This is a genomic window from Kitasatospora purpeofusca (genome assembly GCF_034043715.1).
Classification (GTDB): domain Bacteria; phylum Actinomycetota; class Actinomycetes; order Streptomycetales; family Streptomycetaceae; genus Kitasatospora; species Kitasatospora purpeofusca_A.
Genome location: NZ_JAXCLC010000002.1, coordinates 114,442 through 209,439, shown reverse-complemented (window position 1 = coordinate 209,439; position 94,998 = coordinate 114,442). Strand labels below are relative to the sequence as shown.

Sequence of the window (94,998 nt, the reverse complement as noted above, 5' to 3'; positions counted from 1 at the left end):
CTCCAGGGCGGCGAGTTCGAGCCGTGCGGTGGCCGGGTCGGCGCGGTCGACGGCGCCGGCGGACGGGGCGGCCCGGCCCGGCGGGGGGGGCGGGGGGGCCCGCGGCCGCCCCGGGGGCGGGGGCCCCCCCCCCCCCCGCCGGCCTGGCCGGAACAGAAAGCCGACCGGGACAGGGAGCCGACCGGGAACGGACCCCGGACAGGGCAAAGGGCCCCGCGGGGGAACGGGGCCCTTTGTCGCTCAGCACCCGGCGTCAGGGCGCGCCGGTGCTGGGGTGACGGCGCCGGGGGAGGAACGCCGTCCGGTCAAGCGGTCGATGGGTCGCGCGTCACCCCGGCTCCGGCGGGGTGGGCCGGCGCGCGGGCGCACAAGGCCGTGGCGGTGGTCCCGGGCGCATGCTTGCGTCGAGCCTTCGCTCACGGAGCGTGAGGTGATAATCGTTGCCACCGCAGGTCTCGGCGGCAACGACCGGCACTCCGCGGATGGCGCTCAGGCCGTCGGGAGAACCTCTTCCATGCAGCATCGTGCTGGACGAAGGGCTTGCTCTGCAACCGATTCGGCATGATTCGGTACAGGCCGTTTCCGGTCGGGCCGGTCGTCGGGCCGGGCCGGGGCGGTCCGGCCGGGGCCGGACGAGGCGAGGGCAGGCCGGTGCCGGTGATCACGGTGTGTAGCGGCGCCGGTCGGAGCGCACAGAGACGCGCGTAGCGGCGCGGGTGCGGGGACGGGGGTGCGCCGGGATCGCGCCGGGTGCGGCGGCCGGCTCCGGGCGTCCCCGGCGGCCGACCGCCCCACCTCCTTGGTCCAGTCGCGGCCGGGTTCGCTGTCCCCTGCTGGCCGGCCGCAGCACCCGCGCACGGTCCCACGGCGCGCCGCTCCCCGGTCTGGCCGGTTCCGCGACGGCGCCACGCGCGCCGGTGGACTGGGTTGAGCTCCACGCGTGGTCCTGCACTGCCGTACGGGGCGCCCTGGCCGGGGCGTGGTGACGCGTCTGGCGAACGCGGCGCGGTCGTACGGTCCGCCCGGAGCAACGAACCGGCCGCCGGGGCGGTCACGGCCACGGGGGCGGGCAGACGAGTGAAACCGGCCGGCCCGGTAGACTCGACGGCAGACCCCCGCCTGTCGCCCGGCGCCCACCCCCCGAGGAGCGCGCCGCGTGCGGCACCTTTCGTACCGCTGCCGGAAGGCCGTCTGTGTCCTCTGCTACTCCCGTCCAGTCCGTACCTGAGACCGACACCGTCCTGGTGGTCGACTTCGGTGCCCAGTACGCCCAGCTCATCGCCCGACGGGTGCGTGAGGCCAGGGTCTACAGCGAGATCGTGCCGAGCAGCATGCCGGTCGCCGAGATGCTCGCCAAGAACCCGAAGGCGATCATCCTCTCCGGTGGCCCGTCGTCGGTCTACGAGGACGGCGCGCCGCAGCTGGACCGCGCGATCTTCGAGGCCGGCGTGCCGGTCTTCGGCATGTGCTACGGCTTCCAGCTGATGGCCAAGACGCTCGGCGGCACCGTCGACAACTCCGGCGCCCGGGAGTACGGCCGTACCCCGCTGGTCGTCTCGCGCACCGGCTCGACCCTGTTCGAGGGCGTTCCGGCCCAGCACTCGGTGTGGATGTCGCACGGCGACGCCTGCTCGGCGGCCCCGGAGGGCTTCACCGTCACCGCCTCCACCGACGTGGTGCCGGTCGCGGCCTTCGAGAACGACGAGGCCCGGCTCTACGGCGTCCAGTACCACCCCGAGGTGTTGCACTCGGACCACGGCCAGCAGGTCCTGGAGCACTTCCTGTACCGCGGCGCCGGCCTCGCCCCCACCTGGACCACCGGCAACGTGGTCGAGGAGCAGGTCGCGCTGATCCGCGCCCAGGTCGGCGACAAGCGCGCCATCTGCGGCCTGTCCGGCGGCGTCGACTCGGCGGTCGCGGCCGCCCTGGTCAACAAGGCCATCGGCTCCAGGCTCACCTGCGTCTACGTCGACCACGGTCTGATGCGCAAGGGTGAGACCGAGCAGGTCGAGAAGGACTTCGTCGCCGCCACCGGCGTGCGGCTGAAGGTCGTCGACGCCAAGGAGCGCTTCCTCACCGCGTTGAAGGGCGTCAGCGACCCGGAGGAGAAGCGCAAGATCATCGGCCGGGAGTTCATCCGGGTCTTCGAGCAGGCGCAGGCCGAGATCGTCGCCGAGGCCGGCGAGCACGGCGAGTCGGTCGACTTCCTCGTCCAGGGCACCCTGTACCCGGACGTGGTGGAGTCCGGCGGCGGCACCGGCACCGCCAACATCAAGTCCCACCACAACGTCGGCGGCCTGCCCGAGGACCTGCAGTTCTCGCTGGTCGAGCCGCTGCGCAAGCTGTTCAAGGACGAGGTCCGGATGGTCGGCCAGGAGCTTGGCCTGCCGGAGGAGATCGTCCAGCGCCAGCCGTTCCCGGGCCCGGGCCTGGGTATCCGGATCGTCGGCGAGGTCACCGAGGAGCGGCTGGACCTGCTCCGCGAGGCCGACGCGATCGCCCGCGAGGAGCTGACCGCGGCCGGCCTGGACCGCGAGATCTGGCAGTGCCCGGTGGTCCTGCTCGCGGACGTCCGCAGCGTCGGCGTCCAGGGCGACGGCCGGACCTACGGTCACCCGATCGTGCTGCGTCCGGTGTCCTCCGAGGACGCCATGACCGCCGACTGGTCGCGTCTGCCGTACGACGTGCTCGCCCGCATCTCCACCCGGATCACCAACGAGGTCCCCGACGTCAACCGTGTCGTGCTGGACTGCACCAGCAAGCCGCCGGGCACCATCGAGTGGGAGTGAGCACTCCCCGCCCCGGCCGGTCCTGAACCGGTTCTGAACGACCGTGCCGCCGCTCCCGTACCGGGGCGCGGCGGCACGGTCGTTCCGGGTCCACGGGCACCCGGCGGGTGGGCCCTCCCACCGAAAGCGCTCACGACCGGGCAGAATGCGTCCGGACCTGTCAGGCGGTGACGGGCCGGCGAGGAAGGTGTGGGGAATGTCGGAGGCCAGCAGCTCCGTGGCGGCCGGGGCGGGTCCGGCCGCCGGCATCGGCGACGGTACGGCCGGACCGCCCCCGGGCGCCGCCGAGGGTTCCGGTCCGGCGGGCAGAACCGGGCGGGTCGCCGCCTGGAAGGCGGCCGGCTCGCGGCTCGCGCTGCTGCCGCTGCGGCTCTTCCTCGGGGTCACCTTCGTCTACGCGGCGCTCGACAAGCTCTCCGACAGCCACTACCTGGCCGGCGCCGGCGACCCGGCCTCCTTCGTCTCGCAGACCCGCGCCGCCAAGGGCTCCAGCCCGATCTCCTTCCTGCTCGGCCCGGCCCTCGACCACCCCACGCCGTTCGCCCTGCTGGTCGCCTTCGGCGAGCTGGCGGTCGGCCTGGGCACCCTGCTCGGCCTCTGGGGCCGGCTCGCCGCCGCCGGCGGGGCCGCGATCGGCCTCAGCCTCTGGCTCACCGTCAGCTGGAACGTCTCGCCCTACTACCTCGGCAACGACCTCGTCTACCTGATGGCCTGGACGCCGCTGCTGCTGGCCGGCACCCCCTACCTGTCGGTGGACGGCTACCTCGCCCGGCGGTCCGGCCGGGACCGGCTCCGCGGCCTGCACGAGGACCACGTCCGGCGGCGGGCCCTGATGGACGGCGGCATCGCGGCCGTCGCGATGGGCGGGGCCGGGCTGCTCACCGGCTCGCTGACCGCCACCTTCGGACGGGAGGAGCCCGCCGCGAAGGCGAAGCAGCCCGCGGCCCCGGCGCCGGCCGGCCCGCCCGTCACGGTGGACGCCGCGAGCGTCCCGGTCGGCGGCTCGGCCCAGGTCAAGGACCCGGCCAGCGGGGACGCGGTCTACGTGGTGCAGCCCAAGGCGGGCCAGTACTGCGCGTTCTCCTCGGTCTGCACCCACTCCGGCTGCGTCGTCGACGCGCCGAAGAACGGGCAGCTGTACTGCCCGTGCCACGGCTCCCGGTTCGACGCGGCGACCGGGGCGGTGCTGAACGGGCCCGCCACCAAGCCGCTGCCGAAGTACCGGGTCACCAAGGAGGGCGACAAGCTGCGCCTGGGGCCGCCGGAGAGCTGACGGCCGGCCGGGGCCGGCCCCGGGGGGACCGCCCCCGCCGGGGTCAGTCCTGCCCGGGTTCCTCCGGCCGGGAGCGGCGGACCGCCGCCGCCACCGCACCGGCCAGGCCGCCCAGGCCCAGCACGATGAAGGTCACCGGGATGACGATCCGGCCGTTCACCGAGACGTCGTTCACCGCCGCGACCAGGTAGAGCACCGCGATCACGGTGAACAGGCCCCCCGCGATCAGCGAGAAGAGATCGAGCTGGTGCTTCCTCACTTCTGGACCACCTTGATGTTGCCGAGCCCGATCCGCAGCGCGAGGTCGAGCGTTCCCTTGGATGTCTGTCCGTTCGCCGGCAGCACCTGGTAGCTGTGCTTGCCCGGGCCGTCGTCGGAGCCGTCGAGGCCCGGCACCCGGACCTGGCCCAGGCCGACCTCGGCCCGTACGTTCACCGTCACGTCCGACGGCACCGTCACGGTCAGGTCCCCGGCGCCGAGTTCCACCTCGGTGGCCAGGGTCGCGCCGGCCGGGTCGAGCCCGCCGAGGTCCAGTCGGGCCGAGCCGATCCCCAGCGTGTACTTCGGCTCCAGCTCGACCGCCGTGACGGCCGTCCAGGAGCGCTCTCCGAGCAGGTTCTGCGCCGAGACCGAGGACTGGCCGACCGCGGTCAGCGCGACCGTCAGCAGCACACCCGGGACCACCAGCCGGCGGGCCCGGCCGAACTTGGCGCCGAGCAGCAGGGTCAGACCGATCACCAGCAGCGCCGTCGCCAGCACGCTGCCGGCCGCCACGGCGGTCCCGCCGCCGGCCGAGGCGGACCAGACCGCGCTGGCCGCGCCCACCGCCAGGAGCAGGCCGATCAGGCCGAGCGGGGAGCGTTCGCGCCGGTGCACCACCACGGGCGGGCGCGGCGCGGGCGGCGGGGTCGGGCGGGTCTCCTTGCGCAGCGGGTCGCCCTGCGGCAGGTCGGCCCGCTGCCACCAGGGCCGGGCCGGGGTCCCGTAGGGCGGTGCCGGGGTGCCGTACGGCGGCGCCGGCGGTGCGGGCGGTGCCGGTGCCTCCCCGCCGTACGGGTTGCGCTCGGGGTGGCGCGGGTCCCACAGGTAGCCGGTCGGACCGGCGTGCGGGGTGTCGGAGGGGACGGTGCCGGCGGCCCGCTCCCGGGCGTGCCGGGCGCGGGCGTCCTCGTCCTCCTCCTCCGGCGGCCAGCGGTAGCCGCTCGCGGCGGCCCCGGCGTACGGCCCGGCGTCCGGGAACCAGCGGTCGTACGGGCCGCCGGTCCGGTCGCCCGCGCCGTGGGCGTGCGGGTGCCCGAAGCCGTGGCCGTGGCGGCGGTTGCGCCGGCCCCGGATCCGGCCGCGCCGGCGCTCCGGGTCGTAGCGGACGGCGAGGAACACCATCCCGCCGAGCAGCAGCAGCGGGAACAGCTGGTCGCCGTCGCCCATCGAGGAGAAGAAGACGCCGGTGCCGATCACGGTCAGCAGCACCGCGCCGACCGACTGGCCGTCCACCCGGCCGGTGAGCACCCGCTGGAGCTCGGTGCGGCCCGAGCGCCCGCCGCCCTTGCCGTCCGCGCCGGGCTCGGTCGGCACGACCAGCCAGGCGAGTCCGTACAGGAAGAGGCCGAGACCGCCGGAGAGGCAGAGCACGACCGTGACGACGCGGAACACCACCGGGTCGATGTCCAGGTGCCGGCCGAGGCCGCCGCAGACGCCGGCCACCACGCGGTGGCGCTCGGCCCGGGTCAGCGGCGGCCGGTCGGGGCCGGTCCGGGTACCCGTCCCGGCCTCGGGGAGCTCCTCGGTGCGGTGGTCTTCGGTCATGTCACCATCCTGGTGGGTGCCGGAGCCGGGCCCAACCGGTCCCGCCCCTGCTCGGACCCTGACTTGTCCCTGAGAAGGGTCAGGGCCCCACCCTGATGCGTGCGGGTCCGCCCGCGTGGAACGATCGGTGCCGTGGCAGCACCCGGTTCCGATCCCCGTTCCCTCGCCCCCGAGCCCGCGTCGGCCGGGGGTGCCGACCCGTCCGTGCCCGGTGACGGGAAGCCGCCGTACCGCCGGCTGTACCGCAGCCCGCAGGGGCGGATGCTCGGCGGCGTCGCGCACGGACTGGCCGTGCACCTCGGACTGCCCGTCAGCTGGGTGCGGATCGCCTTCGTGGTGCTGTTCTTCGCGCAGGGGCTCGGCGGGCTGCTGTACGCGGCGTTCTGGTTCGTGGTGCCGATCGGCATCGGCGAGCCGGCCCCGCGCGGCGGCGGCCCGCACTGGCGGTACGTCAACGGCACCTTCGTCCCGGTGGGTTCCGCGGCGGTGGGCGGCGGGGAGCTGAGCAAGGGCGGCGGACGGCGCGGCGGGGAGCTGGGCGGGGGCGGCGGACGGCGCGGCGGGTGGATCGGCCGGATGCGCGAGGTGCTGCAGCACACGCTCCGCGGCGAGCCCGTCGAGCTGGGCGAGGCGCCGGCGGCCGGCACCCCGTCCGCCGGTACCGGCACCGGCACCGGCGCCGGCCAGCGGCAGGGCGGGCTCGGCCAGCTGGCCGCCCTGGTGATGCTGGTGATCGGCGTGATCGCGCTGCTCAACGCGCTCAACGTGCAGACCGCCAAGCCGTACACCTGGCCGCTGCTGGCGATCGGCGTCGGCGTGGCGCTGGTCTGGCGGCAGGCCGACGACTCGCGCTGGCAGCGCTGGTTCGGACTGGAGGAGGGCGAGAAGCGGCGCGGCGCCTACACCCGGGTCGGCGCGGGCGTGCTGCTGGTGGTGGCCGGCATCATCGCCTTCCTCGCCACCCAGGGCAGCGGATCGACCATCGGCTCGGTGGTCGAGGCCTCGCTGGCGGTGCTCGCGGGTGTGCTGGTGCTGGTGGGCCCGTACGGGCTGCGGATGTGGCAGGACCTCGGCGCCGAGCGCACCGCCCGCATCCGGGCCCAGGAGCGCGCCGAGATCGCCGCCCATGTGCACGACTCGGTGCTGCACACACTGACCCTGATCCAGCGCCGGGCCGAGGACCCCAAGGAGGTGCTGCGGCTCGCCCGCGCCCAGGAGCGCGAACTGCGGCTGTGGCTCTACCGCCCCGAGGCGGTCGCCGAGGCGGCGCCGGACACCATGGCGGAGAGCCTGCGGGCGGTGGTCGCCGAGGTCGAGGACCGGCACGGCGTCCCGGTCGAGGTGGTGGTGGTCGGCGACTGCCCGATGGACGACCGGATCGCGGCCCAGATGCAGGCCGCGAGGGAGGCGACCGTCAACGCGGCCAAGTACGGTGGCGGGGGACCGGTCCAGGTCTACGCCGAGGTCGAGGGGAGGACTGTGATGGTGTTCGTCCGCGACCACGGACCCGGCTTCGACCCGGACACGGTGCCCGAGGACCGGATGGGCGTACGCGAGTCGATCCTCGGCCGGATGAAGCGCAACGGCGGCACCGCACGGGTGCGGCCCGCGCCGGACGGCGGGACCGAGGTCGAGCTGGAGATGGAGAGGGCCAATGACTGAGGCAGCGCCGGAGCGCCGATCGAGGGTCGTCCTGGTGGACGACCACCGGATGTTCCGGACGGGGGTGAGGGCCGAGATCGGGCGCACCGAGACGACCGGCATCGATGTGGTGGGCGAGGCCGACGACGTGGAGTCCGCGGTCCGGGTGGTGGCCGAGACGCGGCCCGATGTGGTGCTGCTGGACGTGCACCTGCCCGGCGGCGGCGGGGTCGAGGTGCTGCGGCGCTCGGCCGGGCTGATGGGCGAGCAGGGGGGCGTGAAGTTCCTGGCGCTCTCCGTGTCGGACGCGGCCGAGGACGTGATCGGCGTGATCCGCGGCGGGGCGCGCGGCTACGTGACCAAGACGATCACCGGGACCGACCTGGTCGACGCGATCTTCCGGATCGGCGACGGCGACGCGGTCTTCTCGCCGCGGCTGGCCGGGTTCGTGCTGGACGCGTTCGCCGCGACCGACACCCCGCCGGTGGACGAGGACCTGGACCGGCTCACCCAGCGCGAGCGGGAGGTGCTGCGGCTGATCGCGCGCGGGTACGCGTACAAGGAGATCGCCAAGCAGCTGTTCATCTCGGTGAAGACGGTGGAGAGCCATGTCTCGGCGGTGCTGCGAAAGCTCCAGCTGAGCAACCGGCACGAGCTGACCCGCTGGGCGACCGCCCGCCGGCTGGTCTGACCGCCGGCCGACCTGCGCCGCTCTGCCCCTGCCCTGCCCTGCCTTGCCCTGCCCCTGCCCCGCCCGTTCGGTCGGGGGCCGGGTGGGGGCCGGGCGGGGGTCGGGCGGGGTTGTCGGTGGGTGGCCATAGACTCGTCATTGCCATGAATAGCCTCTTTGACGACCTCCCGCTCCCCGGTTTCGAGGCCCCTGCCGCCGGGTCGAAGCAGCCCGCGCCGCCGATCGACGAGGAGCCGCCGCCGTACGAGGACGACGTCCCGTACGACGCCTTCGAGGAGGCGATCCCCGAGGGGCTGTTCCAGACCGACCAGGCCGCGCAGGCCGAGCGGGACGCCTTCTACCGCAACGGCGCCGCCCGCCCGGTGATCGACCCGGCGGCGCTGCTGGAGGGCATGAACGACCCGCAGCGCGAGGCCGTGCTGCACGCCGGCTCGCCGCTGCTGATCGTGGCCGGCGCCGGCTCCGGCAAGACCAGGGTGCTCACCCACCGGATCGCCCACCTGCTCGGCGCCCGTGGTGTGCAGCCCGGTGAGGTCCTGGCGATCACCTTCACCAACAAGGCGGCCGGCGAGATGCGCGAGCGCGTCGAGCAGCTGGTCGGCCCGCGCGCCCGGGCCATGTGGGTGTCCACCTTCCACAGCGCCTGCGTGCGGATCCTGCGCCGCGAGTCCAAGCTGCTCGGCTTCACCTCGTCGTTCTCGATCTACGACTCGGCCGACTCGCAGCGGCTGATGGCCCTGGTCTGCCGCGACCTCGACCTGGATCCGAAGCAGTACCCGCCGAAGTCCTTCACCTCGAAGGTCAGCAACCTCAAGAACGAGCTGATCGACGAGGAGACCTACGCCGACCAGGCCGCCAACCCGATGGAGAAGAAGCTCGCCGAGGCGTACTTCCTCTACCAGCGGCGGCTGCGCGAGGCCAACGCGCTCGACTTCGACGACATCATCATGACGACGGTGAACCTGCTCCAGGCCTTCCCCGACGTCGCGGAGCACTACCGGCGGCGGTTCCGGCACATCCTGGTCGACGAGTACCAGGACACCAACCACGCCCAGTACATGCTGGTCCGGGAGCTGAGCGGCGGCGCGGTCGCCGCCGCGCCGAAGCGCACCGTCGACGGCGACCTCGTCGACCCGGCGGCCGGCCGGCTCGCCGAGGTGCCGCCCGCCGAGCTGTGCGTGGTCGGTGACGCGGACCAGTCGATCTACGCCTTCCGCGGCGCGACGATCCGCAACATCCTCCAGTTCGAGGAGGACTACCCGAACGCCACCACGATCCTGCTGGAGCAGAACTACCGCTCCACCCAGACCATCCTGAGCGCGGCCAACGCCGTCATCGAGCGCAACGCCAACCGGCGCGCCAAGAAGCTCTGGACGGCCGGCGACGACGGCGAGAAGGTCGTCGGCTACGTCGCGGACGACGAGCACGGCGAGGCCCAGTTCATCGCCGACGAGATCGACCGGCTCACCGACGCGGACGCGGCCAGGCCCGGGGACGTCGCGATCTTCTACCGCACCAACGCGCAGTCCCGCGTCTTCGAGGAGGTGTTCATCCGGGTCGGCCTGCCGTACAAGGTCGTCGGCGGGGTGCGCTTCTACGAGCGCAAGGAGGTCAAGGACGTCCTCGCCTACCTGCGGGTGCTGTCCAACCCCGAGGACACCGTGCCACTGCGCCGGATCCTCAACGTGCCCAAGCGCGGCATCGGCGAGCGTGCCGAGGCGATGATCGACGCGCTGGCCGCGCGCGAGCGGATCTCCTTCGCGCAGGCGCTGCGGCGGGTGGACGAGGCGTACGGCATGGCCGCGCGCTCGGCGAACGCGGTGAAGAAGTTCAACGAGCTGATGGCCGGGCTGCGCCAGGTCGTCGAGTCCGGGGCGGGCCCGGCCGCGGTGCTGGAGGCGGTGCTGGAGGAGACCGGCTACCTGGCCGAGCTCCAGGCCTCCACCGACCCGCAGGACGAGACCAGGGTGGAGAACCTCCAGGAGCTGGCCTCGGTCGCCCTGGAGTACGAGCAGGACCCGGGCGAGCGCCCGGACGCGGGGGAGGACGGCGCGCCGCCGGTCGGCTCGCTGCCCGACTTCCTGGAGCGGGTGGCGCTGGTCGCCGACTCCGACCAGATCCCGGACGACGAGGGGCGGGGCGTCATCACGATGATGACCCTGCACACCGCCAAGGGCCTGGAGTTCCCGGTGGTCTTCCTGACCGGCATGGAGGACGGCATCTTCCCGCACATGCGGGCGCTCAACCAGGTCAAGGAGCTGGAGGAGGAGCGGCGGCTCGCCTACGTCGGGCTCACCCGGGCGCGGCAGCGGCTCTACCTGACCAGGTCGGTGCTGCGCAGCGCCTGGGGGCAGCCGGCGTACAACCCGGCCTCGCGATTCCTGGAGGAGATCCCGGAGTCGCTGGTGGAGTGGAAGCGCACGGGGGGCGCGCCGGCGCCGGCCGCGCGCGGCTTCTCCTCGGGGTCGTCCTGGAGCGGGCGGTCCTCGGGCGGTTCGGGCGGTTCGGGCGGTTCGTCGCGCGGGGGCTCCGCTCGCGGTACGGCGGCGGCCTCGCCGAAGGCGGGCTGGGGGCAGTCGGCACGTCGTGCGGGCGCGGCGGTGGAGCGCGAGGTGGTCGGGCTGGCGGTCGGCGACCGGGTCACCCACGACACCTTCGGCCTGGGCACGGTGGTGGCCACCAGCGGGGTCGGCGACAAGGCGCAGGCCACCGTGGACTTCGGCACGGAGGGCCGCAAGCAGCTGCTGCTGCGCTACGCGCCGGTGGAGAAGCTCTGACCTGAGCCGGGCCGGCCTGGGCTGGGCTGAGCTGGCCTGGGCTGGGCCGGGTCTGAGCTGGGCCTGGGCCGGCCGGGGTTGCTCGGCCCGCGCCGCCTCAGCGCGGGTCGAGGCCCTGGGCGAGGAACCAGGGCAGGGGGTCGACGGGGGCGCCGCCGTCGGCCGGGCGGATCTCGAAGTGCAGGTGCGGGCCGGTGCTGTTGCCGCTGCTGCCGACGAAGGCGATGACGTCGCCCGCCTTCACCGTGCCCTTGCGGATCTTGTACGACCGCAGGTGGCAGTACCAGGCCTCGGTGCCGTCGGCCATCTTGAGTATCGTCATGTAGCCGTACGAAGGGTTCCACTGGGTCCGGACGGTGCCGTCCGTGACGGCCATGACGGCGGTGCCGCCGTCCACCGGGAAGTCGATGCCGGTGTGCCGCTTCGCCCAGTGGGTGCCGGCCGCGCCGAAGACCTCGCCCAGGCCGTGCTGGGCCACCGGCATCACGATCCGGGGGCGCTCCGGCGGGGCCTGGTCGGTCGTGGTGGCCTGGGCGGCCGTCTGCCCGGCGGGGTCGGCCCCGGCCTGGGTGCCGGTGAGCGGCTGGCGGGCGTCGCCCCGGGAAGCCTGGGCGGCGCCGGCCGCGGCGAGCGCCTGCTGGGCTGCCTGGGCGGCTTCGGCGTGCTGGGCCTCGGCGTTGTCCGCGGCGCCGGCGGTGGTCTGCTCGGGGATCCGGCCGGCCGCCTGGGCCCGCTGCTGGTCGGCCTCGCCCTGGACGGTGAAGGCGGCCGCGGCCGCGACACCGAGCGCGGCCACCGAGGGCAGCGCGACCCGCAGCAGCGCCGTCCGGGTGGCGGCCTTGGCGGCGTCGCGGCGCTGGGCCCGGGACTGCTCGCGGGCGGCGACGCGCAGCTCCGCACGGGTCGGGCGAGGTGCGGCTTCGGGAGCCATCGCGGCTGCCTCCTCGGGCGCGTCGTCGGGCGAGGGGGTAAACGACCGAGACTGTAGCCGCAAGCCGGACATCCGGACAAAAGTCCGGTTGTCAAGGGGCTGTGGGCGTGCGGTTGCGGGGTAGAACAGCGGAGGGACGGCGGGCGCCTGTGATTTTCCCCTCCTCTTGAGGGGCGGCGGGCCCAACCGGGACGGGTGACGCTAACCTCCCCTCAGGTTGGTTATTGCTCGTTAACCCCGCCCCGTGCCCACAAGGCCCGGCGGGGTGATGGACGACGAGGTCCAGGAGGCAGTGATGGGTGTGTCAGGACCGATCCGCGTAGTGGTCGCCAAGCCGGGACTGGACGGGCACGACCGAGGCGCCAAGGTCATCGCGCGCGCCCTGCGCGACGCCGGCATGGAGGTCATCTACACCGGCCTGCACCAGACGCCGGAGCAGGTGGTCGACACCGCGATCCAGGAGGACGCGGACGGCATCGGCCTGTCGATCCTGTCCGGCGCGCACATGACCCTGTGCACGCGGGTGCTGGAGCTGCTGAAGGAGCGGGACGCGGCGGACATCAAGGTGTTCTGCGGCGGGATCATCCCGCCCGAGGACATCGTCGAGCTGAAGGCGATGGGTGTCGCCGACATCTTCACCCCGGGCACCCCGACCACCGAGGTGGTCGCCTGGGTCACGGCCAACCTGCGCGCCGCCGGCTGACGGCCGGGCCGGGGCCGGGCGCGTCGTCCGGCCCCGATCCGTTCCGCCGGGCCCGGCCGCCCGGGCCCCGTCGCCCCGCCCTGCTTCGCCTCGCCCCGCTGCGCCTCGGGCCGGGTCAGGCCGCCAGCTCGGCGAGCATCGCCTCGCGGAAGCGCAGTGTCCCGGCCAGCCGGGCGAAGGTCTCGCCCCAGGCGGTGGCGGGCGCGGCCCCGGCGGCCAGTTCCTCGACCGCCCCGGCGGCCTCCGGCGACAGCGCCCGCTCGGTCATGCCGAGCACCCCGCTGTGGCTCCACGGGTAGGCCCCGGAACCGGCGGCCCGGGCCAGGGCCCCGACCACGGCGGTGGACAGCGGCGGCGTCCACGGGGTGGCGCAGGCCCCGAGCAGTTGGAAGGCGTCCCCCAGCCCGTGCGCCTCGACGAAGGCGGCCGTCCAGACGGCTCGTTCGGCGGGCGGGAGCACCGCGAGCAGCTTGGCCGGGGCACCGGTGGTGCGGGCCGTCCGCCCGGGACCGGGGACGGGCGGCGGGCCGAGCAGGGCGCGCGCCCAGTCGGGGTCCTGCTGGCGGACGGCCGCCCGGGCCCAGCCCTCGCGCAGGTCGTCGGCCCAGGTGCTGCTGGTCTCGTCGATGGCGTCGCCGACCCGCAGGCCGAGCAGCCGCTCGGGCGTCAGACCGGTGTGCGCCGACCAGAGGGCCAGCGGCGCGGCGGCGATGACCTCGCCGAACCACCAGGCCCGTTCGCCGCGTCCGGTCGGCGACCTGGGCGGTATGCCGTCGCGCTGCATCGCCGGGTCGCAGGCGGTGGGCGGGGTGACCAGCAGATGGGTGCCGTGCTCGGAGAGGCGGACGGCGGCGCGGGCGCGCTCGCCCATCCGGGCGGCCAGGGCGGAGCCGGGCAGGGTGGAGAGCAGTTCGGCGGCGGTGGCCCGGACGTTCTTGCTGCGGTCGCCGAGCGCCGCCTCCAGGAACGGCTCGTCGGCGGGCGAGAGGCCCTCCTGGAGGGCGTCCAGGAACAGCAGCCGGTCCTCGGCCCGCTCGGTGGGCCAGGTGCCGCGCAGCAGCGCGAGGCCGGCCGCCGGGTCGCGGCGGCGGAGCAGGGTGAGGTGGGTGACCCGCTCGGCGAACAGGCCCTCGTGCCAGAGCTGGTCGCCCTCGGCGGGGGCGGTGTCCGCCGTCGGTGGCGGTGCCTGGGCGGCGCGCCGCACGAACCGCCAGTCCGGGTTGCGCTCGGCGAGCCAGCGGCCGAGCGGGCCGGCCAGCGCGACCGCGTCCGGGCGCAGCTCGCTGCGGGCGCGGGCGGCGTCCAGCAGGGCGGGGACGCTCGCCGCGGGCGCGCGGTAGCCCCGGTCGCGGGCGGTGGCGAGCCACTGCGGGAGCAGCTCGCCGAGGTTGGCGAGGACGCCCCCGCCGGTGCCGCGGGTGGAGAGCAGCAGCGAGAGCCGACGGGCGGCCGCGGCGGGCAGCTCCGTCCGGTGGTCCTCGGCGGCCGGCGCCGCGGGCGGGCCGTCCGCCGGGGCGGGCAGCGCGCCGGCCCGGCGGCGGACCGTCTCCAGGGCGGCGAGTTCGAGCAGTGCGGTGGCCGGGTCGGCGCGGTCGACGGCGCCGTCGTACGGGGCGGCCGGGCCGGGCGCGGGGAGCGGCCGGCGGTCGGTGCCCAGCAGGGCGGCGGTCTGCAGGGACTCCCAGGGGTCGGGCACGGGGGCCTCCTCCTCCGGTGGAACGGGTCGGGTCGGGTCGGGTCGGACGTCGGCCGGGACGTCCGGCCGGGGCGGGGCGGGGCGGGGCAAGGCAGATCGGGTGTTCAGGGCGCGGTGAGGCCGATCGGGCGGCCGTCCGCGCCCCAGGCGGTGACCGGCGCGAAGCCCTGGTGGCCGTACTCGCCGAACACGGTGAGCGGCCGGCCGGTGGAGACGGCGGCGAGCCGCCAGAGCGCGGCCTCGGTGACGGCCGCGCGGTGCACCGGGGCGGTGTGCCGGCCGTCGGTGAGCTGCCAGCCCTCGGGGGAGAGCACCGGTACGACCCCGGTGAGCACGGTCGGCCAGGCGTCCAGCCACGGGTCGTCGGCCACCGCGGTGCCGTAGCCGGCCACCGCCTCGGCGACGGTCAGGCCGGGCGGCGGGCCGTCGGGCGCGGTCCCTGGGGCGCCGTAGCGGGTGCCGAGGGCGGCCCGCAGCGGACGGGCGCCGGGGTGGAAGGCCAGTTCGGCCTCGACCACCTGGCCGGTGGGCAGGGCGAGTTCGGGGGCCTGCCCGGGGCGGCCGAAGGCGATCAGCAGGGCCTGGCGGCCGGTCTTGGCGCCGCGCAGCCAGAGCCGACGGGTGGTCAGCCGCTCGTCGGCGCCGCCCTCCATCGGCGAGGTGCGGCTGCCGAGCACCTGCCAGCGGTCCCGGACCGTCGGGCCGGCCAGCAGCTCGGCGGTCTCGGTGGTGTAGCCGACCCGGGCGCGCACGGTCGCGGCGAGCGGCGCGGGCAGCTCGTCGAGGCGGGTGGCGGCGGTGGCGAGCAGATGGAGCATCGCGTACTCCTCCAGCAGCCGGTGCTGCGGCAGCGCGTCCAGCTCGCGGACCCTGGTGGCCAGGCCGGGGGCCTGCGCGTCGACCATGCGGGCCGCGACCTCCTCCCAGGGGCCGGTGGTGGAGCGGTCGGCGAGGCCGTGCCGGACCCGGTCGGCGAGCCGCAGCCGCAGCTCGGCGGCGCCGGCCGCGACCCGGGCGGAGCGCTTCCGGGCACGCCGCAGGGCGGCGGCCGGGTCGGCCGGGGCCGCCGACCGCTCGGCCTGCTGCTCGGCCCGCTGTCCGGACCGCTCCTGGCGCTCATTCAGCCAGTCGGCGGCCCAGTCGGCGGGCTCGGCGCCGTCCGGCACGGCGTCGGGGGAGCCGCTCCAGAGCAGCAGCAGTCCGAGCGCGTGCTTGCACGGGAACTTCCGGCTCGGGCAGCTGCAGCGGTAGGCGGGCGCGGCGAGTTCGACGACCGTGCGGTACGGCGTGCCGCCGCTGCCCCGGCACTCGCCCCAGACCGCGTCGCCGTCGGTGCCGGCGGCCGACCAGGGCGCGGACGTGGAGAGCTTGCCCGCGGCCTTCCGCGAGGCGGCGTCGGGCGCCAGGGACAGGACGTGTTGGGTGCTCCAGCGTTCCTCCATGCCGACGACGTTAGGCGCCGGGACTGACAGTCGACCGGCTGCCGAGCGGCCCGAACTGAGGTCCGGTCAGGATTGTCAGTGGTCCGGTGCAGGCTGGTTGTCGCAGGCCGGGACGCCGATCCGGCTCCCCCCGACCACCCCGCCGCCCGGGCATCCGTGTGCCCGGAGGGCCGACCCGAAGGGGCCCCGATGACCGACCTCGTGACCGATGTCCTGCGGCAGCACGCGGAGGACGCGTTCGCCGCCGAGCTGGCCGTGCTCGCGGCCCGGGACGACCGTCCGCGCCCGGAGCGCTGGCGGCTCTCGCCGTGGGCCGTCGCCACCTATCTGCTGGGCGGCGAACTGGACGACGGCACCGTGATCACGCCCAAGTACATCGGCCCGCGCCGGGTGGTGGAGGTCGCCGTCACCACGCTCGCCACCGACCGGGCGCTGCTGCTGCTCGGGGTGCCGGGCACCGCCAAGACCTGGGTGTCCGAGCACCTGGCGGCGGCGATCAGCGGCGACTCCACGCTGCTGGTGCAGGGCACCGCGGGCACCCCGGAGGAGGCGGTCCGCTACGGCTGGAACTACGCCCGGCTGCTCACCGACGGGCCCAGCCGGGAGGCGCTCGTCCCCTCGCCGCTGATGCGGGCGATGGCGGACGGCCGGATCGCCCGGGTCGAGGAACTCACCCGCATCCCGGCGGACGTCCAGGACAGTCTGATCACCATCCTGTCCGAGAAGACCCTGCCGATCCCGGAGCTGGGCACCGAGACCCAGGCCGTGCGCGGCTTCAACGTCATCGCCACCGCCAACGACCGCGACCGGGGGGTGAACGAGCTGTCCAGCGCGCTGCGCCGGCGCTTCAACACCGTGGTGCTGCCGCTGCCGGCCTCGCTGGAGGAGGAGGTCGAGATCGTCACCCGCCGGGTCGAGCAGCTCGGCCGCTCGCTCCAGCTGCCCGAACTGCCCGGCGGCGCCCAGGAGATCAGGCGGGTGGTGACCGTCTTCCGGGAGCTGCGGGCCGGTCTCACCACCGACGGCCGGACGAAGGTGAAGACCCCGAGCGGCACCCTGTCCACCGCCGAGGCCATCTCGGTGGTCACCAACGGCATGGCGCTCGCCGCGCACTTCGGCGACGGGGTGCTGCGGGCCGGCGACGTCGCGGCCGGGGTGATCGGCGCCGTGGTCCGCGACCCGGCCGCCGACCAGCAGATCTGGCGGGAGTACGTCGAGGGCGTGGTCCGCGAGCGGGACGGCTGGCAGGACTTCTACCGCGCCGCCCGTGAGAACGCCCGTGAGAACGCCCGCTGAGCCGCACGACCGCAGGACCGCAGGACTCGCCGACGACGGGAAGGAGGGCGCGATGAGCGTAGAGGTGACGCTGCTGGGCGTACGGCACCACGGACCGGGCTCGGCCCGCGCGGTGGCGGCCGCGCTGGAGCGGCTGCGGCCGGACGCGGTCCTGGTGGAGGGACCGCCGGAGGCCGAGCCGATCCTCGGGCTGGCCGCCGCGAAGGACATGGTGCCGCCGGTCGCGCTGCTGGCCCACGCGGCCGACGATCCGGCCCGGGCCGCGTTCTGGCCCTACGCCGAGTTCTCGCCGGAGTGGGTGGCGATCCGTCACGCGGTCGACCACGGGGTCCCGCTCCAGTTCATCGACCTGCCGGCCGGACACTACTTCGCGGAGGGCGGGGACGGCGGCGTCGAGGAGGAGGACGCCGGCCTGCCGCGCGACCCGATCGCCCGGCTCGCCGAGGCGGCCGGCCACGACGACCCCGAGCGCTGGTGGGAGGACGTCGTCGAGCACCGCCGCCCCGCCGACGGCGAGGACGCGCTCGCGCCGTTCGCGGCCGTCGCCGAGGCGATGGCGGTGCTGCGCGAGGACGGTCGGGCGAGCCTGCGCGACCGGCAGCGCGAGGCCTGCATGCGCGGCCGGATCCGCGCCGCCCGCCGGGCCGGTCATCGCCGGATCGCGGTGGTCTGCGGGGCCTTCCACGTCCCCGCGCTGGCCGAGACACCGACCGTCGCCCAGGACCGGGCGCTGCTCGCCGGGCTGCCGAAGAAGGTGCGGACCGAGATCACCTGGGTGCCCTGGACGCACCGCCGGCTCTCCCAGCTGTCCGGCTACGGCGCCGGGATCGTCTCCCCGGGCTGGTACCACCACCTGCACCGGACGGACGGCGACCCGCTGCCGGGCTGGCTCACCCGGGCCGCCGGCCTGCTCCGCGCCGAGGACCACCCGGTCTCCTCCGCGCACGTGATCGAGGCGGTCCGGCTGGCCCGCGCCCTGGCCGGGCTGCGCGGCCGCCCGCTGGCCGGGCTCACCGAGACGCTGGACGCCGTCCGCGCGGTGATGTGCGAGGGCTCGGACGTCGCCCTGGCGCTGGTCCGGGACCGGCTGGTGGTCGGCGACGCGCTCGGCTCGGTGCCCGAGGACGCGCCCGCCGTCCCGCTCCAGCGGGACCTCGCCCGACTCCAGCGCACCCTGCGGCTCAAGCCCGCGCCCGAACCGCGCGACCTCGACCTCGACCTGCGCAGGGAGACCGACGCGGCCCGTTCCCGGCTGCTGCACCGGCTGCGGCTGCTGGGCGTCGACTGGGGGGTGCCGGTCCGCTCCCAGGTCGCCTCCACCGGCACCTTCCGGGAGAGCTGGCGGCTCTGCTGGCAGCCCGAGTTCGCCGTTCGGATCGCCGAGGCCGCCCAGTGGGGCACCACGGTCGAACGGGCCGCCGTCGGCAAGGCCGTCGGCACCGCCCGCGCGGCGGCCGAACTCGCCGAACTCACCGGGCTGGTGGAGACCTGCCTGGTGGCCGACCTGGCCGAGGCCCTGCCCGCCGTGATGCGGGTGCTCGCCGACCTCGCCGCACTGGACACCGATGTCGCCCACCTGGCCCGCGCCCTGCCCGCGCTGGTCCGCGCGCTGCGCTACGGCGACGTGCGGGGCACCGACCACGGCTCCCTCGGCGAGGTCGCCGGCGGGCTCGCCGACCGGATCCGGGTCGGCCTGCCGCCCGCCTGCACCGGCCTGGACGCCGCCGGAGCCGCCGTGATGCGCGCCCACCTCGACGAGGTGCACGGTGCGATCGGCCTGCTGGGAGGGGGCGACGGCCTCGCCGACCGCTGGGCCGGCACGCTGGGGTCGCTCGCCCGGCGCGAGCCCACCGGCGGACCGGCCACCGGCGTGCCCGGGCTGCTGCGCGGGCGGGCCGTCCGGCTGCTGCTGGACGACGGCCGGCTGGACCCGGCGGAGGCCGGGCGGCGGCTCGGCCTGGTGCTCTCCACCGCCAGCAGCCCGGCGGACGCGGCCGGCTGGGTCGAGGGCTTCCTCAGCGGCGGCGGCACGCTGCTGCTGCACGACCCCCGGCTGCTGGGCCTGCTCGACGCCTGGCTGACCGGCGTCCCGGCGGCGGTCTTCACCGACCTGCTGCCGCTGCTGCGCCGCACCTTCGCCACCCTGGAGGCCGGGGTCAGGCACACCGTCGGCAGCCGGGTGGCGGCCGGCCCGCTCGACTCCGGCGACGCCGAACCCTCGGGGGAGGCCGCCGAGGTGGACCTCGCCCGGGCCGGCGCCGCGCTGCCGGTGGTCGCCCTGCTGCTCGGCCTGCCGGCCGACGCCGCGCCCGGGGCCGGGTCCGTGCCCGTGCCCGTGCCCGTGCCCGAGGCCGGGTCCGGGGCCGCCCCCGCGTCCGCCCCCGCGTCCGGCCGCCCGAGGATCCCCCGGCAGGCCCAGGGCCGCGACACCTGACGGCCACCGGCCGACGGCCGCCCCCTCCCGTCCCCGCAGACCCGCACCGCACCCAGAGGAGTCCCCGATGGCCGCCGGCACCCCCCTGCCCGCCACCACCCCCGCCGACGAGCGGCTGCGCCGCTGGCGGCTGGTGCTCGGCGGCGAGGCCGACGGCACCGGCCGCGCCCTGCACGGCCGGGACGCCGCGATGGACGGCGCGCTCGCCGCGCTCTACCGGGGCGCCCCCGAGGAGGGCCGGGCCGGGCAGCCGCGCTCCGGGCGCCGCTCCGCGGGCCTGGGCGGCTCGGCCCCGCAGGTGGCCCGCTGGCTGGGCGACATCCGCGAGTACTTCCCCGCCACCGTCGTCCAGCTGATGCAGCAGGACGCGATCACCCGGCTCGGGCTGGAGCAGCTGCTGCTGGAACCGGAGATGCTGGAGGCCGTCGAGCCGGACGTCCACCTGGTCGCCACCCTGCTCTCGCTCAAGCACGCGCTGCCCGAGACCACCCGGGAGACCGCCCGCGCGGTCGTCGGCACGGTGGTCGCCGAGCTGGAGCGCCGGCTGGCCGACCGGACCAGGGCCACCCTCGGCGGCGCGCTGGACCGCAGCGCCCGGGTCGGCCGCCCGCGCCACCGCGACATCGACTGGGACCGCACCGTCCGGGCCAATCTGGGGAACTACCTGCCCGAGCACGGCACCGTCGTCCCCGAGCGGCTGGTCGGCTACGCCCGGGCCCGGCGCGCGGTGAAGAAGGACGTCGTCCTCTGTATCGACCAGTCCGGCTCGATGGCCGCGTCCGTCGTGCACGCGGCGGTGTTCGGCGCCGTGCTCGCCTCGATGAAGAGCCTGGACACCCGGCTGGTGGTCTTCGACACCTCGGTGGTCGACCTGACCGAGCAGCTCGCCGACCCGGTCGACGTGCTCTTCGCGACCCAGCTCGGCGGCGGCACCGACATCAACCGGGCGCTCGCCTACTGCCAGTCCCGGATCACCCGGCCGGCCGAGACGGTCGTCGTCCTGATCAGCGACCTCTACGAGGGCGGCATCCGGGACGGGATGCTCAAGCGGGTGGCCGCGATGAAGGCGGCGGGCGTCCAGTTCATCGCCCTGCTGGCGCTCTCCGACGAGGGCGCGCCGGCCTACGACCACGCGCACGCCGCCGCGCTGGCCGCCCTCGGGGCCCCGGCCTTCGCCTGCACCCCCGACGCCTTCCCGGAGATCATGGCGGCGGCGATCGGGAAGCGCCCGATCCCGGTCCCGGACCAGGGGCTGTGAGAAGGCGGCCGGCCCGAGGGAGGTGGCAACCGGTGGTGGTGACAAGTGGTGCGAGGAGGCGGCCCGCCCGATGGGCGGTGAGCGGTGCGGAAGGCCGTCCCCCGGCGGCTGTGCACTGAGCTGCCGGCCCGGCGCGCGCCGGTCTCACTCGTACGGGGGAACATGGGGCGTGGACGAGCAGACCCGCCGGTCCGAGTGCCCGGCGCACGCCTGCCGGGCTTTCTGTGACGGTTCTCACCATGGACGGGCAGGCCCCGGGCGAAGCAGGCCCGTCCAGCGGGGATAACCTGCCAGACGGACGTGACGCGCGTGTGAATTGACGTGTGCGCCCGTGGCTGTGTGGGCCGCAAGGCCGTACCTCTGCGTACCCGCACCGCCTCGACGACCCGCAGCGAAGATCCTGCCGTGGCACGCTCGTAGAGACACAATCCGCGACCACGAACAAGGACAAACACGTGGACCTGTTCGAGTACCAGGCGAGGGACCTCTTCGCCAAGCACGGGGTGCCCGTGCTTGACGGCGATGTCATCGAGACCCCCGAAGCGGCTCGCGCCATCGCCGAGCGCTTCGGCGGCCGCGCCGTCGTCAAGGCTCAGGTGAAGGTGGGAGGCCGAGGCAAGGCCGGCGGTGTGAAGCTCGCCGCCGACCCGGCGGACGCCGTCGCCAAGGCCGAGCAGATCCTCGGCATGGACATCAAGGGCCACACCGTGCACAAGGTGATGCTGGCCGAGACCGCGGACATCAAGGACGAGTACTACGTCTCGTTCCTGCTGGACCGCACCAACCGCACCTTCCTGGCCATGGCCAGCGTCGAGGGCGGCGTGGAGATCGAGGTCGTCGCGGAGGAGAACCCCGACGCGCTCGCCAAGATCCCGGTCGACGCCAACGAGGGCTGCACCCCGGAGAAGGCCGCCGAGATCGTCGCCGCGGCGAAGTTCCCGGCCGAGGTCGCCGACCAGGTCGCCGAGGTCCTGCAGAAGCTGTGGACCGTCTTCATCAAGGAGGACGCCCTCCTCGTCGAGGTCAACCCGCTGATCAAGTCCGGTGAGGGCAAGATCATCGCGCTCGACGGCAAGGTCTCCCTGGACGAGAACGCCGAGTTCCGCCAGCCCGGGCACGAGGCGCTCGAGGACAAGGCCGCGGCCAACCCGCTGGAGGCCGCCGCCAAGGCCAAGGGCCTCAACTACGTCAAGCTCGACGGTGCGGTCGGCATCATCGGCAACGGCGCGGGTCTCGTCATGAGCACCCTCGACGTGGTCGCGTACGCCGGTGAGAAGCACGGCAACGTCAAGCCCGCCAACTTCCTCGACATCGGTGGCGGCGCCTCCGCCGAGGTCATGGCGAACGGCCTGGAGATCATCCTCGGCGACCCCGACGTCAAGTCGGTCTTCGTCAACGTCTTCGGCGGCATCACCGCGTGCGACGCGGTCGCCAACGGCATCGTGCAGGCGCTCGCGCTGCTCGAGGAGAAGGGCGAGGCGGTCACCAAGCCGCTGGTCGTCCGTCTCGACGGCAACAACGCCGAGCTGGGCCGGCAGATCCTGACCGACGCCAACCACCCGCTCGTCGAGCAGGTGGACACCATGGACGGTGCCGCCGACCGCGCCGCCGAGCTGGCCAACAAGTAAGGAAGGGGACTTTCACACCATGGCTATCTTCCTTACCAAGGACAGCAAGGTCATCGTTCAGGGCATGACCGGCTCCGAGGGCATGAAGCACACCCGCCGCATGCTCGCCTCCGGCACCCAGATCGTCGGCGGTGTCAACCCGCGCAAGGCCGGCACCACGGTCGACGTCGACGGCACCGAGGTGCCCGTCTTCGGCACCGTCGCCGAGGCCATCGAGAAGACCGGTGCCGATGTCACCGTCATCTTCGTGCCGCCGAAGTTCACCAAGGACGCCGTCGTCGAGGCCATCGACGCCGAGATCGGCCTGGCCGTCGTCATCACCGAGGGCGTCCCGGTGCACGACACCGCCGCCTTCTGGGCCTACGCCGGCTCCAAGGGCAACAAGACCCGGATCATCGGCCCGAACTGCCCCGGCCTGATCAGCCCCGGACAGTCGAACGCCGGCATCATCCCGGCCGACATCACCAAGGCCGGCAAGATCGGCCTGGTCTCGAAGTCCGGCACCCTGACCTACCAGCTCATGTACGAGCTGCGGGACATCGGCTTCTCCTCGGCCGTGGGCATCGGCGGTGACCCGGTCATCGGCACCACCCACATCGACGCCCTCAAGGCGTTCCAGGAGGACCCGGAGACCGAGCTCATCGTCATGATCGGTGAGATCGGTGGCGACGCCGAGGAGCGTGCCGCGGCGTACATCGCCGAGCACGTCACCAAGCCGGTCGTCGGCTACGTCGCGGGCTTCACCGCCCCGGAGGGCAAGACCATGGGCCACGCCGGCGCCATCGTCTCCGGCTCCTCGGGCACCGCCCAGGCCAAGAAGGAGGCCCTCGAGGCCGCCGGTGTCAAGGTCGGCAAGACGCCGTCCGAGACCGCCCGCCTGGCCCGTGAGCTGTTCAAGGGCTGACGCCCCCCCGCTCGCGCACAGCGCCCCCGCCCGGCCTCGCCGGTGCGGGGGCGCCGTCGTTCCGGAGCGGATCCGGTGCGGCTCCGGTGCCGGGTCAGCGCGGTTGCCGGTGCTCCGCCGGGCAGGGGCGCAGCACCCAGGACGCGCAGCCCGGCGGCTCCGGGGCCACCACGGCCGGCGGCGGCAGCGCCACCCCGGCCCGCCCGCCCGCCGGCGGCCGGTACGGCCCGTCCGTCCGGGGCGGCGGCGGATCCACCACGACCGGCTCCAGCCCCGGCGTCGGCGAGCACCAGAGGCTGTGGATCCCGGACGGCGTCCCCTCGGGGAGCAGCGGCAGCAGGGCCTCCGGCTCGGTCGCCGGCGTCGGCACCGGCGCGCAGAGCACCGGCGGCGGCGCATCCCCCGGCCGGAACAGCTCGCCCGGCCCGCCACCCGCCAGCGTCGCCGCCACCGCGCCGCCGACGGCCACCGTCAGCAGCGCCGCCGCTCCCGTCCGGCCCGCGTGCACCAGCCCCTGCCGGGCCCGCAGCACCGGCACCGGCGGCCGGTGCGGCTCCGGCACCCCGCGCACCGCGGCCCGGTGCAGCAGCCCGCACAGCCGGTCCGCGAACCCGTCCGCCTCCGGGTCCGGTCCCACCAGGTCCGGGACCCACTGCGCCAGCGCCGTCCGCGCCGCCCACACCCGCCCCTCGGCGGCCGCGACCGTGGACTCCACCTCCACCGCCACCGCGGCGGCCGGCAGCCCCAGGCCGTCGTGCAGCACCAGCGCCCGGCGCTGCGGCCGGGAGAGCCGGCGCAGCGCCTTGAGCAGGGCCCGGTCCCGGTCGGTGAGCCGGTCGTGGTCCGGCAGCACCGCCTGGCCCTCGTCCGCCGGCCGCACCCTGATCCGCCGGTGCGGCAACCGCCACACATGCGCCCGCCGGGGCCCGCCCCGGTGCCAGGGGGACAGCGCCAGTTCGAACGCCCGCATCCGGACCCACTGCTCGGGCCCGACCCCGGCGGCCACCTCCGGCCAGTGCCGCCGCGCCTCGCCGAACGCCCGCCCGACGCAGTGCACCGCCCGGTGCTTGCACGCGGTGAGCAGGAACACCTGCTGCACCAGCCGGGTGTGCCCCGCCTCGTACACCTCCTCGAACGCCGCCGGCGGGCGCCCGCCGGCGGTGCCGGCGGCCGCTGCCGGCCCGGACCGGGGGCCCTTGCCCGCCGGCGCCGGCCGGGCGGGTGCGGGCTTCGGGTCCGGGGCGGGCGGCACGGGCGTCACGGGCGTCACGGGTCTGCCGGCCTCGGTGTCCCCGGGCCCGGCCGGCCGGTGGCGGTCGCCTCCCGCGTCACCCGCACTGCCCTGTGCCGGAGCCGGAGCCGGAGCCGCAGTCGGAGCCGGAGCCGCAGCCGACGAGGCGCCCGGCTCCCCGAGCGCCGGCAGCAGTGCGGCGAGAGCGGCGATCTCGGCCTGGGTACGGGTGCCCAGCTTGCGCAGGGCGCGGTGCTGGTAGCTGCGGGCGGTGGTGGGGGTGACGCCCAGTGCGGCGGCGGTCTCGGCGAGGTCCCGGCCGGCCGCGAGGTGGGTGAGGGCCTCGGCCTCACGGGCCGTCAGGCGGCGCAGCAGTGCCGCCGGGTCCGCGTCCGGCATCCCCCCGCCGTTCCGCGCGGCCCCGTCCGCCCCGGCGGTGGTGCCGGTCCGGCCCCGGCCGTCCTCGCGCTTCTCGGGGCGCCCCTTCCCGTCGCGGTTCGGCGAGGCGGACGCGGACGCGGAGGCGGGGGCGGCCGGAGGCGTGGGCCGGTTGCCGGAACGGGCGGTGGTCGGGGGCTTGGTCATCAGACGCTCCGGGCCGGATCGGTCGCGGCGGCGAAAGGGCATGGTCTGAAAATGCGCATAAGCCAATAATCTGGGACACCCCGGCGGTTTGCCTCTTCACGGAGCATGGCGAGTCGCCTTGGCACGATGAGGCCCATGACGCAGCTGACGGGTCGTCCGATTCTGGAAGCGCCGGGCGAACTGGCCAGGCCCGTCCTCTCCGCCCTGCTCGCCGGGGTCCGGACGGCCCTGCTCGGGCTGTCGGTGGTCACCGTTCCGGTGCTCGGTCTCTGGGTGGTGACCCCGTTCGCGGACGACGGCGCGGCCGGGGCGCTGCGGCTGGCGTCCGCGTTGTGGCTGCTGGGGCACGGTGCGCCGGTACTGCGCGGTCCGGCCGGGGTGCCGCTCTCGGTCGCACCGCTGGGGCTCGGGCTGCTGGCGGTGGGCCAGTTGTACCGGACGGCCGGGCGGGTGGCGGCGCGCGGCGCGGGGCGGCCGGGGGGCCGCGGAGCGGTCCCGGCGGTCTGGGCGGGCTACTGCGCGGTGGCGTGCGCGGTGGTGGCGCAGTGCGCGGGGGCGGGGGAGTTCCGGGCCCGGGTGGTGGCCGACCTCGCCGTGGTCGCGCTGGTGGCCGCGGCGGCGGTGGCGGCCGGTGCGCGTCGGCCGGGGGCGGCCCCGGTCGGGGTGGAGGCCCTGGAACGGGCCCTGGCCGGGTTGCCGGCGGGGGTTCGGCCGATCGGCGGCGCGCCGGTGGTCCGGGTGGCCGCACTGGCGGCCGGGGCGGGGCTGCTGGCGGCCGGCGGGCTGGCGGTCGCGGTGGCGGCGGTGCTGACCGCGGTGGACGGGGGCGCCGGGTCGGCGGTGTTCGAGGGTGGACCGGCGGCGGTGGCGGGGGCCTTGCTGCTGACCCTGGTGCTGCTGCCGAACACGGTGCTGTGGGGCACGGCGTACGCGCTCGGGCCGGGGTTCACGGTGGGCGCGGGGACGGTGGTGTCGCCGGTGCGGACGGCGCTGGGCCCGGTGCCGGAGTTCCCGCTGTTCGCGCTGCTCCCGGAGCCGGGGGCGGGCGGCTGGCGGCTGGCGGTGTGCGTGCTGCCCGCGCTGGCGGGCGTGGTGCCGGGGCTGCTGCTGGGCCGGGCGGCCCCGGCGGGCGGCGGGCGGGCGGCCGGACCGGCACGGCTTGAGGCCCCGTGGTCGGCACCGGCGACGGCGGTGGCGGCGCTGGCGTCCGGGCTGCTGGTCGGCGGTGCGGCGGCGGGGCTGGGGTGGCTCGCCGGCGGGGCGCTGGGGGCGGGCCGGATGGCGGGGCTGGGCCCGGTGCCGTGGTGGACGGGGCCCGCGGCGGCGGGCTGGGTCGCGGTGGTGTCCGCCCCGGTCGCGGTGCTGGCGCGCTCCCGGGCGCTGCGGGCGGCGGCGGGCGGCCGGGGGAGGCCGTGGCGGTCCGGCGTCCCCCTCGTCCCGGGGGCGCTCGCCGGGACCGCCCGCCGGGGCGCACTCCTGCTGCGCGCTCGCGCGTACAGCGTGGTCACCCGCCTGGCGGGAGCCCCCGGCGCCTCGACGGCTGCCGATGTCCCGACGGCTTCCGGTGCCTCGACGGCTTCCGATGGGCTCAGGGCTCCCGGCGCCTCCGTGGCTGCCGATGCCGATGCCGCTGCGGCTGCCGAGGCCGCCAGGGCTCCCGGTGCCCCCGGCGCCCCGGCGCGGTGATCCGGCTCAGTCGCTCTTCTTGGTGATGTCCACGTACCACTGCGGGGCGAGCCGGTCGCAGCCGTCGGCGCCGCTGGAGGTCAGCGAGTCCTGCACGCAGGTCACGTAGTCGTCGTAGTACAGCGCGAGGCCGAGCACGGAGGAGACGAAGACCACCGTCATCGCGCCGGTGAGGATGCCCGCCAGCGCGGCCGGGGTGAGCGGGTTCTGCGTGCCGATGCCAGTGCCACCGCCGATGCCAGTGCCACCGCCGGTGCCGCCACCGCCACCGCCGCCGGGCGCCGGGGTGCCGCCCTCGGTGGCGGAGGGCCGGGGAGCACGCATCGCGGAGACGCCCCAGACGATGGCGAGCGCGCCGACGAACAGGGCGACGTAGTGCAGCGCGGCGAACGCGCAGACCAGCGCGGCCATGCCGGCCAGCGCGGCGTTGCGGGCCTTGCGCTGTGCGGGGTCGTTCGGGTCGAGCCGGGGCGGCTGCGGCGCGGGCGGCCGGGGGTTCCAGCCGCCGCCCTGGTAGCCGGGGCTCCACGGGTGGGGCGGCGGGACGAGCGGGCGGTCGTCCTGGTCGCCCTCCTGGCCATCAGGCCGGTCGGGGTCGCCGGTGGGGTGGGGAGCGCGCGGGCGCCACGGCTGCTCGGGGGCATCCGCCGGCGGCGGCGCGAAGGGGTTGCGCTCGCCGGTGTCGTCACCGCTGCTCATGGTTCGGCCATTCCTTCTCGGTCGGTGGGGCGGGTGCCCGCGCCACCCTATGTTCCCGCAGGCCCCTGTGGGGGGTCCGGGCACGTCTTGCGGCCCGGGAGTCGGCGGTCCGCCGGGGCCCGGGCCCGGCTCCGGACGGCCGGCGAGATCCCGGTCTCAGCTACGCGCGTAGCCCCGGACGGTGTTTCGGAGGCCGTCCGACCAGCCGTTATGGTGGTGACGGTCAGCAGCTCCCACGGGTTCCCCGGGGCCCGCGTCGCGGCGGGTTCTCCTGGAGTTCCTCCTCGCTCGACCTGCCGTTCGTAGTGGCCCCACCGCCGGTGGACGTACCAGCGGGCGGCGCCCGACCTACGGAGATTCGCGCAGTGGCCGCCGCCCCCGCTCAGCTCTTCCCGCCCCGCACGCCCGGACCGGCCCGTCTGGTGGTGCTGGTCTCCGGCTCCGGCACCAACCTGCAGGCGCTGATCGAGGCCGCGACCGACCCCGCGTACGGGGCGCAGATCGTCGCGGTGGGCGCGGACCGGGACGGCATCGCCGGACTGGAGCGGGCCGAGCGGGCCGGTCTGCCGGTCTTCGTGCACCGGGTGAAGGACCACGGGGACCGGGCGGACTGGGACCGCGCACTGACCGCCTCCGTCGCCGGGTACGAGCCCGACCTGGTCGTCACGGCCGGGTTCATGAAGATCCTCGGCCCCCGTTTCATCGACGCCTTCGCCGGACGGATCGTCAACACCCACCCCGCGCTGCTGCCCTCCTTCCCGGGCGCCCACGGCGTCACCGACGCGCTGGCGTACGGGGTGAGGGTCACCGGTTGCACCGTCCACCTGGTCGACGCCGGCGTCGACACCGGGCCGATCATCGCGCAGGGCGTCGTGGAGGTCCACGACGCCGACCACGCCGATGGCGGCGAGGCGCTGCACGAACGCATCAAGACTGTCGAGCGCAAGCTGCTCGTCGACGTCGTGGGCCGGCTGGCCCGCGAGGGTCACCGCATCGAGGACCGAAAGGTATGGATTCCGGCATGAGCGCCGCTCCCACCACGCCCCCTGTCTCCGAGAACGTCCGGCCGATCCGCCGCGCGCTGATCAGCGTGTACGACAAGACCGGTCTGGAGGAGCTGGCCCAGGGCCTGCACGCCGCCGGGGTCGCCATCGTCTCCACCGGCTCGACCGCCGGCCGGATCGCCGCCGCGGGCGTCCCGGTGACCGAGGTCTCCGAGCTGACCGGCTTCCCGGAGTGCCTGGACGGGCGCGTGAAGACCCTGCACCCCCGCGTGCACGCCGGCGTCCTCGCCGACCTGCGGCTGGAGTCGCACCGCGCGCAGCTGGCCGAGCTGGGGGTCGAGCCCTTCGACCTGGTCGTGGTGAACCTCTACCCGTTCAAGGCGACCGTCGCCTCCGGCGCCACCCCGGACGAGTGCGTCGAGCAGATCGACATCGGCGGCCCGAGCATGGTCCGCGCCGCCGCCAAGAACCACCCCTCGGTGGCCGTCGTGGTCGACCCGGCGCGCTACCAGGACGTGCTGACGGCCGTCCAGGGTGGCGGCTTCGACCTGCTGACCCGCAAGCGGCTGGCCGCCCAGGCCTTCGCCCACACCGCCGCCTACGACGTCGCGGTGGCCAACTGGTTCGAGGAGTCCGGCTACACGGAGACCGAGGACGCCTTCCCGGCCTTCCTGGGCTCGGCCTTCGAGCGCCAGAACGTGCTGCGCTACGGCGAGAACCCGCACCAGGGCGCCGCGCTGTACACCGACGGCAGCGGCGGCCTGGCCGGCGCGCGGCAGCTGCACGGCAAGGAGATGTCGTACAACAACTACGTCGACACCGACGCCGCCCGCCGCGCCGCCTACGACCACGCCGAGCCGGCCGTCGCGATCATCAAGCACGCCAACCCGTGCGGCATCGGGACCGGCGCCGACGTCGCCGAGGCGCACCGCAAGGCGCACGAGTGCGACCCGGCGTCCGCGTACGGCGGCGTGATCGCGGTCAACCGCCCGGTCACGGTGGCGCTGGCCGAGCAGATCGCCCCGATCTTCACCGAGGTCGTGGTGGCCCCCGGCTACGAGGACGGCGCCGTCGAGGTGCTGGCCCGCAAGAAGAACCTGCGGGTGCTGCTCGCCCCCGAGGCCCCGGCCAACCGCCAGGAGGTGCGCCCGGTCTCCGGCGGCGTGCTGCTCCAGGACGCCGACCGGATGCACGCCGAGGGCGACGACCCGGCGACCTGGACCCTGGCCTCCGGCGAGGCGCTGTCCCCGGCCGAGCTGGCCGAGCTGGCGTTCGCCTGGCGGGCCTGCCGGGCCGTCAAGTCCAACGCGATCCTGCTGGCCAAGGATGGTGCCTCGGTGGGCGTCGGGATGGGTCAGGTCAACCGCGTCGACTCCTGCAAGCTCGCGGTGGAGCGGGCCGGCGAGCGGGCCAAGGGCTCGTACGCGGCCTCCGACGCCTTCTTCCCGTTCGCGGACGGCCCGGCGATCCTGATCGCGGCCGGCGTTCGGGCGATCGTCCAGCCCGGCGGCTCGATCCGGGACGAAGAGGTGGTCGCGGCCGCCACCGAGGCCGGGGTGACCATGTACTTCACCGGCACCCGCCACTTCTTCCACTGACGCGTCCGCCGGTGGCACGGCGCTGTACGGCGCCTGACGCCGCGGCCCGGAACGGAACGACGGAACGGCCCGGAACGACGGAACGGCCCGGCTCCCTCCACCGAGGGGGCCGGGCCGTTCCGTCGTACGCGGTACCGCGTTACTTCTTGATCACCAGGGTGCCGGCGGCACGGTCGTGCCAGCCCTGCAGCTTCCCGGAGTTGTCGAAGAACGGCGACAGGTAGACCAGCAGCGCGCCGATGTAGCAGAGGAACGCGCCGACGATCGGGATGATGAAGCGGATGAAGCCGCCGCCCAGGCCCGGGTTCTGGCCGGTGCTCTCCTTGACCACGCGCAGGCCCATGGCCATCTTGCCCAGGGTCGCGCCGGCGAAGGAGACCAGCAGCCACTCGTAGAGCAGGTTGAACACGGCGAGCACGCCGATCATGATCATCATGGTGGCGACGATGCCGCCCGCGGCGTCGGTCTGCTGCTGGAGGCAGTCGCTGTAGGCCGCGCTCGGGTAGGTGTACTGCGAGCAGTCGTCGGCGTCCTTGACGATGCCGAGCGCGCCGGCCAGGCCGAGGGCCATGACCAGGGCGATGATCGCGCCGACGGCCAGGCCGTCGATCAGCCGGGCCAGGAAGCGCTGGCCCATGGTCGCCAGCTTGACGGTGCCGAGCTGGGCGATGTTGATGTAGCCGTTGTTCGCCTGGAGGGTGCCCGGCATCGGCGCGTACGCGTAGGCCTGCTGCTGCGGCACGCCGTAGCCCGGCTGCTGCGGGGGCTGCTGCGGGTAGCCGTAGCCGGCGGCCGGCGGAGCCTGCTGCGGGTAGCCGTAGCCGGGCTGCTGCGGCGGCTGCTGGGGCTGGTTGTACGGGTTGTTGGGGTCGGGCGGGTAGCTCATCGATGCCTCCGGGCAGATGGGGACGAGTGGGGACGGGACAGCGGAGGCCCCGGAACGGGCCGGCTGGACGGGTAGCCGGTCGGACGGGACGTTAGCGGAGCACACTGACACCGGGGGCGTGGACCACCCGGTGCGCGCGCCCGCTCAGGGCCGTGGGAAGCGTGCGAACGGGAGCCGGAACGGTCCGGTGGCGCGCGGCAACCCGCGTCGGCGGTCGGTCGTCGGCGCGGTGCGGTCTGGTCGGCTCACTTCGTTCTTCCCCCGAGTACGCCCCGCCGGGTCTGTCCGTCGGCCCGTCACCGGGCCGGATTCGGCGGGGAATGCCTGCTTATCGTCGACCGGACGGCAGTACCGTGTCCAGCCGCGTTCACGCCTCGGGCCGGACTGTGGCGCAACCGCAATAAGAGCCGAACGTTCCGCATCCGTCCGGCCCCCGCCAGGACCGCCCCCGGGACCCCCGTCCGGAGCCCGCCCGGCCCTGGCCCGGAGCCAGCCCGGCCCCGGCACGGCTCCCGCCCGGCCCCCGCCCGCAGCCACCCGGCGGCCCCCGCCCGGGGCCCGGGACCGGTGGCACGGACGCCTGCCCCGATCCGGGAGAATGGGGTCATGACTGCGCAGATTCTCGATGGCAAGGCGACCGCGGCCACGATCAAGTCCGAACTCGCCGCCCGCGTGGCGGCCCTCAAGGCCAAGGGCATCACGCCCGGCCTCGGCACCGTCCTGGTCGGCGACGACCCGGGCAGCCGCTGGTACGTCAACGGAAAGCACAAGGACTGCGCCGAGGTCGGCATCGCCTCGATCCAGCGCGAGCTGCCCGCCACCGCCACCCAGGAGGACGTCGAGAACGTCGTCCGGGAGCTCAACGCCGACCCGGCCTGCACCGGCTACATCGTCCAGCTGCCGCTGCCCAAGGGCCTCGACCAGAACCCGGTCCTGGAGCTGATGGACCCGGACAAGGACGCGGACGGCCTGCACCCGACCTCGCTCGGCCGCCTCGCCCTGGGCATCGAGGGCCCGCTGCCCTGCACCCCGCTCGGCATGGTCGAGCTGCTGCGCCGCCACGGCGTGCCGATCGACGGCGCCGAGGTGGTCGTGGTCGGCCGGGGCGTGACCGTCGGCCGCTCGATCGGCCTGCTGCTCACCCGCCGCAGCGAGAACGCCACCGTCACCCTCTGCCACACCGGCACCCGCGACCTCGCCCACCACCTGCGGCAGGCCGACATCATCGTCGCCGCCGCCGGTGTGCCGCACCTGGTCAAGCCGGAGGACGTCAAGCCCGGCGCGGCCGTGCTGGACGTCGGCGTCAGCCGCAGCGAGGGGAAGATCGTCGGCGACGTGCACCCCAACGTGGCCGAGGTGGCCGGCTGGATCTCCCCGAACCCCGGCGGCGTCGGCCCGATGACCCGCGCCATGCTGCTCAACAACATCGTGGTGGCGGCCGAGCGCCGCGCCGGCGCCTGACCGTCCCCGCCCGGCCGCCGGCCCACCGGGCCCGCCCGGCCCCGACCCATCCGATCGACGATCCCGAAGGACGGGAAGCCATGACCGAACCGCGCCGGACCCGGCGCAGGCCGGTGAAGACCACCGGCACCCTGCCCCCCGAGGGCTCGGCGGCCGCGCTCGGGCGCGACCACGCGCTGCCGGTCCGGCAGTGGCCGATAACGGTGGTCCTGCTGGTGGTCGCCGCCGGTCTCGCGGTCACCTGGTTCGCCGACTTCCAGGACGGCTTCAGGTACGGGCTGCTGATCATCGGCGGCGGCGTGCTGCTCGGCGCGCTGCTCCGGCTGGTGCTGCCGGAGGTCGGCATGCTGGCGGTGCGCAGCCGCTTCACCGATGTGATCGTGCTGACGTTCCTGGGCCTGTCGATCGTGCTGCTGACCCTGATGGCCCAGCCGAACCCGTGGCTGGAGTTCCCGCTGCTGGACAACATCGGCCAGCTGATCGGCCGTCCGCGCCGCTGACGGGACCCGCCGCCGGCCCCCCGCCCGACGCCCGGGCGGGGGGCCGTCATCCTCTGTGACCGAGCAGTCACGACCGCGACCGAGGCGTACGCTTCCCTTTGCGATACCCTGACGCCGGTTCTCTCGATGTCGAGAGACCGTCCTCGGCTCCGGCGCGCCGACGTGCCTGGGGCACCTGGCGATTTGCTGGAGAAGGTAGAAATGACCCGCACCCCTGTCAATGTCACCATCACCGGAGCGGCCGGCCAGATCGGCTACGCGCTGCTCTTCCGCATCGCCTCGGGCCACCTGCTCGGCGCCGATGTCCCGGTGAACCTGCGCCTCCTGGAGATCCCGCAGGGCCTCAAGGCCGCCGAGGGCACCGCCATGGAGCTCGTGGACTGCGCCTTCCCGCTGCTGCGCGACATCACCATCACCGACAAGCCGGCCGAGGCCTTCGACGGCGCCAACGTCGCGCTGCTGGTCGGCGCCCGCCCGCGCACCGCCGGCATGGAGCGCGGCGACCTGCTGCAGGCCAACGGCGGCATCTTCGGCCCGCAGGGCAAGGCCATCAACGAGAACGCCGCGGACGACATCAAGGTCCTGGTGGTCGGCAACCCGGCCAACACCAACGCCCTGATCGCCCAGCGCAACGCCCCGGACGTCCCGGCCGAGCGCTTCACCGCGATGACCCGTCTGGACCACAACCGCGCCGTCGGCCAGCTGTCCGCCAAGACCGGCGCCCTGGTCTCCGACATCAAGCGCGTCACCATCTGGGGCAACCACTCCGCCACCCAGTACCCGGACATCTTCCAGGCCGAGATCGCCGGCAAGCCGGCCTTCGAGGCCGTCGGCAGCGACCAGGAGTGGCTGGAGAAGGACTTCATCCCGACCGTCGCCAAGCGCGGCGCCGCCATCATCGAGGCCCGTGGCGCCTCCTCGGCCGCCTCGGCCGCCAACGCCGCCATCGACCACGTGTACACCTGGGTCAACGGCACCGCCGAGGGCGACTGGACCTCGATGGGCGTCGTCTCCGACGGCTCCTACGGCGTCCCGGCCGGCCTGATCTCCTCCTTCCCGGTCACCACCAAGGACGGCGGGTTCTCGATCGTCCAGGGCCTGGAGATCTCCGACTTCTCGCGCGGCCGCATCGACGCCTCGGTCCAGGAGCTGACCGAGGAGCGCGACGCGGTCCAGGAGCTCGGCCTCATCTGAGCCGGCCCCGGCGCCTCCACGACGGCCCGTCGTCCCCGTTCCGCGGGGACGGCGGGCCGTCGTCCTACACTGGCCCGCTGTGACCGAAACCATCGAGGACGCCGCGCTCGTCCTCGTCTTCATCGTCCTGGGCGGCCTGTTCAACGTCGCCGAGATCTCGCTGATCTCGCTGCGCGAGGGACAGATCCGGACGCTGGAGGCGCGCGGCACCCGGCGGGCGGCCCGGGCCGCGCACCTCGCCGCCGACCCGAACCGCTTCCTGGCGGCCGTCCAGGTCGGCGTGACCTGCATGGGCTTCCTCTCCGCCGCGTTCGGCGCCGACACCCTGGCCGGCAAGGTGGCCCCGCTGTTCGTCCGGGCCGGGCTGTCCGAGGGGGTCGCCGACGCCGCCGCCCTGGTCGGGCTGACCCTGGTGATCAGCTATGTCTCGCTGGTGCTCGGCGAACTCACCCCGAAGCGGATCGGCCTTCAGCGGGCCGACTCCATCGCCCTGCTGGCGGCGCCGGTGGTCGACGTCATGTCGGTGGCGCTGCGCCCGGCGATCTGGCTGCTCGGCCGCTCCACCGACCTGATGGTCCGGCTGTTCGGCGGCGACCCGGCCGCCGGCCGGGGCTCGATGAGCTCGGAGGAGCTCCGCGGCCTGGTCGCCGCCAACACCGAACTCGGGAGCGACGAGCGGACGCTGATCGCCGATGTGTTCGCCGCGGGCGAGCGCCAACTGCGCGAGGTGATGGTCCCGCGCACCGAGGTGACCTTCCTGGACGCCGAGCGCCCGCTCGCCGAGGTCCGCGCCCAGGCGGACTCCTCGCCGCACTCCCGCTACCCCGTGATCGAGGGCAGCTACGACGCGGTGACCGGCTTCGTGCACGTCCGCGACCTGTACGGCGTGCGCGGCGAACGGGCCGCCAAGGCCCGCGACCTGGCCCGCCCGATCAAACTGCTGCCCGGCACCAAGCGGGTGCTGGAGGCGATGGGGGAGATGCGCCGGGAGGGCCACCACCTGGCGATCGTGGTCGACGAGTACGGCGGCACCGCCGGCATCGTCACCCTGGAGGACCTGGTGGAGGAGGTGATCGGGGAGATCCGGGACGAGTACGACACCCCGGAGTCCTCCCCGACCCGGCGCCTGGCCGGCGGCGGCGTGGAGCTCGACGGCCTGCTCAACCTGGCCGACTTCGTCGAGGAGACCGGCGTCACCCTCCCCGAGGGCCCGTACGAGACGGTGGCCGGCTGCCTGGTCGCCGCGCTCGGCCGGCTGCCCGCCGACGGCGACCTGGTGCGGATCCCGGCCGGTCCCGGCGAGGAGGTGCTGCTGACGGTGGCCAAGCTGGAGGGCCGGCGGATCGCCCGGGTGAGGGTGAGTGCGGTCACACTGGCGGAACCACCGGGGCAGGAGGTTTCCTGACCGGTCGGTGGAACTGGAACAATGGCCCGCATGGTCAACGCAGCGGTCACTGGTCCGGTCAAGGACCGTCCCCGGGTGCTCTCGGGCATCCAGCCCACCTCCGGCTCGTTCCACCTCGGTAACTACCTGGGCGCGGTGCGCCAGTGGGTCGACCTGCAGAAGGAGAACGACGCCTTCTACATGGTCGTCGACCTGCACGCGATCACCGTGCCGCAGGATCCGGCGACGCTGCGCCAGAACACCCGGATCTCCGCCGCGCAGCTGCTCGGCGCCGGTCTGGACCCGGAGCACTGCACCCTGTTCGTCCAGTCGCACGTGCCCGAGCACGCGCAGCTCGCCTGGGTGATGAACTGCCTCACCGGCTTCGGCGAGGCCTCCCGGATGACCCAGTTCAAGGACAAGTCCTCCCGGTACGGCGCCGACAGCACCACGGTCGGCCTGTTCACCTACCCGATCCTGCAGATCGCGGACATCCTGCTCTACCAGGCGGACGCCGTCCCGGTCGGCGAGGACCAGCGCCAGCACGTGGAGATCACCCGCGACCTCGCGGAGCGCTTCAACTCCCGCTACAGCCCGACCTTCACGGTCCCGAAGCCGTACATCCTCAAGGAGACGGCGAAGATCCAGGACCTCCAGGACCCGGCCGTCAAGATGAGCAAGTCGGCGTCCTCCCCCAAGGGCCTGGTCAGCCTGCTGGACGAGCCGAAGGCCAGCGCCAAGAAGTTCAGGAGCGCCGTCACCGACACCGGCACCGTCGTCAGCTACGACGAGCAGGAGAAGGCCGGCGTCTCCAACCTGCTGCGGATCCACTCGGCGCTCAGCGGGCAGTCGGTCGAGCAGCTGGTCGCGCACTTCGAGGGCAGGATGTACGGCGCCCTGAAGACCGAGCTGGCCGAGCTCTTCACCGAGTGGGTGCTGCCCTTCCAGGAGCGCACCAGGACCTTCCTGGACGACCCGGCCGAGCTGGACCGCGCCCTCGCGGTGGGTGCCGAGAAGGCCCGCGCGGTGGCGTCCGAGACGCTGGCCACGGTGTACGACCGGATCGGCTTCCTCCCGGCCTCCGCGCGGTGACTCCGCTGACGAGCCTGCCCGGTGGTCAGGAGCTCCCCGAGTTCCTGACCATCGGCGTGTCCGTCACTGTCCCGGACCCGCACGGCACGGCGATCCAGGACGCGCGGGCCGGGCACGGCGATCCGCTGGCCCGGTCGATACCCACGCACGTCACCCTGCTGCCGCCCACCGAGGTGCCGGCCGAGGCACTGCCGAAGATCGAGGAGCACCTCGCGGCGGTGGCCGCCGCGCACCGGCCGTTCCGGATGGTGCTGCGCGGCGGCGGTACCTTCCGCCCGGTCTCCCCGGTGGTCTTCGTCCGGGTGGAGGAGGGCGAGCGGGAGTGCCGGCTGCTGGAGGCGGACATCCGCTCCGGCCCGCTGGCCAGGGAGCTGGCCTTCCCGTACCACCCGCACGTGACGGTGGCGCACGGCCTCGCGGAGGACGTGCTCGACCAGGCCCAGGAGCAGGCCCGGTCCTTCCACGCGGCGTTCGCGGTCCCCGGGTTCAGCCTCTCCCGCTTCGACGTCGACGAGGTCTGGCGGCCCTGGCGTTCCTACGCCTTCTCCTGACCCCCGGGCCGGCCGCCGAGCGCCAGCATCCGGTCGACCACCCGGCGGGCCGCGTGGCCGTCGTCCAGCACGCAGTGCGTGTCCCGGAAGCGCCGGTAGACCTCGGCGTACCCGGCCGGCACCGCGCCGCCGTCGTCCGCGAGTGCGCGCAGCGCCGTGACCAGGCCGGCCGAGTCGTCCAGCAGCGGTCCCGGGGCCTGGGCCTCGAAGTCGAAGGCGAAGCCGCGCAGGCCGTCCCGGTAGTGCGCCAGGTCGTAGGTGAAGAACAGCATCGGCCGGCCGGTGACCGCGAAGTCGAACAGGATCGACGAGTAGTCCGTCACCAGCACGTCGGCGATCAGCAGCAGCTCCTGGACGTCCGGGTAGTCGGCGCAGTCGATCGCGAAGCCGTCCCCGGTGCCGGTCAGCGGCTCGCGGACGTGCGCGTGCGGGCGCAGCAGCAGCACATGGTCCCCGCCGAGCGCCTGCCGGGCCCGCTCGAGGTCGAGCCGCAGGTCGAGCCGGAAGCCGTCGCCGTCCGGGCGTGGCCGGTCCTCCCGCCAGGTCGGCGCGTAGAGCACCACCCGACGGCCCGCCGGGATCCCCAGCCGGCGCCGGACGGCGGCCGCCCGGCGCGGGTCGGGGCGGGCCAGCACGTCGTTGCGCGGGTAGCCGGACTCCAGGATCTCGCCCCGGTAGCGGAAGGCCCGGCGCAGGAGCGGGGTGGCGAAGGGGCTGGGGGAGAGCAGCAGGCTCCAGTGCGGGGTCTCCCGGTCGAGGGCCGCGAGGTAGCCGTGGTCGGCGAGCCAGGGGTTCTCGACGTCGTGGGCGATCCGCTTGAGCAGGGCGCCGTGCCAGGTCTGGACGACGACCTGGCCGGGGCGCCGGCGCAGGAAGTCCGGGAAGTGGGTGTTGCCGACGAGGTAGCGGCTGGTGGCGAGGGCCCGGTACCACTCGGGGCTCCAGACCCGGACGGCGCGGACCCCGGGCGGCAGTTCGGCCTGGGCGTCGTCGACCACCCACAGGTGCTCCAGCGGTGTGCCGCGGCGGGCGAGTTCGGTGTGCACGGCGCGCGGTGAGTCGGCGTAGCCGCGGCCGCCGAAGACGTCGTAGAGCACGGCCTCGCGCAGCGGTTCGCGGCAGGCGGCGGGGTAGCCGGCGGTGCGCTGGCGGGCCTGGGTCCACGCGCTGCGCTCGGTGGCGCTGAGCACGGGGGTGGAGTCCAGCAGCAGGGTGTCGTGCCAGCGGCGCTCCAGCAGGATCCGCTTGCCGCCGGCCAGGGTGGCGGCGGGCAGCACGGCCAGGACGGCGGGCGAGGCGGTCAGCGGGCGGGCCGGTCCCGGCCGGCCGACGGGCTCCAGGGTGGCTTCCCACAGGCCCTTGCGCAGGGGCAGCGCGGTCCCGTCGGAGCCGGTGCGGGTGGCGGGCAGCCGGATTGTGAACCGCCGCCCCGGGCCGGTCTCGACCGGGTGGCGGACCTCGCCGCCGGTGCCGTTGTGCCGCAGGACGAGTTCCAGCGGGCCGTCGACGGGGCAGTGGCCGGTGAGTTCGAAGCCGCCGGCCCGGTCGGTGAGCCGCTCGACCCAGCCGGCGGCGGGCCGGACGCAGAACTGGAGCCGGCCGTCGGCGAGGTGCTTGAGGTGCAGGACCCGGTCCTCGGCCCCGGGCAGCGGGTGCTGGCCGGAGACCGGCCCGAGGCGCTCGTCCAGGACGAGCGCCTCGGCGGTGCCGTCGGGGCGGACCAACGCGGCGTCCCAGTGCTCCAGTTCACCGGCGCCGCGCCCGTCGGCGGTGAACGGCGCGTACGGCAGGCGGACGCCGCGGGTCCGTCCGCTGCCGGTGGCGGGCCGCACCAGGACGGTGCCGCTCTCGCGGTGGCGCAGCCGGAACGCGGTCCGGTCCGGGAGCGGCTCGGCGGCGGTGAGGTGCAGGTCGATCCCGTCGGGGCCGGGGACGGCCCGGGTGAGGCGGGCGGCGGGGCGTTCGAGCCGCACGGCGAGCCGGCCGTCGGCGAAGTACGGCTGGAGCCGCACGTCGTGGTCGACCCAGCGGGCGGGCGGGTACTCGCCGGAGCCGCACCAGTGCGGGGCGAGGCCGCCGTACTGGCGGCGCAGCCGGGTCGGGCGGGCGAGGGTGAACAGGGTGGCCTCGACGGTCCAGTCGCCGAGCAGCCAGCCGTCGGCGGTGCGCAGCCGGCGCGGCTCGACCAGGGCGGTGAAGCCGGCCCAGTCGTGGTTGTGCTCGGGCTGGGCGCTGTCGTCGGTGACCTCGGGGAGCCGGCGCGGCCTGGTGGGGAGGTGGAGGGGTGTGCCGCGGTCGTCGGGGCGCAGGGTCAGCCAGGTCCAGGCCGAGCCGGGGCGGGCGGTGGACCGGTCGTCGGGGCGGGCGAAGCCGGTGAGCTCCAGGCCGCGGGAGGACCAGCGGGCGCGCAGCAGTCCGAAGGCGGCGTGCTCCTCCTGGTCCGGCAGCGGGGTGCCGAAACGCGGGTCGCCGAACCGGGGGGCGGCGTGCGGGAGGACGAACCTGGTGAGGACAGCCATTTCCACGGACCTTTCTCGGCGAGAATTCCATCTCACCCGGAAAAGCATCCGAGGTCAATTTGGGAATTGACTGTGAATTAGCTGGCGAGTTCGTTCCGGAAACTCCAGTTCGAAAGGCCCGGAAATGCGGGAGGCGCCCGACGCGAAAAGTGCGTCGGGCGCCTCCACCGGGTGGGAATTCCCGGTCAGGCCTCGCGGCTCAGCATGGCGTCCACCGCCCGGGCGGCGGCGTGGCCGTCGTCCAGGTCGCAGTACTTGTCGCGGAACGCCGCGTACTTCCCGGCGTACTCGGCGGTGACCTCGTCCACCCGGCCGAGTGCGGCCACCAGCTCCTCGGACGTGGCCAGCAGCGGGCCGGGCGCGTCCGCCTCGAAGTCCAGCGAGAAACCGCGCAGGTTGTCGCGGTAGTGCGCCAGGTCGTAGGTGAAGAACAGGATCGGCTTGCCGGTCACGGCGAAGTCGAAGGTCGCCGCCGTGTAGTCGGTGACCAGCACGTCGGCGGCCAGCATCAGCTCGCCCATGTCCGGGTAGCTGCTGACGTCCCAGACGTAGCCGTTGCCGGCGCTCGGGATCTGCTCGCGGACGTTGGCGTGCCGGCGGACCAGCAGCACCTGGTCCTCGCCGAGCGCGGCCTGCGCCGCCTCCAGGTCCAGCTGGAGGTGCAGCTGGTAGCCGCCGTAGTGGCGGCGCCGGTCCTCGCGCCAGGTCGGCGCGTACAGCACGACCTTCTTGCCCTCGGGCAGGCCGAGCCGCTCGCGCACCCGCTCGGCGGTCTTCTCCTTGTCGGCGGCGAAGAACACGTCGTTGCGCGGCAGGCCGCTCTCCAGGATCTCGCCCTTGAAGTCGAAGGCGCGGCGCAGCACCGGGGCGGCCCAGGTGCTGCCGGCCAGCAGCAGGCTCCAGTTCGGGACCTCCTTGGCGAGGCCCTTCAGGTAGTGCGCGTCGGTGAACCAGACCTTCTCGAAGTCGTGGCCGATCTGCTTCAGCGGCGAGCCGTGCCAGGTCTGCAGCACGACCTGGCCGGGCCGGCGGACGAAGAAGTCCGGCAGGTGCGCGCTGGTGACGATGTACTTCGCGGTGGCCAGGGTCTCGAACCACTCCGGGCTCCAGAGCCGCACCGGGCCGACCGACTGCGGCAGGTCCGCCTGGAGGTCGTCGGCGCCCCACAGGTGCTCCAGCGGCAGGTCGCGGCGCACCAGCTCCTCGTGGATCGCCCGCGGCGAGTCCGCGTAGAGGCCGCCGAGCGCGACGTTGTAGAGCACCGTGTCGCGCAGCGGCAGCCGGCGGGCGGCCGGGTAGTCGACCGTCCGCAGCTTGCGCTGGCGCCAGCCGCTGCGCTCCTCCGGAAGCAGTATGTTCTCGGACTCCAGCTGCAGGCCGTCGTGGTGGCGCCGCTCCAGCACGATCCGCTTGCCGCGGGCCTCCACCTCCAGCGGCAGCGCGTTCCAGCACTCGGGCGCGATCAGCGCGTAGGAGGCCATGTCCGGGTGGAAGACGGCGCCGACCGGGCGGAACGAGACGTTCCAGCCGCCCTTGGCCAGCGGCACGTTGCCCGCGAAGGACGCCGTCGGCACGGCCGGCAGCGCGGTCCGGAACCGGCCGTCCGCGATCTCCACCGGGTAGACGTGCTGCTCCTCGCCCCAGTGGTGGCGCACGACCAGCTCCCAGTGGTGGGTGCCGGGCAGCGGGAAGGTGCCGCTGAGCAGGAAGCCGTCCGCGCCGCGCGCGGTCACCTCGTGCACGACCGGCTGCAGCAGCTGGTCCAGGAACTGGAGGTAGCCGCCCGGGGAGGGCTTGGAGTAGAGGGCGCGTCGCTGCTCGGGCGCGGCGTCGGGGTTCAGCACCAGGTTGAGCTGCTCCGGCGCGTTCCGGTCGTCCCAGACGAGCGGGGCGGTGGTGCCGTCGGCCAGCTCCAGGGTGGTGTCCCAGCGGTCGCGGGCGCGCTCCTCGGCGATCGGGTCCAGCTCGGCCCAGGACTCCCGGACCTCGGTCAGCTCGGCGACCGGCACGGCGGCGTGGAACTGCTGGAGGCTGCCGACCGAGGTGCCGGTGGTCACCGGGAAGGTCAGCTCGCGCTCGGACTCCACGTGGGTCATCCGCAGCCGGGCGCCGGCCAGCCGGACGCCGGAACGGGCGGCGCCGGACACCTCGACCGTGTCGCCGTTCGCGGCCAGCCCGGTCACCCGGACCTTGGCGTTCTCCACCCGCAGGTAGACGCTGCCGTCGCGGACGAACGGGACGACCCGCACGTCCGGCTCGACCCAGTGCGAGGGCTGGTAGAGCGCGGTGTCCGCCCAGCCGGCCCAGACCCGGCCCTTGTAGACGCCGCCCTTGCCCGCGCCGGCGACCAGGACGCGCCAGTTGCCGTCCTTCCACTGGCCGCGGTGCTTGAGCTTCTCCGGGTCGAGCGCCACGGTGAAGCCGGCCCAGTCGCAGTTGTAGAGGTCGTGGTGGTTGGTGGCGGTGGCCTCGGGGCTGTACTGGGTCTTCATCGGCACGGCGACGACCCGGCGGCCCTTGGCCTCGCGCAGCACCAGGGTGCGCACCATGTCGTGCTTGTTGGCCGCGCCCAGCTGCTCCGGGTACGCGTGGCCGGTCAGTCGCAGCCGGCCGCCCTCCCAGTGCGCGTCGTAGAGCCGGCTGCGGATGACGGTGGAGTTGCGCAGGCTGAGCAGGCCGGCCGGCACGCTCTTGCGGCCGCCGCGCAGGAACGGGTAGTCGGCGTACGGGCGCAGCAGGCCCTTGGCGACGACACCGCCGTTGCTCTCGCCCTCGTACTTGATCTGCTCGACGAACTCGTCGATCCGGCCCTGCAGGGTCAGGTGGTACTTCAGCCGCAGCGGCGCGCGCAGCTTCTTGACCTGCTCGGGGCCGATCGCCCGCAGCAGCCGGCTGACGCTGGTGATGTACGCGTCCCGGTACTCCTTGTCGCCGTCCACGACGGACCAGAAGAACATCGGGATCTCTTCGACGAGGGTGTTCTCGTCGTAGCTCTTCAGGTACTCGGCGAAGCGCGGCTCGGTCTGCTTCCGCAGCCAGGCGCGGACCAGCTCGACCGAGGCGACCCGGTCGACCAGGCCCTTGGGGTTGGTGCGCATCTGGGTGATCGACATCTCGCCGACCTCGCGCTCGCGCCAGTGGTAGATCGGCTCGGAGAGCACGTCCACGCTCTTGGCGAGGTAGTGGTGCGGCACGCTGACCGGGGCGTCCTCGTACAGGATGCCCTCGGGGTAGACGATGCCGGCCGCGTCGAAGAAGGAGCGGCGGTACACCTTGTTCCACGCGGTGCGGTCGGTGACCAGCGAGGGGATCTCGGTGATGTGCGTCTTGAGCACGGTCTTGGCGAACGGGCGGCTGTGGCCGCCGGACTGGTAGTAGCCGATCGCGCGGAAGCGCAGCACGTTGCCGGTGGCGAAGTCCGAGCCGGTCTCGTCCAGCGTGTTGATCATCAGCTCGTACGCACTGGGCGGCATCGAGTCGTCGCTGTCGACGAAGCACAGGAACTCGGCGTCCGGGTCGATGTGCCGGATACCGGTGTTGCGGGCCGCGCCGAGGCCCTTGTTGACCTGGCGGACCAGCCGGAACCGGGAGTCCTTGGCGGCGTACGCCTCGGCGAGGGCGGCGCTGTCGTCCTTCGAACCGTCGTCGACCATGACGCACTCGAAGTCCGTGAAGGTCTGGGCGGCGATCGAGTCGAGGCATTCCACGAGGTAGCGCTCGACGTTGTAGATCGGGACGACGATGGAGAGGCGGGGAGCCATCGGCTACGCAGGCCTTTCTCGGGAAGGAGCGTGGCAGCCCCCTCGGGGTCTGACCGCACTTTGATTCGGTGCGTACGTGCGCGTCGATCCTACCCCCGGCCCACGGCCCCGCCGGGGGCCCTCCGGGGGCCTTCGCGCAGGCCCACTACCCTGGGGCCATGCCCCGCTTCAGTGTGATCGTCCCGGTCTACCGGGTCGAGGAGTACCTCGCCGAGTGCCTCGCCTCGGTGCTCGGCCAGGACGGTCCGGACATCGAGCTGATCGCGGTGGACGACCGCTCCCCGGACGGCTGCGGAGCCATGCTCGACACGGCCGCCGCCGAGGACCCCCGGGTGCGGGTGCTGCACCTGCCGGAGAACGTCGGCCTCGGCCGGGCCCGCAACGCCGGCCTCGCCGTCGCCACCGGCGACTACGTGCTCTTCCTCGACAGCGACGACACCCTGACCCCCGGTCTGCTGAAGGCCGTCGACGACCGGCTGCGGGCCGTCGGCGACCCGGACGTCCTGGTCTACGACTACGCCCGCACCTACGCGGACGGCCGGACCGTCCGGGCCGCCTCCGCCAAGGTCTTCGGCGCCCCCTCCCGGGAGGTCTTCGACCTCGCCGACCGGCCCGAGCTGCTCGAACTGCTCCAGGTGGTGTGGAACAAGGCCTACCGCCGCGACTTCGTCACCGCCCAGGGCCTGACCTTCCCGGCCGGGTACTACGAGGACACCCCGTGGACGTACCCGGCGCTGCTCGCCGCCCGCGGCATCACCCTGCTCGACCGGGTCGGCGTCCACTACCGGCAGCGCCAGGAGGGCGGCAACATCCTGGCCACCGCCGGCCGCAAGCACTTCGACGTCTTCGGCCAGTACGACCTGGTCTTCGCGTTCCTCGACGACCGCCCCGAGCTCGACCGCTGGCGACCGGTGGTCTACGGCCGGATGCTGCACCACCTCAACACCGTGGTCTCCCGGCCCGGCCGGATCCCGCCCGGCGACCGCCGGGAGTTCTTCCGCCGGGCCGCCGAGCACTGCGCCCGGCTGCGCCCGGCCGGCTACCGGGCGCCCGTCGGGGTGTCCGGACTGCGCACCGAACTCCTCGGCCACGGCCGGTACACCGCCTACCAGGCGGTCCGCGCGCTGGCCCGGGCCCGCCGGATGGCCCGCCGCTGACGGCGGGTCTGACGGCGGGTCTGACGGCCGGTCTGACCGTGGGCCTGGCTGCTTGTTCGACGGCGGGCCTGACGGCCGTTCGGGGGACGGGCCGGTATAACCGGACGGTGGACTTTCTGACCCGCCTCCCGGTGATCGGCCCGATCGTGACGAGGGTGCTGCGCAGCCGCCCCTACCGCGCCTACGAGCACTTCACCGCGCTGCGCGGCAACCGACTGGCCGGCGCGGTCACCTTCTTCGGCTTCCTCGCGCTCTTCCCGCTGCTGACGGTCGCCCTGGCGATCGCCGTCGCGACCCTCAGCGACAGCAGGGTCGACGACATCCAGAAGCGGATCTCCGACCAGCTGCCGGGCATCTCCGACGCGCTCAACCTGCCCTCGCTGGTGGCCAACGCGGGGGCGGTCGGACTCGTCAGCGGCGTCCTGCTGGTGCTCTCCGGCCTCGGCTGGGTGGACACCATGCGGACCTCGATCCGGGACCTCTGGCAGCTGCCCGACGAGGAGGGCAACCCGCTGCTGCGCAAGGGCTGGGACTTCCTGGTCCTCGGCGGCCTCGGCCTGGTCTCACTGGTCTCGCTCGGCGCCTCGGCCGCCGGGACGACCCTGGCCGGCCGGATCGCCGACCGGATCGGCCTGGGCTCGGGCGGCTACCTGCTCACCGCGGCCGGGCTGCTGATCGCCGTCGGCTGCGACATGCTGCTCTTCGCCTACCTGCTGGCGCCGTTCCCGAGGATCACGCACCAGCACCGGCGGGACGTCCTGCGGGCCGCGCTGATCGGCGCGGTCGGCTTCGAGCTGCTGAAGATCCTGCTGTCCTCGTACCTCGGCTCGGTCGCCGGGAAGAGCCTCTACGGCGCCTTCGGCGTGCCGGTGGCCCTGCTGCTGTGGATCAACTTCGTCTGCCGGCTGCTGATGTACTGCGTGGCCTGGACGGCGACCGCCGATCCGGCGGCGGCCAGGGAGCGGGCCCGCGAGCGCGCCGCCGCGCTGGTCGAGGCCGCGGACAAGGACGAGGCCGCGGACAGGGACGAGGCCGTGGACAAGGGCGAGGCCGTGGACAAGGAGAAGGCCGCGGACCAGGACGAGGAGGCGTCCGGCCCGAAGGAGCCGGCCGCCGAGGAGGACCGGCCCCGGCCCCGCCGCTCCCAGGACGGCGAGGGCTGAGGCCGGACCGGGGACCCCGGCGGACCGGGTTCAGCGGGCGGCCGAGCGCCGCCGGTTCAGCAGCAGCACGGCACCCACGCCGCCCGCCGCCAGGACCACTCCGGCGACGACCCAGCCGACCGACCCGGGACCGTCCCCGGCGGATTCCCCCGCCCGGGCGGCCGCCGGGGCGGACCGGTCGGTGGCGGTCGGCGAGGGGTGCGGCGGCGGGGCGGGCGCCCCGGCGGCACCGCCCGCCTGGCCGGTCGGCGTCGGCGCGGCGCTCTCGCCCTCCTCCACCAGCTTCCCGACCGGGGCGACCTTGCCGGCCGCGGCGAAGCCCCAGTCCAGCAGCGCGGCCGTCTCGTCGTACACCTTCTGGTAGGTGGACGGGTGCATCACCGTCACCAGCAGGGTGCGGCCGTCCCGTTCGGCGGCTCCGACGAAGGTGGAACCGGCATTGGTGGTGAAACCGTTCTTCACCCCGATCAGGCCCGGGTACTTGCCGAGCAGCCGGTCGGTGTTGGCGATCCCGAAGCTGCCGCGCTGCCCGGTGTTCCGGTCCACCGCGCCCGGGAACATCGCGTCGCGGGTCGCGCAGTAGCTCCGGAAGTCCGGGTTGCGCAGCCCCGCCCGGGCGAACAGCGTCAGGTCGTAGGCCGAGGACACCTGGCCGTCCGAGTCGTAGCCGTCCGGCGACACCACCCGGGTGTCCCGGGCCTGCAGCGCCTCCGCCCGCGCCTGCATCTCGGCCACGGTCTGCTGCACGCCGCCGTTCATGTGCGCGAGGACGTGCACCGCGTCGTTCCCCGAGCTCAGGAACACCCCGCGCCAGAGGTCCTCGACCCGGTAGTCCAGATCCTCCTTGATGCCGACCAGGCTGCTCCCCGCGCCGATCCCCTGGATCTCGTCGGGCGCGACCCGGTGCACGGCGTCGCGGTCGAACTTGGGCAGCACGGTGTCCGCGAAGAGGATCTTCAGGGTGGAGGCCGGGGCGAGCCGCAGATGCGGGTTGCTGGCCGCCAGCACCTCTCCTGACGCGGCGTCGGCGACTATCCAGGACTGGCCGGTGAGGCCCCCCGGCAGCGCCGGAGCGCCCGCCAGCGGATCCATCTGGACCCCCGGGAGCCCCATCCGGTCGCCCCCGACCGAGGCCGGTGGCGGCGACCCGGGCGGGGCCGCGACGGCCACCGGGGCGGCGAACAGGAGCGGCAGGGCCGCGGCGGGCGCGGCGATCAGGCGTGCGAGCTTCGAGCTGGTGGGCACCAGCAGACGGTACCCACTCGGGACCCCCGCTGTCCGCCGCTCCGCCCCGGTCCGCCCAGGAGGGGGCCGCCGTACGCCGAACGGACGCCCGCGCATACTGGGGAAGCACACCGCCTTCACCTCCCCGCCCCACCGAGGACCGCCCCATGAAGCTCAGCCGCCGCACCTCCTGGTTCCTGACCGCCTTCGGCGTCTGGTCCCTGGTCATCTGGACCACCTTCGTCAAGAACCTCTGGAAGGACTCCGGCGGCCAGGCCTTCACCGGCGGCGACCACTCCCAGCCCACCGCCTTCTTCTGGGTCCACCTCCTCCTCGCCCTCACCTCCCTCGCCCTCGGCCTCGCCGTCGGCACCCTCGGCCTCCGCGGCCTGCGCGCCACCCGCCGCGAACCGGCCGCCGGCTGAGCCTCCTGCGCTGAGCAACGCGAAGGCCCCCGTCCGGAGCGGACGGGGGCCTTCGGCGTGGGGCTCGGGATCAGAAGCGGCGGGTGACCAGGGCGCGCTTGACTTCCTGGATCGCCTTGGTGACCTCGATGCCGCGGGGGCAGGCCTCGGAGCAGTTGAAGGTGGTCCGGCAGCGCCAGACGCCCTCGCGGTCGTTGAGGATCTCCAGCCGCTGCTCCGCGCCCTCGTCGCGCGAGTCGAAGATGAAGCGGTGGGCGTTGACGATCGCGGCCGGGCCGAAGTACTGGCCGTCGTTCCAGAACACCGGGCAGGACGACGTGCACGCGGCGCACAGGATGCACTTGGTGGTGTCGTCGAAGCGCTCGCGGTCCTCGGCGGACTGCAGGCGCTCGCGGGTCGGCTCGTTCCCCTTGGTGATGAGGAACGGCATGACGTCCTTGTACGCCTGGAAGAACGGGTCCATGTCCACGATCAGGTCCTTGAGGACCGTCAGGCCCTTGATGGCCTCGATCGTGATCGGCTTCTCCGGGTTGACGTCCTTGAGCAGGGTCTTGCACGCCAGCCGGTTGCGGCCGTTGATCCGCATGGCGTCGGAGCCGCAGATGCCGTGGGCACAGGAACGGCGGTAGGTGAGGGTGCCGTCCTGCTCCCACTTGATCTTGTTGAGCGCGTCCAGGACGCGCTCCTTCGGGTCCATCTCCAGCTGGTAGTCGACCCACACCGGGTCCGGGTGCTCCTCCGGGTTGAACCGGCGGATCCGGACGGTGACGGTGATCAGCTTGGTACCGCCGGCCTCGGCCGCGTCCAGAGCGGCCGAGTGCTTCTCCACGGTCGGAGTGCTCATCAGTACTTACGCTCCATCGGCTGGTAGCGGGTCGTGACGACCGGCTTGTAGTCGAGGCGGATGGAGGTGCTGCCGTCGGCGGCGACCTCCTGGTACGCCATGGTGTGCTGCATGAACTTCACGTCGTCACGGGTCGGGAAGTCCTCGCGGTAGTGACCGCCGCGCGACTCCTCGCGGGCGAGCGCGGAGACCGCCAGGACCTCGGCCAGGTCGAGCAGGTTGCCCAGCTCGATGGCCTCCAGCAGGTCCGTGTTGTAACGGAAGCCCTTGTCCTGGATCGAGACGTTCTTGTAGCGCTCCTTCAGCGCGGCGATGTCCTCGACCGCCTGCTTCAGGGTGGCGCCGGTGCGGTACACCATCGCGTTGGCGTCCATGGACTCCTGCAGCTCCTTGCGGATCTGCGCCACGGACTCGGTGCCGGTGGACTCGCGGAGCGAGTCGACCAGGTCCTGGACCAGCTGCTGCGGGTTCTCCGGCAGCGGCACGAACTCGTTGGCGTCGGCGAAGCCCGCGGCGGCGAGGCCGGCGCGACGGCCGAAGACGTTGATGTCCAGCAGCGAGTTGGTGCCCAGACGGTTGGCGCCGTGCACGGACACGCAGGCGACCTCGCCGGCCGCGTACAGGCCCGGGACGACGTCGGTGTTGTTGCGCAGCACCTCACCCTCGACGTTGGTCGGGATGCCGCCCATCGCGTAGTGCGCGGTGGGCTGGATCGGGATCGGGTCCGTGTAGGGCTCGATGCCGAGGTAGGTCCGGGCGAACTCGGTGATGTCCGGGAGCTTGGCGTCCAGCTGCTCCGGCGGCAGGTGGGTCAGGTCCAGGTAGACGTGGTCGCCCTCCGGACCGCAGCCGCGGCCCTCGCGGATCTCGGTGTAGATCGCGCGGGAGCAGACGTCACGGGACGCGAGGTCCTTCATGACGGGGGCGTAGCGCTCCATGAAGCGCTCGCCGTCCTTGTTGCGGAGGATGCCGCCCTCGCCGCGGGCGCCCTCGGTGAGCAGGATGCCCATCCGCCAGATGCCCGTCGGGTGGAACTGGAAGAACTCCATGTCCTCCAGCGGCAGGCCGCGGCGGTAGGCCACCGCCTGGCCGTCACCGGTGAGGGTGTGGGCGTTCGAGGAGACCTTGAACATCTTGCCGGTGCCGCCGGAGGCGAACACGACGGCCTTGGCCTGGAAGACGTGGATCTCGCCGGTGGCCAGCTCGTAGGCGACGACGCCGGCCGTGCGGCCCTCGTTGATCAGCAGGTCCAGGACGTAGAACTCGTTGAAGAACTCGACGCCGTGCTTGACGCAGTTCTGGAACAGCGTCTGGAGGATCATGTGACCGGTGCGGTCGGCCGCGTAGCAGGACCGGCGGACCGGGGCCTCGCCGTGGTTGCGGGAGTGGCCGCCGAAGCGGCGCTGGTCGATCCGGCCCTGCTCGGTGCGGGAGAAGGGCAGACCCATCTTCTCCAGGTCGAGGACCGCGTCGATGGCCTCCTTGCACATGATCTCGGCGGCGTCCTGGTCGACCAGGTAGTCACCACCCTTGACCGTGTCGAAGGTGTGCCACTCCCAGTTGTCCTCCTCGACGTTGGCCAGGGCGGCGCACATGCCGCCCTGGGCCGCGCCGGTGTGGGACCGGGTCGGGTAGAGCTTGGTCAGGACCGCGGTGCGGCTGCGCTGCGTCGACTCGATGGCGGCGCGCATCCCGGCGCCGCCGGCGCCGACGATGACGGTGTCGTACTGGTGAATCTGCATGGGGGGTTAACTCGCCTCTGGCCTCTGCCGATGTCCGATGTGGATGCTGTCGGCTCAGATGTTGGGATCGAAGGTGAAGATCACCAGGGTGCCGAGCAGCACGGTGAAGACCGTGGCGGTACCCATGAGGCCCTTCAGCCAGAGCCGGGTGGAGTCCTTCTCGGCGTAGTCGTTGATGACCTGACGCATGCCGTTGGCGCCGTGCAGCATGGCGAGCCAGAGCATCGTGAGGTCCCAGACCTGCCAGAACGGCGAGGCCCAGCGGCCGGCCACGAAGGCGAAGCCGATCTTGGAGACGCCGCCGTCGAGCACCAGCATGATCAGCAGGTGGCCGAGGATCAGCACCACGAGGACGATGCCGGACAGGCGCATGAAGAGCCAGGCGAGCATCTCGAAGTTGGTACGGGTGCGGCGCGGGGTCTTCTTCGACCGCTGCCTGGCCGGTTCGATCACGAACGCGTCAGCCGGGTTGCCGGTGCCGAGACCCTTGGCGGTGTGCGCGTGGGCGGAGGGGACCACCACAGCGTCGGAGATTTCCGTGGACATGTCTCAGATCACTTCCCGAACCAGGAGGTCAGCGTGTGCTGAAGGATCGGGTAGAAGGCGCCGGCCATGAGGACGACCCAGACTCCGACCACGGTCCAGAGCATCTGCTTCTGGTACTTCGGACCCTTCGACCAGAAGTCGACGGCGACGACGCGCAGTCCGTTCAGGGCGTGGAACAGGATGGCGGCCACCAGGCCGTACTCCATCAGGTTCACGAGCGGCGTCTTGTACGTCTGAATGACGGTGTCGTACGCCTCGGGAGACACCCGCACCAGGGCGGTGTCCAGGACATGGGCGAACAGGAAGAAAAAGATGAGGACGCCGGTGACTCGATGAGCCACCCAGCTCCACATGCCTTCCCGGCCGCGGTACAGCGTTCCAGCCGGCACGGAAAAACCCTCCGGAAGCGATTGGGGGCTCGGCCGGCTTCGGTGTCGGTCAGCCCGGCCGGGTACGGTCCACCGGCCGCGAGCATCCTATCGACGCGTTGTCGGGAACCGCCTCCGGGGGTCCGAGGTGTGATCAATCAGGCACGACTGGCCTAGTCGGACGGGAACCCGGGCGCCGATCACGACGCGGAGTGACCGCGCGGGTACTCCGGGTCGCGCTACGGTGGCCCACCCGTTCGCCGCCGACACCCCGCCGAGGCCCCCGTGCCGCACCGCGCCCCGCGTCCCGCCCGCACCCCGCGTCCGCCCCGCCCTCCGGTCCCGCTGCCGGCCGTCCCCCTGCTGGCCAACCTCCTACCGGCCAACCCGCTGCTGGCCGCTCCACTGCTGGCCGCCGCGCTGCTCGCCGCCGGCTGCGCCGCCCCGGCGGGCGGCTCGGCCGACCGGGCCGTCGCCGCCCCGGCCAGGGAGCTGTCCGCCGCCGAACTGCGCGCCGCCGCGGTCACCGACGCCGAGCTGGGGCCCGGCTTCACCGTCACCGTGATCGCCCCCGGCCACGGCGAGACCGGCCCGGACGGCGGCCGGGAGACCGCCGACAAGCCGGCCTGCCAGCCGCTGCTGGACGCGGTGGCGCCGGCGGCGGGCCCGGCGAAGGCCGCCCGGGCCTCGGCCTCCCCGGCGCCGGTGTCGGCGGTGCCGTACGCGGAGACGGATCTGAGCGTGGCCCTGGCCGCCGACCCCTCGGGGAGCCTGTACGGCGGGCTGCTCGGCTACCGGGGCGACCGGGCGGCCCGGCTGCAGGCGGAACTGGAGGGACTGTTCGGCCGGTGCGCGGAGTTCGCCTCGACGGCGCCGCCGCCCCCGGCTGACCGGAGCCGGGGCGTGACCCGGACCGGGCACCGGCTGAGCCGGAACGACACGCCCACGCCCGAGGGAGCAGACGCGGCGACGGGTTTCACCCTGACGAATGAATCCGGCGCGGTGGTGCTCGCGCAGCGTGCCGTCCTGGCACGGGTCGGACCGGCCCTGGTGGTGTTCAGCACGGTGGGTGTCGGCGCCGAACCGGCCCCGGCGCCGGACGAGCGGGTCGTCCGCCGCCAGGTGGCCAAGCTGCGCGCGGCCCAGAAGGGCTGAGGCCCCGGGCGCCGAGGGCGCCCGGGGCGGGGATCAGCGGGCCGCGGCCCCCGAATGGGTGGCGACCAGGTGCTCCAGCCGGGTGAGGGCGATCCGGCGCAGCTCGTCGGCGGCGACCAGGCGCTCCTCGTCGGGATCGTTGGCGAGACGGGTGCGGATCGAGCTGAGCACGGCGTCGAGCATCTCCTCGGGGTCGATGCCCTCCAGGCAGACCACGAAGACGTGGCCGAACCGGGCCTCGTAGGCCGCGTGGGCCGCCCGCAGCGCGGTGTGCGCCGCCTGGCTGCCGGGTGCGCGCATGCCGAGGAGCGGCTGCGGCATCCAGCTCTCGTCCGCCAGTGCCTCGGCCAGGTCGGCCGGACGCAGGTCGTACGAGGCTTCGCTGGCGGCGGCGCGCAGGGACTCTATGTCGGGGTAGGGCCGGTGGGCGGTGAGCCGGAGGGCCCACCGGTGACTGCCGCAGCAGGCGAGCAGGGCCTCCTCCGCGGCTCCGGCGTCGGCCTCGTTGAAACGGTGCAACCCGAGGAGGGTCGGTTCGTCCCTGGGGTCGAGTCTCGGTGGCGGAATGTCGCTGGCCAGCGGGTCCTCCTCGTGAGGGCGGGAAGGGGCCGGTGAAGTGGCGGTGACGGCAGGTGGAGCACGAGGCTGCGGAAAGGAGTCCAACGCCCGCCCGGCAGCGGCTCAACGGTAGTTGAGCGGTCATCAGTTGGGGAGGGCGCACGCGGATTTCATCCGAACGAGCTATCAAGTTGTGACGTTGACACCTTCGTGTCAGCGCCCTCCCCTTCTTCGTCTGCTACGACGCACCGTCTGCCACAAGGCACCGTCTGCTACGACGCACCGTCCCCGGCGCCCCCGCCCCCGCCCCCGCCGCCGGTCCCGGCGGCCCGGGGCCGGGTCACAGCTCGCGGTGGACCTTGTGGTTGGCGGCCTGGGCGCGGGGCCGGACCACCAGCAGGTCGATGTTGACGTGCGGGGGCCGGGTGACGGCCCAGGCGACCGTGTCGGCGATGTCCTCGGAGTCGAGGGGCTCGGCGACGCCGGCGTACACGGCGGCGGCCTTCTCCTCGTCGCCGCGGAAGCGGGTCACCGCGAAGCCCTCGGACTTCACCATGCCGGGGGCGATCTCGATCACCCGGATCGGCTCCCCGCACAGCTCCAGCCGGAGCGTCGCGGCGATGGTGTGCGCGGCGTGCTTGGCCGCGACGTAGCCGCCGCCGCCCTCGTACGCGGTGAGCGCGGCGGTGGACGACATGACCAGGACCGTGCCGTCGCCGCTCGCCCGCAGGGCCGGCAGCAGCGCCTGGGTCATGTGCAGCACGCCGAGCACGTTGACCTGGTACATCGCGAGCCAGTCGGCCGGGTCGCCGTGCTCCACGGTCTCCGCGCCGATCGCGCCGCCGGCGTTGTTCACCAGGACGTCCACCCGGCCGAGCCCGGCCGCGAAGGCGTCCACGGCGGCCCGGTCGGTGACGTCCAGGGTGTGGGCGCGGCCCCCGATCTCCTTGGCCAGCGCCTCGATCCGGTCGGTCCGGCGGGCGGTCAGCACCACCTCGAAGCCCTCGGCGGCGAGCCGGCGCGCGGTCGCCGCGCCGATCCCACTGCTCGCACCGGTGACGACGGCCACCTTCTGCTCGGTCATTGCCACTCCTGGGTTAGCCCGGTCGGTCCGGCCGATCATCTCAAGACCGCCGACGAGGGGCGTGGGCGCGGGGGCGGGTGTGGCGCGGGGGAGGGCGCGGGGGAGGGCGCGGGCCGCGCGGGCCGGGTCGAACGCTTTGAGCCAGGATTCGATCTGCCGGGAGCCGGGTGCCGCCGCCCGGAGCGTCCACGAACCGCTCGGCCGGGAGCGGCGTGACCGCCGCCGCCGACGGTCGTTGCACTGGGCAGGCACCACGGGGAAGGCGGCTGAAACAAGATGTCATACCCACCGACGCGGCCGGTATGCGCCCATCCGGGCAGTGATTTTCGGGAAGTCAGGCCAAATCCCCCCAGCGGGCCTACCCTTGTTGAGATGAACCGTCGTGAGTCCGCCCAGTCGGCCGTCACCCTCACCGCTGCACGCCCCGCCGCCGGTCTCCGTGACCGGGTACGCGAGCTGGAGCCCGAGCTGATCGCCTTCCGGCGGGACCTGCACCGGCACCCGGAGCTGGGCCGCCAGGAGTTCCGTACCACCGGCCGGCTGCGCGACCGTCTGGTCGCCGCCGGCCTCGCCCCCCGGATCCTCCCGGGCGGCACCGGAATGCTCGTCGACATCGTTCCCGGGTCTGCCCCGCGCGGGGCGGAGTTCCTCGCCTTCCGCGCCGACATCGACGCCCTGCCGATCGACGACGCCAAGACCGAGGTGCCCTACCGGTCGAGCGTCCCCGGCCGGGCCCACGCCTGCGGCCACGACGTGCACACCTCGGTGCTGCTCGGCACCGCGCTGGTGCTCGCCGAGGCGGCCCGGAGCGGGGAGCTCCGCCGCCCGGTCCGGCTGGTGTTCCAGCCCGCCGAGGAGGTCATGCCCGGCGGCGCCCTGGACGTGATCGCGGCCGGCGGCATGGAGGGCGTCGGCCGGATCTTCGCCGTGCACTGCGACCCCAAGGTGGAGGTGGGCCGGATCGGCCTGCGGGTCGGGGCGATCACCTCGGCCTGCGACCGCCTGGTCCTGCACCTGGACGGCCCCGGCGGCCACACCGCGCGGCCGCACCTGACCACCGACCTGGTCACCGCGATCGCCAGGACCGCCGCCGAGCTGCCGGCCGCGCTGGCCCGCCGGATGGACCCGCGCTGGGGCGTCTCGCTGGTCTGGGGCCGGATCGCCGCCGGCTCCGCGCCCAACGTCATCCCGCAGCACGCCGAGCTGGAGGGCACCGTCCGCTGCCTGGAGCTGGACGGCTGGCGGGAGGCGCCGGACCTGCTGCACGAGCTGATCGCCCGGTTCGCCGAGACCCACCGCGCCAAGTGGACGCTGGACTACCACCGGGGCGTCCCGCCGGTGGTCAACGAGGCGGGCTCGGTCGGCCTGCTGGACGCCGCGATGACCGCGCGCTTCGGCCGGCCCGGGGCGGCCGTGGTGGAGGACACCGAGCAGTCGCTCGGCGGGGAGGACTTCTCCTGGTACCTGGAGCACGCCCCCGGCGCGCTGGCCAGGCTCGGGGTCCGCACCCCCGGCGACAGCGCCGTCCGGGACCTGCACCAGGGCCGCTTCGACGTGGACGAGCGGGCGATCGCGGTCGGGGTGGAGCTGTTCGCCGCGCTGGCCCTGGAGCCGGGGACGCCCTGAGCGCACCGGAGCCGGGGACGGCCTGACACACTCCCTCGTACCGACGTGAACCGGACACCCGTACAGGGTGTCCGGTTTGTCGTAATACCCCCTTTATTTCGGGTTACGTACACTGGGCCGGGCCAGTTCCAATCACCCTCAGTGAAGGGGAAAGGAGTGTCGGGTGGACCGTGAGACCACGGTTTGATAACAACCCGAATGCTCCGGCGGCCCGTAACCCAACCGTGTTCTACGCGCGTTACGGTGGCGTCCGACCACGCTAAACGGGTGCGTGTGAGAAGGAGATATTCCCTTGCGCCGTTCTACCAAGCTCGCTGCGGTTGTGCTCTCGGGTTCCCTGGGCATCGCCTCGCTCGCCGCATGCGGCGCAAAGAGCAATGACACTTCCGCCTCCTCCGGCGCCTCCGACGGTGCGCTGAAGGTCGGTATGGCCTACGACATCGGCGGCCGTGGCGACCAGTCCTTCAACGACTCCGCCGCCCGCGGTCTGGACCAGGCCAAGTCCCAGCTCGGCGTCGCCGTCACCGAGGCCGACGCCAAGACCGGCGAGGCCGAGGCCGACAAGGAGACCCGTCTCAAGAACCTGGTGACCGCCGGTTACAACCCGGTCATCGCGGTCGGCTTCGTCTACCAGGCGGCCGTCGAGAAGGTCGCCAAGGAGAACCCGAACACCAAGTTCGCGATCATCGACTCGGCGTCCGACACCCAGCCGAGCAACGTCACCTCGCTGACGTTCTCCGAGCAGGAGGGCTCCTACCTGGCCGGTGTCGCCGCCGCCCTCAAGACGAAGACCAAGCACGTGGGCTTCATCGGCGGTGTGCAGACCGAGCTGATCAAGAAGTTCGAGGCCGGTTACCGCGCGGGCGTCAAGTCCGTCGACCCGAACATCCCGGTCGAGGTCACCTACCTGACCACCCCGCCGGACTTCTCCGGCTTCGCCGCCCCCGACAAGGGCAAGGAAGCCGCGCAGGGCCAGCTCGACAAGAAGGCCGACGTCGTCTACACCGCCGCCGGCTCCTCCGGCAACGGTGCCATCGAGGCCGCCGCCGCCGCCGGCGCCCTGGCCATCGGTGTCGACTCCGACCAGGCCGCGCAGCCCGCCCTGGCGAAGTACAAGAACAGCATCATGACCTCGATGGTCAAGAACGTCGACAAGGCCGTCTTCGCCTACATCGAGTCCGCCAAGAAGGGCCAGGTCTTCACCGGTGTGAAGAACTTCGACCTCAAGGCCGACGGTGTCTCGCTCGCCACCACCGGCGGCAAGATCGACGACATCAAGACCAAGCTCGACGAGGCCGCCACGGCCATCAAGAACGGCACCATCACCGTCCCGACCGACCCGTCCAAGCTGTAAGGCCCACGGCTCGACCGGACGTCGCTCCCGCTGCCGCCTGCCCGGCAGCGCGATGATGGACGCGACATCAGGGAGGGGCCCGGAAGGGTGCGCTCATGCGTACCCCCGGGCCCCGTCCCGTCTCCCCAGCCTTTTCGCTTTTGGCCCTCCAGCGCAACGACGCGCCTCCAGACCACCAGGAGATCGCCATCACCGCATCCGACCCCGCCCCGACCACGGGCGGTAACCCCAGCGCGGGGACGGCGACACCGGCCGTCGAACTGCGCGGCATCACCAAGCGCTTCCCCGGCGTCGTGGCCAACCACGACATCAACCTCACCGTCCGCACCGGCACCGTGCACGCCCTCATGGGCGAGAACGGCGCCGGCAAGTCGACGCTGATGAAGATCCTCTACGGCATGCAGAAGCCGGACGAGGGCACCATCGCGATCAACGGCGAGCAGTGCGAGTTCAACACCCCCGGCGAGGCCATCGCGCGCGGCATCGGCATGGTGCACCAGCACTTCATGCTCGCCGACAACCTCACCGTCTGGGAGAACGTCGTCCTCGGCGGCGAGCACCTGTACGGCATCGGCGGCAAGGCCAAGGCGAAGATCAAGGAGATCTCCGACCAGTACGGCCTGGGCGTGCGCCCGGACGCCCTGGTCGAGGACCTCGGTGTGGCCGACCGCCAGCGGGTCGAGATCCTCAAGGTGCTCTACCGCGGCGCCAAGATCCTGATCCTCGACGAGCCCACCGCGGTGCTCGTCCCGCAGGAGGTCGACGCCCTGTTCGACAACCTGCGGGAACTGAAGTCCGAGGGCGTCACCGTCATCTTCATCTCGCACAAGCTGCACGAGGTGCTCTCGGTGGCCGACGCGATCAGCGTCATCCGCCGCGGCACCACCGTCGGCGACGCGGACCCGAAGAGGGTCAACGCCCGCCAGCTCGCCGAGCTGATGGTCGGCGCCGAGCTGCCCTCCCCGGAGAGCCGCGAGTCCACCGTCACCGCCGACGAGATGCTGCGCGTCGAGGGCCTGCGGATCGCCAAGACCGACGCCGAGGGCATCGAGCGCGTCGTCCTGGACGACATCTCGCTGCGCATCCACAAGGGCGAGATCCTCGGCATCGCCGGAGTCGAGGGCAACGGCCAGGCGGAACTGGTCGAGGCCGTGATGGGGATGCTCCCGCTGGACGGCGGCACCGTCACCCTGGACGGCAAGGACCTCTCCGGCACCCTCACCCGGGCCCGCCGCGAGGCCGGCATCGGCTACATCCCCGAGGACCGCCACCGGCACGGCCTGCTGCTCGAGGCCCCGCTCTGGGAGAACCGGATCCTCGGCCACGTCACCGAGCGGCCCAACTCCAAGGGCGCGCTGCTCGACCCGGCCGGCGCCCGCAAGGACACCCAGCGGATCGTCGAGGAGTACGACGTCCGCACCCCCGGCATCGAGGTCACCGCGGCCTCCCTCTCCGGCGGCAACCAGCAGAAGCTGATCATCGGCCGCGAGATGAGCCACCGGCCCAAGCTGCTCATCGCCGCCCACCCCACCCGCGGTGTGGACGTCGGCGCCCAGGCGCAGATCTGGGAGCACATCCGGGTCGCCCAGCGGGCCGGCCTCGCCGTGCTGCTGATCTCGGCCGACCTGGACGAGCTGATCGGCCTCTCCGACACCATCCGGGTGATCTACCGCGGCCGGCTGGTCGCCGACGCCGACCCGGCCACCGTGACCGCCGAGGACCTCGGCACCGCGATGACCGGTGCCGCCCAGGGCCACATCGAGTCCGAGCCGGAAGCGGTCGCCGAGGCACACGCCCTGGCGGCCGAGGGCACCGAGGCGCCGTCCTCGGCCCCCACCGACACCGCCCCCACCGACACCGCCGACGACCAGCAGGCGGGGGAGTAGCCACATGACCAGTCCCAGTCCCGCCGCCAAGCCCGCGCGGGCGAAGCGGTTCGACGGCGAGAAGATCGTCCTCGCCCTCGCAGCACCGGTGCTCGCCGTGCTGCTGTCCGTCGTGATCTGTTCCGTCCTCCTGGCGACCTCGGGCAAGAACCCGTTCGACGCCTGGAACGTGATGATCACGTACGCGACCAAGTCGGACGGCCAGGTGGCCATCCTCAACCGGTCCACCACGTACTACCTGGCCGCCGCGGCCGCCGCCTTCGGCTTCCGGATGAACCTCTTCAACATCGGCGTCGAGGGCCAGTACAAGGTCGCCGCGCTGTTCGCGGCCTTCGTCGGCAGCAAGCTCGACCTGCCGTCGTTCATCCAGATCCCGCTGCTGCTGATCACCGCCATGCTGGTCGGCGGTCTGTACGCGAGCATCGCCGGTCTGCTGAAGGTCCTCCGCGGCGTCAGCGAGGTCATCTCGACCATCATGCTGAACGCCATCGCGGTCGCCATCGTCGGCCTGCTGCTCGTGCCCGGCATCTTCGCGCCGGACAAGAAGGGCACCGGCAACGCGATCCAGACCGCCCCGGTCTCGGAGTCCAGCCACTTCTTCGCGATCAACACCGACGGCGGCCCGCTCTACGGCTTCCTCTTCATCGCGATCCTGGTCGGCGTCGCCTTCCAGTTCACCCTGACCCGCACCCGCTTCGGCTTCGACCTGCGCGCCACCGGCCGCTCGGAGTCCGCCGCCACCGCGTCCGGTGTGAACGTCAAGCGCATGGTCGTCATCTCGATGGTGGTCTCCGGCGCGCTGGCCGGTCTGATCGGCCTGCCCGAGCTGCTGCAGAACTCGTACAACTACGGCCAGAGCTTCCAGGGCGGCCTCGGCTTCCTGGGCATCTCGGTCGCCCTGCTCGGCCGCAACAGCCCGATCGGCATGGCCTTCGCGGCGGTGCTGTTCGCCTTCCTCGACGCGACCGGCGCCCAGCTGCCGCTCCAGGGCGGCTTCCCGTTCGAGATCGTCCCGGTCATGCAGGGCACCATCGTCATCTGTGTCGTCGTCGCCTACGAGCTGGTGCGGCGCTACGGCCTCAAGCGCCAGCAGCAGAAGGTCGGCGCCGAACTCGCCGCCCAGGCCGCCGCGGCCGCCGAGAAGAAGGAGGTGTCCGCATGAGCACGGCCACCGCGGCCCGCGCCAAGGCGCCGGGCGCTCCCGCCAAGAAGCGCAAGTTGTCCTGGCCGGTGGTGCTGCTGCTGATCGCGGGCGCCCTGGTCCTCTTCTCGGTCGTCGGCGTCATCACCGGCAACCACTCGCTGACCTCCTCCGGCCAGGTCACCGCCGCGCTCAGCGCCGCCGTGCCGATCGGCATGGCCGGTCTGGGCGGCCTCTGGTCCGAGCGGGCCGGCGTGGTCAACATCGGCCTCGAAGGCATGATGGTCGCCGGCACCTTCTGCGGCGCCTGGGGCGGCTACCTGGTCAGCCCGTGGTTCGGCCTGGTGGCCGGCATGCTCGGCGGTGCGCTGGGCGGTCTGCTGCACGCGGTCATCACGGTGACCTTCGGCGTCGACCACATCGTCTCCGGCGTCGGCGTCAACCTGCTGATCCCCGGCATCTGCGCCTACGTCAACCGGATCTACTACAAGGACTACATCTCCGCCGGCGCCGGCGCGAACCAGTCCCCGCCGGCCGATCCGCTGCCGTACATCACCATCCCCGGCCTCTCCTCGGGGTTGAAGGACATCGAGGCGCACCACTGGTTCGTGGTCTCGGACGTAGCCGGTGTGCTCGGCGGCCTGGTCACCAACATCTCGGTGGTCGTGCTGCTGGCCGGCGCGCTGATCGTGGCGAGCTACTTCGCCCTCTGGCGCACCGTGTTCGGCCTGCGGCTGCGCTCCTGCGGCGAGAACCCGACCGCGGCCGAGTCGCTGGGCGTCAACGTCTACAAGTACAAGTACCTCGCGGTCATCATGTCCGGCGCCTTCGCGGGCCTCGCCGGCGCGTACCTCTCGCTGGTCGCGGCGCACTTCTACAAGGACGGCCAGACCAACGGCCGGGGCTTCATCGGCCTCGCGGCGATGATCTTCGGCAACTGGATGCCGGGCGGCCTCGCCATGGGCGCCGGCCTGTTCGGCTTCACCGACAGCCTCCAGCTGCGCGACCCCGAGTCGGTGCACGCGCTGATCCTGGTGGTCGCCATCGCGATGGCGCTGCTGGCGGCCTGGCACCTGTACCGCCGCAAGTACACCGCGGCCGCGATCTCCCTGGTGGTCTCCGGCGGCCTGTTCGCCTGGTACCTCACCACCGACGAGGTGCAGCGTCCGCTGATCGTCGCCACGCCGTACGTGATCACCCTGGTGGTGCTCGCACTGGCCTCGCAGCGGCTGCGCCCGCCGAAGGCGGACGGTCAGATCTACCGCAAGGGCCAGGGCAAGTGACGCCCGCGGCCGAGGCGGCCGGGGCCGTCGACTGGGACGCGCTGCGGGCGGCGGCGCGGGAGGCGATGAGCCACGCGTACGCGCCGTACAGCAGGTTCCCGGTCGGCGCCGCCGCCCTGGTGGACGACGGCCGGACGGTCACCGGCTGCAACGTGGAGAACGCCTCGTACGGCCTGGCGCTGTGCGCCGAGTGCGGCCTGGTCTCCATGCTGCACGCGACCGGCGGCGGCCGGCTGACCGCGTTCACCTGCGTGGACGGGGCGGGCGAGCTGCTGATGCCGTGCGGCCGCTGCCGCCAGCTGCTGTACGAGCACGGCGGTCCTGACCTGCTGGTCGAGCTGCCCTCCGGGGTGCGGCCGATGAGCGAGGTCCTGCCCGACGCGTTCGGGCCGGAGCGCTTGTAGGCGCGGCTCTGGCACTGCCGTTTGTTACGCGCGTAGAGTGTCGCGAGTGGGGCCCCTTTCGGGTCGACTCGCGACACTCTTCGCCTTTTGTCCCTCGCATGTTGAACCTCTCTTGGAGCAATGGAGCATCCATGGACGCCATCTCCGTCATCAGGACCAAGCGCGACCGCGGAGAGCTGAGCCATGCTCAGATCGACTGGGTCATCGACGCCTACACCCGCGGGGAGGTCGCCGACGAGCAGATGTCCGCCCTGGCCATGGCCATCCTGCTGAACGGCATGAACCCGGGCGAGATCAGCCGCTGGACGGACGCGATGATCCGCTCCGGCGTCCGGATGGACTTCTCCTCGCTGGCCCGGCCCACCAGTGACAAGCACTCCACCGGCGGCGTCGGCGACAAGATCACCCTGCCGCTCGCCCCGCTGGTCGCCGCCTGCGGCGCCGCGGTCCCGCAGCTGTCCGGCCGCGGCCTCGGCCACACCGGCGGCACCCTCGACAAGCTGGAGTCCATCCCCGGCTGGCGCGCCCTGCTCTCCAACGAGGAGATGCTCCAGGTGCTGCGGGACGCCGGCGCGGTCATCTGCGCGGCCGGCGACGGCCTCGCCCCGGCGGACAAGAAGCTGTACGCGCTGCGCGACGTCACCGGCACCGTCGAGGCGATCCCGCTGATCGCCTCCTCGATCATGTCCAAGAAGATCGCCGAGGGCACCGGCGCGCTCGTCCTGGACGTCAAGGTCGGCTCCGGCGCGTTCATGAAGAACCTCGACGACGCCCGTGAGCTGGCCCGCACCATGGTCGGCCTCGGCACCACCGCCGGCGTCAACACGGTGGCCCTGCTCACCGACATGTCGACCCCGCTCGGCCTCACCGCGGGCAACGCGCTGGAGGTCCGCGAGTCGGTCGAGGTGCTGGCCGGCGGCGGCCCCGCCGACGTCGTCGAGCTGACCCTGGCGCTGGCCCGCGAGATGCTCGCCGCCGCGGGCGTGCACGGCAAGGACCCGGCCGACGCGCTGCGGGACGGCTCCGCGATGGACCACTGGCGCCGCATGATCGCCGCCCAGGGCGGCGACGTGGACGCCCCGCTGCCGGTCGCCCGCGAGCAGCACGTCATCCCGGCCCCGACCTCCGGCGTGCTCACCACCCTGGACGCCTACGCCGTGGGCGTCAGCGCCTGGCGCCTCGGCGCCGGCCGCGCCCGCAAGGAGGACCCGGTGCAGGCCGGCGCCGGCGTCGAGATGCACGCCAAGCCGGGCGACACCGTGGTGGCCGGCCAGCCGCTGCTGACCCTGCACACCGACACCCCGGAGCGCTTCGAGTACGCGATCGAGGCCCTGGCCGGCGGCATCGGCGTCTCCCCGGCCGGCACCGCGTTCACCCCGAACCCGATCGTGCTGGACCGCATCGCCTGACGAGCGCTCCCGCGCACGTGCGCCGCTCAGGCGTACGTGCGCAGGACGCCGGTGTCGAGCGTCCACGGGCCCACGGTGATCGTGTCCCCGAAGGCGAACTCCTTGCGCGAGGTGTAACCGGGCTCGTCGTGGACGATGCCGGTGCCCTTGCGGGGATCGACCAGCAGGTAGAGCGGGATGCCCATGGCCGCGTAGTCGCGGACCTTGGCGCGGTAGTCGTTCTCCGGGTTGTGCCCGGACACGATCTCCACGACGAGCAGGACCTCGGGTGGGAGGAACGCCGGCCGGTCGTCGTCGAGCGCCTCCTGGGAGAAGACCATCAGGTCGGGATTCCGGAGCAGCCCCAGGCCGGCGTCCTCCAAGTCCGCTCCGCCGTGGGCGATGTGGCCGGGGTGGGTCCGCGGGAGCTGGGCGTTCAGCTGCCGGGCGATCCGGACGACCGCGAGCTCGTGCCGATTGACCGGCGGGACCGTCACGACGATCCCGCCGTCGGCGATCTCGACCTTCCCCGCTCCCGGGAGCCGCGGCAGCCGATCGGCGATCTCGCGCAGCCGGGCGTATGCGGTGGGGGTGGTGCTCATGGACCGGAGCGTACCGACTGCCGCCGACGCCTCGGGCCCGTCAGCCGGCGGCGGTGAGGGCGATCTTGAGGAACTCCTCGGGGGCCTCGCGGACGAGGTCGTGGCCGACCGGGAGGGTGTGGACGGTCCAGGCCCGGTCGGTGCGCAGGCGGGCGACGGTGTCGAGGAGGGGGGTGTCCTCGAAGCGCTCCGCGTGCAGATATACCCGGGGGACGTCCAGGGCGTGCACGGCGCCGGTGAGCCGGATCGGCTGGAGCAGGGTGGCCAGCGGGTGCACGGTGGCGCGCGGGTCGAGGGCGGGGTGCAGCCCGACCAGGGTGCGGCCGCCGCCTGCCGCGGCGCCGGCCAGGTAGCGCTGCTTCCAGACGTCGTTGACGATGTCGTACGCCGACTCGCCGTCGCGCGGCACGAAGGCGTCCGCGTAGACCAGGCCGGCGATCCGCTCCGGGGCCCGGTCGGCGACGCCGGAGGCCACCATGCCGCCGTAGCTGTGCGAGACGAGGACGGCGTCGGTGATCCGCTCGGCCTCCAGTAGACCGAGCACGTCCTGGATGTGCGTCTCCAGGTCGACGGCCAGGGTGTTGAGGTGGCCGCGCTCGCTCACCCCGGTCAGCGTCACCGGGTGCACCTCGTGCCCGGCGGCCCGCAGCCCCTCGGTGAGCGGCCGGTACCACCAACCGCCGTGCAGGGCGCCGGGGATGAGGACGAAGGTGGCCATCACGGGTTCCTCTGGTCGTTCCGGTGGGACAGGAGGAACGCTACGGCGGATACCTGACAGCGAGTGTCAGGTATCACCGGACCGGGCCGGTGATGGGAGCGGCGGGTGTCAGGGGCGGCCCTGGCGCTGAGGCTTTTCTCGGCGCTCGATCTCCCCCGAGTCCGGTCCCGCTCCGTCGGCGAGGGACCGCAGAAACGCCTCACCGTCCTGGAACACCTCGCCGCGTTCGCCCTCCGCGAGGGCCTCGTCGACCTCGTTCTCCTTCGCCTGCCAGCCCGGAGTCCAGAACCAGGCCTGGTCGTCCTCCGGGGGGTCCGGCTGCTCTCCGGCCTCCCCGGTGATGGTGACCACGCCCTTCCTCCGTACAGGCGTGGACACCAGGTCGGGGCGACGGCGGCGGTTCAGGTCTGCCATGCGGAAAATCTACTGGGTGGAAAGTCCGCCCTGCCGACTTCCTGTGCGCGCGGCGCTGTGGGCCCGGCGGGTCGCGTAGAGGGTGACGCCCGCGGCCAGGCCCATCGCGGCGAGGCCGATGGTGGCGGCGCCCGGCCAGCCGGTCGCGTGGTAGGCGTCGGCGCCGATCGTGCCGCCCAGGCTGTTGCCCAGGTAGTAGGCGATCAGGTAGAGCGCGGAGGCCTGGGCGCGGCCCTCGGTGGCGGTGCGCCCGACGGCCGAGGAGGCGGTGGCGTGGCCGGCGAAGAAGCCGGCCGTGATCAGGACCAGGCCGAGCAGCGCGAAGGTCAGCGAATCGGCGAGGGAGAGCAGCAGGCCGAGGGTGGTGGTGCCGATCGCGACGTACAGCGCGCCGCGGCGGCCGAGCCGGTCCGCGAGGCGTCCGGCGGCGGCCGAGGTGGCGGTGCCGACCAGGTAGACCACGAAGATCGAGGCGGCCACCGACTCCGGCAGGTGGAAGGGTGCGGCGATCAGCCGGTAGCCGATGGTGTTGTAGACGGCGCCGAAGACGGCCATGAACAGCAGCCCCAGCGCGTACAGCCGCAGCAGCAGCGGGTTGCGCAGGTGGCCGCCGACGGTGCGGGCCAGGGCGCGGGCGTCCACCGGGACCGGGGTGAAGTGCCGGGCGGCGGGGATCAGCAGCCGGAACGCCAGCACGGCGAGCAGGGCGAGGGCGGCGGAGGCGGCGAGCCCCCAGCGCCAGCCGAGACCGGCGGCGACCCAGCCGGAGAGCAGCCGTCCGCCCATGCCGCCGATGCTGTTGCCCGCCACGTACAGCCCCATCGCCGAGGCCAGCGCGGAGGGGTGGACCTCCTCGGCGAGGTAGGCCATCGCGGTGGCCGGCAGTCCGGCGAGCGCGGCGCCCTGGAGGGCGCGCAGCACGACCAGGGTGGTGAGGTCCGGTGCGAACGGCAGGGCGAGGGCGAGGGCGGCGGCGGCCAGGGTGGAGGCCGTCATCACGGCGGTGCGGCCGTACCGGTCGGAGAGCGCGCTCGCGGGGAGCAGGCCGAGGGCGAGGCCGAGGGTGGCGGCGGAGGCCGTCCAGCTGGCCTGCCCGGGGGTGAGGCCGAGGTCGTCGGAGAGGACGGGCAGCAGGCCCTGGGTGGAGTAGAGGAGGACGAAGGTCGCGATGCCGGCCGCGAACAGGGCGAGGTTGGCGCGGCGGAAGGAGCGCTGGCCGGGGCGGTGCCGGTCGTCCGCGAGGCGGGAGCCGTCCGGGCGGGGTCCGTCCGAGCGGTGGCGGTCCGGGCGGTGGCGGTCGTCCGGACGGGGGGTCGGCTGGGCGAGGGCGTCCGAGGTGGCCACGGACGCCCCGGTACTGGAGGGCTGCATGACCTCGAAGGTAGAACCGTCGTACTGATGCGTCCAATGCATGAACGGGCAATAATCCATACCTGTACGCATGAGTGGCGCGTACGGACGCGGGACGGGGTGCTGTGATGACCGGTGGGACCGAACCGACCCGCCCGGCGGAGTTGGGGCCCGAGCTTCCGGCCGTCCAACTGGCTCCGAGGCTCGCCCAGTTCGCGGCCGTCGCGCGGCTGGAGCACGTGACCCGGGCGGCGGAGCTGCTGGGTATGCCGCAGCCCACGCTGTCCCGGGCGGTGGCCCGGCTGGAGGCCGAGCTCGGCGTCGACCTGCTGGCCCGTCAGGGCCGGACGGTCCGGCTGACCAGGGCGGGCAGGCTGCTGCTGGCCTCGGTGGAACGGGCGCTGGCCGAGGTCGAGCGCGGTGCCGAGGCGGCGCGGGCGGAGGCCGACCCGCAGACCGGCCGGGTGGCGTTCGGCTTCCTGCACACCATGGGGACGGACACGGTGCCGGCCCTGCTGCGGGACTTCCGGCGGGCGTACCCGCAGGTCAGGTTCCAGCTGGTGCAGGACTACGTGGGCGCGATGCTGGACCGGCTGCGCGCGGGGGAGCTGGACCTCTGCCTGGTCTCGCCGCTGCCGGACGGCGACCCGGCGCTGGCGGCCCGCCGGCTGGACGAGCAGCGGCTGTACCTGGCCGTCCCGGCGGACCACCGGCTGGCCGGGCGGCGCCGGATCCGGCTGGCGGAGGTGGCGGAGGAGCCGTTCGTCGGGCTGGAGCGCGGGTACGGGATGCGGGCGATCACCGACGGGTTCTGCGCGGAGGCCGGGTTCGTGCCCAGGCTCGCCTTCGAGGGGGAGGAGACGGAGACCCTGCGCGGGCTGGTCGCGGCCGGGCTGGGCGTGGCGCTGCTGCCGCCGGCGCTGGTGCCTCGGCCGGGGGTGGTGGAGCTGGAGGTGACGGCGCCGCGCACCCGGCGGGCGATCGGGCTGGTCTGGGCGCCGGGCCGGCCGGTGACCCCGCCGGTGGCGGCGTTCCGGGACTTCGTGCTGTCGCGGCGCGGGCGGCTGCTGGCGCACGACTGACGAGGCGGGGCGGGTGGCGCAGGACTGCCGGGGACGGGGCGGGTGGGGCAGGGCTGGCGGGACGGGCAGTTGGCCCGAATCGTCCGTTCGGTGGAATTCCCGGTGGACATTGGACGATTCGGCCCGGTGGACGGTGGCTGTCTACGCGCGTAGGAGCTACACTCCCGCAATGGAGAAGCAGATCCCCGTCACCACCGCGGGCACCGGCCCCCGAATTCCCACCCCCGACCAGATCGCCCGCGCCCCGAAGGTGCTCCTGCACGACCACCTCGACGGCGGGCTGCGCCCCGAGACCGTGGTCGAGCTGGCCGCCGCCGTCGGCTACGAGGGGCTCCCCACCACCGACGCCAAGGAGCTCGGCGAGTGGTTCCGCGAGGCGGCGGACTCCGGCTCGCTGGTCCGCTACCTGGAGACCTTCGCCCACACCTGCGCCGTGATGCAGACCCGCGAGGCCCTGATCAAGGTCGCCGCCGACTGCGCCGAGGACCTCGCCGCCGACGGCGTCGTCTACGCCGAGGTGCGCTACGCCCCCGAGCAGCACCTCGAGCGCGGCCTGAGCCTCGACGAGGTCGTCGAGGCCGTCCAGGAGGGCTTCCGCCTCGGCGAGGCCAACGCCCGCGCGGCCGGTAACCGGATCCGGATCGGCACCCTGATCACCGCGATGCGGCACGCCGCCCGCTCGCAGGAGATCGCCGAGCTGGCCAACCGCCACCGCGACGGCGGCGTCGTCGGCTTCGACATCGCCGGTGCCGAGGCGGGCTACCCCCCCACCCGCCACCAGGCCGCCTTCGACTACCTCAAGGGCGAGAACAACCACTTCACCATCCACGCGGGCGAGGCCTTCGGCCTGCCGTCGATCTGGGAGGCCCTGCAGTGCTGCGGCGCCGACCGCCTCGGCCACGGCGTGCGGATCGTCGACGACATCACCGTCAACGAGGACGGCAGTGTGCAGCTCGGCCGCCTGGCCGCCTACGTGCGCGACAAGCGCGTCCCGCTGGAGATGTGCCCGACCTCCAACCTGCAGACGGCGGCGGCGACTTCGTACGCCGAGCACCCGATCGGGCTGCTCAGCCGGCTGAAGTTCCGGGTCACCGTGAACACCGACAACCGGCTGATGAGCGGCACCAGCATGAGCCGCGAGTTCGAGCACCTGGTGGAGGCCTTCGGCTACACGCTGGGGGACATGGAGTGGTTCACCGTGAACGCCATGAAGTCGGCGTTCCTGCCTTTCGACGAGCGGCTCGCGATGATCAACGACGTGATCAAGCCGGGCTACGCCGAACTCAAGGCGGAGTGGCTGTTCAGCAACGGCGTCTGAACCGCCTCCCGGTGGTCGGATGAACGCCCTTTCCTGTCAAGGGAATCGGCGTTCATCCGACTACTCCCTCGAGTGGGTGAACCGCCGTTGATCCTCGTGCGATCCAATCACTACGGTGTGCCAGTCAATGCTGACCGGCAGTGGTGGACGGGCCCCCGTTGCGCCAGTCGCGCGGGTCGGCCACCGACGAGGACCCAAGGGGACTAACCAGATGAAGCAGGCCACTCTCAAGGCCGCCGGCACCGCCGCGCTCGGCATCGCCATCGCCGCGGTCGGCGCGGGCGGCGCGTCCGCCGCTCCCGCGGCCGCCACCGGTGGCCTCGGGCTCCCGACCTCCCTGCTGACCAACCCGGCGGCCACCAGCGCCGTCACCGAGGCCGCGGGCAAGCTGCCGGTCGCCGACAAGGTCAGCGGCACGCTCGGCACCCTCGCGCCCAGCGCGGGCCAGGCCGCCGCCCCCGCCGCCAACCGGGCCGGTGTGCCCAGCATTCCGGGCCTCGACAAGACCCCGCTGGGCGGGCTCACCCAGACCCTCCCGCTCCCGGGCCTCGGCGGCTGATCCCGCCCCGGCTCCGCACGGCCGGAAGGGGCCGACCACTCCTCGACGGGAGTGGTCGGCCCCTTCCGGCCGTTCCGGGGATGCCCGGTGCTTTTCGGGGCCGGTGTGCTGTCCCGGTGCTTCCGGGGGCGGCGTCACGCCTCCTGGGGGAGCAGCAGCCAGAGCGCCAGGTAGAGCAGGAACTGCGGTCCGGGCAGCAGGCAGGACACCAGGAAGATGATCCGGACGGTCCACGGCGTGAGTCCGAAGCGCTCCGCGATCCCGGCGCAGACGCCGGCGATGACGCGGTTGTGGCGGGGGCGGGCGAGGCGGCTCATGGTGGACTCCGTTGCTCTCGTGGCGCCGGTGACCGGTCCCTCCGGCTGGCGTACCTCCATACTCCGCCCCCGGGCCGCCCGATTCCTCCGCCCGCAAGCCGATCCTGTCCCTGACCTGCGTCATCGGTGGGCGGTAGTCGCTCTCGGGGTTCCGCTCAGGGTCGCCCCGGAGATTGACGGGGGAGGGAAGCGGGAACCGGCGCGGGCGGCGCCTGCCCGACGGGGCGGAACGGGACGGTGACGTCCGAGGTGTGCTCGCGCGGCCCGGCGGTCCCGAAGTTCGGGTAGTACACCTCCCGGTTGCCGCCGCAGCGTTCGTACCCCCGCTCCGCGACCCAGCCGCCGACGGCGTCGTGGACGGCCGCCACCGCCGAGAAGTCCCTTTGCTCCCCGGTCAGTTCGGCGTACGCCTCGCGGTGGGCGGGATGGATCCGCACCGAGATCAGGGCGGTCGGCTCCACCGCGTCCGGCGTCGGCGCGCACACCTCGACCGGGGCGTCCGACTCCTCGCTCACATGACCGTGGAAGACGCTGAACAGCGGGCCGGAGAGGCGCGCGCCGGTCGAGCCCAGATGGGCGAGGAGCAGCTCGCCGGCCTCACCGAGGAAGCCGGCGAGTCCGGCGGCCGTCACCTGCCGCCGCACGCAGAGCACCTTCTGCTCGGGCACGTCGCGTTCCGCGATCCGGTACATGGTCGAGGTCCTCCCCGCGAGTACGGCTCGGGCGTGGCCCACCGCCTGCCGGCGGGCCCGGTGCGAGGACTCCTGCTCGCGCCAGTAGGCGTCCAGCAGGCCGGGCGACGCTTCGCCGGCCGCGTCGAGCACCGCCGCGATCCGCGCCAGCGGCATGCCGACGGCGCGCAGCAGCGCGATCCGGCGCGCCCGTTCGACCTGGGTGAGGCCGTAGCGGCGGACCCCGGTGTCCGGGTCGACCCGGGCGGGCGCCAGCAGCCCCCGGTCGCCGTAGAGGCGCAGCGCCTTGGGGCTGAGCCTGGTCCGGGCCGACAGCTCCCCGATGGTGATCAAGTCCTCGTGCACGGCTCCACTCTGGGGCTTGCCCCTGGGGCAGGGGCAAGCGGCGGGGGCGCCTGGGGCAGCGGCCCTGTGACTCGCCGGTTCAGCGGTAGTACGGCTCGACGGCGGCCCGGACCTCCTCGAACAGCGCCGGCCCCTCCTGCGGCACCGGCGGGAGGCCGCTCCCCGGCCGGATCCCCAGCAACTGCTCGCCGGAGAGGGCGAACACCACCCGGCCGAGGCCGGCCTGCCGGAGCGCGGCCGCGCACATCGGGCAGGGCTCGCAGCTGGTGTAGAGGGTGGTCCGCGAGGCGGCGGCGAGGTCCAGCTCCCGTCCGGCCCACCGGGCGAGCTTGAGTTCGGGGTGCGCGGTGAGGTCCCGGTCGGTGCGCGTGGTGTTGCGCTCCTCGGCCAGCACGGCGCCGTCCGGGTCGGCCAGCAGCGAGCCGAACGGCGGGTCGCCGTGGGTGCGGGCCTCGGCGGCGAGGGCGATGGCGCGGCGGAGCAGGGTGTGGTCGGCGGGGGTGAGTGTCATGACGGTTGTTCCGTTCGGGTCGGCGCGAGGTGCGGCAGGTCGGCGACGGCGGCGAGGGCCTCCCGGGCCGGTCCCGGGTCGCGGGTCTGCTCCGGGTCGCCGTGGTAGGGGTCGAGGACGACGGTGTCGGCGCCCAGCAGCCGGAGCCGGGCGAGGTCGGCGGCGATCTGCTCGATGCTGCCCTCGCCCGCGAGGCGCTGCGGTCCGGCGACCGGTACGGGCGTGAGTTTGAGCGCGATCCGGGGCGCGAACGCCGGGACGGGGAGCGCGTGTTCCTCCGCGTACGCCCGCAGCCGGGGTGCGGCCTCGCCCAGCCATGTCGTGGTCGGACGCAGCGGGTGCCAGGCGTCGCCGAGGTGCACGGCGCGGCGCAGGCCCGCGTCGCTGTTGCCGCCGACCCAGAGCGGGATGCGGCGGGTGCCGTAGTCGGCGGTGTCCGCCCAGGCGGTGCGCAGGCGGCGCAGGTGGTCGTCGGTGAGGCGGCCGCGCTGCTCGAACGGGACGTCGAGGGCGGCGAACTCCTGCCGCGCCCAGCCGATTCCGACACCGAGGACGAGGCGGTGCCCGCTCAGCGCGTCGAGGTTGGCGGCCATCCGGGCGGTGAGGAGCGGGTGCCGGTAGGGGGCGATGAGGACGGTGGTGCCGAGCCGGACCCGCTCGGTGTGGGCGGCGAGCCAGGCGAGGGTGGTGAACGGTTCGTAGAACGGGGCGGGGTAGCGCACGGCGACGTCGGGGGTGACGGCGACGTGGTCCGAGACCATCAGCAGGTCGAAGCCCAGGCCCTCGACCGTCCTGGCCCAGGTGAGCAGGGCCGCCGGGTCGGTGCCGGGGCCGAAGTTGGGGACGTTGACTCCGATCTTCACACCGGAAAGCCTAGGGAGGGAGGGTGGATTGACTGAAGGGGTATCCACCGGTTGAGGGGTTGTTCTGCCGTGGAATCACCGGCAATCTGGGCTCATGACCGAGATTCTTGACGCGACGGACTGGGCGATCCTGGCCGAGCTCCAGGAGGACGGGCGGATCGCGTTCGCCGAACTGGCGCGCCGGGTGAACCTGAGTGCGTCGGCCACGACGGAGCGGGTGCGGCGGCTGGAGACGGCGGGGGTGATCACGGGGTACCGGGCCGAGGTGGACCTGGAGCGGACCGGGTACCCGGTGCTGGCGGTGGTCCGGTTGAAGTACCCCGGGCCGGCGGCGCGGCACGAGCCGCTGCGGCGGCTGCTGGAGGAGCGCTCGGAGATCCTGGAGTGCCTGCGGACGACCGGGGACGACTGTTATTCGTTGAAGATCGCGACCACCTCGATGGGGCATCTCGAGGAGATCGTCGACGAGCTGGCGCAGTTCGGGAGTACGACGACGAACCTGGTCCTGAGCCGCCCCCTGGCCTCCCGCGGCCCGGCGGTGCCCCGAGCGGGGGCGGCGGAGCAGTAGCAAGGATGCAATGGTTGGCGTGAGTCAGTGGTCGGGGCTGTTCTCCTCGTCCTCGCCGTGCACCTTGAGCGCGGTGATGACACCCGTGACGACGGTGGCGAAGGCGAGGGCGAGGAGGACGGCGAAGGCGGCGCCGATGAGGAAGTTCACGCGGGGCGGCCCGTTTCGCGGAGGAGCGTGAGGAGGTTGAGGAGGGTGGCGACGGAGGTGTCGCCGAAGTCGACGAGGAGGCGGCCGTCGATGGTGCCGCCGTTGACGGCGGCGGAGCCCCACCGGATGCCGAAGGGCTTGCCCCGCTCGTGGAGTTCGCGGAGGAGGGCGGAGACCTCGGGCTCGGTGTAGGTACGCAGGTAGGGGTCGTGCGATTCGAGCGGGGTGTTCACGCGGCGGCCTCCAGTTCGAACCAGACGACCTTGCCGTGCTTGTTGCTGGTGGCGCCGAAGCGGTCGGTGAGCGCCTCGACGAGGTGGAGGCCCCGGCCGGAGACGGCGTAGGGATCGGCGGGAGTGCGGGGTTCGGGGAGTACTGGACTGTCGTCGCACACGGAGACGCGCAGGGTGCGGGGGCAGAGAGACACGATGACGTGCGGCGCCGGGGTGTTGGCGTGCTTCCAGGCATTCACGAACAGCTCATGCAGGGCGAGTTCGGCGCTGTGGACGGCATCCGGCGGCCAGTCGGCCGAGGTGAGGAGCCTGCGCAGCTCGTGGCGGACGACGGACCAGTCGGGCGGAACGAGAGCGCACATGGGGACCTCCAGAGCGTGGGGAGGGAAGGGCGGAGCGCGTCTGCATGCCTGCGAACATGCAACATTGACGCCCCGTCATGTGATTGGTGCAACACTGAGGCTAGATTGCTGGGTCATATCGTTGCAACCAAAAGGGCAAGGTTGACCCTTGTGGGTGATGCTTGGCCGGTAGTGGCGACGCCAGCCGATGCGGAACACTGTGGGGAGAGGGAAGGAACGCCGTGGGGCTCAGGGGAGAGATCAGTCAGCGGCAACGCCGCTTCGGCGAGGAGTTGCAGCGTCTCCGGACGGCGGCGGGCCTGTCGGCCCCGGAGGCGGGCGCGCTGGTGGGCATGAGAAGCCCGGCCGTCAGCCACACGGAGGCCGGGCGAACCGGCCTCAATCAGGAGCGGTTGGGAATCTGGCTCGATGCCTACGGCTGCGAGGACCCTGTCTACCGGGCCAAGCTCGCCGACATGGGGCGGCGAACGGGCAAGGGGTGGTGGTCGGAGTTCGCCGACCGAGTGCCGTTGCTCGCGCTCGACCTCGCCGAGACGGAGGACAGCGCGGCGCTGATCGACAACTACGAGACGTTCTACCTGCCCGGCCTCCTGCAGTTGCCCGCATATGCCGAAGCGATCTACGAGGGCGCTCATCGGGACAGGCAGTTCGATGCGGAGGCCGAGATCGAGTTCCGCATGAATCGGCAGCGCATCCTGCATGATCTGCCGCGGCGGCAGTTCCGATTCGTCATTCACGAAACGGCGCTGCGCCTGCGCTTCCCCGGGGACGCGGTGATGAGGGCGCAGCTGGCGCACCTGCTGGAGGTGGCCGAGCTGCCCAACGTGACCATCCAGGTCCTGCCGTTCGCGGCATTGAAGAAGCCCCCGCATACTGGCCAATTCCTGCTACTGGACCCAGGGTCGGAGCATCTCTCCACCGTTGTTGTGGATCATCCGAGCCGCGCCGAGTATCTTGGCGACCGGTACTCGATCGCGACGTACCGCAGGACGTTCGCTCAGCTGAGGGACCTTGCGTTGCCTCCGGTCGACACAGGCCGTCCGCCCCTCGCGCTCTCGTCCTCGCGTGACTCGTGCGGGCTCATCCGACATCTTCTCTACCTGCTCCAGACGTGAAGGGCGCCCGATGGCAGAAATCCGTTGGCAGAAGTCATCGTTCAGCGGCTCCAACGAGGGCGGCAGCTGCGTTGAACTCGCCACCGGCGCGCCAGGGCTCCGTCACTTGAGAGAGTCCGACGACCCGGGCGTCGTTCTGGCCGTCGATGCGGAGAAGCTCCGTTCCTTCCTGCTCGCCGTCAAGACCGGCGAGCTCGACCACCTCGCCTGATCGCTTGTCCCGGTCCCTCCTGGTTGCATCATGCAGCGGGGGGGGGGGGGGGGGCCCAGCCCGCCCCCCCCCCCCCCCCCCCCCCCCCCCCCCCCCCGGCCGGGGACTGGAACAACGGGGGGGGCGGGGGGGGGGGGGGGGGGGGGGCGCGCGGGGGGGGCGGGGGGGGGGGGGGGGGGGGGGGGGGGGGGGGCCCCCCCCCCCGACGGGTGCGGTCAGCGGCCCCGGTTGGAGCCGACGGTCTCGGTGAGCGCCCGCAGGGACTCCTTGAGGGAGCCCATGGTGGCGAGGACGGCGGTCGGCTCGTAGCCGCAGTGCGCCATGCAGTTGGAGCAGCGGGCGTCCTTGCCGCGTCCGTACTTGTCCCAGTCGGTCTTCTCGATCAACTCGCGGTAGGTCGGCACATAGCCGTCGGCCATCAGGTAGCAGGGCCGCTGCCAGCCGAAGAGCGAGTAGTTGGGGATGCCCCAGGCGGTGCACTCGAAGTCGACCTTGCCCTCCAGGAAGTCCAGGAAGAGCGGGCTGTGGTTGAGGCGCCAGCGCCGCCGGTTGCCGCCGGCGAAGGTCTTGCGGAACAGCTCGCGGGTTTGCTCGACGCCGAGGAAGTGCTCCTGGTCGGGTGCCTTCTCGTAGGCGAAGGCCGGGGAGATCATCATCTCGTCGACCTTGAGGTCGTCGTTGAGGTAGTCGAGCACGTCGATGATGGTCTGCGGGGTGTCGGTGTTGAAGAAGGTGGAGTTGGTGGTCACCCGGAAGCCGCGCCGCTTGGCCTCCTTGATCGCCTCCACCGCCTCGTCGAAGGTGCCCTCCTTGGCCACCGAGGCGTCGTGCCGCTCGCGCAGCCCGTCGATGTGCACGGTGAAGGTGAAGTACGGCGAGGGCTTGAACTTGTCCAGCTTCTTGCGCATCAGCAGCGCGTTGGTGCAGAGGAACACGTACTTGCGGCGCTCGACCAGCTGCCTGACGATCTCGTCGATCTGCGGGTGCATCAGCGGCTCGCCGCCCGCGATCGAGACCATCGGGGCGCCCGACTCCAGGACCGCGCCGACCGCCTGGGCGACCGGCATCCGCTGCTTCAGCACCCCGGCCGGGTGCTGGATCTTGCCGCACCCCTCGCAGGCCAGGTTGCAGGCGAAGAGCGGTTCCAGTTCGACGATCAGCGGGAACTTGTCGCGTCGCTTGAGCTTCTGCTGCATGAGGTAGGTGCCGACCCGCACGGTCTGGCGCAACGGCATGGCCATGGCTAGCTCGCCTCCTGAGGGAGCGTCGAGGATGTGGGGTGGTCGAGGGTGGCGGGCGAGGGCCGGTCCCGGCCCGCCCGGTCGTTCCGCAGGTGCCAGTCGACCAGGGCGGGCACCGTGGCGCGCAGCGCCCGCCAGGCGCGGACGCCGGCCGGCAGGGTCCCCGGGCGCAGCAGTTCCCGCTCGGGGGTGTCGACGACGACCCGCAGCACGGCCGCGGGCAGGCCGGGCCGCAGTTCGCTGAGGGCCGCCAGCACGGCGGCGGCCTCCATGTCGACGGCGAGCGCGCCCTGCAGGTGCAGGGCGCGCCGTTCCAGGCCGCGCACCACGTGGTCGGCGGTGTGGTGCACTCCTGTGTGCGCGGTCAGGCCGCGCGCGGTCAGGGCCCGGGCGAGCCCGGGCCCCGAGCCGACGGCGAAGTGGTTGCCCTCGGCGTCGCGGACGCCGTCCGCGACGATCACGTCGCCGGGTGTGATGCCCGGCGCGACGGAGGCGCCGAAGCCGGCCACCACGAGCGCCCCGTAGCCGCCGGGGGCGGCGGTCAGCAGCCGTCTGACGGTGAGCGAGGCCCGACGCCGGCCGACGCCGGTCCGCACCACGACGGGCGGGCCGCCGGCCGCGCCGCGCCAGTCCCCGCCGCGCAGGGCCCACACCTCGGGGCCGAGCGCGCAGAGGACCAGCAGCGGCCCGGCGGTCACCGTGACGCCCCGATCGGCGCGGTACCGGTGGCCGGCCGGCCGGCCGCGGGTCCGCCGTGCAGGTAGCGGCCGAGCGCGGTGACCGGGAACACCAGCCGGTACAGGTGGTAGTTGATGGAGAAGTCCCACGGGAAGCCGGTGCCGGTGAACTGGGGCTCGTCCCAGGTGCCCTCGGGCAGCTGGGTGCGCACCAGCCAGTCGACGCCGCGCTCGACGGCGGGGTTGGCCCGGCCGTCCGGCCCCTCCCCGGCCGCGAGCAGGGCCATCAGCGCCCAGGCGGTCTGCGAGGCGGTGGACTCGCCGCGCCCGGCCCAGCGCGCCGGGTCCTCGTAGGAGCGCATGTCCTCGCCCCAGCCGCCGTCGGTGTTCTGGCGGTCCTCCAGCCAGCGGACGGCGCGGCGGATCGCCGGGTGCTCGGCGGGCACGCCGACGGCGACCAGGGCGGGGAGCACCGAGCCGGTGCCGTAGATGTAGTTGGTGCCCCAGCGGCCGAACCAGGAGCCGTCCGCCTCCTGATTGCGCAGCAGCCACTCGACGCCGCGCCGGGTGCGCGGGTCCCGGGCCTTGCCGACCTCGGCCAGCATCTCCACGACGTGGGCGGTGACGTCCGCCGACGGTGGGTCGACGACCTCGCCGAAGTCGCAGAACGGCAGCTTGTTCGGCAGGGTGCTGGTGTTGTCGACGTCGAAGGCTCCCCAGGCGCCGTTCTTGGACTGCATGCCGAGGTTCCACCGCACGGCCCGGTCGACGGAGGCGGCGACCTTGGCCGGGTCCGGGTGGGCGACCCGGCACAGCGCGAGCACCACCTCGGCGGTGTCGTCGATGTCGGGGTAGGTGTCGTTCTCGAACTCGAACGCCCAGCCGCCGGGGGCGAGCGAGGGCCGCTGGACGGACCAGTCGCCGCGCTTGGTGATCTCCTCGCCGAGCATCCAGTCGACGGCGGAGACCAGCGCGGGGTGGTCGGGCGGGAGTCCGGCGTCGACCAGGGCGACGGTGGCCAGGCAGGTGTCCCAGACCGGTGACTGGCAGGCCTCCAGCCAGCGCCGGCCGTCCGGGGTGTGCACGGTGAAGCGGTCGAAGGAGGCGAGCCCGGCCCGCATCACCGGGTGGTCGAGCTCGTAGCCCTCCAGGTGCAGGGCGATCAGCGAGTAGACGGCGGGCGGCTGGATGCCGCCCCAGCAGCCGTCGGCCTCCTGGCGTTCGACGATCCAGCGGCAGGCCTGGGAGACGGCGAGCTTGCGCAGCGGGCGCAGGGCGCGGTGGTGGTAGGCGTGCAGGGCCTTGTCCAGGCGTTCGAACAGGCCGTCCCAGCTGGTGGCCGGGGCGAGCGGCCGGACGGGGAAGGGGTCGTCCGGGTCGGTGTGCAGTTCGGTGAGCGGGAAGGGCGCCGGGCGTACCGGCCGGTGCGCGGAGACGACGGTCAGCGGGACGATGGTCTGCCGGGCCCAGCAGCCGAAGGCATAGATGTTGAGGGGCAGCCACCTCGGCAGGAACATGATCTCTGGCGGCATCTCCGGCAGCCGTTCCCAGGGCCACCAGCCGAACAGCGCGAGCCAGATCCGGGTGAACACCCGCGCGGCGGCGATCCCGCCGGCGGACCGGATCCAGCGTGCGGCCGCCATCATGTGCGGGGCGCCCGGATCGTCGCCGGCGAGCTTGAGGGCGACGTACGCCTCGACGGTGGTGGACAACTCGGCCGGTCCGCCGTGGAAGGTGGACCAGGTGCCGTCCTCGCGCTGGTGGGAGCGGATCCATTCGGCGGTGGCCTTGGTCTGCTCCTCGGTCCGGATCCCGAGGAACTGCCGGAGCAGTAAGTCCTCGGCGTCCATGGTGACGTTGGTCTCCAGATCGCCCTTCCACCACCCCTCCGAACTCTGCAGGGAGAGCAGGTGGGTGGTGGCGCGGGCCAGTGCCTCCTCGGCGGAGGAGGCACCGTGCTGCGATTGCTCGGTCCGGTCGGCCGACGCGGCGGCGGCCCCCTCGGGCTGCCACTCCCCGGCGCTCAGCAGCGCCGGGGCGAGGCCGCCCACCGCGACCGGCTCGGGATCGTACTCAGGGTCGAGCCGGCCGTCCGCGGTTGCTGTCAACGTAACGTCACCTCTCTCGTACCACCACGAATTCGGCGAGTGCGACGAAGTGCTCGCGCACCACATCGGGCATGGGCACCTCGTCCAGAGCGGCGAGGGCAGTCGTGTGCTGGCGGCGGGCCTCCTCCTGGGTCCAGGCGCGACCGCCGGCCTGCTCGATCAGCAGGGCGCGGGCGGCCAGCTCGGTCTCGCTCTCCTCGCCGCGCCCCTTGGGGTCGGCGAGCTGTTCGGCCAGTTCACGGGAGGCGGGTCCGCCCTCGGCGAGCGCCGCGGCGACCGGCAGGGACTTCTTGCGCTGGCGCAGGTCGCCCCAGTGCGGCTTCCCGGTGACCTCGGTGGCGCCCCAGATGCCGAGCAGGTCGTCCACCGCCTGGAAGGCCAGGCCCAGGTGGTCGCCGAAGCGCTGGAGCGACTCCGAGACCCGGTCGTCGGCCCCGGCCAGGACGGCGCCGAGCGCGGCGCCGGCGGAGAGCAGGGCGGCGGTCTTGCCGCCCTCCATCTCCAGGCACTCGGCGACGGTGACGGTGTCCCGCTGTTCGAAGGCGACGTCCATCGCCTGCCCGTCGATCAGCCGACGGCTGGCGGTGTTGAGCAGCCGGACGGCGCGCGCGGCGTCGGTGGGGCTCGCGCCGCCCGCGGTCGCGGCGTCGAGCAGCACCTCCGTACCGAGCGTGGCCAGGGCGTCACCGACCAGGATCGCCTGGGCCGGGCCGAAGACCGTCCAGGCGGTGGCCCGGTGGCGCCGGGTCTCGTCACCGTCCATCAGATCATCATGGAGCAGGGAGAAGTTGTGCACCAGTTCAACAGCGACCCCACCGGGCACCCCGGCCTCCGCCGGGGCACCGGCGGCCTGGGCCGAGAGCAGCGCCAGGGTGGGGCGCACGGCCTTGCCGCCGTCCCCCACGACCGGCGTGCCGTCCCGGTCGATCCAGCCGAAGTGGTACGCCGCGACGGTGTCCATGGGGGCGGCCAGCCGGGCGACGGCGGCCCTCAGCGGCGGGGTGCAGAGCGCACGGGTGCGGTTGAGCAGGTCCGGCACCGAGACCGGTTCGGCATGTGCCGTGCCTCCGCCGGCGGTGCCGGTGCGTGACTCCACGTACGTTCCCTCTCCCTGGTGGTGCCTGGCCGCGTGGGACGGCCCGAGGCTGGCGGTGATGGTGCGGCCGGGCTCGGCGCGACCGGTGGCGGTGGCGCCGCCGGGGCCCAGCGGGTGGGCACCGGCTCTGGCGGGCTCGCCGGGGGCCCCGGCGAGCGCGGTGCCGGTCACCTCGGCCACCTCCCGTCGCCGCGGTCGGCCGGCCGGGGCCGGCCGTCTGCGGCCGGTACCGCGTCGGCGGCGGCGTGACCGCTGCGCACGGCCCCCTCCATGGTCGCGGGCCAGCCGGTGGCCGTCCACGCGCCGGCCAGCAGCAGGCCGGGGACGGCGGTGCGCGGGCCGGGGCGCAGCGCGGCGGTGCCCGGGGCCGGGTCGAAGGTGGCGGTGCGCTCGCGGGTGACGAAGAAGTCCAGTACCTCGGCACCGCCGGCGGCCGGCAGCAACCGGGCCAGCTCCGGCAGGTAGCGGCGGCGCAGTTCGGCGACCGGCAGGTCGATCTCGTCCTCCACGGCGGACTGCGAGAGCGCCAGGTACTGGGCGTCGGGGTGGGCCGCGCCGAGCGAGGTGCCGGCCAGCCCGGAGTGCGCGGTGCGGTCGAAGACCCACTGCACGGGCGAGCCGAGCGCGGCGAAGAACGGCCGGCGCAGCACCTTGCGGTCGTAGACCACGTGGACGTTGAGGATCGGCGAGGTGCCGAAGCGGGCGAGCCGGTCCTGCCGGGCCACCGCGTCGGGCGGGAGCAGCTCCGCCGCGGTGTCCTGGGCGCCGGCCAGGACCACCGTCTCGGCGGTGAGCGGCTCGCCGCCGCCCTCCAGTCGGACGGTGTGCTGCGGGACGGCCGGCTTGAGCTCGGCAACCCGGGCGCGCAGCAGCACCTTCACGCCCGCGCGCTCCAGCTCGGCGAGCGCCCGGTCGTGGTGGATGGTGCCGAGCGGGACGGCGGCCATGCCGATGTCGGAGGCTCCCGGGTCGGAGAGCAGGCCGGTCTTGAACACCATCGCGGCCAGTGCCAGCGACACCCGGTCGGCCCTGGCATTCAGGGTGGCCACGCCGACGAGGTCCCACAGCGCGGCCACGGTCCGCTCGTTCTGGCCCTGCCGGCGCAGCCAGTCGCCGAAGGAGACGGCGTCCAGGGCCGGGTCGGTGAGGTCCAGGCGGCGCAGTGCGAGCGCGCCGCGGACCACCCGGGCCCGGTCGGCCGGGCCCAGGTGCGGGTAGCGGGCCAGACTGCCCGCGAGGTGCAGCGGCACCGGCAGCGCGGCGCGTCCGAGCCGGCCCAGGGTGCGGACCGGCGCGTCGGCGGGCCCGGAGACGCCCAGGACCGGCACGTCGAGCCGATCCTGCAGGTGGACCAGCCGGTTGGCGCCGAGGCGCTCCAGCAGGCCCCGGTAGGCGGTGCAGCAGCGCAGGTACACGTGCTGGCCGTTGTCGACGGTCAGCTCCCCGCGCCGGAAGGAGAAGGCCAGGCCGCCGAGGCGGGGCCGGCCCTCGGCGAGGGTGACCCGGTGGCCCGCCTCCGCCAGCCGCAGCGCGGCGGTGATGCCCGCGAGGCCGCCGCCGACCACGACGGCGGCCGGGCGCGCGGCGTCGGCTCGCCCGGTCATCCGACCTCCCCCTCGCGTCCGGCGCCCGGTCCGGTCGTGACCGGAGCGCCCGTGGTCAGTGCCGTCGGGTCCGCGGTCAGTGCGGCCGGGCCCGACCCAACGGTCAACAGGGCTCTACCCATAAGTGATTCCCCGCTGACACAGCGTGACAGAACTGTGGCTAGAATCAAGAACGCCCCCCGGCGAGCCCGGAAAGCGCCACGTACGCCTTCTCCCAGCCCGGCAGCGACACCCGGCCGCGCAGCACCGACTCCGGGTCGGCGGCGATCCGGCCGAGCAGCCGGTGGTAGATGCCCGCCATGGCGGCGGTGCAGGCCCGGCTGCGGCGGTCGAGCATCGGGAGCAGCCGCAGGCCCTCCTCGAAGGCCGCCTGGGCGCGGGCCGCCTCGAAGGAGACCAGCCCGGCGAAGTCGGCCCCGACCGGGGGCCTGGGCCGGGCGAAGCCCTCCTGGCAGCCGAACCGGACGAGGTCCTCCATCGGCAGGTAGGTGCGGCCGTTGAGGGCGTCCTCGCGCAGGTCGCGCAGGATGTTGGTGAGCTGGAGCGCCAGCCCGAGGGTGTCGGCGTACCGGGCGCCGCGCTCGGGGTCGTCGCAGCCGTAGACGCCGAGCGACAGCCGGCCGATGGCCCCGGCGACGCACCGGCAGTAGACCTTGAGCTCCTCGTAGGTCTGGTACTCGGCGCCCTTGAGGTCCATCTCGACGCCGTCGATCAGCTCGTCGAAGCCGCCGAGGTCGAGCGGGAAGCGCCGGGCGGTGTCCGCGAGCGCGACCTTGATCGGGTCGGTGTCGTCCTCCGCGACGGAGCCTGCCCGGATCTCGTCGAGCAGTTCGCGGGTGCGCAGCAGCGCCTCCGCCTTGCGGTCGTCCGGGAGGTCGCCGTCGCCGATGTCGTCCACCCGGCGCGCCAGCGCGTACAGGGCCGACATGGCCAGCCGCTTCGGCTCGGGCAGCAGCCTGATGCCGTAGCTGAAGTTGCGGGCCTGCAGGCCGGTCACTGCCTCGCAGTACCGGTAGGCCGCCATGACCGGAGCCGACGCCAGTGGTGATGCCGCCACGCGGGCGTTCACCTTCCCTTCGCGAAGATGGCCGCCGCCTTCGCTGCGAGGCGGCGCTTGTCCGGCTTCGCCTGCTGGGCGAGCACGTCGTACCCGGCGCCCTCGACGGCCGCCAGGGCCGCGTACCCGCCCGCGGTGAATCCCGCGAGGAGCAGTCGAAGCCTCCCCCGAACCGTACCTACCAATGGCGCACCTCGGTCGAGCAGGGTGCGGGCACGGTCCGCCTCGAAGCGGATCAGCTCGCGGACGGGCGCCCCGGCGCTCGGCGCGGCGAGGTCGGCCTCGGTGACGCCGAAGCTCTCGAGGTCCTCGGCGGGCAGGTAGATCCGGCCCCGGGCGAGGTCCTCGGCGACGTCCTGGAGGTGCTCGACGATCTGCAGGGCCCGGCAGATGTCGTCGGACATCGCGATCCGCTCGGGGGTGGCGACGCCGGCGATGGCCAGCACCAGGCGGCCGACCGGGTCGGCGGAGAGCGTGCAGTAGGCGATGAGTTCGTCGTAGTCCCGGTAGCGGGTGGTGGTCTGGTCGACCCGGTTGGCCTCGATCAGCCGGCGGAACGGCTCCGGGGTGAGCCCGTGCCGGTCGACCAGGGGGACCAGCGGGTGCAGCAGCGGGTGCCGGGGGGTGTCGCCGTGGGCGTCGTCGCGGGCGCCGCCGCGGGCCGCGAGGGCGGTCTCGAAGACCCGGTCGAGGTCCCGCTCCAGGCCGTCCAGCAGGGCGAGGCGGAACGCCGTTTCGGCCGGGGAGGGCCGGTCCGGGGCGGGCGGGCCGGACTGGGCCGAAGGGGTGAGTGCGGGGGCCTCGGAGGGCTCCCGCGGCGCGGAAACGCCGAGCAGCGCGGCGGTTCCGGCCGGGTCGGCGAGGTCGCCGTCGCCGGCGTCGTCGACCAGCCGGGCGAAGCCGTAGACCGCCATCAGGTCGTCGCGCCACGCGGCGGGCAGGAAGAACGGGGCGACCGGGAAGTTCTCCGCGCTCGCCTTCGCCAGGGTCGCCGCTCCCGCGGGGCCGGGTTCCGGGCGGCCGCCTCCGGGCGGGGACTCACTACTGGGCTGGGCCGAAGCCGACACTGCTGTCACTCCCCCGTTCTACACCGCTCAAGTGATCGGCCCGAGTCGGACACGCGTCCGATCACGGGCGTCACGTCCGGCACACCACCCCCGCGCCTACAGCCTGACACCGACGCCCGCGCCGGAGAAGAGCGCCTCACCCGGCGCACGGGGCGCTCACCCGTGCGGGGGCGGGCCACCCGGGGCACGACGGGGCCCGGGCGGGGGCGCGCGAACGACAGGGGCCGGTCCCGGGTCTCCGCCCGGGACCGGCCCCGTCACACCACCCCTACGGGCGCTCGCCGCGCTCGTAGGCGCCGACGACCTCCTCGGTCGGGCCGTCCATGACCAGCTCACCGGCCTCGATCCAGATGGTCCGCTCGCAGGTCTCGCGGATCGACGCGTTGTCGTGGCTGACCAGGAAGACCGTACCGGCCTCCGCGCGCAGCTCCTCGATCCGCTTCTTGCTGCGGGCCTGGAAGGCCTGGTCGCCGGTGGCCAGCGCCTCGTCGATCAGCAGCACGTCGTGGGTCTTGGCGGCGGCGATCGCGAAGCGCAGGCGGGCACCCATACCGGAGGAGTAGGTGCGCATCGGCAGCGAGATGAAGTCGCCCTTCTCGTTGATGCCCGAGAATTCGACGATCTCCTGGTAGCGGCTGCGCACGTCGGCCGGCGACATGCCCATGGCGAGGCAGCCGAGGACGACGTTGCGCTCACCGGTCAGCTCGTTCATCAGCGCGGCGTTGACGCCGAGCAGCGAGGGCTGGCCGTTGGTGTAGATGCCGCCCTTCTCGGTCGGCAGCAGACCGGCGATGGCCGCCAGCATGGTGGACTTGCCGGAGCCGTTGGAGCCGATCAGGCCGATCGCCTCTCCCTTGTACGCGGTGAAGCTGACGCCCTTCACCGCGTGCACCTCGCGGACGCCGGAGGACCGCCTGCGGCTGATGATCCGACTCAGCGCGGAGGTGGCACTGCCCTTGCCGGAGCCCGCCCCGTGCACCCGGTAGGTGATGTGCACGTCGTCGACCACCACGGTGGGGTCGCGCGCCACGTCGGCGTCGAACACCTTGCGGCGGGGGACGGCGTCCTTCAGGTCCTTGCGCAGGTCGGCCCCTCGAACATCGGTGTCAGCCACGGCCGTACTCCTCCTCAGCCTTCCAGAAGAAGACGTATCCGATAACCAGCATGCCCACGCCCCAGGCGATCGCGTACTTCCACTGGTGCGGCGGGAACTCCAGGAACACCTTCTCGTGCTTGTTGTAGATGACCGGCGCCAACGCGTGCCGGACCAGGTCGATGTAGACCGAGGCCGGGTTGAGCTCCATCACCTTCTGCCAGAACGGCGGCCAGTCCTTGATCTTGTCGGAGATGCTGTACATGACGCCGGAGAGGAACAGCCAGGCGCGCATCGCGAACGGGATCAGCTGGGAGATGTCGCTGGTCTTGGCACCGATCCGGGCGAAGATCAGGGCGACACCGGTGTTGAACATCGACTGCAGCAGCAGAACGGGGACCACCAGCAGCCAGGTCCGGCCCGGTTCGATGCCGTTCGTCAGGACGACGGCGAACAGCACGACCATCGAGATCAGCAGCTGCTGGAGCTGGATCACGGTGAACGCGATCGGCAGCGAGGCGCGCGGGAAGTGCAGCGCCCGGATCAGCCCGAGGTTGTCCGAGATCGCCCGGGTGCCGGACTGCACCGCGTTCTGGGTGAACTGGAAGATGAAGACGCCGATGCAGAGCCAGGCGACGTAGTACGGGTTGTCGTCCTTGTTCTTCAGGATCTCGCCGAAGACCAGGTAGAACACCGCGCAGTTCAGCAGCGGCGTCACGACCTGCCAGACCTGCCCGAGCTTGGCGTCGGTGTACTGGGCCACCAGGCGCGCGGTGGCGAAGGCCCAGATGAAGTGACGCCGGGCCCAGAGCTGCTTGGAGTAGGCGAACAGGCCGGGCCGTCTGCCGCTCACCGTCAGGCCGTACTTTTCCGCGAGCTGCTTGGAGGTCAGGCCCGCGTCCGCCCCCCTCGGGGCTGAGAGGCTGGCGGGTTCACTCACTGTCGACACATTCATCCTTCACGCGGGATCGTCGGGGCGGGCCGGTCGACGGGAGTCCGCCGGCCTTGCGCCGATGGGGATCCACTCGGATCTCGGGGGGGTGTGGCCGGTGTGTGGTCACCGGCCCGACGACCGACCTGCCGTCCGGCCACCGGAGTCACCGGACGGTCACCGGACGGATCAGATGACCGGCGGACGGCCCAGCCTGGTCAGTCGCCAAACGGTACGCCATCGCATGGGCCACCGCGTACCGCAGGGTTCGCGCCAGCCCGCCCGGAACCCGCCCAGCCAGGCCTTGAACGCCTCCGGGGAGGGTCGGCGGGCCAGCGTCAGCAGGAACCAGGTTCCCAGGTATAGAGGTACCAACGGGGCCGGAAGGTTCCGTCTGGCGAGCCAGACCCTGTTCCGGGCCACGTTGTGGAAGTACGAGGCGTGCCGGGCGGGCGAGGTGGTGGGGTGGTGCAGCACCACGTCGGCCCGGTAGTCGATGGCCCAGCCCGCGTCCAGCGCGCGCCAGGCGAGGTCGGTCTCCTCGTGGGCGTAGAAGAACTCGGCGGGCAGCTGGCCGGCGTTCTCGAACACCGCGCAGCGCACCGCGCTCGCCCCGCCGAGGAAGGTGGTCACCCGGGAGGAGCGCAGCGGGTCGCTGGCGCGCAGCCGCGGCACGTGCCGGCGCTGGGTGACGCCGGTCTCGGGGTCGGCGATCCGGAAGCTCACGATGCCGAGCTCCGGGTCGGCCGTGAAGGCCTCGCGCAGCAGCCGGGCCGAGTCGGTGCCGGGCAGCCGGCCGTCGTCGTCCAGGAACAGCACCGCGTCGACGTCCCGGCCGTCGCGGCCGAACAGCTCGATGCCGACGTTGCGGCCGCCCGGGATGCCGAGGTTCTCCGGCAGCTCGACGGAGCGCACGCCGGACGGGAGCGGCGGCAGCGGGGCGCCGTTGGCGACCACGGCCAGCTCGACGGGCGGGCCCTGCTGGGCGCGGACCGACTCGATCAGGGCGGTCAGCTCGGCCGGGCGGTTGCCCATGGTGATGATCACCGCACCGAGCCGGAAGGTGTCGGCACCGGTGGTGTCCGCGGCGGTGTCTGCGGTGTCTGCGGTGTCCAGGGTGTCCGCCGTGTCCAGGGTCTTCGCGGCGTTCTCCGTCACGCCCGCCTCCGTCACGCCCGCCTCCGTCACGTCGCTCACCGGAGCCTGCTCGACAGGACGATGCTCAGCAGGTGCAGCACGGTCTGGAGCATCGCGATCGCGGCCAGCACGACCACCGCGATCCGGGTGAAGAAGAGGCCGCCGTGCACCAGGTCGGCGACACCCGCGGCGAGGATGAGCAGCGAGGCCTCGACCGCGCCGACCAGCCGGTGGAACTTGAGGACCGAGGCCGCCCGGCGGGCCTTGGCGACGCCGGCCGAACGCGGCACCGAGGCGCTGTCCTCGACCGCCGTCAGGCCGCTGCGGGCGCGGGCCACGTCGACCAGGTCGGTCTCCGACTTGATCAGGATCGCGCCGAGCGCGGCCAGGGTGCCGAGGAAGGCCCACTCCCACTGCGCGGCGCTGCCCTCGCGGTGCAGCAGGTCGGTGGCGCGCAGGCCGAGGCCGGTCAGCAGGGCCGCCTCGGACATGTAGTGGCCGACCCGGTCCAGGTAGACACCGGTGAGCGAGGTCTGCCGGCGCCAGCGGGCGACCTCGCCGTCCACGCAGTCCAGCAGCAGGTAGAGCTGGATCAGCAGGGCCGCCAGCACCGCGCCGGCGATCCCGGGGACGATCAGCGCGGCGCCGGCCAGGATGCCCGTGAGCATCATCAGGTAGGTCAGGCCGTTGGGCGTGATCGCCGTGACCGTGGAGAGCACCCGGGTGATCCGCAGCGAGATCCGCCGCATGTAGAGCCGGCCGGCCCAGTGCTCGGCACTGCGGCGCTGGAGCATGCCCTCCGGGTGGATGACCGCGCGCAGTTCCTCGATCGAGGGGCGGCGGGTCAGGTCGACCGGCGGCGTGGACCCGGCGGCGGAACGGTCAGCTGTTGACGGCTTGGACATAGTCGGCGTACGCGTCCCTGATTGCGGAAGGGGAGAGGTCGAGGTGTTCGAGGATGGTGAAACGGCCCGGCCGGGTATTCGGAGCGTAGTGCACCGCCTCGGTGAACTCCGCCTCGGTGAAGCCGATCTGAGCGGCGGTCACCGGCAGGCCGTGGTGCGCCAGGCGTTCCACGATCAGACCGGTCAGCTCGCGCTCGCCCCGCAGGAAGCTGGCGAAGGCGGCGCCGAGGCCGACCTGTTCGCCGTGCTGGGCGGACCGCTTGGGATACAGCACGTCCAGGGCATGCGAGATCTCGTGGCAGGCGCCCGACGAGGGCCGGGTGCTGCCCGCGATGTTCATCGCGATGCCGGACAGTACCAGTGCCTCGGCGAGGGCGGTGAGGAAGCCCTGATCCTGAAGGTTTCCTGGATGCCGCAGCAGGTTCTCGCCCGCCGAGCGGGCCATCGCGACGGCCAGTCCGTCCACCGGTTCACCGGTCTCGGCGTGCGACAACTCCCAGTCGGCGCACGCCGAGATGTTGGAGACGATGTCGCCGATCCCGGCCGCGACGAAGCGCGGCGGGGCGCCCTGGATCACGTCCAGGTCGATCACGATGCCGATCGGGCTCGGCACCCCGTAGGAGCCGCGCCCGGCGTCGTTGTCGAGGGTGGAGACCGGCGAGCAGATGCCGTCGTGGGCCAGGTTGGTCGGGACCGAGACCAGCGGCAGGCCGAGCCGCGCGGCGGCGTACTTGGCCGCGTCGATGATCTTGCCGCCGCCCAGGGCGACGATGGTGTCGTAGTGGCCGCCGCGCACGCCGCCGCGGATCTCGTCCGCCAGCCGCACCGCGCTGTCGAGGCTGCCGTCCGCCACGCTGTACCAGTCGGCACCGGGCAGGGCCGGCTCCAGCCGGGCCCGCAGCACCGAGCCCGAGCCGTTGCTGATCGCGACCGCGATCCGGCCCGAGGCGGACAGCCGCTGGTCGGCGAGGATGCCGCCGAGCGCGTCCAGCGCGCCCGGGCGGATCTCCACGAAGAGCGGCGACGGCACCAGCCGGGTCAGTACTGGCACGCGATCTCCCGGGCCTTCGCCAGGTCGTCGTGGTTGTCGACCTCGACCCAGGAGACGTCGCCGATCGGCTGGACGTCGATCCGCAGGCCGCGGTTCACCATCTCCTGGTAGCCGTCCTCGTAGTACAGCTGCGGGTCGCGCTCGTAGGTGGCGCGCAGCGCGTCGGCGAGGTCGGCGGCGGCGGCCGGGTTGATCACGGTGACACCGATGTACTCGCCGGTGGCCTCCGCCGGGTCCATCAACTTGGTGATGCGGCGCATCCCGGCCGCCGGGTCGACGACCACCTTCATCTCCTCGTCGGCGAGCTTCTTCACCGTGTCGAGGGCGAGCAGGATGCCGGGCGCGCGGCCCTCGGCGGTCAGCCGGGCGTCGGCCTCCAGCATGGTGCGCTGGACCGAGACGGGGTGGACGGTGTCGCCGTTGGCGAGCAGCAGGCCCTCGGTGAAGAGCTCACGCGCGCACCAGAGCGAGTAGGCGTTGTTCCACTCCTCGGCCTTGTCGTTCTCGACCAGGGTGAGCTTGACGCCGTACTTCCGCTCCAGCGCCTCCTTGCGCTCCTCGACGGCCTCCTTGCGGTAGCCGACGACGATCGCCGCCTCGCGCAGGCCGACCTCGGCGAAGTTGCCGAGGGTGAGGTCCAGGACGGTCCGCTCCCCGTCGACCGGCACCAGCGCCTTGGGCAGGGTGTCGGTGTACGGGCGCAGCCGGCGGCCGGCGCCGGCTGCCAGAACGAGGCCGATCATTCGGGTCTCCTGATCCGTCGTGCTGAGCGCGGCCGCGCCCGGCCCCGGGAGTCTTCCGGGTCACCGGCGGTGGCGCGCCGGGGCCGAGATGCGGCCGCGGTGTCCTATGTGATGGTAGGCGACCACGACTACCTGCCAGAACGCGGCCGGACGGTCGAACACACATCGAACACATTCCGAACGGTTCTGCTAGTCCGACACCCGCCCCGGGCCCCTGGAGGCCCTCCGGCCGCCGGGTTGTGCGTCGGGCCCGCCGCCCGTGCCACCCGTACGGCAGACTGGGGCGCGACGCCACCGGTGCGTGCCGTGGTTGCTCCCCGTGCTCCCGAAGCTGCCGAAAGAGGCCTCATGCCCCAGAGTCTGCCGACCGATCCGACCGCCCCCGCCGGGCTGGACACCGGCCTCGTGACCGGTGTCGACACCGGCCTCGACACCGGCCTCGATGTCGAGACCGACGTCGACACCGCCGCGGACGCCGCCGGCACTCCGGCGGAGATCCTGCTGGAGCTGGTCGACGACGAGGGCGTGACCATCGGCACCGCGGAGAAGCACTGGGCGCACCAGCAGCCCGGGCGGCTGCACCGGGCGTTCTCGGTCTTCCTCTTCGACCGGCAGGGCCGGATGCTGCTCCAGCGCCGGGCGCTGGGCAAGTACCACTCCCCCGGGGTCTGGTCGAACACCTGCTGCGGCCACCCGTACCCCGACGAGCCGCCGTTCGTGGCCGCCGCCCGGCGCACCGCGGAGGAGCTGGGCGTCGCCCCGGCGCTGCTCTGCGAGGCGGGCACGGTCCGCTACGACCTGCCGGACGAGGCCACGGGCCTGATCGAGCGGGAGTGGAACCACCTGTTCGTGGGCCTGGTCACCGCGCCGGTGCGGCCCAACCCGGACGAGGTGGACGACTACGCCTTCGTGACCGCCGAGGAGCTGCGCGAGCTGGAGGCGGAGCGGCCGTTCTCAGTGTGGTTCCGGACCGTCCTCGAGGCGGCGCTGCCGGGGATCCGCGAGATCGCCGGGAAGGACTGGTAGACGCTCCGGGCGGGGCCGCCGCGGGGCGGCCCTGCTTCCGGCCCGGGCCCGGCCTGTTGGCCATGCCCGGCCCGGCCTGTTGGCCCGGCCTCGTCGGCCAGGGCTCGTCGGCTAGGGCTCCTCGCGCGGGAGGGGCAGCGAGGCCCAGATGACCTTGCCGCCCCGGCCCACCTGCTCCACGTCGCACACGCCGCCGGCCTGCAGCGTGACGCTCTTGACCAGCAGCAGCCCCCGCCCGCCGGTCCGCCCGGTGTCGGCCGCCAGGGCCTTCGGCCGGTACGGGTCGCCGTCCTCGACCGAGACCCGCACCCAGCCGCCCCGCACCACCAGCTCGGTGGTCACCTCCGGCGACAGCTCGGCGGCGTGGGTCACCGCGTTGCCGACCAGCTCCGAGACGATCAGCAGCAGGTCGTCCACCAGCTCCTGGTAGCGGATCTCCGCCATGCCCTGGGCCAGCAGCCGGTCGCGCACCGCGTGCCGGGTGCGCGGGACCGAAGCCTGCTCGGCGGGCACGGTGAAGCGCCACACCCCCTCGACAGGACCGCCGCGCGCCACCTCCGACACGGCGGTCACCCGTTTCTCCGGCGCCGTCGGCGCCGTCTCTTCCTCGCTGATCCGCTCCACGTCCAGCCGCCCTTCGTCCGCGACCCCGGGAATCAGGCGTTCCGCTCATGGCGCCCTCGGTCCACAGAGGCTAGGAGAGCCGCCCCCGGGGTCGTGGCACCGTCGACAACTTGCCCGTGTCGGACCAGAGCCGATCGATACCGACCGTTCATCGACCGCAACTCGACCGTTTACCGTCCTTGAACCACCGGTTCGCGCACAGCAGCGATCCGTACCCCCTCCCCCCACCATCCCGACCGGGGAAACGCAGGTGAGAAGCACTCCGAAACCCTGGTAATGTTCTCTCTGTCGCCGAGGGGGCGAGCAGAAAGTCCCCGAAGCACACACCCTGTCCGGGTGGCGGAATGGCAGACGCGCTAGCTTGAGGTGCTAGTGCCCTTTATCGGGCGTGGGGGTTCAAGTCCCCCCTCGGACACCTTTGATTCCCCGTGGGAACTCGCAAGAGTTCCCACGGGGAATTTCTTTTTTCCCCGTGTCGTTCCGGGACGCCCTCCCCACCCCCGCCGAAGGTCAGAGGTTCGGACACGAGATGGCAACGATCGGGTGTTTTGGGGGTGAATCTGAGGTCCAGCTGAGGTTTCGCCCGATTTCGCCCCTTAGGCTCTTCCCGTTTGTCCGGAAGACCAAGTGACACGACGAGACAGAGGACCGATACGGTGAGTGAGCCCGAGTCGACCACGGCATCCCATCAGCACTACCGCCGCTCGCTCGGCACCATCAGCCTCACCGCGGTCGGACTCGGATCGATCATCGGCTCCGGCTGGCTCTTCGGGGCCGAGCGGGCCGCCCGGCTCGCCGGACCTGCCTCGATCGTCGCCTGGGTGATCGGCGCGGCCGTCGCCCTGACCATCGCGCTCACCTACAGCGAGCTCGGCTCGATGTTCCCCAAGGCCGGCGGCATGGTCCGGTACGGCCAGTACTCGCACGGCTCGCTGGCCGGGTACCTGGCCGCCTGGGCCAACTGGATCGCGATCGTCTCGGTCATCCCCGGCGAGGCCACCGCCTCGGTGCAGTACATGAGCTCCTGGGACTTCGGCTGGGCCGGGGGCCTCTTCGACGGACAGGAGCTGTCCGTCAGCGGCGTGGCCGTGGCCAGTGTGCTGCTGCTCGTCTACTTCGCGCTGAACTGGTTCGCGATCACGCTGTTCGCCAAGACCAATACGGCGATCACGGTGTTCAAGGTCGTCGTCCCCACCCTCACCGCGGGCGCCCTGCTGCTGGCGCACTTCGACACCGATCACTTCACCGACCACGGCGGCTTCGCACCGAACGGCTGGAGCGCGGTGTTCACGGCGGTGGCCGTCTCCGGCATCGTCTGGGCCTTCAACGGCTTCCAGTCGCCGCTCAACCTGGCCGGTGAGGCCCGTGACCCCGGCAAGTCGCTGCCCAAGGCCGTGATCGGCTCGATCCTGATCGCCCTGGTGATCTACGTCGCGCTGCAGATCGCCTTCCTCGGCGCCGTGCCCACCGCCGACCTGGCCAACGGCTGGGGCGGCCTCGGCTACACCTCGCCGCTGGCCGACCTGGCCGTCGCCTGGGGCCTGAACTGGCTCGCCCTGCTGCTGTACGCGGACGCCTTCGTCTCCCCCAGCGGCACCGGCATGATCTACGCCGCCACCACCTCCCGGATGATCCACGGCGTCCAGGAGAACGGCCACCTGCCGAAGCTCTTCGGCCGGGTCGACCCGAAGACCGGCATCCCGCGCCCGGCGCTGGTGCTCAACCTGGTCGTCGCCTTCTGCTTCCTCGCGGTCTTCCGCGGCTGGGGCTCGCTCGCCGAGATCGTCTCGGTGGCCACCGTGATCTCCTACATCACCGGCCCCGTCGCCGTGATGGCGCTGCGCCGCCTCGCCCCCGAGCTGCCCCGGCCGGTCCGGCTGCGCGCGATGCCGGTGATCGCCCCGGTCGCCATGATCTTCGGCTCGCTCGTCCTCTACTGGGCCCGCTGGCCGCTCACCGGCAAGGTCATCCTGCTGATGGCCGCCGGCCTGCCGATCTGGGCCTGGTACGAGCTGCGCAAGCCGTTCGCCGAGCTGAAGCCGCACCTCAAGGCCGGCGCCTGGATGGTCGCCTACCTGTTCGTGATGGCCGGCGTCTCCTGGGCCGGCTCGACCGACTTCGGCGGCGAGGGCTACCTCCCCGAGGGCTGGGACCTGCTGGTCGTCGCCCTGATCTCACTCGCCTTCTACGCCTGGGGCGTCCGCAGCGCCTGGGCCAACCCCAGCCTCGCCGCCGTCAAACTCGAGCTGGCCGAGGCCGCCGCGGACGCCGCTGACACCGCTGACGGGAGCGCGACGGACCGGGCCGCCGGGACCGGCCGGACCGCCGACGCGGAACCCGCCGGAGCCCCGCGCGGCTGAACCCGGCACCGACCGTCAGGAGGGGCGCCGCTCGGGGGGATCCCGGAGCGGCGCCCCTCCGACGCTGTCGGCGGGCTGCGGAATACTGGGTCGCATGTCGTCGCCAGCCGCTTCCAACCCGTCCGTCGCGGCCCGCATGAGCCGCCAGGCGTCCCGCGACACCGCGCAGGAGCTGGCCGTCCGGCGACTGCTGTTCCGCTGGGGCCTGCGCTACCGCGTGAACGCCAAGGTCCCGGGGCTGCCGCGGCGCACCGTCGACATCCTGTTCCCCGGGCCGAAGGTCGCGGTCTTCCTCGACGGCTGCTTCTGGCACGGCTGCCCCGAGCACGCGACCAGCCCGAAGTCCAACGCCGAGTGGTGGCGCAGCAAGCTGGACCGCAACGTCAGCCGCGATCTGGACACCACCCGCCACCTGGCCGAGGACGGCTGGACGGTGCTGCGGTTCTGGGAGCACGAACCCCCGGTCACCATCGCCCGGACGGTCTACACCCGCCTGCGGCCGGACGGGCCCCTGCCGGACGCGGCCGACGCCCGGGGTCCGGGCGACGCTCCCTGACCCACCCGCCCGTCCGGACTGTCGGTGCCCGCCCCTAGTCTTGGGTCGAACGACTCATGGAGGTGGCGCGTTGGGGTCCCGCAGGTTCACGTCGCTGGAGATCTGTTCGGGGGTCGGTGCTCAGGCTCTCGGACTGGAGCGGGCCGGGTTCGACCCGGTGATGCTGATCGACAACGAGGACAACGCGTGCAGAACGGTCCGGCTGAACCGGCCGCACTGGGACGTGCGGTGCGAGGACGTCGTCGACTTCGACCCGGAGGACCATCCTCAGACCTACGATGTCGACCTCCTCAGCGGCGGACTGCCCCGGATCAAGTCGGCCGCCGCCGGCCGGTCGGGAAGCGACAGGGAACGCACGATTCTGCGTGCGGCGGTGCTGTTGACGACCGCCGTCCGACCGAGGGCGTTGATGCTGGAGAATCTCCCGGACCTCTTCGCAAAGGACGCCTTCGCCGAGGACCGGAGCTGGATCGAGGAAGTGCTCGCCCATGCCGGCTACCGGTGGTACTGGACAGTCCTGAACGCCGTGCATTTCGGTGTCCCCCAGAACCGCAGAAGCAGTTTTCTTGTCGCGTTCGCCGATCGGGGCGGGGTCGACTTCTCCTGGCCCCGGCCGATCGACTGTCCGCCGCCCACCGTCGGTCAGGCCCTCGGCGCATCGATGGCGTCCCGCGGCTGGACCGGAGCCGAGCAGTGGTCCGAGCGCGCCGACCGTCCGGCGCCGGCCCTCGTCGGCGGCTCCGGCAACCACGGTGGGCCGGACCTCGGCCCCACCGGCACCAAACGGGCCTGGGCGGCGCTGGGAGTCGAGGGCAAGAGTCTCAGCAACAATCCCCCGGACGCCGACTTCCCCTTCGACGGCCGCCCGAGGATCAGCCTCCGTCAGGCAGCGACGCTCCAGGCCATTCCGGACGAATGGATCGTCCACGGTCTCAAGACACCTGCGTACCGCCAGATCGGGCACGCCTTGCCTCCACCGCTGGCCGAGGCCGTCGGTGGTTCGATCGCCGCTGTGCTGGCGGGCTAGGATCGACCCCATGTCTTCGCCCGAAACCACCCCCGAATTCAAGATCGTGGATCTCTTCGCCGGCCCCGGCGGCCTCGACATGGCCGCGCATGTGCTGGGTGTTCCGGTGACGGGCGTGGAGTGGGACGACAACGCGTGCAAAACCCGTACCGCGGCCGGACTGGCCACGGTGAAGGGGGACGTCCGCCTACTGGATCCCGGGCATTTCGACGCCAACGTGCTCGCCGGCGGTCCGCCGTGCCAGACCTTCACCGTCGCGGGCAAGGGTGCGGGGCGGCAGGCGTTGGACCAGGTCCTCGACTTCGCCAGGCGGATGGCCAAGGGCGAGGACGTACGGGGGGAGCTCGACGCTCTCGAGGACGAACGGACCGGCCTCGTCCTGGAGCCACTGCGTTGGGCACTCACCGCCCTCGCCGACGGCGCTCCCGGGTACGACACGATCGTGCTGGAGCAGGTGCCGGCCGTACTCCCGGTCTGGCAGGAGTACAAGCGCATCCTGGAGGAGCGGGGCTACAGC

At 73.3% G+C, this 94,998-nt stretch carries 84 protein-coding genes, 1 tRNA gene and 1 pseudogene (1 of these 86 only partly in view); 44 read left to right on the top strand and 42 right to left on the bottom strand.

What is annotated here, in order from left to right:
• The first annotated feature begins 1,193 nt into the window (after positions 1–1,193).
• The 3 genes and pseudogenes from guaA to SM793_RS02110 all read left to right on the top strand — a co-directional run bounded on the left by guaA (position 1,194) and on the right by SM793_RS02110 (position 4,062).
• Complete coding sequence (gene guaA, locus SM793_RS02120; RefSeq protein WP_320436237.1) at positions 1,194–2,789, top strand: glutamine-hydrolyzing GMP synthase; 1,596 nt, start codon at positions 1,194–1,196, stop codon at positions 2,787–2,789.
• 196 nt (positions 2,790–2,985) lie between these two features.
• Positions 2,986–3,573: pseudogene (locus SM793_RS02115) on the top strand (DoxX family membrane protein); the annotation flags it as partial.
• Positions 3,574–3,621: 48 nt separating this feature from the next.
• Positions 3,622–4,062 carry a Rieske (2Fe-2S) protein gene (locus tag SM793_RS02110; protein WP_320436247.1) on the top strand — a complete coding sequence of 147 codons (441 nt, stop codon included), beginning with the start codon at positions 3,622–3,624 and terminating at the stop codon, positions 4,060–4,062.
• Between the two features lie 43 nt (positions 4,063–4,105).
• Here the strand turns inward: SM793_RS02110 and SM793_RS02105 are convergent, their stop codons facing one another.
• Positions 4,106–4,321, bottom strand: coding sequence for a hypothetical protein (locus SM793_RS02105; RefSeq protein WP_320436236.1), 216 nt, complete (start codon positions 4,319–4,321; stop codon positions 4,106–4,108).
• Positions 4,318–5,868, bottom strand: a complete 1,551-nt coding sequence (locus SM793_RS02100) for a PspC domain-containing protein (RefSeq protein ID WP_320436235.1) — start codon at positions 5,866–5,868, stop codon at positions 4,318–4,320. Before SM793_RS02100 ends, SM793_RS02105 begins: the two co-directional genes overlap by 4 nt.
• Positions 5,869–6,000: 132 nt before the next feature.
• Between SM793_RS02100 and SM793_RS02095 the strand changes: the two genes are divergently transcribed.
• The 3 genes from SM793_RS02095 to pcrA all read left to right on the top strand — a co-directional run bounded on the left by SM793_RS02095 (position 6,001) and on the right by pcrA (position 10,977).
• Complete coding sequence (locus tag SM793_RS02095; protein ID WP_413815851.1) at positions 6,001–7,530, top strand: PspC domain-containing protein; 1,530 nt, start codon at positions 6,001–6,003, stop codon at positions 7,528–7,530.
• On the top strand, positions 7,523–8,200 hold the full coding sequence (locus SM793_RS02090) for a response regulator transcription factor (RefSeq protein WP_320436234.1): 678 nt from the start codon (positions 7,523–7,525) through the stop codon (positions 8,198–8,200). The genes SM793_RS02095 and SM793_RS02090 overlap by 8 nt, the downstream gene beginning before the upstream one ends.
• A gap of 143 nt (positions 8,201–8,343) precedes the next feature.
• A complete protein-coding gene (pcrA, locus tag SM793_RS02085; RefSeq protein WP_320436233.1) occupies positions 8,344–10,977 on the top strand; it encodes a DNA helicase PcrA in 2,634 nt (877 codons plus the stop codon).
• Between the two features lie 97 nt (positions 10,978–11,074).
• Here the strand turns inward: pcrA and SM793_RS02080 are convergent, their stop codons facing one another.
• Positions 11,075–11,908 (bottom strand): M23 family metallopeptidase, encoded by an 834-nt coding sequence (locus SM793_RS02080; protein WP_320436232.1) that lies wholly within the window; start codon positions 11,906–11,908, stop codon positions 11,075–11,077.
• 295 nt (positions 11,909–12,203) lie between these two features.
• Here SM793_RS02080 and SM793_RS02075 point away from each other — a divergent pair, with 295 nt between their 5' ends.
• Positions 12,204–12,611 carry a cobalamin B12-binding domain-containing protein gene (locus SM793_RS02075; protein WP_320436245.1) on the top strand — a complete coding sequence of 136 codons (408 nt, stop codon included), beginning with the start codon at positions 12,204–12,206 and terminating at the stop codon, positions 12,609–12,611.
• Positions 12,612–12,726: 115 nt separating this feature from the next.
• Here SM793_RS02075 and SM793_RS02070 read toward each other — a convergent pair whose 3' ends face one another.
• Positions 12,727–14,307: a DUF5691 domain-containing protein gene (locus tag SM793_RS02070; RefSeq protein WP_320436231.1), complete on the bottom strand. Its 1,581-nt coding sequence runs from the start codon at positions 14,305–14,307 to the stop codon at positions 12,727–12,729.
• A 104-nt stretch (positions 14,308–14,411) separates the two neighbouring features.
• On the bottom strand, positions 14,412–15,749 hold the full coding sequence (locus SM793_RS02065) for an SWIM zinc finger family protein (RefSeq protein ID WP_320436230.1): 1,338 nt from the start codon (positions 15,747–15,749) through the stop codon (positions 14,412–14,414).
• Positions 15,750–15,938: 189 nt separating this feature from the next.
• On the opposite strand from SM793_RS02065, the gene SM793_RS02060 reads away from it, so the two are divergent.
• From SM793_RS02060 to sucD, 5 genes are all read left to right on the top strand, one after another.
• Positions 15,939–17,045, top strand: coding sequence for an AAA family ATPase (locus SM793_RS02060; protein ID WP_320436229.1), 1,107 nt, complete (start codon positions 15,939–15,941; stop codon positions 17,043–17,045).
• A 52-nt stretch (positions 17,046–17,097) separates the two neighbouring features.
• Entirely contained in the window at positions 17,098–19,479 is a 2,382-nt protein-coding gene (locus SM793_RS02055) for a DUF5682 family protein (RefSeq protein WP_320436228.1), read from the top strand.
• 67 nt (positions 19,480–19,546) lie between these two features.
• Positions 19,547–20,737: a VWA domain-containing protein gene (locus tag SM793_RS02050; RefSeq protein WP_320436227.1), complete on the top strand. Its 1,191-nt coding sequence runs from the start codon at positions 19,547–19,549 to the stop codon at positions 20,735–20,737.
• A 455-nt stretch (positions 20,738–21,192) separates the two neighbouring features.
• Positions 21,193–22,365 carry an ADP-forming succinate--CoA ligase subunit beta gene (gene sucC / locus SM793_RS02045; RefSeq protein WP_320436226.1) on the top strand — a complete coding sequence of 391 codons (1,173 nt, stop codon included), beginning with the start codon at positions 21,193–21,195 and terminating at the stop codon, positions 22,363–22,365.
• 19 nt (positions 22,366–22,384) lie between these two features.
• Positions 22,385–23,269 (top strand): succinate--CoA ligase subunit alpha, encoded by an 885-nt coding sequence (sucD, locus tag SM793_RS02040; protein ID WP_030393363.1) that lies wholly within the window; start codon positions 22,385–22,387, stop codon positions 23,267–23,269.
• 94 nt (positions 23,270–23,363) lie between these two features.
• Here the strand turns inward: sucD and SM793_RS02035 are convergent, their stop codons facing one another.
• Positions 23,364–25,085: a sigma factor-like helix-turn-helix DNA-binding protein gene (locus SM793_RS02035; protein ID WP_320436225.1), complete on the bottom strand. Its 1,722-nt coding sequence runs from the start codon at positions 25,083–25,085 to the stop codon at positions 23,364–23,366.
• Positions 25,086–25,220: 135 nt separating this feature from the next.
• Here SM793_RS02035 and SM793_RS02030 point away from each other — a divergent pair, with 135 nt between their 5' ends.
• The gene (locus SM793_RS02030) at positions 25,221–26,771 is read left to right on the top strand and encodes a DUF6350 family protein (RefSeq protein ID WP_320436224.1); all 1,551 of its coding nucleotides are present in this window, start codon (positions 25,221–25,223) and stop codon (positions 26,769–26,771) included.
• 6 nt (positions 26,772–26,777) lie between these two features.
• Here SM793_RS02030 and SM793_RS02025 read toward each other — a convergent pair whose 3' ends face one another.
• Positions 26,778–27,470, bottom strand: coding sequence for a hypothetical protein (locus SM793_RS02025; protein WP_320436223.1), 693 nt, complete (start codon positions 27,468–27,470; stop codon positions 26,778–26,780).
• 365 nt (positions 27,471–27,835) lie between these two features.
• On the opposite strand from SM793_RS02025, the gene purN reads away from it, so the two are divergent.
• Entirely contained in the window at positions 27,836–28,495 is a 660-nt protein-coding gene (gene purN, locus SM793_RS02020) for a phosphoribosylglycinamide formyltransferase (RefSeq protein ID WP_320436222.1), read from the top strand.
• Positions 28,492–30,072: a bifunctional phosphoribosylaminoimidazolecarboxamide formyltransferase/IMP cyclohydrolase gene (gene purH, locus SM793_RS02015; protein ID WP_320436221.1), complete on the top strand. Its 1,581-nt coding sequence runs from the start codon at positions 28,492–28,494 to the stop codon at positions 30,070–30,072. The genes purN and purH overlap by 4 nt, the downstream gene beginning before the upstream one ends.
• Positions 30,073–30,211: 139 nt before the next feature.
• On the opposite strand, the gene SM793_RS02010 is transcribed toward purH, so the two are convergent.
• Positions 30,212–30,958 carry an RDD family protein gene (locus tag SM793_RS02010; protein WP_320436220.1) on the bottom strand — a complete coding sequence of 249 codons (747 nt, stop codon included), beginning with the start codon at positions 30,956–30,958 and terminating at the stop codon, positions 30,212–30,214.
• A gap of 606 nt (positions 30,959–31,564) precedes the next feature.
• On the opposite strand from SM793_RS02010, the gene SM793_RS02005 reads away from it, so the two are divergent.
• The 6 genes from SM793_RS02005 to SM793_RS01980 all read left to right on the top strand — a co-directional run bounded on the left by SM793_RS02005 (position 31,565) and on the right by SM793_RS01980 (position 37,140).
• Complete coding sequence (locus SM793_RS02005) at positions 31,565–32,419, top strand: bifunctional methylenetetrahydrofolate dehydrogenase/methenyltetrahydrofolate cyclohydrolase (RefSeq protein WP_320436219.1); 855 nt, start codon at positions 31,565–31,567, stop codon at positions 32,417–32,419.
• Between the two features lie 80 nt (positions 32,420–32,499).
• Positions 32,500–32,919 carry a DUF3017 domain-containing protein gene (locus SM793_RS02000; protein WP_320436218.1) on the top strand — a complete coding sequence of 140 codons (420 nt, stop codon included), beginning with the start codon at positions 32,500–32,502 and terminating at the stop codon, positions 32,917–32,919.
• A 201-nt stretch (positions 32,920–33,120) separates the two neighbouring features.
• A complete protein-coding gene (locus SM793_RS01995) occupies positions 33,121–34,113 on the top strand; it encodes a malate dehydrogenase (RefSeq protein ID WP_320436217.1) in 993 nt (330 codons plus the stop codon).
• Between the two features lie 79 nt (positions 34,114–34,192).
• Entirely contained in the window at positions 34,193–35,518 is a 1,326-nt protein-coding gene (locus SM793_RS01990) for a hemolysin family protein (RefSeq protein ID WP_320436216.1), read from the top strand.
• A gap of 30 nt (positions 35,519–35,548) precedes the next feature.
• Positions 35,549–36,589, top strand: coding sequence for a tryptophan--tRNA ligase (gene trpS / locus SM793_RS01985; RefSeq protein WP_320436215.1), 1,041 nt, complete (start codon positions 35,549–35,551; stop codon positions 36,587–36,589).
• Positions 36,586–37,140 (top strand): 2'-5' RNA ligase family protein, encoded by a 555-nt coding sequence (locus SM793_RS01980; RefSeq protein WP_320436214.1) that lies wholly within the window; start codon positions 36,586–36,588, stop codon positions 37,138–37,140. The genes trpS and SM793_RS01980 overlap by 4 nt, the downstream gene beginning before the upstream one ends.
• On the opposite strand, the gene SM793_RS01975 is transcribed toward SM793_RS01980, so the two are convergent.
• Together SM793_RS01975 and SM793_RS01970 are read right to left on the bottom strand one after the other, a co-directional pair.
• Positions 37,125–39,659, bottom strand: a complete 2,535-nt coding sequence (locus SM793_RS01975) for a CDP-glycerol glycerophosphotransferase family protein (protein WP_320436213.1) — start codon at positions 39,657–39,659, stop codon at positions 37,125–37,127. The two genes, SM793_RS01980 and SM793_RS01975, sit on opposite strands and share 16 nt — an antisense overlap.
• A 185-nt stretch (positions 39,660–39,844) precedes the next feature.
• Positions 39,845–43,420, bottom strand: coding sequence for a bifunctional glycosyltransferase family 2 protein/CDP-glycerol:glycerophosphate glycerophosphotransferase (locus SM793_RS01970; RefSeq protein ID WP_320436212.1), 3,576 nt, complete (start codon positions 43,418–43,420; stop codon positions 39,845–39,847).
• Between the two features lie 158 nt (positions 43,421–43,578).
• On the opposite strand from SM793_RS01970, the gene SM793_RS01965 reads away from it, so the two are divergent.
• Both SM793_RS01965 and SM793_RS01960 read left to right on the top strand, forming a co-directional pair.
• A complete protein-coding gene (locus SM793_RS01965; RefSeq protein WP_413815850.1) occupies positions 43,579–44,577 on the top strand; it encodes a glycosyltransferase family 2 protein in 999 nt (332 codons plus the stop codon).
• Between the two features lie 107 nt (positions 44,578–44,684).
• Positions 44,685–45,740: a YhjD/YihY/BrkB family envelope integrity protein gene (locus SM793_RS01960; protein WP_320436211.1), complete on the top strand. Its 1,056-nt coding sequence runs from the start codon at positions 44,685–44,687 to the stop codon at positions 45,738–45,740.
• A gap of 30 nt (positions 45,741–45,770) precedes the next feature.
• Here the strand turns inward: SM793_RS01960 and SM793_RS01955 are convergent, their stop codons facing one another.
• On the bottom strand, positions 45,771–46,985 hold the full coding sequence (locus SM793_RS01955) for a D-alanyl-D-alanine carboxypeptidase (RefSeq protein ID WP_320436210.1): 1,215 nt from the start codon (positions 46,983–46,985) through the stop codon (positions 45,771–45,773).
• A 146-nt stretch (positions 46,986–47,131) separates the two neighbouring features.
• Between SM793_RS01955 and SM793_RS01950 the strand changes: the two genes are divergently transcribed.
• Positions 47,132–47,389 carry an SCO4848 family membrane protein gene (locus tag SM793_RS01950; RefSeq protein WP_320436209.1) on the top strand — a complete coding sequence of 86 codons (258 nt, stop codon included), beginning with the start codon at positions 47,132–47,134 and terminating at the stop codon, positions 47,387–47,389.
• A 70-nt stretch (positions 47,390–47,459) separates the two neighbouring features.
• Here SM793_RS01950 and SM793_RS01945 read toward each other — a convergent pair whose 3' ends face one another.
• The 4 genes from SM793_RS01945 to sdhC are packed head-to-tail and all read right to left on the bottom strand — an operon-like array spanning position 47,460 to position 50,910.
• The gene (locus SM793_RS01945; RefSeq protein ID WP_320436208.1) at positions 47,460–48,233 is read right to left on the bottom strand and encodes a succinate dehydrogenase iron-sulfur subunit; all 774 of its coding nucleotides are present in this window, start codon (positions 48,231–48,233) and stop codon (positions 47,460–47,462) included.
• Positions 48,233–49,975, bottom strand: a complete 1,743-nt coding sequence (gene sdhA / locus SM793_RS01940; RefSeq protein ID WP_320436207.1) for a succinate dehydrogenase flavoprotein subunit — start codon at positions 49,973–49,975, stop codon at positions 48,233–48,235. Before sdhA ends, SM793_RS01945 begins: the two co-directional genes overlap by 1 nt.
• A 54-nt stretch (positions 49,976–50,029) precedes the next feature.
• On the bottom strand, positions 50,030–50,521 hold the full coding sequence (locus tag SM793_RS01935) for a succinate dehydrogenase hydrophobic membrane anchor subunit (RefSeq protein ID WP_320436206.1): 492 nt from the start codon (positions 50,519–50,521) through the stop codon (positions 50,030–50,032).
• Positions 50,522–50,529: 8 nt separating this feature from the next.
• Entirely contained in the window at positions 50,530–50,910 is a 381-nt protein-coding gene (sdhC, locus tag SM793_RS01930) for a succinate dehydrogenase, cytochrome b556 subunit (RefSeq protein WP_037779669.1), read from the bottom strand.
• A gap of 264 nt (positions 50,911–51,174) precedes the next feature.
• Between sdhC and SM793_RS01925 the strand changes: the two genes are divergently transcribed.
• The gene (locus tag SM793_RS01925; protein WP_320436205.1) at positions 51,175–52,044 is read left to right on the top strand and encodes a hypothetical protein; all 870 of its coding nucleotides are present in this window, start codon (positions 51,175–51,177) and stop codon (positions 52,042–52,044) included.
• A 33-nt stretch (positions 52,045–52,077) separates the two neighbouring features.
• On the opposite strand, the gene SM793_RS01920 is transcribed toward SM793_RS01925, so the two are convergent.
• Complete coding sequence (locus SM793_RS01920) at positions 52,078–52,623, bottom strand: 2-oxo-4-hydroxy-4-carboxy-5-ureidoimidazoline decarboxylase (RefSeq protein WP_413815856.1); 546 nt, start codon at positions 52,621–52,623, stop codon at positions 52,078–52,080.
• A gap of 319 nt (positions 52,624–52,942) precedes the next feature.
• Positions 52,943–53,686 carry an SDR family oxidoreductase gene (locus tag SM793_RS01915; RefSeq protein ID WP_320436203.1) on the bottom strand — a complete coding sequence of 248 codons (744 nt, stop codon included), beginning with the start codon at positions 53,684–53,686 and terminating at the stop codon, positions 52,943–52,945.
• Between the two features lie 372 nt (positions 53,687–54,058).
• Between SM793_RS01915 and SM793_RS01910 the strand changes: the two genes are divergently transcribed.
• From SM793_RS01910 to SM793_RS01880, 7 genes are all read left to right on the top strand, one after another.
• Positions 54,059–55,312: an amidohydrolase gene (locus tag SM793_RS01910; RefSeq protein ID WP_320436202.1), complete on the top strand. Its 1,254-nt coding sequence runs from the start codon at positions 54,059–54,061 to the stop codon at positions 55,310–55,312.
• A gap of 292 nt (positions 55,313–55,604) precedes the next feature.
• Entirely contained in the window at positions 55,605–56,666 is a 1,062-nt protein-coding gene (locus SM793_RS01905) for a BMP family ABC transporter substrate-binding protein (protein WP_320436201.1), read from the top strand.
• Positions 56,667–56,761: 95 nt separating this feature from the next.
• Positions 56,762–58,552: an ABC transporter ATP-binding protein gene (locus tag SM793_RS01900; protein WP_413815849.1), complete on the top strand. Its 1,791-nt coding sequence runs from the start codon at positions 56,762–56,764 to the stop codon at positions 58,550–58,552.
• 4 nt (positions 58,553–58,556) lie between these two features.
• On the top strand, positions 58,557–59,714 hold the full coding sequence (locus SM793_RS01895; protein ID WP_320436200.1) for an ABC transporter permease: 1,158 nt from the start codon (positions 58,557–58,559) through the stop codon (positions 59,712–59,714).
• Positions 59,711–60,976 (top strand): ABC transporter permease, encoded by a 1,266-nt coding sequence (locus SM793_RS01890; RefSeq protein WP_320436199.1) that lies wholly within the window; start codon positions 59,711–59,713, stop codon positions 60,974–60,976. Before SM793_RS01895 ends, SM793_RS01890 begins: the two co-directional genes overlap by 4 nt.
• A complete protein-coding gene (locus SM793_RS01885; protein ID WP_320436198.1) occupies positions 60,973–61,380 on the top strand; it encodes a cytidine deaminase in 408 nt (135 codons plus the stop codon). Before SM793_RS01890 ends, SM793_RS01885 begins: the two co-directional genes overlap by 4 nt.
• A 131-nt stretch (positions 61,381–61,511) precedes the next feature.
• Positions 61,512–62,789 (top strand): thymidine phosphorylase, encoded by a 1,278-nt coding sequence (locus SM793_RS01880; RefSeq protein ID WP_320436197.1) that lies wholly within the window; start codon positions 61,512–61,514, stop codon positions 62,787–62,789.
• A 26-nt stretch (positions 62,790–62,815) separates the two neighbouring features.
• Here the strand turns inward: SM793_RS01880 and SM793_RS01875 are convergent, their stop codons facing one another.
• The 4 genes from SM793_RS01875 to SM793_RS01860 all read right to left on the bottom strand — a co-directional run bounded on the left by SM793_RS01875 (position 62,816) and on the right by SM793_RS01860 (position 65,873).
• Positions 62,816–63,370, bottom strand: a complete 555-nt coding sequence (locus SM793_RS01875) for a Uma2 family endonuclease (protein ID WP_320436196.1) — start codon at positions 63,368–63,370, stop codon at positions 62,816–62,818.
• A gap of 40 nt (positions 63,371–63,410) precedes the next feature.
• Entirely contained in the window at positions 63,411–64,088 is a 678-nt protein-coding gene (locus tag SM793_RS01870) for an alpha/beta hydrolase (RefSeq protein WP_320436195.1), read from the bottom strand.
• Positions 64,089–64,196: 108 nt separating this feature from the next.
• Positions 64,197–64,502 (bottom strand): hypothetical protein, encoded by a 306-nt coding sequence (locus SM793_RS01865; RefSeq protein ID WP_320436194.1) that lies wholly within the window; start codon positions 64,500–64,502, stop codon positions 64,197–64,199.
• Between the two features lie 9 nt (positions 64,503–64,511).
• Entirely contained in the window at positions 64,512–65,873 is a 1,362-nt protein-coding gene (locus SM793_RS01860) for an MFS transporter (protein ID WP_320436193.1), read from the bottom strand.
• Between the two features lie 107 nt (positions 65,874–65,980).
• On the opposite strand from SM793_RS01860, the gene SM793_RS01855 reads away from it, so the two are divergent.
• The 3 genes from SM793_RS01855 to SM793_RS01845 all read left to right on the top strand — a co-directional run bounded on the left by SM793_RS01855 (position 65,981) and on the right by SM793_RS01845 (position 68,811).
• On the top strand, positions 65,981–66,934 hold the full coding sequence (locus SM793_RS01855) for a LysR family transcriptional regulator (RefSeq protein ID WP_320436192.1): 954 nt from the start codon (positions 65,981–65,983) through the stop codon (positions 66,932–66,934).
• Positions 66,935–67,103: 169 nt separating this feature from the next.
• Entirely contained in the window at positions 67,104–68,252 is a 1,149-nt protein-coding gene (locus SM793_RS01850; RefSeq protein ID WP_320436191.1) for an adenosine deaminase, read from the top strand.
• Positions 68,253–68,463: 211 nt separating this feature from the next.
• Complete coding sequence (locus SM793_RS01845; RefSeq protein ID WP_320436190.1) at positions 68,464–68,811, top strand: ATP-binding protein; 348 nt, start codon at positions 68,464–68,466, stop codon at positions 68,809–68,811.
• 134 nt (positions 68,812–68,945) lie between these two features.
• Here the strand turns inward: SM793_RS01845 and SM793_RS01840 are convergent, their stop codons facing one another.
• The 4 genes from SM793_RS01840 to SM793_RS01825 form a co-directional block, all read right to left on the bottom strand.
• Positions 68,946–69,128, bottom strand: coding sequence for a PspC domain-containing protein (locus tag SM793_RS01840; RefSeq protein WP_320436189.1), 183 nt, complete (start codon positions 69,126–69,128; stop codon positions 68,946–68,948).
• Between the two features lie 155 nt (positions 69,129–69,283).
• Positions 69,284–70,165, bottom strand: a complete 882-nt coding sequence (locus SM793_RS01835) for a MerR family transcriptional regulator (protein WP_320436188.1) — start codon at positions 70,163–70,165, stop codon at positions 69,284–69,286.
• 79 nt (positions 70,166–70,244) lie between these two features.
• On the bottom strand, positions 70,245–70,676 hold the full coding sequence (locus SM793_RS01830) for a nucleoside deaminase (RefSeq protein WP_320436187.1): 432 nt from the start codon (positions 70,674–70,676) through the stop codon (positions 70,245–70,247).
• A complete protein-coding gene (locus tag SM793_RS01825; RefSeq protein ID WP_320436186.1) occupies positions 70,673–71,539 on the bottom strand; it encodes an LLM class flavin-dependent oxidoreductase in 867 nt (288 codons plus the stop codon). Before SM793_RS01825 ends, SM793_RS01830 begins: the two co-directional genes overlap by 4 nt.
• Positions 71,540–71,633: 94 nt before the next feature.
• On the opposite strand from SM793_RS01825, the gene SM793_RS01820 reads away from it, so the two are divergent.
• On the top strand, positions 71,634–72,107 hold the full coding sequence (locus SM793_RS01820) for an Lrp/AsnC family transcriptional regulator (RefSeq protein ID WP_320436185.1): 474 nt from the start codon (positions 71,634–71,636) through the stop codon (positions 72,105–72,107).
• Positions 72,108–72,131: 24 nt separating this feature from the next.
• Here the strand turns inward: SM793_RS01820 and SM793_RS01815 are convergent, their stop codons facing one another.
• The 3 genes from SM793_RS01815 to SM793_RS01805 are packed head-to-tail and all read right to left on the bottom strand — an operon-like array spanning position 72,132 to position 72,852.
• The gene (locus SM793_RS01815) at positions 72,132–72,257 is read right to left on the bottom strand and encodes a hypothetical protein (RefSeq protein ID WP_320436184.1); all 126 of its coding nucleotides are present in this window, start codon (positions 72,255–72,257) and stop codon (positions 72,132–72,134) included.
• A complete protein-coding gene (locus tag SM793_RS01810) occupies positions 72,254–72,490 on the bottom strand; it encodes a hypothetical protein (protein WP_320436183.1) in 237 nt (78 codons plus the stop codon). The genes SM793_RS01815 and SM793_RS01810 overlap by 4 nt, the downstream gene beginning before the upstream one ends.
• Complete coding sequence (locus tag SM793_RS01805; protein ID WP_320436182.1) at positions 72,487–72,852, bottom strand: ATP-binding protein; 366 nt, start codon at positions 72,850–72,852, stop codon at positions 72,487–72,489. The genes SM793_RS01810 and SM793_RS01805 overlap by 4 nt, the downstream gene beginning before the upstream one ends.
• A gap of 221 nt (positions 72,853–73,073) precedes the next feature.
• On the opposite strand from SM793_RS01805, the gene SM793_RS01800 reads away from it, so the two are divergent.
• Positions 73,074–73,967, top strand: coding sequence for a helix-turn-helix transcriptional regulator (locus SM793_RS01800; RefSeq protein ID WP_320436181.1), 894 nt, complete (start codon positions 73,074–73,076; stop codon positions 73,965–73,967).
• 10 nt (positions 73,968–73,977) lie between these two features.
• The gene (locus tag SM793_RS01795; protein ID WP_320436180.1) at positions 73,978–74,178 is read left to right on the top strand and encodes a DUF397 domain-containing protein; all 201 of its coding nucleotides are present in this window, start codon (positions 73,978–73,980) and stop codon (positions 74,176–74,178) included.
• A 215-nt stretch (positions 74,179–74,393) separates the two neighbouring features.
• On the opposite strand, the gene hpnH is transcribed toward SM793_RS01795, so the two are convergent.
• The 13 genes from hpnH to SM793_RS01730 all read right to left on the bottom strand — a co-directional run bounded on the left by hpnH (position 74,394) and on the right by SM793_RS01730 (position 88,888).
• A complete protein-coding gene (gene hpnH / locus SM793_RS01790; protein ID WP_320436179.1) occupies positions 74,394–75,419 on the bottom strand; it encodes an adenosyl-hopene transferase HpnH in 1,026 nt (341 codons plus the stop codon).
• Between the two features lie 2 nt (positions 75,420–75,421).
• A complete protein-coding gene (locus tag SM793_RS01785; protein ID WP_320436178.1) occupies positions 75,422–76,117 on the bottom strand; it encodes a 1-hydroxy-2-methyl-2-butenyl 4-diphosphate reductase in 696 nt (231 codons plus the stop codon).
• Entirely contained in the window at positions 76,114–78,147 is a 2,034-nt protein-coding gene (shc, locus tag SM793_RS01780; protein WP_413815855.1) for a squalene--hopene cyclase, read from the bottom strand. Before shc ends, SM793_RS01785 begins: the two co-directional genes overlap by 4 nt.
• Positions 78,148–78,211: 64 nt before the next feature.
• Positions 78,212–79,300, bottom strand: coding sequence for a polyprenyl synthetase family protein (locus SM793_RS01775; RefSeq protein ID WP_413815854.1), 1,089 nt, complete (start codon positions 79,298–79,300; stop codon positions 78,212–78,214).
• A 167-nt stretch (positions 79,301–79,467) separates the two neighbouring features.
• A complete protein-coding gene (gene hpnE, locus SM793_RS01770) occupies positions 79,468–80,904 on the bottom strand; it encodes a hydroxysqualene dehydroxylase HpnE (RefSeq protein ID WP_320436176.1) in 1,437 nt (478 codons plus the stop codon).
• A 166-nt stretch (positions 80,905–81,070) separates the two neighbouring features.
• Positions 81,071–81,928 (bottom strand): presqualene diphosphate synthase HpnD, encoded by an 858-nt coding sequence (hpnD, locus tag SM793_RS01765; protein ID WP_320436175.1) that lies wholly within the window; start codon positions 81,926–81,928, stop codon positions 81,071–81,073.
• Between the two features lie 41 nt (positions 81,929–81,969).
• Positions 81,970–82,947 carry a squalene synthase HpnC gene (hpnC, locus tag SM793_RS01760; RefSeq protein ID WP_320436242.1) on the bottom strand — a complete coding sequence of 326 codons (978 nt, stop codon included), beginning with the start codon at positions 82,945–82,947 and terminating at the stop codon, positions 81,970–81,972.
• Between the two features lie 349 nt (positions 82,948–83,296).
• Entirely contained in the window at positions 83,297–84,073 is a 777-nt protein-coding gene (locus tag SM793_RS01755) for an ABC transporter ATP-binding protein (protein WP_320436241.1), read from the bottom strand.
• Between the two features lie 61 nt (positions 84,074–84,134).
• On the bottom strand, positions 84,135–85,076 hold the full coding sequence (locus SM793_RS01750) for an ABC transporter permease (protein WP_320436174.1): 942 nt from the start codon (positions 85,074–85,076) through the stop codon (positions 84,135–84,137).
• Between the two features lie 165 nt (positions 85,077–85,241).
• Positions 85,242–86,087: a glycosyltransferase family 2 protein gene (locus SM793_RS01745; RefSeq protein WP_320436240.1), complete on the bottom strand. Its 846-nt coding sequence runs from the start codon at positions 86,085–86,087 to the stop codon at positions 85,242–85,244.
• Positions 86,088–86,245: 158 nt separating this feature from the next.
• Positions 86,246–86,983, bottom strand: a complete 738-nt coding sequence (locus SM793_RS01740) for a CDP-alcohol phosphatidyltransferase family protein (RefSeq protein WP_320436239.1) — start codon at positions 86,981–86,983, stop codon at positions 86,246–86,248.
• An 88-nt stretch (positions 86,984–87,071) separates the two neighbouring features.
• Positions 87,072–88,145 (bottom strand): iron-containing alcohol dehydrogenase family protein, encoded by a 1,074-nt coding sequence (locus tag SM793_RS01735; protein WP_053649208.1) that lies wholly within the window; start codon positions 88,143–88,145, stop codon positions 87,072–87,074.
• Positions 88,133–88,888 carry a phosphocholine cytidylyltransferase family protein gene (locus SM793_RS01730; protein WP_320436173.1) on the bottom strand — a complete coding sequence of 252 codons (756 nt, stop codon included), beginning with the start codon at positions 88,886–88,888 and terminating at the stop codon, positions 88,133–88,135. Before SM793_RS01730 ends, SM793_RS01735 begins: the two co-directional genes overlap by 13 nt.
• A gap of 348 nt (positions 88,889–89,236) precedes the next feature.
• Here SM793_RS01730 and idi point away from each other — a divergent pair, with 348 nt between their 5' ends.
• Positions 89,237–89,914, top strand: a complete 678-nt coding sequence (gene idi, locus SM793_RS01725) for an isopentenyl-diphosphate Delta-isomerase (RefSeq protein ID WP_320436172.1) — start codon at positions 89,237–89,239, stop codon at positions 89,912–89,914.
• Between the two features lie 111 nt (positions 89,915–90,025).
• Here idi and SM793_RS01720 read toward each other — a convergent pair whose 3' ends face one another.
• On the bottom strand, positions 90,026–90,487 hold the full coding sequence (locus tag SM793_RS01720; RefSeq protein ID WP_320436171.1) for an ATP-binding protein: 462 nt from the start codon (positions 90,485–90,487) through the stop codon (positions 90,026–90,028).
• Positions 90,488–90,868: 381 nt separating this feature from the next.
• Here SM793_RS01720 and SM793_RS01715 point away from each other — a divergent pair.
• From SM793_RS01715 to SM793_RS01695, 5 genes are all read left to right on the top strand, one after another.
• Positions 90,869–90,953 (top strand) — tRNA-Leu (locus SM793_RS01715).
• A 241-nt stretch (positions 90,954–91,194) separates the two neighbouring features.
• The gene (locus SM793_RS01710) at positions 91,195–92,898 is read left to right on the top strand and encodes an APC family permease (protein WP_320436170.1); all 1,704 of its coding nucleotides are present in this window, start codon (positions 91,195–91,197) and stop codon (positions 92,896–92,898) included.
• Positions 92,899–92,992: 94 nt separating this feature from the next.
• Complete coding sequence (locus tag SM793_RS01705) at positions 92,993–93,454, top strand: very short patch repair endonuclease (RefSeq protein ID WP_320436169.1); 462 nt, start codon at positions 92,993–92,995, stop codon at positions 93,452–93,454.
• Between the two features lie 40 nt (positions 93,455–93,494).
• Positions 93,495–94,481, top strand: coding sequence for a DNA cytosine methyltransferase (locus SM793_RS01700; protein WP_320436168.1), 987 nt, complete (start codon positions 93,495–93,497; stop codon positions 94,479–94,481).
• A 10-nt stretch (positions 94,482–94,491) separates the two neighbouring features.
• Positions 94,492–94,998, top strand: partial view of a DNA cytosine methyltransferase gene (locus SM793_RS01695; RefSeq protein WP_320436167.1) — the 5' end (the start) only. 660 nt of this gene lie beyond the right edge of the window; 507 of the gene's 1,167 nt are visible here — the first part of the coding sequence; the start codon lies at positions 94,492–94,494; the stop codon falls past the right edge of the window.

Coding starts and splice junctions, on each gene's coding strand:
- SM793_RS02065 (WP_320436230.1), bottom strand. CDS start 15,749: ATGGAGGAACGCTGGAGCACCCAACACGTCCTGTCCCTGGCGCCCGAC.
- sdhA (WP_320436207.1), bottom strand. CDS start 49,975: ATGCAGATTCACCAGTACGACACCGTCATCGTCGGCGCCGGCGGCGCC.
- purH (WP_320436221.1), top strand. CDS start 28,492: ATGAGCGCCGCTCCCACCACGCCCCCTGTCTCCGAGAACGTCCGGCCG.
- SM793_RS01855 (WP_320436192.1), top strand. CDS start 65,981: ATGACCGGTGGGACCGAACCGACCCGCCCGGCGGAGTTGGGGCCCGAG.
- SM793_RS02100 (WP_320436235.1), bottom strand. CDS start 5,868: ATGACCGAAGACCACCGCACCGAGGAGCTCCCCGAGGCCGGGACGGGT.
- SM793_RS01915 (WP_320436203.1), bottom strand. CDS start 53,686: ATGACCGAGCAGAAGGTGGCCGTCGTCACCGGTGCGAGCAGTGGGATC.
- SM793_RS02075 (WP_320436245.1), top strand. CDS start 12,204: ATGGGTGTGTCAGGACCGATCCGCGTAGTGGTCGCCAAGCCGGGACTG.
- SM793_RS01995 (WP_320436217.1), top strand. CDS start 33,121: ATGACCCGCACCCCTGTCAATGTCACCATCACCGGAGCGGCCGGCCAG.
- SM793_RS02060 (WP_320436229.1), top strand. CDS start 15,939: ATGACCGACCTCGTGACCGATGTCCTGCGGCAGCACGCGGAGGACGCG.
- SM793_RS01820 (WP_320436185.1), top strand. CDS start 71,634: ATGACCGAGATTCTTGACGCGACGGACTGGGCGATCCTGGCCGAGCTC.
- SM793_RS01730 (WP_320436173.1), bottom strand. CDS start 88,888: ATGATCGGCCTCGTTCTGGCAGCCGGCGCCGGCCGCCGGCTGCGCCCG.
- SM793_RS02090 (WP_320436234.1), top strand. CDS start 7,523: ATGACTGAGGCAGCGCCGGAGCGCCGATCGAGGGTCGTCCTGGTGGAC.
- SM793_RS02080 (WP_320436232.1), bottom strand. CDS start 11,908: ATGGCTCCCGAAGCCGCACCTCGCCCGACCCGTGCGGAGCTGCGCGTC.
- SM793_RS01830 (WP_320436187.1), bottom strand. CDS start 70,676: ATGACACTCACCCCCGCCGACCACACCCTGCTCCGCCGCGCCATCGCC.
- SM793_RS01745 (WP_320436240.1), bottom strand. CDS start 86,087: ATGGGCAACCGCCCGGCCGAGCTGACCGCCCTGATCGAGTCGGTCCGC.
- SM793_RS01910 (WP_320436202.1), top strand. CDS start 54,059: ATGAACCGTCGTGAGTCCGCCCAGTCGGCCGTCACCCTCACCGCTGCA.
- hpnH (WP_320436179.1), bottom strand. CDS start 75,419: ATGGCCATGCCGTTGCGCCAGACCGTGCGGGTCGGCACCTACCTCATG.
- SM793_RS02030 (WP_320436224.1), top strand. CDS start 25,221: ATGACGCAGCTGACGGGTCGTCCGATTCTGGAAGCGCCGGGCGAACTG.
- SM793_RS01865 (WP_320436194.1), bottom strand. CDS start 64,502: ATGGCAGACCTGAACCGCCGCCGTCGCCCCGACCTGGTGTCCACGCCT.
- SM793_RS01795 (WP_320436180.1), top strand. CDS start 73,978: ATGGCAGAAATCCGTTGGCAGAAGTCATCGTTCAGCGGCTCCAACGAG.
- SM793_RS01740 (WP_320436239.1), bottom strand. CDS start 86,983: ATGCTCCAGCGCCGCAGTGCCGAGCACTGGGCCGGCCGGCTCTACATG.
- SM793_RS01875 (WP_320436196.1), bottom strand. CDS start 63,370: ATGAGCACCACCCCCACCGCATACGCCCGGCTGCGCGAGATCGCCGAT.
- SM793_RS02000 (WP_320436218.1), top strand. CDS start 32,500: ATGACCGAACCGCGCCGGACCCGGCGCAGGCCGGTGAAGACCACCGGC.
- SM793_RS01950 (WP_320436209.1), top strand. CDS start 47,132: ATGAAGCTCAGCCGCCGCACCTCCTGGTTCCTGACCGCCTTCGGCGTC.
- SM793_RS01965 (WP_413815850.1), top strand. CDS start 43,579: ATGCCCCGCTTCAGTGTGATCGTCCCGGTCTACCGGGTCGAGGAGTAC.
- idi (WP_320436172.1), top strand. CDS start 89,237: ATGCCCCAGAGTCTGCCGACCGATCCGACCGCCCCCGCCGGGCTGGAC.
- SM793_RS02055 (WP_320436228.1), top strand. CDS start 17,098: ATGAGCGTAGAGGTGACGCTGCTGGGCGTACGGCACCACGGACCGGGC.
- SM793_RS01895 (WP_320436200.1), top strand. CDS start 58,557: ATGACCAGTCCCAGTCCCGCCGCCAAGCCCGCGCGGGCGAAGCGGTTC.
- sucD (WP_030393363.1), top strand. CDS start 22,385: ATGGCTATCTTCCTTACCAAGGACAGCAAGGTCATCGTTCAGGGCATG.
- pcrA (WP_320436233.1), top strand. CDS start 8,344: ATGAATAGCCTCTTTGACGACCTCCCGCTCCCCGGTTTCGAGGCCCCT.
- trpS (WP_320436215.1), top strand. CDS start 35,549: ATGGTCAACGCAGCGGTCACTGGTCCGGTCAAGGACCGTCCCCGGGTG.
- hpnD (WP_320436175.1), bottom strand. CDS start 81,928: ATGGCGGCCTACCGGTACTGCGAGGCAGTGACCGGCCTGCAGGCCCGC.
- SM793_RS02005 (WP_320436219.1), top strand. CDS start 31,565: ATGACTGCGCAGATTCTCGATGGCAAGGCGACCGCGGCCACGATCAAG.
- SM793_RS01870 (WP_320436195.1), bottom strand. CDS start 64,088: ATGGCCACCTTCGTCCTCATCCCCGGCGCCCTGCACGGCGGTTGGTGG.
- SM793_RS01850 (WP_320436191.1), top strand. CDS start 67,104: ATGGAGAAGCAGATCCCCGTCACCACCGCGGGCACCGGCCCCCGAATT.
- SM793_RS01900 (WP_413815849.1), top strand. CDS start 56,762: ATGCGTACCCCCGGGCCCCGTCCCGTCTCCCCAGCCTTTTCGCTTTTG.
- SM793_RS01890 (WP_320436199.1), top strand. CDS start 59,711: ATGAGCACGGCCACCGCGGCCCGCGCCAAGGCGCCGGGCGCTCCCGCC.
- SM793_RS01860 (WP_320436193.1), bottom strand. CDS start 65,873: ATGCAGCCCTCCAGTACCGGGGCGTCCGTGGCCACCTCGGACGCCCTC.
- SM793_RS01880 (WP_320436197.1), top strand. CDS start 61,512: ATGGACGCCATCTCCGTCATCAGGACCAAGCGCGACCGCGGAGAGCTG.
- SM793_RS01945 (WP_320436208.1), bottom strand. CDS start 48,233: ATGAGCACTCCGACCGTGGAGAAGCACTCGGCCGCTCTGGACGCGGCC.
- SM793_RS02110 (WP_320436247.1), top strand. CDS start 3,622: ATGGACGGCGGCATCGCGGCCGTCGCGATGGGCGGGGCCGGGCTGCTC.
- SM793_RS01845 (WP_320436190.1), top strand. CDS start 68,464: ATGAAGCAGGCCACTCTCAAGGCCGCCGGCACCGCCGCGCTCGGCATC.
- SM793_RS01750 (WP_320436174.1), bottom strand. CDS start 85,076: ATGAATGTGTCGACAGTGAGTGAACCCGCCAGCCTCTCAGCCCCGAGG.
- SM793_RS01805 (WP_320436182.1), bottom strand. CDS start 72,852: ATGTGCGCTCTCGTTCCGCCCGACTGGTCCGTCGTCCGCCACGAGCTG.
- SM793_RS01840 (WP_320436189.1), bottom strand. CDS start 69,128: ATGAGCCGCCTCGCCCGCCCCCGCCACAACCGCGTCATCGCCGGCGTC.
- SM793_RS02050 (WP_320436227.1), top strand. CDS start 19,547: ATGGCCGCCGGCACCCCCCTGCCCGCCACCACCCCCGCCGACGAGCGG.
- SM793_RS01970 (WP_320436212.1), bottom strand. CDS start 43,420: ATGGCTCCCCGCCTCTCCATCGTCGTCCCGATCTACAACGTCGAGCGC.
- SM793_RS02035 (WP_320436225.1), bottom strand. CDS start 25,085: ATGACCAAGCCCCCGACCACCGCCCGTTCCGGCAACCGGCCCACGCCT.
- SM793_RS02010 (WP_320436220.1), bottom strand. CDS start 30,958: ATGAGCTACCCGCCCGACCCCAACAACCCGTACAACCAGCCCCAGCAG.
- SM793_RS01975 (WP_320436213.1), bottom strand. CDS start 39,659: ATGGCTGTCCTCACCAGGTTCGTCCTCCCGCACGCCGCCCCCCGGTTC.
- SM793_RS02025 (WP_320436223.1), bottom strand. CDS start 27,470: ATGAGCAGCGGTGACGACACCGGCGAGCGCAACCCCTTCGCGCCGCCG.
- SM793_RS01705 (WP_320436169.1), top strand. CDS start 92,993: ATGTCGTCGCCAGCCGCTTCCAACCCGTCCGTCGCGGCCCGCATGAGC.
- hpnE (WP_320436176.1), bottom strand. CDS start 80,904: ATGACCGGGCGAGCCGACGCCGCGCGCCCGGCCGCCGTCGTGGTCGGC.
- SM793_RS01935 (WP_320436206.1), bottom strand. CDS start 50,521: ATGTCCACGGAAATCTCCGACGCTGTGGTGGTCCCCTCCGCCCACGCG.